The organism is Pseudomonas sp. TH04, from assembly GCF_016651355.1.
Classification (GTDB): domain Bacteria; phylum Pseudomonadota; class Gammaproteobacteria; order Pseudomonadales; family Pseudomonadaceae; genus Aquipseudomonas; species Aquipseudomonas fluorescens.
Map to the genome: position 1 here is coordinate 2,180,123 of NZ_JAEKEA010000001.1, position 113,028 is coordinate 2,293,150.

Consider the following 113,028-nt stretch of genomic DNA (forward strand, 5'->3'; position numbering starts at 1 on the left):
AGCCACCGGCACAATCGGATCATCCAGGCTATGGAACAGCAGCTTCGGCACACCGGTCAGTCGGGGCATGGCGTTGATCGCACTGTCAGCGTCCGGCACCAGCCAGGACAGCGGCACCTGAAACGGCCATGTTAACCAGGACGTGCTGAGCGCGAATTGTCCTACGTCACGATAACTGGCAGGCACGCCATCCAGCACCAGCGCCTTCAGTTGTGGCTGACGTTCCGGGTGCGCCGCCAGGTAATGCACCGCCAGCGCACCACCCAGGCTTTGGCCCAACACCACCAGCGGCTGGCCCTGGGTTTCGGGCGCCTTGTCGATCCACTTAAAGGCAGCATCGATGTCTTGGTAAACCGCTGGCAACGACGGCTTGCCTTGCGACAGCCCATAACCGCGATAGTCCAGCAGCAGCACTTGGTAGCCCTGCTCCGGCAACCACCAACTGCCGCCCAAGTGCCAGGCGAGGTTGCCGCCGTTGCCGTGCAGGTGCAGCACCGTGCCTTTGACGGGCACCCCGGGTTTGGCCGGCAGCCACCAGGCATGCAGCTTGACGCCGTCGGCGGTGGTCAACGTGACATCGCGGTATTGCAGGTGGGCTTTTTCCGGCGTGAACGGCAGCCCGGGTTCAGGGTAGAACAGCAGCGAACTGCAGCCGTTCAATGTGAGTAGCAGGCAAAGAATGCCGAGGATTCTCATCCGTTGAAGCCTCGCGATTTGGCCGCGATCTGCAGCCTTGTGGAGATCCAAATGTGGGAGCGGGCTTGCTCGCGAAGGCGGCGTGTCAGTCGATACATGTGTGGCTGATGCACCGCTTTCGCGAGCAAGCCCGCGCCCACATTTTTTAATCGGTTTCGTCAGTTAAATTGCCTAAAGGATATTCGAGTAATCCGCCTCGATCCGGTCCAGGCTCAAGTGGTTGAGGAAGTTGGAGAAACACATCCACGCCGCCAGTGCGTTCATGTCGCGAAACTGCTCGGGCAGGTACTTGGGCGGCACCACGAGGCCTTCATCGACCAGTTGGCGCAAGGTACGCATGTCTTCCAGGGTGGTCTTGCCGCAGAACAACAGCGGCACTTGTTCCAGCTTGCCTTTGCGCACGGCCAGCTGAATGTAGTTGTAGACCATGATGAAGCCCTTGAGATAGGACAAATCCTTGGTAAACGGCAGGCCCGTGGGCGTCGAGCCACGGAACACCCGGCTGGCGTTGCCGTAGCTTTCGGCCATTTCAAAGCCTTGCTCGCGGAAGAACTCGAACACCTGCAGGAAGTCGGCGCCCTCCTCCACCATGTGGATGGCGCGGGTGCGGTTAGTCAGTTTGCGCAGGCGGCTGGGGTAGGACGCAAAGGTAATGATTTCCATCAGAATCGCCAGGCCTTCCTGGGTCACCGTGGACGACGGCGGCCCCTTGGACAGGAAGGTGCAGATCGGCTGATTCTGGCCATTGAGCGTGGTGCCGACGTGCACCAGGCCTTCGTGCACTTCCAGTGCGCGTACATCACGCTCGTTGAACATCGCGTCGGCGCGGATCTTGATGTAGTCGGCGCCCGCCGCCGCGTCGGCGACGATCCCGTCAGACTCGAACACGCGAATGGTTTCTTCCGCTTCGCCAAACACCTTGTTGAGGCGGGTTTGCAACAGCGCCACGGCATCTTTGGCGGTAAGGGTCTTGGCTTCGTCCTTGAGGTCGCCACGGCCGTCGATGTTGTTGAGGTAGTCGGAGAGCATCAAGCCCAGGTCCGCCAGGGTCGGATCGCCGGCGTGGAAAGCATCGGAGGCGGCGCCGTAGAGTTCCTGGGAGATCAGGCCGAAGTCCTCGGTGCCACGGGCTTCCAGCATACGCACCACCATGCGGTATTCGCGGCACATGCGACGCATGATCTGCCCCACCGGGCTGAACTGGCCGAGACGTCGGGTAATGTCGCGCTCGATGTTCTGGAACTCCAGCTTCACCGCACTGGAGTCGAACGACAGCGGCCGGTTCAGGTAATAGTCGCGGTCCACGGCGGGCATCGCCTTGCCCTTGGCCTTGAGGAATCCCTGGCGAATGTTCTCGTCCCACTTCACGGCGTCGAGCACGCGAATCGGTGTTTGCGCCAGCACTATGCGATCGGACAAGGTGCGTATCGTCTGCTGGTAATCGTCCACCCGGTGCTTCCTCTTTAAACGTTATTTGCCCGCACGCTGGTAGCGCACGGCTTCAACGAACACATCGGCATTGGCCGGGTCATCCAGGTAGGCAAACACCTGGTCCATCGGGCTGTCCACCAACACGCCGGCGCCCTCGACGGTGTCCACGCTGCTGCCATGCAGCGCCTGTTGGCCGATGGCTTGATGGATTTGCTCAAGGTCGAGGTTGTAGACCACCAATTCATGCTTTTTGTCGCGCTCGCCCTCAAAGTCGAAACCCGCCAGGAAGAAATGCCCGCCGAATGTGTCCGGTAATGGCGCCGACAGGTACCAGCGGTTGCCATGGCGAGAGACCGTGAACAGGTATTCATCGCGCTGGCCCGGCTTGGCTTTAGGGTAGCTCACCGCTTTGTAACGGTGCTCACCGACGCGGGTAATCTGCAGGTTGAGCGGCTCGCCCCAGGCATTTTTACTCGACCAGCGGCCGAGCAAGGCATCCGGTGCGGCTTCTTTGGCCGGCAGCGGGTCCTTGAACGTCACCAGGCACCCGCTGAGTAACAGGAACGACAAGGTGATGACTGCGACACGCCAGGCTTTCATTGAGCACCCCATCCTGTGTGGGCGCTGGTTTTCCTGCGATACAGGCACCTCGGTGCGTCAGGTGATTCGAGGTGATGCTATCGCAGGCGAGCCAGCTCCCACATAAAGCAGATCCCGCATTCAGCTAGACCGAGGCCAACACCAAATGCATGTAACGCTTGAGAATCTCAAGCATCTCTTCACCGGTCAGAGGCTCTGGGCCGCCAAGCAGGCCCTGATATTCCATCCGACCGATTATCGCCGTCAACACTTTGGCATCCTGTTGCGGCTCGCGGGAACCCAATACCTGGAAAAACTGCCCGGTGCCCTGCAACAGAATTTGCTGATGGGAACGCACCAGTTCCGCCAGACGCGGGTTGAGCAAGGCCTCCTGGCGAAAGGCCTGTTCAGCCATCAAGTGCTCACGGCGGTTGGTCAGTTGGCGCATGACGTAATCGGCGGTCAGCTTTGCGATGTCATCCGCCAGTTGCGAGCGTGATGCCTGGCTGCCATCGCCATAGGCGACCATCTCGCGCAGCAGGCCTTCGTTGCGCACCCACAATTTGCCCATGAAGGCCGCGCTGCGCTCGACGTATTGGGCGAAGGTATCGGTGAGCAAGTCATCGATGTCCTTGAAATAGTAGGTGGTGGCCGACAATGGCACACCGGCTTCCGCCGCCACCGCGCGATGGCGCACGGCCCGTACACCATCGCGCACGACAATGCGCATGGCCGCATCGAGAATGTCTTGCCTGCGTTGCTCGCTGCCCCGGCGACTGGCCTTGCGGCCCTGGTATTGGACGCTTTCAGCCACGGCAGCAGCAATGCCGGCGGCGCCTTCTTGAGCCATTACGCGGTTCACCACAGATCTTCCTTTAAAAGGTGACGCGGAGCGTCACGGGCTGCATTCCCACGCAAACCAATCGCCGTGGGAACGATCACCTGGCGCCGTTCTCTTGACGGCTAAATACACCCCATAAAAAAGCCGCCTTATAAAAGGCGGCTTCGAATTTCGCTACGGTTACGCTTGTGGCCGCATGTGCGGGAACAAGATCACGTCGCGGATCGACGGCGAGTTGGTCAACAACATCACCAACCGGTCGATACCGATGCCTTCACCGGCAGTCGGCGGCATGCCGTATTCCAGCGCGCGGACGAAGTCGGCGTCGTAATGCATGGCTTCGTCGTCGCCGGCGTCCTTGTCGGCCACCTGCGCCATGAAGCGTTCAGCCTGGTCTTCCGCGTCATTAAGCTCGGAGTAGGCGTTGGCGATTTCACGGCCGCCGATGAACAGCTCGAAACGGTCGGTGACGTTCGGGTTGTCATCGTTGCGACGGGCCAGCGGCGACACTTCGAACGGGTACTGGGTAATGAAGTGCGGCTGCTCCAGCTTGTGCTCCACCAGCTCCTCGAAAATCATCACCTGCAGTTTGCCCAGGCCTTCAAAGCCGAGCACCTTGGCGCCGGCTTTCTTGGCGATGGCGCGAGCCTTGTCGATGTCGGTCAGGTCGTCAGCGGTCAACTCGGGGTTGTACTTGAGGATCGAGTCGAACACCGAGAGGCGCACAAACGGCTCGCCGAAGTGGAACACCTTGTCGCCGTAAGGCACGTCGGTGCTGCCCAGTACCAGCTGCGCCAGTTCGCGGAACAGTTCTTCGGTCAGGTCCATGTTGTCTTCGTAGTCGGCGTACGCCTGGTAGAACTCCAACATGGTGAATTCAGGGTTGTGACGGGTCGAGACGCCTTCGTTACGGAAGTTACGGTTGATCTCGAAGACTTTTTCGAAACCGCCAACCACCAGGCGCTTGAGGTACAGCTCAGGCGCGATACGCAGGAACATTTCCAGGTCCAGCGCGTTGTGATGCGTTTCGAACGGCTTGGCTGCGGCACCACCGGGGATGGTTTGCAGCATCGGCGTTTCCACTTCCAGGAAGTCACGCTTCATCAGGAAGCTGCGGATGTGCGCGATAACCTGGGAACGCACGCGGAAGGTCTGACGCACGTCTTCGTTGACGATCAGGTCAACGTAGCGCTGGCGATAGCGCTGTTCGGTGTCGGTCAGGCCGTGGTGCTTGTCCGGCAGCGGGCGCAGGGATTTGGTCAGCAGGCGCACGTTCGTCATTTCAACGTACAGGTCGCCCTTGCCGGAACGCGCCAGCGTACCTTCGGCGGCAATGATGTCGCCCATGTCCCAGGTTTTCACCGAGGCCAGGGTTTCTTCGGGCAGAGTTTTACGGTTGACGTAAACCTGAATGCGCCCGGTCATGTCCTGGATCACCATGAACGAGCCACGGTTGAGCATGATGCGACCTGCCACCTTGACCGGGATTGCAGCCTCTGCCAGCTCTTCCTTGGTCTTGTCCGCGTACTGTTTCTGCAAGGCATCGCAGTAGTTTTCGCGGCGGAAGTCGTTCGGGAAGGCATTGCCCTTGGCGCGCTCGGCAGCAAGCTTTTCCTTGCGCAGGGCGATCAGGGAGTTTTCTTCCTGTTGCAGGGCTTGCGGGTCGAGTTGTTGGTCGCTCATGTCTTTTGAAATTCCATCACAGGTACGTTTTCCCCAGCCTTCGGCAGGGGATCGCCGGGCAAGGACTAGACGTCCGCCCGGCTCCTACAGTCTTTTTACAGGCCCGATTTCAGGCTGGCTTCCAGGTATTCGTCGATATCACCGTCGAGCACCTTGTCGCAGTCGCTGCGTTCGATGTTAGTGCGCAGATCCTTGATCCGCGACGCATCGAGCACATAAGAACGGATCTGGTGACCCCAGCCGATATCCGACTTGGTGTCTTCCAAGGCCTGCGAAGCCGCGTTGCGCTTCTGCATTTCCTGCTCGTACAACTTGGCCCGCAGCATTTTCATGGCGGTGTCCTTGTTCGCGTGCTGGGAACGTTCGTTCTGGCAGCTGACCACGGTGTTGGTCGGTACGTGGGTAATACGTACGGCCGAGTCGGTGGTGTTTACGTGCTGACCACCGGCACCGGAGGAGCGGTAGGTGTCGATTCGCAGGTCGGCCGGGTTGATCTCGATTTCCACTTTGTCGTCGATCTCTGGGGAGACGAACACCGCGGAGAACGACGTGTGGCGACGGTTGCCGGAGTCGAACGGGCTCTTGCGCACCAGGCGATGCACACCAATCTCGGTACGCAGCCAGCCAAAGGCGTATTCACCCTTGATGTGCACGGTCGCGCCCTTGATACCGGCGACTTCACCGGCCGACAGTTCCATGATGGTGGCGTCGAAACCGCGCTTGTCAGCCCAACGCAGGTACATGCGCAACAGGATGTTGGCCCAGTCCTGGGCCTCGGTGCCGCCGGAACCGGCCTGGATGTCCAGGTAGGCGTTGTTCGGGTCCATTTCGTGGCTGAACATGCGGCGGAATTCAAGCTTGGCGAGGTTTTCCTCGAGACGGGCCAGCTCGGCGACGACATCGCCCACTGCGCCTTCGTCGTTTTCTTCAACGGCCATGTCCAGCAGGTCGCGGCAATCGCCCAGACCGGTGTTCAATTCGTCGAGGGTGTCGACGATCTGCGCCAGCGCAGCGCGCTCGCGGCCCAGTTCCTGGGCGTATTCAGGTTTGTTCCAGACAGCCGGATCTTCAAGCTCGCGATTGACTTCGGTCAGACGCTCATGCTTTTGATCGTAGTCAAAGATACCCCCGAATAGTTTCGGAGCGCTCGGACAGGTCCTTGATGGTGTTAAGGATCGGGTTGATTTCCATGGCGGGCAGCACTCGTTGGCGAACTTTTGAAAGCCGACGAGTATAACGACAAACACACGCGAACGGCAGCCCGCTTGGCGAAAAGGCGGGTTTGCAGGCGATCTCAAGAACAATCAAGATCCAAATGTGGGAGCGGGCTTGCTCGCGAATGCGGTGGGTCAGTCACTGATTCATTACCTGACATACCGCATTCGCGAGCAAGCCCGCTCCCACAAGGGATCAGCGCTGTAGCGAATTATTCGATCCCCACCTGATTACGGCCATTGTTCTTGGCCATATACAGCCCCTTGTCGGCCGCCATGATCAGCAGCCGACAGTCGCTGCTCTGCTGCGGGGTCATGGTCGACAGGCCGATGCTGATGGTCAGGCTCGAGCCTTCAGCCGGTGCGATATGCGGGATTTTCAGCGCGGCAACGGCCATGCGCAGCTTTTCCGCCACCAGGCGCGCACCACCCGGCGAGGTGTTCGGCAGCACCAGCGCAAACTCTTCACCGCCGTAACGCGCCGGCAGGTCGGAAGGACGGCTGCTGGCTTCGCGGATGGCAGCGGCGACTTTACGCAGGGCTTCGTCACCCTCGACATGGCCAAAGCTGTCGTTGTAGGTCTTGAAGAAGTCGACGTCGATCATCAACAGCGACAGCTGCGTCTGGTCACGCATGGCACGGCGCCATTCCAGCTCCAGGTATTCGTCAAAGTGGCGGCGGTTGGACAGCCCGGTCAGGCCGTCGGAGTTCATCAACCGTTGCAGCACCAGATTGGTATCCAGCAGCTGTTGCTGGCTGACCCGCAGCGCGCGGTAGGCCGCATCCCGCTGCAACAGCGTCATATACGAACGCGAGTGATAGCGAATGCGCGCCACCAGCTCGATGTTATCCGGCAGCTTGACCAAATAATCATTGGCCCCGGCCGAGAACGCCGCGCTTTTGATCAGCGGGTCTTCCTTGGTCGAGAGCACGATGATCGGGATGTTCGCCGTGGCCGGGTGGTTGCGGTATTCGCGCACCAGCGTCAGGCCGTCGAGGCCCGGCATGACCAAGTCTTGCAGGATGACGGTGGGCTTGATACGGATTGCTTGGGCAATCGCCTGGTGCGGATCGGCGCAAAAGTGAAAGTCGATGTTCTCTTCATGGGCCAGCCCACGCCGCACGGCCTCGCCGATCATGGCCTGGTCGTCGACCAGCAACACCATGGCTGCGTTTTCGTCGGTCTTGATGTCGTCGATCTGTAAATCACTCATGTGCAGTCACCTGAATTACTACCTGCAAGCCAGCAGCGGGAGGTACGGATCATTTTGCAAATACCTCCAGCAATCGGGGCGCAATTCTATCCAGTGGGCGAATTTCAACAGCAGCATCAATCGCCGCCGCCGCTTTGGGCATGCCATACACCGCCGAGCTTTGCTGATCCTGGGCGATGGTCAAATATCCTTGTTCACGCAACAACTTGAGGCCCTGGGCGCCGTCGCGCCCCATGCCGGTGAGCAATACGCCGACGGCATCGCCGTTCCAGTAGCTGGCGACGCTCTCGAAAAACACGTCGATGGACGGCCGGTAAATCTCGTTCACCGGCTCTGCGGTATAGGCTAGCGTGCCATTTTTCAACAGGCGAATATGGTGGTTGGTGCCGGCCAGCAACACCGTACCCGCCTGTGGCGGCTCACCTTCACGGGCAAGGCGCACCGGCAGGCCAGAGGCGCTGCTCAGCCACTCGGCCATGCCGGCGGCAAACACCTGGTCCACATGCTGCACCAGCACAATGGCCGCAGGAAAGTCTCGCGGCAAACCCTTGAGGAGGATTTCCAGGGCGGCCGGCCCGCCCGCCGACGACCCGATCGCCACCAGGCGCTGGCGCTTGCCGGTGGTGCGCGGGGGCGCGGTTTCGGCGCGTACGCGGGTGCCGCGCTGGCCGATCAGCCAGCCAATGTTGAGGATCTTGCGCAGTAACGGTGCCGCCGCATCCTTGGGGTTGCCCACGCCCAGCGCCGGTGTATCCACCACGTCCAGGGCGCCGTGGCCCATGGCTTCAAACACCCGACTGACATTGGCCTGACGGTCCACGGTGACGATCAGGATCGGGCACGGGGTCTCGGCCATGATCTGCCGGGTGGCTTCCACGCCGTCCATCACCGGCATGATCAAGTCCATCAGGATCATGTCCGGCGTCAGTTCGGCGCAGCGCTGTACCGCTTCAAGGCCATTGTTGGCCACCCACACCACTTCGTGCGCGGGTTCATAACTCAAGGCGCGCCGCAAGGCTTCCACCGCCAGGGGCATGTCATTGACGATCGCGATTCTCATGCCCGGGCGCCTCCAATCAGTTCGACCACGGCGTCCAGCAAGGCGTCATCATGGAAACTGGCTTTAGCCAGATAATAGTCGGCACCGGCGTCCAGCCCACGACGCCGGTCTTCTTCGCGATCCTTATACGAGACCACCATCACCGGCAACGATTGCAGGCGAGTATCACGGCGCAAGAGTGTGACCAATTCAATACCGTCCATTCGAGGCATATCAATGTCAGTGATCAACAAGTCGAAGTCTTCGGAGCGCAGCGCATTCCAACCGTCCATGCCATCCACCGCTACGGCCACTTCATAACCACGATTAAGTAACAATTTGCGCTGCAGCTCTCGCACGGTGAGCGAGTCATCCACCACCAGCACCCGCTTACGCGGCGCTTCGGTAGCCTGCTGGCTGCGCCGGGCGATGCGCTCCAGGCGGCCGGTGTTGAGCAATTTATCCACCGACCGCAGCATGTCTTCGACGTCGACGATCAATACCACCGAGCCGTCATCCAGCAAGGCCCCGGCGGAGATGTCCTGGACTTTGCCCAGGCGATCATCCAGCGGCAACACCACCAGGGTGCGCTCGCCGACAAAGCGCTCCACCGCAATGCCATACACCGCATCGCGCTCGCGGATCACCACCACCTTCAAGGTTTCTTCATTACTCTGCCCCGGGGGGCGCTGCAACAACTGGCTGGCGGCAACCAGGCCGACATGCCGGCCTTCGTGCCAGAAATGCTGACGGCCTTCCAATTGCACGATGTCGTCGGGTGCCAGGTCGCACATACGCTCGATGTGGGCCAATGGGAATGCGTAGGCCTCTTCGCCGACTTCCACCACAAGGCTGCGCACCACCGACAGGGTCAAGGGCACCTCCAGATGGAAGCGACTGCCCTGCCCCGCCGTCTGCTCCAGCACCACCGCGCCGCGCAGTTGGCGAACCATATGCTGCACCGCGTCGAGGCCGACGCCACGCCCGGACACTTCGGTAACCTTGTCGCGCAGGCTGAAACCCGGCAGGAACAGGAACGTCAGCAGTTCTTCTTCGCTCAAGCGCTGGGCGGTTTCCAGGGGTGACAGGTGCCGGTCGACGATGGTGCCGCGTAGGCGCTCCAGGTCAACACCATTGCCGTCGTCACTCAGTTCCAGCACCAGCAGGCCGGCCTGGTGGGAGGCGCGCAGGCGGATCAAGCCTTCAGCAGGTTTGCCGGCGAGCATGCGCTGCTCGGGCATTTCGATACCGTGGTCGACGGCATTGCGCAGCAAGTGGGTGAGCGGCGCTTCGAGTTTTTCCAGCACGTCGCGGTCGACCTGGGTCTTTTCACCCTCGATCTCCAGGCGCACCTGCTTGCCCAGGCTGCGGCCAAGGTCGCGGACCATGCGCACCTGCCCGGCGAGGACATCGGCAAACGGCCGCATGCGGCAGGCCAACGCCGTGTCGTAAAGCACCTGGGCACGCTGCCCGGCCTGCCAGCCGAACTCATCCAGCTCGGCGGTTTTTTCCGCCAGCAAGGCCTGGGCTTCGCTTAAAAGACGGCGGGTGTCGGCCAGGGCCTCCTGCGCTTCAAGGCTCAAATCCAGCGCCCTAAGTTGCCCATCCAGCGTTTCCAAGGCGCGCGCACTGTTGCTTTGAATGCGTTTGAGGCGCTGCATGCTGGCCAGGTAAGGCTTGAGGCGCTGGGTTTCCACCAGCGATTTGCTGGACAGATCCAGCAGGCTGTTCAAGCGCTCGGCGGTCACCCGCAGCACGCGCTCGCCGCCTTCGGTCATGGGTTTGTTCTGGCGCGGCGCTGAAGGCATCACCGCGGGCGCAGGCTCGGGCTCCGGTGACAGTTCCTCGATCACAGGCGCCGGAGCGGGCGTGGGCGCTGGCGCCGGCTCAACCCTGACGGTCGGCTGCGACGGGTCGAGCAGGCGTTCCATCAGGGCCACATAGGCGTCGATATCCGCCGAGCCCACGTCGTTGCCGGGCGTGGCGATACGCATCAGCAGGTCGGTGCCTTGCAGCAAGGCGTCGATGTGCTCGGGTTGCAGGTACAGGCGGTTTTCCTGGGCGCTGACCAGGCAATCCTCCATGACGTGAGCCACGCTGACGCCGGCGTCCACCCCGACAATCCGCGCCGCGCCCTTGAGCGAGTGCGCGGCGCGCATGCAGGCTTCAAGCTGGTCGGCCTGGGTCGGGTTGCGCTCCAGAGCCAACAGGCCGGCGCTCAATACCTGGGTCTGCGCATCGGCTTCCAGGCTGAACAGCTCCAGCAGCGAGGCGTCACGCATCTGGTCGGGGGTCATGTAAGGCTCCGGGTCACGGCAGACAGCAATTGCGCCTCATCCAGCCACCGCAGGCTGCGGCCTTTCCACTGCAACACACCTTGGGTAAAACGCGCACTGGCCTGGGTGCCGGAGGCCGACGCCGCCTTCAAGGTGCGTTCGTCGATGGCATGAATGCCGTCGACCTCATCCACCGGCACCACCACCGGGCCGTCCTGCGCGGCAATAATCAACATGCGCGGCATCACACGCCCGCCCGTCGCGCCAGGGTTGGCGGGGTCCAGCCCCAGCAACTCGACCAGCGATAAACACGCCACCAGCGCGCCGCGCACATTGGCCACACCGAGCAGTGCGCGGGAACGCTGATGCGGCAGCGAATGAATCGGTTGCAGCGGCGCCACCTCCACCAGGCAACGGGTTGCAATGCCCAGCCATTCTTCGCCAAGACGGAACATCAACAGCGATCGAGTGACGACGTCACTCTCGACTTCAGCGGCCGCCTGCGGGCGTTGGTCGTCTTGCTGCAAAGCGTAACGATCGAGCAAGCGCGTGGCGGCGGCGGAATACACCGAGCAGTTGCGGCAGTGAATGTGCTCGGGCAGCAAAGGGCAGGACTTGTCGCCATGGATGCCGATACGGTTCCAGCAATCATCAATGGCTTGAGTGTCGGCCAGGGTCAGGTCCAGGCCTGCGGTATTGAGTGCGTCAGGGCTACTCATCGTTTGGACTCACTGTCAGCTCGCTCGCTACGGGCGGCACGCGCCTGCAATCGGCGCGCCCCCGCACGGTCGCCCTGGGATTCGAGCAACGCGGCCAGGTGCATCAGGGCCTGCGGGTGCTGCGGTTCCAGGTACAAGGCTTTCCGATAATAACCCTGGGCTTCCAGGGCGCTGCCGGCCACATCGCTGAGCAGCCCCAGCCAGTAAAACACTTGGGCGGCAGGCGGATGGTTACTCAAATACTGTTCACAGGCGGCGCGGGCCTCAACGCTTTTACCTTCGTTGGCCAGGGTCGCGATCCGACTCAGCAAGTCGCCGGTATCGGTGTGCGGCGCCTTGATGGGCACCACCTGGGCACTCACGGTGCTGAACGGCCGCGGCTTGAGCGGCATCGGCGCCGCGCTGCGCTGTGGCACCGGCGCAGGCATGGGGATAAAAACCGGCTCCGGCTTGACCGGCTCGTCATGCCGGCTGAACGCAAAGGATTGCGGTACGCCAATCGAGCGCATGCCATGACGCCCCAACAAACTGCCTTCGGCCGGGCCGATAAACAGTACACCGTCGACATGGGTGAGGGCCTTGAGCACGTCGAACACTTGCTTCTGGGTCGGCTGGTCAAAGTAGATCAGCAGGTTGCGACAGAACACAAAGTCGTAGCTCGACTCATGGGCCAGCAGCGCAGGGTCCAGCAGGTTGCCGACGTGCAGGCGTACTTGTTCACGCACCCGGTCAGCGATGCGATGACCATCGGCCTGCTCCGTGAAATGGCGCTCACGAAACTCGATGTCGCTGCCGCGAAAGGAATTCTTGCCATACACCCCACGTTTGGCACGCTCCACCGACAACGGGCTGACATCCATGCCCTGCACCTTGAATTGGTGCGGCGCAAGCCCGGCATCGAGTAAGGCCATGGCAATCGAATACGGCTCTTCACCGGTGGAGCACGGCAAGCTGAGAATGCGCAGGGCACGCATGTGCTTGATCTCGGCCAGACGTGCCTTGGCCAAGCGGGCCAGGGTCGCAAAGGATTCGGGGTAACGGAAAAACCAGGTTTCAGGGACGATCACCGCTTCGATCAGCGCCTGCTGCTCATCATGGGAGCTTTGCAGGTGCTGCCAATAAGCCTCGGCGGTGGACGCTTGCACGGCCTGGCTGCGTTGACGCACCGCGCGTTCGATAATCGCCTCACCCACCGAAGCGACATCCAGGCCGATGCGTTCCTTCAAGAAGGCAAAGAACCGCGGGTCGTGGTTCATAGGCTCAGCTCGGCGGAAAACAGCAAGGTGCGCACAGGCTCAGTGAGCAGTTCGTTGACACCAATCCACTGCATCAAGCCCAAGGCATCTTCACGCACCAGCCCCAGGTATGGCGTTTCGCGATTATCCAGCCCATACGGCTTGAATTCCTCAAGGCTGCAACGCAGGGTGTCGGTGGCTTGTTCCAGGATCAACCCCAGCCAGCGCGCCTGCACCCATGGCTGCGGCTGGTAATTGACCAGCACCAGGCGCGTGCTGGTGCGGGCCTTTGCCGGCGTACCGAAGGTCAAGGCACACAGGTCGATAACAGGCACCAACACACCCCGGTGGGCAAAGATCCCCGCTACCCACAGCGGCGCGTGGGCAATCGGTTTGAGCGGCAGGCGCGGCAGCACCTCGGCCACTTCCGTGGCCCTCAGCGCGTAGCGTTCACCGCCGATGTGGAACACCAGGAACAACGCCTTTTTCGCTGCCGGGACGGCACCGCGTTTAGCCGCGAGGTCGCTCATCAGACTTTGAAACGCGAGACGCCGCTGCGCAGGCCGACCGCAACCTGGCTCAGCTCATCAATGGCAAAGCTGGCCTGGCGCAGGGACTCCACGGTCTGGCTGCTGGCATCGCCCAATTGCACCAGCGCGTGATTGATTTGCTCGGCGCCGGTGGCCTGGGCCTGCATGCCTTCGTTGACCATCAACACCCGCGGCGCCAGGGCCTGTACCTGATGGATGATCTGCGACAGTTGCTCGCCCACTTGCTGCACTTCGAACATTCCGCGACGGACTTCTTCAGAGAACTTGTCCATGCCCATCACGCCGGCCGACACCGCCGACTGGATCTCGCGCACCATTTGCTCGATGTCATAGGTGGCCACGGCGGTCTGGTCGGCCAGGCGCCGCACTTCAGTGGCCACCACGGCAAACCCTCGACCGTATTCACCGGCCTTCTCGGCCTCGATGGCGGCGTTGAGCGACAGCAGGTTGGTCTGGTCGGCCACCTTGACGATGGTTACCACCACCTGGTTGATGTTGCCGGCCTTCTCATTGAGGATCGCCAGCTTGGCGTTGACCAGGTCGGCGGCGCCCATTACCGAATGCATGGTTTCTTCCATGCGCGCCAGGCCTTGCTGGCCGGAACCGGCGGCGACCGATGCCTGGTCGGCGGCGGTGGAGACTTCGGTCATGGTGCGAACCAAGTCCTTGGACGTGGCGGCGATCTCGCGTGAAGTCGCGCCAATCTCGGTGGTAGTTGCCGCCGTTTCGGTGGCAGTGGCCTGTTGCTGCTTGGACGTAGCCGCGATCTCGGTGACCGAAGTGGTCACCTGTACCGACGAACGCTGGGCCTGGGACACCAGGGCCGTCAGCTCGGTCATCATGTCGTTGAAGCCGGTTTCGACGGCGCCGAACTCGTCCTTGCGATCCAGGTTCAGGCGTTTACTCAGGTCACCGTCGCGCATGGTGCCCAGGATCGCCACGATGCGCTGCATCGGCGCCATGATCGCGCGCATCAGCAGCAGGCCACACAGGCCGGCGGCGATGACCGCCACCAACAGCGATACAAACATGCTGATTTTTGCAGCCGATACCGCGTCATCAATGGCATTGGTTGCACGGTCGGCGACGTCTTTGTTTTCGGTGATGATGTCGTTGAGCTTCAATCGCCCGGCCGTCCATGCCGGCGTCAGGTTGTTATTGAACTCATTGCGCGCGGCGACCAGATCATTGCGCGCCAGGCTCTCAAGCACCGTGGCCAGGCTCTTGTTGTAGGCCTGGTGGAGGGCTTCGAATTGGTTGAACTCAGCCTGGTCTTCACGACCGTTGATGGTTTGCTGGTAGTTGGCCATCTGTGCCTGGACGCGCCCTTCGAAGGCTTTGAAGTCGGCCTTGTCGGCGTCGGTCAGGCGCTTGTCGTCACGCAGACCGAGCATAGCCAGGGTGTGCAGGTAGCTGTCGACCCACGCGCTGCGGATCATCGAACTGAGATAAACCCCCGGCACTGCATCATCACGGACCGCAGTCTCGCCAGACTCAATCTTCAACAACCGTGAATAAGAGACCACAACCATTAACAGCATGATGGCGATAATGACCGCAAAGCTAGCCAAGATCCGTTGGCGCAAGGTCCAGTTCTTCACAGTAATTCCTCGAAGGGCCATTCAAATGGAGGGAGTATAGCTGAGCGCAAGCCCTCATTAATCAATGGGTTTTGATGCAGCCCGCACAGAATGCAAAAACACCCCGATCCATTGTCTGGACCGGGGTGTTGGATCACGCTGGATGTGGGTCAGAGGGTGGCTTGGCGAACCTGTTTTTCCAGCTCGGTCTTCAGGCCGGGCTCGAGTTTCAACTGACGCGCCAATTCATCCAGATAGGCCTTCTCCATGAAGTTTTCCTCGTCCACCAACATCACGCTGGCGACATACATCTCGGCGGCCATTTCCGGGGTGCCCGCCGCACGCGCCACATCGGCAGGGTCCAAGGGCTTGTTCAGCTCGGCATGCAGCCAGCTTTGCAGTTCACGGTCGTCGTCCAGCTTGGTGAATTCGCCCTCGATCAGTGCGCGTTCGCGCTCATCCACGTGCCCGTCGGCCTTGGCCGCCGCGACCAGTGCCTTAAGAATGGCCTGGCTGTGCTGCTCGACCTGAGCCGGTGGCAGGCGGTCGATGGTTTGCGGTTCGCCTTGAGGCGCGCCGGCCTGCTGCGCCTGCCAATTGCCATAAGCTTTGTAGGCAATCACGCCCAATGCCGCCAGGCCACCGTAGGCCAGGGCCTTGCCACCAAATTTACGCGCCTTCTTATTCCCCATCAGCAGCCCCATCGCACCGGCTGCCAGGGCTCCGCCACCCGCACCGCCGAGCAAACTGCCCAGCCCACCACTGCCGAGCAGACCGCCGAGGGCACCTTTGTCGTCCGACTTGCGCTGGCCGCCGGCCTTGTTTTGCAACATGTCCTGGCCTGATTTGAGCAGTTGGTCGAGCAATCCACGGGTATTCATTCATAGCCTCCAGACACTTGGGTTCATAGGACCAGTAGGCCCCCAGCGTAAAACTAAGTGCCAAAAAGCCACGATCTAGAGTGCTTCCAGATGTAACGCCGTCGCCGTGGTAACGGAAACGTCTTGTTTCATATGCAAAGCTATCACTGCGCTATCAAGCAATTTTCCTTCCCCACCGAACCGCTTAAGCTATCCGGCGTCTGTTTATAGTCCGTTGCGTTTGGCCGAAGGCATGTCCGAACCGTTATTTCTGATCCAGCACGTGCCAGGAACGGCGCGGGATTTGCTCACGACAGGTTGTCTCTATGCACCGCAGGAATTTGCTCAAAGCATCCATGGCCATTGCGGCTTACACCGGTTTGTCGGCCACAGGCCTGCTCTCCGCGCACGCCTGGGCCGCAAACCGTGCCGCCGATGGCAAGGCCGTCGCGTTTGATTTTGAAACGCTTAAAGCCCAGGCCAAGCAGCTCGCCGGCACCGCGTATAAAGACACCAAACAGGTGCTGCCGCCGACGCTGGCGACCATGACCCCGCAGAATTTCAACGCCATTGGCTATGACGGCAACCATTCGCTGTGGAAGGAGCTGAACGGCCAACTCGACGTGCAATTCTTCCACGTCGGCATGGGCTTCAAGACCCCTGTGCGCATGCACAGCGTCGACCCCAAGACCCGCGAAGCGCGCGAAGTGCATTTCCGCCCGTCGCTGTTCAACTACGAAAAGACCACAGTCGACACCCAGCAGCTGACCGGCGACCTGGGTTTCTCCGGCTTCAAGCTGTTCAAGGCGCCGGAACTGGATCGCCATGACGTGCTGTCATTCCTCGGCGCCAGCTACTTTCGCGCAGTCGACTCTACTGGCCAGTACGGCCTTTCGGCGCGCGGCCTGGCGATTGATACCTACGCGAAAAAGCGCGAAGAATTCCCCGATTTCACGCAGTTCTGGTTCGAAACCCCGGCCAAGGACGCCACGCGCTTTGTGGTCTACGCCCTGCTCGACTCGCCGAGCGCCACCGGCGCCTACCGCTTCGATATCGATTGCCAGGCCAACCAGGTGGTGATGGCCATCGACGCGCATATCAATGCGCGCACCACCATCGAACAGTTGGGCATCGCGCCAATGACCAGCATGTTCAGCTGCGGCACCGTTGAGCGGCGCATGTGCGACACCATCCACCCGCAAATCCACGATTCGGATCGCCTGGCGATGTGGCGCGGCAACGGCGAATGGATCTGCCGCCCGTTGAACAACCCGGAAAAGTTGCAATTCAACGCGTTCGCCGACACCGACCCAAAAGGCTTCGGCCTGGTGCAGACCGACCATGAGTTCGCCAGCTACCAGGACACCGTGGACTGGTACAGCAAGCGCCCAAGCCTGTGGGTAGAACCGACCACCGCCTGGGGCGAAGGCTCGATCGACCTGCTGGAAATCCCCACCACCGGCGAAACCCTGGACAACATCGTGGCCTTCTGGACCCCGAAAAAGCCGGTGGCCGCGGGCGATTCGCTCAACTATGGCTACAAGCTGTATTGGAGCGCACTGCCGCCGGTAAGTACCCCGCTGGCGCAAGTCGACGCCACCCGCTCAGGCATGGGCGGTTTTATCGAAGGCTGGGCACCGGGCGAGCACTACCCCGAGGTGTGGGCACGCCGGTTTGCGGTGGATTTCAAAGGTGGCGGCCTGGACCGACTGCCCGCTGGCACCGGCATTGAGCCGGTGGTGACCTGTTCCCACGGCGAAGTGAAAGACTTCAGCGTGCTGGTGCTCGACAACATCAAGGGCTATCGCATTCTGTTCGACTGGTACCCGACCAGCGACAGCGTGGAGCCGGTGGAACTGCGCCTGTTTATTCGCACGCAGGACCGCACCTTGAGTGAAACCTGGCTGTATCAGTACTTCCCGCCTGCGCCGGACAAGCGCAAATACACCTGATACAACGCGTTCCCACGCTCGCGTGGGAACGCTTCCCGCCTGCGGTTCAGTACCGCGACACGCTCTTCATTGCCCCGATCAAATACCGCATCGCCATTTGATCGCTTTCGGTCAATGCCCGATATTGCGCCAACAGCTCCCTTTCATCCGAACTCAACCTTCGCCCTCGCAAGGGCAGGTGGCGACTCAGAAAAGACGCCACCGCACCCGCTATGCCATAGGATTTGGTCATGGACCGTTACTCCTGATTTCAGTCAAATACTTCGAGTGCCCACCTCCAAATTCCCTTGAGGCGCGATACCTTCGGGGCCAAGCCGGCTGACTCCCTGGGCCAGAAATCAGACTTACCCTAAGCGTAGAAACAATCTCGTCACGCGTGGGATTTTTTTAGAGCATTCACTTAAAAAACGCTTCGATAACAAATACCTACAGCTATTTCCTACACAGAGGTCGGTACATGCACGGTGCGTCGACCTTAGCTTGCATGACCTGCGAGCAAGAAAAAACCCACCGGGTCAGGGTGGGTTTGAATGCAACCGGCGACGGATCAATCCCTCAGGTCAGACTCATGAATAGGCTGATCGCGGTGGGTCGCCCGTTGGTATTGCGCTGGCCAGATCGCCTTGCGCCCGCCCAAGTCATCGTCGGCATGCAGCGGCCAATACGGATCACGCAACAACTCACGGGCCAGGAAGATAATGTCCGCCTGGCAGGTGCGCAGGATATGCTCGGCCTGGGCCGGTTCGGTGATCATGCCCACCGTGCCGGTCGCGATACCCGATTCTTTGCGCACACGCTCGGCAAAGCGCGTCTGGTAACCCGGGCCCACCGGGATTTCGGCATTGGCGGCAGTGCCGCCGGAGGATACGTCGATCAGGTCCACCCCCAGGTCTTTGAGGCGACGCGCCAGTTCCACGGTTTCATCGGGGTTCCAGCCGTCTTCCACCCAGTCAGTGGCCGAAACCCGCACAAACAGCGGCAGTTCCTGCGGCCAGACCTCGCGCACGGCCTTGGTCACTTCCAGCACCAGGCGGATGCGATTTTCAAACGAACCACCGTAGTGGTCCTGACGCTGGTTGCTGATCGGCGACAGGAATTGGTGCAGTAGATAACCGTGCGCAGCGTGGATTTCCACCACTTCAAACCCGGCGGTCAGTGCACGCTTGGCGGCGGCCACAAAGTCGCCAATCACGCTCTGGATCTGCGCTTCGTCCAAGGCTTTGGGCTGGGTGTGATTCGGGTCAAAGGCAATTGGCGACGGGCCTACCGGCACCCAACCGCCGTCTTCCGGCTTGACGCTGCCATGCTTGCCGATCCATGGCCGGTGAGTGCTGGCCTTGCGCCCGGCATGGGCCAATTGAATACCCGCGACCGCGCCTTGGGCGGCAATAAAGCGCGTAATGCGTTGCAACGGCTCGATCTGTGCGTCGTTCCACAAGCCCAGGTCCTGGGCGGTGATGCGGCCCTCTGCGGTCACGGCGGTGGCTTCGGTGAAAATCAGCCCGGCGCCGCCGACGGCACGACTGCCCAGGTGCACCAGGTGCCAGTCATTGGCCAGGCCATCCTCGGCTGAATACTGGCACATCGGCGACACGGCAATCCGGTTGAGCAAAGTCAATTGGCGCAGGGTATAGGGTTCGAGCAGCTGACTCATGACGCACCTCTTCTGGGTTCTGTGGGCACTCTTCAAACAGTGCTTAGAGCCTAGTCGACAACGGTAGCTTGCACAGGGTTCAGACGGAAAACGGGAGCCGATTGCCGGCTCCCGTGTTGCAGTGGCTTACATTTCGACCTGGGTGCCCAGCTCGATCACTCGGTTTACCGGGAGCTTGAAGAAGCGCAGGTTACCGTTGGCGTTCTTCAACATGAACGCAAACAGACTTTCCCGCCAGCGGGCCATGCCCTTGATACGCGAGGCGATCACCGTTTCGCGGCTGAGGAAGTACGTGGTGCGCATCGGGCTGAAATCCAGATCGTCCAGATGGCACAGTTTCAGGGCTTCGGGCACGTCCGGCTCATCGGTAAAACCGAAGTGCAGGATCACCCGGAAGAACCCTTCCCCGTACGCATCCACCTCGAACCGCCGAGAGGCTGGCACGCGCGGAATATCTTCATAGACCACCGTCAGCATCACCACCTGCTCATGCAACACCTGGTTGTGCAGCAGGTTATGCAACAGCGCGTGGGGCACGGCGTCCGGGCGCGCGGTGAGGAACACTGCGGTGCCCTGCACGCGATGGGGCGGTTGCACGCGAATACTGCTGATAAAGATCGGCAACGGCAGGCCACCTTCGTCGAGGCGGTCCATCAGCAGTTCCTTGCCGCGCTTCCAGGTGGTCATCAGGATAAACAGCACAATCCCCGCCAGTACCGGGAAGGCGCCCCCCTGGACAATCTTCGGCACGTTGGCGGCAAAGAACAGGCCGTCCACCAACAGGAAGCCGATCAGCACCGGAATCGCCAGCACCGGTGGCCACTTCCAGAGCAGCAGCATCACCGCCGACACCAGGATGCTGGTAATCAACATGGTGCCGGTGACTGCCACGCCGTAGGCGGAGGCCAGGGCATTGGAGGATTCGAAGCCGAGCACCAGCAGGATCACGCCGACCATCAGCGACCAGTTCACCGCGCCGATGTAGATCTGGCCTTGCTCGGCGCTGGAGGTGTGCTGGATATGCATGCGCGGGATGTAACCCAACTGGATCGCCTGACGCGTCAGCGAGAACGCACCGGAAATCACCGCCTGGGATGCAATCACGGTGGCCAGGGTCGACAGCGCGACCAATGGCACCAAGGCCCATTCCGGCGCGAGCAAGTAGAACGGGTTGCGCGCCGCTTCGGGGTTTTCCAGCAGCAACGCGCCCTGGCCGAAGTAGTTGAGCACCAGCGCCGGCAGCACCAGCGCGAACCAGGCGCGGGCGATCGGCTTGCGGCCGAAGTGGCCCATGTCGGCGTACAGCGCTTCGGCACCGGTCAAGGCCAGTACCACGGCGCCAAGAATCGCGACGCCCATGCCCGGATGGGACACAAAGAAACGCACGCCCCACACGGGGTTCAGCGCATTGAGCACCTCGGGATGTTGCAGGATGCCGTGCACGCCAAGACCGCCCAGCACCAGGAACCACACCACCATCACCGGCCCGAACAGCTTGCCGATGCGGTCAGTGCCGTGTTTCTGGATCAGGAACAGCCCCACCAGCACCACCAGCGACAGCGGCACCACCCAACGTTCAATCCCGTCAAAGGCCAGTTCCAGGCCCTCAACCGCCGACAATACCGAGATCGCCGGGGTGATCATGCTGTCGCCGTAGAACAGCGCCGCACCGATCAAGCCGAGGATCACCAGCACCGAACGCAACTTGGGGTACGGCGACGCCGCCCGTCGCGCCAGCGCCGTCAGGGCCATGATGCCGCCTTCGCCCTGGTTGTCCGCGCGCAGGATAAACAGCACGTACTTGATCGACACGACCCACACCAGCGACCAGAAAATCAGCGCCAGAATGCCAAAGACCCCGTCGTGATTGACTTGAACCCCATAACCACCTGTAAACACTTCTTTAAGGGTATAGAGCGGACTGGTACCGATATCGCCGTAAACCACCCCGACTGCCGCCACCAACATGCCGATCGGCTTTGCATTGGAATGCTCGGCACCTGCTGCCTGACTATTTGCCTGACCCATCAACCACTCCTGCCCTTTGACCTGAGGTCTTATATAAACAACGCGTCTAAGCTGACCCTAGCATGCGCTGTTTTACTTCTCGTAACAGACGTTTTATTGACCCCGAGGTTTTACCCGCGTGCAACGGCGCGAAGCATAGCGCAGCACTCGTCGCATTTCCCTGCATAAAGCTGGTCAAGTGCGTTGCCCGTCGCTAGAATTGCGCACTTTTTGATCAGAGGCGCGCTAAGCGCCCGTCCGCTGCCCTGCCCTCCTGGGCGGCGGCGTCATTCAATACCGAGGTTAGACATGTCCACCACCATCGCAAAAGCCAACCCAAAGGTCGGCTTTGTATCCCTGGGTTGCCCGAAGGCTCTCGTTGACTCCGAGCGCATCCTCACGCAACTGCGTATGGAAGGCTATGACGTCGTGTCCACTTATCAGGACGCCGACGTGGTGGTGGTCAACACCTGCGGTTTCATCGACTCGGCAAAGGCTGAGTCGTTGGAAGTGATCGGTGAAGCGATCAAGGAAAACGGCAAGGTCATCGTGACCGGCTGCATGGGCGTGGAAGAAGGCAATATCCGCAACGTGCACCCAAGCGTGCTGGCCGTAACCGGCCCGCAGCAGTACGAGCAAGTGGTCAACGCCGTGCACCAGGTGGTGCCGCCTCGCCAGGACCACAACCCACTGATCGACCTGGTGCCGCCGCAAGGCATCAAGCTGACGCCGCGCCACTATGCGTACCTGAAGATTTCCGAAGGCTGCAACCACAGCTGCAGCTTCTGCATCATCCCGTCGATGCGCGGCAAGCTGGTCAGCCGCCCGGTCGGCGACGTGCTCGACGAAGCCCAGCGTCTGGTCAAATCCGGCGTGAAAGAGCTGTTGGTGATCTCCCAGGACACCAGCGCCTACGGCGTCGATGTGAAATACCGCACCGGCTTCTGGAACGGCGCGCCGGTGAAAACCCGCATGACCGAACTCTGCGAAGCCTTGAGCAGCCTGGGCGTATGGGTGCGCCTGCACTACGTTTACCCGTACCCGCACGTGGACGAGCTGATCCCACTGATGGCCGCCGGCAAGATCCTGCCGTACCTGGACATCCCGTTCCAGCACGCCAGCCCGAAAATCCTCAAGGCCATGAAACGCCCGGCCTTCGAAGACAAGACCCTGGCGCGCATCAAGAACTGGCGCGAGATCTGCCCTGAGCTGATCATCCGTTCGACCTTCATCGTCGGCTTCCCTGGCGAGACCGAAGAAGACTTCCAGTACCTGCTGGACTGGCTGACCGAAGCCCAACTGGACCGCGTGGGCTGCTTCCAGTACTCGCCGGTAGAAGGCGCGCCAGCCAACCTGCTGGACGCAGCCATCGTTCCAGACGACGTCAAGCAGGACCGTTGGGAGCGCTTCATGGCCCATCAACAGGCCATCAGCTCGGCACGCCTGCAACTGCGTATCGGCAAGGAAATCGAAGTGCTGATCGACGAAGTCGACGAACAAGGCGCCGTTGGCCGTTGCTTCTTCGATGCGCCGGAAATCGACGGTAACGTGTTTATCGACGATGCCAGCGGCCTGAAGCCGGGCGACAAGGTCTGGTGCACGATGACGGATGCCGACGAATACGACCTGTGGGCTGAAAAGCGCGATTAAGGGTGTAAAAAATTGAAAAAGCCCCGCCTCTGAACAAGATGCGGGGCTTTTTTAGGTCTATCGTTTGCCCATCGGCGCCGATCATCGGCAAGGGGCAGCGGGCATGCGTCAGCATTCGGTTATCCACACACCTAAAATCAGCGACTTCGCGCAATTGGCGCAGATCTGGGAAGCGTCCGTGCGCGCGACCCACGACTTCTTGCCGGACAGTTACATCGTGCTGCTTAAGGAACTGGTGCTGAGCCGCTACCTGGACGCCGTCATGCTGATCTGCACCAAAGACGCGCGCCAGCGTATTACCGGGTTTGCCGGGGTAGCGGCGGGTAAAGTCGAGATGCTGTTTATCGACCCGCAGCACCGCGGCCAGGGCTTGGGCCGACAATTGCTGCGCTATGCGATCGAGCACATGAACGCCGAGGTATTGGACGTCAACGAACAGAACCCCCAGGCCCTGGGCTTTTACTTCAAGCAGGGCTTTGAGGTGATCGGACGCGCGGAGCATGATGGCCTGGGCCAACCGTACCCGTTGCTGCACATGCGCTTGCGCCAACAGCAACGGCGCAGTGGCTGACGAAACACCGTGCCCGCTCCCACATTTTGAACCGTGTACCCACCAATAAAGCCACTACGCTGAAATGGGGCCGGGATTAACCGCGCCCACACAGGTACAATAGCCGCCCCCTTTTGCTACGGCCCTTGTCATGACTGACCCCATACGCCTTTCCAAACGCCTTATTGAACTGGTCGGTTGCTCCCGTCGGGAGGCTGAGCTGTTTATCGAAGGCGGCTGGGTCTCGGTGGACGGCGAAGTGATTGACGAACCGCAGTTCAAGGTCACCACCCAGAAGGTCGAGCTCGACCCTGAGGCCAAGGCCACCGCGCCGGAGCCGGTGACGATTCTGTTGCATGCGCCGGTAGGCGTGGACGCCGAAACGGCGATGGCCTCGATCAGCGCCGAGACCCTGTCCGAAGAACACCGCTTCAGCAAACGCCCGCTCAAAGGCCACTTTCTGCGCCTGACCGCCAGTGCCGACCTGCAAGCCAAGGCCAGCGGCCTGCTGGTGTTCACCCAGGACTGGAAGATTCTGCGCAAGTTGACCGCCGATGCCGCCAAAATCGAGCAGGAATACGTGGTGGAGGTCGAAGGCGACATGGTTGCCCACGGCCTCAATCGCCTGAACCACGGCCTGACCTATAAAGGCAAAGAGCTGCCGGCCGTTAAAGCCAGCTGGCAGAACGAAAACCGCCTGCGCTTCGCGATGAAAAACCCGCAACCGGGCGTAATCGCTCTGTTCTGCGAGGCGGTTGGCCTGAAAGTCATCGCCATCCGCCGTATTCGCATTGGCGGCGTGTCCATCGGCAAAGTGCCAGTGGGCCAATGGCGTTACCTGTCCGGCAAAGAGAAGTTCTAAGCCGCACCCCTTTCCTGACACCGCCTGACTGGGCGGTGTCCTCAGTTGAATACCAGGATTGCCCACCATGATTCACAACGACGTACTGCGCAGCGTGCGCTACATGCTCGACATCAGCGACAACAAGATGGTCGAGATCATCAAACTCGGCGGCATGGACGTGACCAAGGAAGACCTGCTGACCTACCTCAAGAAAGATGAGGAAGAAGGTTTTGTATTCTGCCCGGACGACGTCATGGCTCACTTCCTTGATGGCCTGGTGATCTTCAAGCGCGGCAAGGACGAAACGCGTCCGCCGCAGCCGATCGAAACCCCGGTGACCAACAACATCATCCTGAAGAAGCTGCGCGTTGCCTTCGAACTGAAAGAAGACGACATGCACGCCATCCTCAAGGCCGCCGAGTTCCCGGTGTCCAAGCCTGAGCTCAGCGCGCTGTTCCGCAAGTTCGGCCATACCAACTACCGCACCTGCGGTGACCAGTTGCTGCGTAACTTCCTCAAGGGCCTGACCCTGCGGGTTCGTGCGTAAGCCATGAGTTACCAGGTCTCGCCCGTCGGCTTCGTGCGCTCCTGCTTCAAGGAGAAGTTCGCCATCCCGCGCCAGCCGCAACTGGCCCCGGCCGCCCGTGGCGTGCTGGAGCTGGTGGCGCCGTTCGACCAGGGCGAGGCGGTGCAGGGCCTGGAACAGGTCAGCCATGTCTGGTTGCTGTTTTTGTTCCACCAGGCTCTGGAAGACAAGCCTCGGCTCAAAGTGCGCCCGCCACGCCTGGGCGGCAATACCTCCATGGGTGTATTTGCCACCCGCGCCACCCACCGCCCCAACGGCATCGGCCAGTCAGTGGTCAAGCTGGACAAGGTTGAGCCAGGCCGGCTGTGGATTTCCGGGATTGATTTGCTTGATGGCACGCCAGTGCTGGATATCAAGCCGTACGTGCCGTATGCCGACATTATCGACAGCGCCACCAACCGCATCGCGAGCAGCGCGCCGCAGCTGATTCCGGTGCAGTGGCTGAAGACCGCCCTGCTCCAGGCCGAAGGCCATGCTCAGCGCCTTGACGAGCCATTGGTGGCGTTGATCGAGCAGTGCCTGGCACAGGACCCACGGCCGGCGTATCAGACGCCGGGGCCTGAGCGTGAATACGGGGCGCAGTTCTGGGATGTGGATGTGCGCTGGCACTATCCGGAGGCGGGCGTGATCTGTGTGCTGGAAGTGGTTCCAGCCAAATAAGCGCCGAAAACAAATGTGGGAGCAGCTCCTACAAAAGCCAGCTCCCACATTCATTTGGATCGGTGATTACTTCTCGACGAACGCGCGCTCGATCAAGTAGTCACCCGGCTCACGCATACGCGGCGAAACCTTCAGACCGAAGCTGTTCAGCACTTCGCTGGTCTCGTCCAACATGCTTGGGCTGCCGCACAACATGGCGCGGTCGTCTTCCGGGTTGATCGGAGGCAGGCCGATGTCGCGGAACAGCTTGCCGCTGCGCATCAGGTCGGTCAGGCGGCCTTCGTTTTCGAACGGCTCGCGGGTCACGGTCGGGTAGTAGATCAACTTGTCACGCAGCGCCTCGCCGAAGAACTCGTTCTGCGGCAGGTGCTCGGTGATGAATTCGCGGTAGGCGACTTCGTTGACGTAACGCACGCCGTGGCACAGGATCACTTTTTCGAAGCGCTCGTAGGTTTCCGGGTCCTGGATCACGCTCATGAATGGAGCGAGGCCGGTACCGGTGCTGAGCAGGTACAGGTGTTTGCCCGGCTTCAAATCGTCAAGCACCAGGGTGCCTGTCGGTTTTTTGCTGATGATGATCTCGTCGCCTTCCTTCAAGTGCTGCAATTGGGAAGTCAGCGGGCCATCGGGCACCTTGATGCTGAAGAACTCCAGATGCTCTTCCCAGTTCGGGCTGGCAATGGAGTAAGCACGCATGAGCGGGCGGCCGTTGGGCTGTTGCAGGCCGATCATCACGAACTGACCGTTCTCGAAGCGCAGGCCCGGATCACGGGTGCACTTGAAGCTGAACAGGGTGTCGTTCCAGTGATGAACACTGAGGACACGCTCGTGGTTCATGTTGCTCATGTACGGGGAACTCCTGGAAATAGGTCTGCGCCAAGGTTGATATGCGCAATTGCACAGCATTCTAATGGCGGCGACAATATCTGTTAACTGGATTATTAAGATAAGGGTTATCGGTTATATCGATATGCGATTTACTCTACGTCAACTGCAAGTCTTCGTCGCCGTCGCCCAGCAGGAAAGCGTCTCACGCGCTGCTGGCCTTCTGGCCTTGTCTCAATCCGCCGCCAGCACCTCGATTACCGAGCTGGAGCGTCAATCCAGCTGCCAATTATTCGACCGCGCGGGCAAACGCCTGAGCCTCAACGCCCTCGGCCACCAGCTATTGCCCCAGGCCGTGGCGCTGCTGGACCAGGCCAAGGAGATCGAAGACCTGCTCAACGGCAAGTCCGGCTTCGGTTCGCTGGCGGTCGGCGCCACCCTGACCATCGGCAATTACCTGGCCACTCTGCTGATCGGCAGCTTCATGCAGCAGCACCCCGAGAGCCAGGTGAAGCTGCATGTGCAGAACACTGCGAATATCGTGCACCAGGTCGCACACTACGAAATTGACCTGGGTCTAATTGAAGGCGACTGCAGCCACCCGGACATCGAGGTGCAAACCTGGGTCGAAGACGAGTTGGTGGTGTTTTGTGCGCCCCAGCATCACTTGGCCAAACGCGGCGTGGCGACCATGGAAGAGCTGACCCACGAAGCGTGGATCCTGCGCGAACAAGGTTCAGGCACTCGGCTGACGTTTGACCAAGCCATGCGCCATCACCGCAGCGCGCTGAATATCCGCCTGGAACTGGAACACACCGAGGCGATCAAGCGTGCCGTGGAATCCGGGTTGGGCATTGGCTGCATTTCCCGGCTGGCGCTGCGTGATGCGTTCCGCCGTGGCAGTTTGGTCCCAGTCGAAACCCCCGACCTGGACCTGGCCCGGCAGTTCTACTTCATCTGGCATAAACAGAAGTACCAGACCTCGGCGATGCGCGAGTTTCTGGAGCTGTGCCGCGCCTTCACCGCCGGGGTTCAGCGCAGCGACGAGATCGTTCTGCCGAGCATTGCCTGATCCTCAGATCAGGATCACGGCCCACACCAGGGTGATCATGGTCAGTGCCACGAATTGCGCGGCGCTGCCCATGTCTTTGGCGTTTTTCGACAACGGGTGACGGTCGAGCGAGATGCGGTCGATCGCCGCTTCTACGGCTGAGTTGAGCAACTCGACGATCAACGCCAGCAGGCACACCGCGATCAGCAAAGCGCGCTCGACGCGGCTGACGTGCAGGAAAAAGCTCAACGGGATCAGGATGACATTCAGCAACACCAACTGACGGAATGCCGCCTCGCCGGTGAAGGCCGCGCGCAGGCCATCCAGGGAATAGCTCCCTGCGTTGAAGATACGTTTGATACCGGTTTGACCCTTGAAAGGCGACATAGATGTAGGCAACTGAACCAAAGAAGTGGGGAAACTAGATGACGCAAAGTCAAAAAAGCGTGAATCGCTAACCGCTTAATGCTGCGAAATTGACTCAAGTTGTTGCAAGAGCAGCGCCGCCTGGGTGCGCGTACGTACCCCCAATTTGCGGAAGATCGCAGTGACATGGGCCTTGATGGTCGCTTCCGACACGCTGAGCTCATACGCAATCTGCTTGTTCAGCAAACCTTCGCAGACCATGGTCAATACCCGGAACTGCTGGGGCGTCAGGCTGGCGAGGCCATCGCGGGCGGCCTTGGCTTCGTCGGACACGTTGATTTCTTCAAACGCTTGCGGCGGCCAGGACACATCGCCATCCAACACCTTGCGAACGGCGTTCTGGATGTCTTCCATGGCACTCGACTTGGGAATAAAGCCACTGGCGCCAAACTCCTTGGAGCGCACCACCACGTCGGCGTCCTCCTGGGCCGAGACCATCACCACCGGAATTTGCGGGTATTGCCCGCGCAACAGCACCAGCCCCGAAAAACCGTAGGCACCCGGCATGTTGAGGTCGAGCAGCACCAGGTCCCAGTCGGATTTCTCGGTGAGGCGCGCTTCCAGCTCGGCAATGCTGGCCACTTCAACCAGGCGCACGTCCGGACCAAGGCCCAGGGTCACGGCCTGGTGCAGCGCACTGCGAAACAGCGGATGGTCATCGGCTATCAGGATTTCGTATGTGGCCATTGATTAAATGATCCTGTTTTTTATGGGAACCCTGATGGGTTCAGGGTTCGCCAGTACACAAGGCGACGGCCAGGCAGCCATCGCCACAGGGCACGTTCAACGTCAAAAACACCTGAAACGACGCTGAAAATTCACGCTCACGCCCCAATCGGCGCCCAGCATGCCCAGCGTAGCCTGGAGGGTCAAGCACTACACCCGTGGGCATTTTAGCCAAGTGAGGTTTTACGGTGCCATCATGCAAACGTCGTCTGGTTATCGCACCGGGATATAGGGTGCAAGACGAGTATGGACGCTATCCGTCGAGTCCAGTGATAAGTTGAACTTGGCCGCAAGGTAATGGGTGCTGAACACGTCGAGGTAAGCGTCGAGCACTTCGCTGGCGGCCAGGTCGTCAGCCAGTTCCAGGCACAGCGCGGCCACTTCGGCGGTGCAGAAGTGATCGTCACGCTTGGAACGACGCAGCTTGTAGCGCGACAACTGCTCGGGGGCCAGGCTCAGGACGGGCAGGTGTTCCAGGTAGGGGCTTTTGCGGAACATCTTGCGCGCTTCGCTCCAGGTGCCATCCAACAGGATGAACAGCGGGCGTTTGCCCTTCTCAACCACTGCTTCGCTGACAACCCGCTCAGGGGCCACAAACTCGCCCGGAAACACGATATAGGGCTGCCACTGCGGGTCGGCCAGCAGCGTCAGTAATTCGGGATCAACCTCGGTGCGCGACCAGGCAAACGCGGTGGTATCAGCGATTACGTCGGCGATCAGCCAGCCAGTGTTACTGGGTTTCATCGGTTCGACATCGTGCATCAGCAGGCACATGGCGGATCGAGCCTGCACCGTCGGGCGCCAGGCGCACAGGCAGTACTCGGGAATGACCCGGCAACCAGGGCAACGCTCGGCGCGCGAGCCGCGGTTGAGAAACGGCCTGACGGCCCGCGCAAGGCGCTGGGTACGCAAGCGGGAGACGGCGTGGCTCATCGGATGCGCCGCGTAGCAGGGGAAATCGACACTGAAGGAACTCGAGGCAGGCTTTAAGTGGCGGCAGTTTACCAGAGCCACTGACACTTCTCAGCGATACGCCTGGCTGTAGTGGCAAGCGCTCCCCTATAATTGCGCGCCACTGAACGCACAGCGCAGTGGCTGGTCTATGCACCAGTAACCGAATCAGGAGAGTTTCATGCTGCGTTCCATGCTGCGTCTTGTTGCCCCATCCGTCGCCCTTGCGCTGGTTCTGCCCATGGGCGCCCACGCGGCCTCGCTGCTGGAGGCCCAAATGAACAGGAAGCTGCAAAGCGTCGCGGCAGAAAGCAACAAGGACCTGCCCCGGGAAATCGATGAAAAAACCCTGGAAGTGGCCTACACCGTTGAAGGCATGCAACTGATCGATCACCTCAGTGTGCAACCTGATCGTGCCGAACAGATGCGCGCCAACCCGAAGGCCGTGTATTTCCAACTGGGCCAAAGCGTGTGCCTGAACAAGGGTTACCGCGAGTTGATGGCCAAGGGCGCAGTGATGCGCTATGAAATCACCGAGAACAAGACCAACCGCCCGGTGGCATCGGTCAAGTTTGTCGAAGCGGATTGCCCAGCGCCCGCTGCGGCCAAGAAGAAAAAGTAACTGTTGCTCGATCATCGCGCGCTGCTGTCCAGTGGCGCGCACCTCCCCCGCCGCATTGGCCAGCCGCCAACCAAACTGCTTGATGAGTAACCAATAAGCGGTTGCCAGCCAAGGGTTTTTCGGCTCATGATCAAGTCATCCCAGTCGCCCCTCCACAGCGTTTCCCACGCCGTTCTGTAATATTTTCAGGGCAAAAGAGGGTTGCCCTCCTGCGACTTGCAGTGCAAAGGTTTCTAAATCACAAGGAACATACAGAGCCCGCTTTGCCGCTTGGCGAACACCGTGCAATGCCTTGGGCATGCAGCGATACATGCAGTGTCGTGGCCGCGGACGAATATCTCGCCGACGGCCCAGGTTCTGTGAAGAAGGAGAAGTTGAATGCCTTACGAATCGAATGACCACCTGCACCGTCATTTTGACGAAAACGGGGCGGACCTCACGCAGCAGGTCGACGCACAACTCCAGTTGATCGCCCCCAACAGCCCGAATATCCCCCTTTATCGCGACATGATCCTCACCGTGCTGCGCATGGCCCAGGATGACCGCAACCGTTGGAATGCAAAAATCACGCTGCAGGCAATCCGCGAGCTGGATAACGCCTTCCGCGTGCTGGAACAGTTCAAGGACCGCCGCAAGGTCACTGTGTTTGGCTCGGCGCGCACACCGGTCGAAAGCCCGCTGTACGCCTTGGCAAGGGAAGTCGGCACGCTGCTGGCGCAATCCGAGCTGATGGTAATCACCGGCGGTGGCGGCGGCATCATGGCGGCTGCCCACGAGGGAGCAGGCCTGGAACACAGCCTGGGGTTCAACATCAACCTGCCGTTTGAACAGCACGCCAACCCGACCATTGATGGCACCGAGAACCTGCTGTCTTTCCACTTCTTCTTTACCCGCAAACTGTTCTTCGTCAAGGAAGCCGACGCATTGGTGCTGTGCCCGGGCGGTTTTGGCACGCTGGATGAAGCCCTTGAAGTGCTGACCCTGATCCAGACCGGCAAAAGCCCGCTGGTGCCGGTGGTATTGCTGGATGCACCCGGCGGTGGTTTCTGGCAAGGCGCACTGGACTTCATTCGCAGCCAGCTGGAAGCCAATCGCTATATCCTGCCCACCGACCTCAAGCTGGTCCGCCTGGTGCACAGCGCTGAAGCAGCCGTGGACGAGATAAACCAGTTCTATGCCAACTTCCATTCCACACGCTGGTTGAAGCGTGAGTTTGTGGTGCGCATGAATCATCCGCTCAGTGAGCGTGCACTGGCCCACTTGCAGAGCGAGTTTGCCAGCCTGCGACTAAGTGGTGAGTTCCAGCAGCTGGCTTACACAGGCGAGGAACATGATGAACCCAGGTTCAGCCATTTGACCCGGCTGGTGTTCAACTTCAACGGCCGTGATCAGGGCCGGTTGCGGGAGTTGGTGGATTACATCAACTTGCCGGAGAACTGGGCACAGGCTCAGGGCAAGACCCAGCAGCGAGTAACGCCAGAGCCTGCGTGATTTTCAAGGCAAAAAAAAAGGCCCACTATTTTCATAGTGGGCCTTTTTTGCAGGATCTAACGGATGCAGCAGATTCGATCTGGGATCTCAACGCTCAGTCATCCATGTCACGGCCGCTCAGTAAGCGGCTGATCATCTCCATCGAAAACCCGCGATAGCTCAGGAAGCGCCCTTGCTTCGCACGCTCTCTGGCATCAATTGGTAGATGCCCGGAAAACTTGCGGCGCCAGGTATCTTCCAGCTGCGACTGCCAACTGATACCGCACTCACGCAGGGCGAGGTCGATATCGGCACGTTGCAGGCCACGCTGGCTCAGCTCTTCGCGAATTCGCGCAGGGCCATAGCCGGAGCGCGCTCGGTAGGAGACAAAGCTTTCAAGGTAACGGGCTTCCGACAGCAGCCCCTCTTCCGTCAAACGGTCGAGGGCGCTTTCGATCATCTCGGGCTCTGCGCCTCGCTGACGCAGTTTACGCGTCAGCTCGACTCGACCATGCTCGCGGCGAGCGAGCAGGTCCATCGCAGTGCGCCGAACGGCGACGAGTGTATCCAGTACAACAGTCATCGTTTGCTTCAGATGTCAGTGTCGACTTCTTCTACTTCTTCAACCGGCTCGCGGTTGGCAGCAGCTTTCACGTCTGGTGCCGGGGTCAGCAGCTTGTCGCGAATCTGCTTCTCAAGCGTGGCAGCGATATCCGGGTTGTCCGCCAGGAACTTGGCCGAGTTGGCCTTGCCCTGACCGATCTTGCTGCCGTTGTAGGCATACCAGGCACCGGACTTCTCAACGAAACCGTGCAGTACGCCCAGGTCGATCATCTCGCCGTTCAGGTAGATACCCTTGCCGTAGAGAATCTGGAACTCAGCCTGACGGAATGGCGGGGCCACCTTGTTCTTCACAACTTTAACGCGGGTTTCGCTACCCACCACCTCGTCGCCTTCCTTCACCGCGCCAGTACGGCGGATATCCAGACGGACCGAAGCGTAGAACTTCAACGCGTTACCACCGGTGGTGGTTTCCGGGCTGCCGAACATCACGCCAATCTTCATACGGATCTGGTTGATGAAGATCACCAGGCAGTTGGCGTTCTTGATGTTACCGGTGATTTTACGCAGCGCCTGGGACATCAGACGGGCTTGCAGGCCCACGTGCATGTCGCCCATTTCGCCTTCGATTTCAGCTTTCGGCACCAGGGCAGCCACGGAGTCGACCACGATCACGTCGATGGCGTTGGAGCGCACCAGCATGTCGGTGATTTCCAAGGCTTGCTCACCGGTGTCCGGTTGGGAAACCAGCAGGTCGTCAACGTTGACGCCCAGCTTGCCGGCGTATTCAGGGTCAAGAGCGTGCTCGGCATCGACGAACGCACAAGTGGCGCCCATTTTTTGCGCCTGGGCAATCACCGACAGGGTCAGGGTGGTTTTACCGGAAGATTCAGGGCCGTAGATTTCAACGATACGGCCTTTTGGCAGGCCGCCAATGCCGAGTGCGATGTCCAGACCCAGAGAGCCAGTGGAAATAGCCGGGATCGCCTGACGGTCGTGATCGCCCATACGCATTACGGCACCCTTGCCGAATTGACGTTCGATCTGACCCAGGGCCGCAGCCAAGGCTTTCTTCTTGTTGTCGTCCATTAAAGTCCTCACGTAATCAATAAGGCCTGACGGCCAACACCTGTATAAGTAGACAGTATTGTTCCACAAAGATCCGGGATCGCCTACCCCTGATTTTCGATTTCTGCTGCAGCTCGTCGCAACAAGCCCTCCAGGGCGGCCTTTACCGTTTGTCGGCGGACCTCGTCACGGTTGCCGGGGAAGTGCGCAAGCTCAGCGCTCACGTCCTCGCCAACACCAAACGCCAGCCATACGGTGCCCACTGGCTTGTCCGGCGAACCGCCGTCGGGCCCCGCGACACCGCTGACGGCCACGGCAAAGCGCGACAGGCTTCTTTCCTGCGCGCCCCTGACCATCGCCTCCACCACGTCCTGGCTGACGGCGCCGACTTTGCGGAACAATGCTTCCGGCACACCCAGCTGCCGGGTCTTCTGTCGATTGGAGTACGTGACATACCCGGCCTCGAACCAGGCCGAACTGCCCGGAATCCGCGTGATCGCTTCGGCAATACCGCCGCCGGTGCAGGACTCGGCAGTGGTGACGTGAGCATTGAGCACCTGCAAACGGCGACCCAGTTCAGCAGCCAGTTGAGTGATTTCCTTCACGGTCGTCTCCAGGAATGGGCGGGGGTTTGCCTACCCTACAGGAGCCCATCGGCCATGCAAGTTACAGAGTGCATCAAGACGCTAACGCCCGACGACGCGCACGCCACCTCAGCAAACGCCCAGCACCGCCTTGGCCCGCGCCCACCGTTGCAAACGCTCGTCCAGCCCGTTCAGCCCGCCATTGATGCGCCGGGTAATGGTGGTGAACTGGTCTTTGTCGGCGAGTTCGTTCAAACCATTGCTGTGCCAGAACCATGCGGCGGACTCACACGCCCATTGCGGCTGCTCCAGCAGTTGCGGTTGCTGCAACAGGCGGTCGTCGCCGAACAACGCTTGGCTGCAGGCGAGGTAGTTGCGGCGCCCCGTGATCTGAATAAGCCCCCTGCCCCGGAACTTCTGGCCATCGCCGTCGGCTTCGGGGGTGTTGCCCAAACGCGCGGCCAGGGTGCCGGTGTCGTATTTGCTCAAGTATTGATCGCTGCCCAGTTCGCGGACGTAGCGCAGTTCGCCGGATTCGTGGCCGATTTGGGCGAGGAACGCGGCGCTGCGTTTTGGCGTGCTTATGTCGTAGCGAAGAAGCGCCGCGTTTAACGAAGATAAAAAAATACCCGCGCTAAGGCGGGCTCCAGGCATCACTTGAAGCAGTTGAGGAAGCGTTATCACCATCGGGCTTTACCTTTGAAAATGTCTATGCCGACAACCCATTCGCCGTGATTGAACTGCGATACCCCGTTACCGGATCGCCAACATGCACCACCTGTTTCATCGACCACTGGCCCTGCATATACGAAGGCCAGGTTTCATCCAGCACCAGCAACCCCTCAGCGGCCAGCAGCGGGTTGCCAGGGCAATCGATCAGCAGTTTCAAGCCTTCGCGCCCCACACGACGCAGTTCGCCTTCAGCCACGGCACGGGCCTCGGCTTCGTTCTGGCAGCGCTGACGCAAGGTTTTGAACGGGGCCACCCCAACCTCAACGACCTGTTGTTTGCCACCGGCGCCATCCCACCAGGTCACGCGGCTGCCCATGTATTTGGAGCGAGACTTTTCGTCGAGCTTGGCGGTGATGAAGGCCTGGTCACCGGGACGATTGTCCTGGGTCACAGACAGCTTCACCTGCGGTAACAGTTGGCCGGACAGCGATTTGACCTGCCCCGCTTCGGCCAGCACATACAACGCGTTGATCGGTTTGGTGACCGCGCTGTAGCGCCGGGCAAGGCGGGTGATGAACGCCATGTCGCTTTCGTTGGACTGGTCGATATGCGCAATCGCAATGCCCTCCAGCGCAGGTGCCACACGCGGTGAAAACCCGTGGCGACTGACCAGTTGGCGAAACAGTGCGCCCAGCGTGGTTGGCCCGTAACTGGCGGACCGACGCTGGCGATAACCGCTGGCGTCGAGCATGCTGAAAGGCGCGGCAGTCGCCACGATCATCAAGCGCATGGGAAACAGCACGGGCGTGCGCTGGGTGATCACGAACTCGCCTTTTTCCACCAACCCCGATTCCTGGTAACCCACGCGCAATCCGATCTTGCCGCTCAGGCTGGGCAAGCCTTCCAGCCCTTCGATATTGAGGGTCAACTCCAGCCGGTCAGACTCGATGCCTGCGGCGTCGGTATGGCTCCAATGCATCAGGCGTTGATTGAGCAGCGCGGCATTCGCGCCATAAAACTCCACGATCGGCGTAAAACCCTGTGCCATGTTGCCTCCTTAATCCCACGCCAGAACAGGCCGCACAGCAGCCGGCCGCGCTTGCATTTCCGGCACGACGACCCACACACCGGCGGGCAGTACCGGCCCGTACTCGGCAAGTTCGGGGTTCAGGCGCCAAAGGGTTTCTTCCGCCGCGTCATCGCAACGGCCCAATTCGCGGTAGAGCAACAGGTTGACCGAATCACCGGCAATACTTCGCACTCTACGCATTGACGAATTCCTCCAGTTCCATAGTCCAGGCCATGACCATGGCCGTGCCGTCATCAATCACGTTGCTTTGGGTTTCCATCACCGAGTTGATTCGCCACAGGCCCCAGTTACGGCCGATGCCATCGACCAGCGGCAACGGTATCCGGGCATTTTGCAGGGCGCGTAACTCGTCCAGGCGCTGCATGCCGATGGCGTACATCGCTGCCCCAGTGAACGTGAGTTTCTCCAGCTTCTGGCCGCTTTGCCGCGACTGGGGCTTGCTGGCAATAATCACCAGGTCACTCCAGCCACCGTCGCTGGTACGCACCAGCGAGGAATAGGCGAAGCCTCGGGACAGGCCAAAAATAAACTCGCCGAGGACCATTTGTTGTCGCATCAATCACCTCCAGGAGGATCGGCCAGTGCCGCGTTGCGCCGAATCCCCAGGCTGTCGGTGACCATCGGCATGCATTGAAATTGCAGGGCCTGGATCACCTGGTTGACGACTTGCTGGGCATCGGCGGGGTTCACGCCAGTAATTTGAATGCTCGGCGCGAGGGTGACTTGCACGTTGTCGGTACGCGCAGCGTTGAGTTCTTTGCTCACCGCACCGGGTGCAGGCAGGCGATCACTTGAGCCGAACAATTTGTCTCCCAGCCAGGTGCCCGCTTCACTGCCGAGCAAGCCGCCGATAGCGCCACCGACAGCCGTGCCGACACCGGGAAACACCAGCGTGCCGATCGCGGCGCCGGCAGACGCGCCAGCCCAGGCGCCACCTGCCGTTGAGAGGCCGGCACCGACAGCTTTGGCGTCGCCGTTGCGCACGCCCTGAACCACGTCCAGGGCGGTGTCTACGTACTTCAACGGGCCGAGGCGGCGGGCGGCGGACGATTCCAGTTTGCCCATCGCCCCCCACACGCCTGAAGCGGGCATTTGCAGTGAACGCGCCGTTGCAACGGGCAGATGCTCACGGCTGACAGGCTGCACGCGTGACGGGGTATTGGCATGAACGTCGGAGGGCAACGGCACACGTCCTCGCTCCAAGGCTTCGATCAACCCAGGCCCTCTGCCTGTGGGTAATTGAGATGACGCCGTGTTGTTCTTACGCCTGCTTGTACTGGCTGCGCGAGGCTGTAAACCTGGCGCCGCAGGCCCAGCATGGAAACCGACAGACTGTTGCCGGGAAAACAACGTGGAAAGACGTTCGCCCACGCCACGCAGCGATGCCCCCCAACCAGCGCCTTTTGCCGAAGAGCGTTTTGTGGCGGCAGGTTTCGGTGCAGACGTTTGCTTCTTGGGTGTGTTCTGGGATTTTTTGGGGTTTGGCGACTTTTTTGTGTTTTCGGACTGTGGTTTTCGGGCGTTCTTTTTCCCGGAAGAACCTTGCGGTGCAGAACGGCTACTTGTGATGGGCTTTTCGGCCGCCGCTGAACAGCAGCAGGACTTTTCCTTTTCAAAGCCCTTGTCCTTGAACAACTTGCCAACCCCGCCGCCCAACTTACCCAGTGTCACATCGATAAGATTACCGGTCACACGGGTTTTGATCGTGTCCCCCAAGCCCGCGAAAAACCCGGTGAACACCGGCGAAACCACCGGCAAAATGACCGCCTCAGCCGTTTTAACCGTCTTGGCCATAACCGGCGATTGACTGGCCAAATCATTGGCCGTATTCATCACGCCAGTCTTCACTTGCAGCCATGTGGGCTCAAGCAAAACCGACACAGGCTCCAGCGTCTTGGAAAGCCGTTTTTCGCTTGCGCTGGACTCCTCGCGCAGAACCGTTGTCGACTTTTCCGAAGTCGCCGTCGCATCAAACGAACGGTGGGCATTCGTGTACCGAAGTGCTGCGACCGGGTCGAGAACCTGCCCGCTGCCCACCGTCATTGCTTCCCGAGTAATGCGCCGGTCTTCAGACCGGGTCGATTTAAACTCGGCAACCTTGGTTGTGTCGGTGTGTACCTGTGTGTTCACCAATGGCGCATCAGCCGCCTTCAGCGAAGACAACGACGTTGCAAGCGAATCCACGTTCTCGCGCAATACGCCCAACGACTGTGCGAATTCATTCAGTTTCAAGCCGGCATTGGCCAATTCCAGCACCATCCCGGATAACGGCTCCAGCGCCGTGGTGTCGACAGTTTTGTCTGGCCCGAGAGCACCTGAGCTGACGATATCGGCATCAGATACGCCGTCTGCACGACCGAAAATGTCATGGCTATCCTTGGCCATGGCATTCGCGAGCGAATACTTGTTCTGCATCCCGCTTACTCCTGTTTAACGCCAAGGCGAGTGATCGCAATGTCGTAGCGGCGCAATGCTTTGCCGGCGTCCCAGTCGAGGATCTCCGCCTCATTGACCGAGTAAATCAACGGCACCACATCGAGAATTACTTCGATGTCGCGCTGCGAAAGAAGTCCGCCGGTTGATTTAAAAAATCGTCGATGCGCTCCTGCAGTTGCGTCCAGTCGGGCACCGTCAGGCCGGCGAGATCGGGGATCATCAAACCGGTGCAGTGCGCGGTGATGAACTCGGCACGCTCTTTGTTGGTGGTGAGTTTTTTCATCACTTTGGTGGCGCGCAAGGCGGGCATTTCCAGCGATAGTTCGGTGAGGCTGCGACCGGCCGCGTCGAGGGGCAGCAGCAGATGCACGGGCTCGTCGTGGGACGCCTCCTGGTGTTGATCCAGGAAGAACGCCGCAGGGCGCGTCGACATTTCATGCACGTACTGCGCGATGCTCACGTAGTCCGGGCGCTTGAGTTGGTCGAGCTCTTTTTCCGACAGGCCGGTGGCGAGTTTCGCCAGTTCAAAAAACTGCTCGTCCTCGTCATCACCGGCCCGGGCCAGCGCGTCTTTTTGCGCGGCGTAAAACAACGGCTTGAGTTGAATCTGCTGGATCGTCGCGCCCGTGTCGGCGGTGATCGGGGACAGCAGAATGTGCAGCGGTGGCATCCAGGCCATGGGGCAATTCCTTGGTAAAAAAGTACTCACAAGACAACACCGGTCCATGTGAGAGCGGGCGTGCTCGCGAATGCGGTCTATCAGTCACGCATGTATTGACTGACACTCCGTATTCGCGAGCAACCCCGCCCCCACACTGACAGTGTCCACTTCAGGTGCCGTGAAGGCTTACGGCATCAGCACCGCGCGGCGTGCATCGCCGAGAATGTCGACGCCGTTAAGCACAAACTTCTGGGTGCGCACGTCGATGTCGATCACCGAGATGCCATTTTCCAGACGGTTGTAGGTGCGGCAGGACAATTCCAGGGTGGTGGTGACCTTATCGCCCATCTTCAGCTTCGCCTCGGCCAGGGACTTCAATTTGCCGCCGACGGTGTGGTAGGTGAAGTAGGTCTTGCCGTCCTGGTCTTGCCCGGCTTCACGCACGTTGAGCAAGATGTCGTCACCCAGGCGCACGCCCAGGGCCAACATGATTTCCGGCCCCGCCCCTTGCAGCACCAAAGTGGCGCCGAGCACCTTGCCGCTCTTGGCCATTTCTTCGGCAATAAAGCGCCCGCCGGACATGGCCTCCATGTCGAACTCGATCTTCGGCGGGGTGAACTCCTCCACGGTCGCGGACAACGGCAGGCCTTGAAGGGTGGCCGCAATGGCCTGTCTTACACGGTTGGTAAACATTAGAGAACGTCCTCCAGGAACTGCTCGATGATTTCATCGCGGGCATTGAGTTGATAAATCATGTGTTCGTTTGGCGCGTATCGACCGTAGTCGATGACGATGAACCAGGTGCCGTTCTTGTACTTCTCGACACTGTTCAGTTCCGGGTGCAGGTACACACTGCCGCCGGGAATGGTTTCGTCGGCCACCAGGGTTTGCAGCCAGTCGTTGATGCGCTTGACTTCCTGGTCCATGAAGGACTTGGTGAGGTTCTTGGCCATGGCTTTCTGGCCGGCCTTGACCAGCTTGCGGCTGATCGCATCTTCCAGGCCGACATAGCTGATGAACTTGCCAGTGATGGAGCGGTTACCCAGCAGCGAGAAACCACCGAGGATGGTGCGCGCGTAGTAGCTCACGCCATAACGGTTGAGCAGATCGCCTTCGGTCGAGGTGTCGAGGATGTTGTACTCGACCACGCGGGACACGTCCTCGGCGAACGTCACCTGGTTGCCTGGGCTTTCCCACTGCTTGACCTTGGCCAGTGCAGCAATAGCCAGCGAGGATGGCGACAGGAACACGTTTTTCTTCGCCGCTTTGGAGTACACCGACGGCATGTTGTGCACCAGCAGGCAGCGGTCGAAACCGAGGTCGGCACCGCCCAGCTCGCCGCTGTAGGTCACTTGGTCAGCGACGGACGCATCCTTGCCGTCCAGCACCACACGGGCCTTGATGCGCTTGCCAAAGGCAGCGAACTCACCGGCCACGGCCTTGGTGCCGGTGAAGCCTGGGGCGCCAATGATGGTCAGGTCTTCAGGCACGCTGCTCAAGGCCGCCAGGCCCAGCTTGCGGCCGGTGGTCGGCTCGTTGCCGCCGATCACATTGTTGATCGTATCGGCCGGGGTTGCGCCCTCCTCCACGATCACCACATAGACCGGCACCTTCACCACTTTGAGGATCTGGTAAACCGCCTGAAACAGCGTGCCCGACTCAGCGCCGGTCGGGTCCAGCAGTGCCTGGGTGGTGAAGCTGTTGATGCGGAACGGCGCGTTTTTCGGGATCGACGCGTGGGCATTCGGCGCGGTGCCGACCAGACCGATAACGTTATCGCCCAGGCCACCCATGGCCTCCGGGGATTCAGTGGCATTTACAGTGATGCCGTTGTGCTCGAAGTTAAGAACCTCAGCCATGGTTAGTCAGCCTTCTTGGGGGTGGAGTTGAGGACGCTGGTCAGTTCCAGGCGGCCAGCGGTGCGCAGGGCAGATGCTTCGACGTCGAGCAGGTCCAGCTCCTCGCCGACGGTGGACCAGTGGCCTCCGCCGGTGGGGAATGGGATGAGGACGGTGTAGGTTTGGCGGTTGTGCATGGGTGGAATTCTCCGTATGGAAAACGCCAAAGCCCCTACGGGAGGGGCTTTGGAGAGGCGAAAAAAAACCGCTTTCGCGGTGGGTTACTTCAGGAAGGTGGGTAGTACGGGCCAGTCAATCTTCGAAGGTTCTGCCGCCTGCTCTGGGATGTCACGCAAAGCCTTACGATAGGCCGCTATTTCTGCTCGCTGCGCCGCAATTGCAGGATAGTCCGGCAATTGAGTGAAGTCGGTTGAGCGCAATAGTTGATCGCGACGAGCACGAATGGCTGCCCATTCAATTTCAGGCGTCGGCACAGCTATACCTACAGATGGACTCTCATTGCTAGATATTTCAGACATGCTCTATTTCCTTAACTAAAAACGACGGTATCTGCCAACGAAACCTTGGTTTTGAGATCACCCAAATTAAACAGACGACCATTACCCACTCGCATAGTGTCGATACGGACGGTGGTGTAATAAATATTAGGAATCAAAATTCGCATAACAATGTTTCCGTTCGCATCAACGTAAACAGCGGGTGTCATATTGCCAAAGGTTGAAACATTGTGCAGCGTTCGATTCGGTTTATAGCAATACCCGACCAACGTTTCATTGATAATTTTTGCCGTCCCGTAGCTGTAACCTTTGATATTGAACCAGAACATTTCTGCGTTGACATTAAGATTCAACGGAACCTGAAAATGCATATAGACATTGGTACTCGCGCCCAAATCGGTAGACTTAAAATCGCCTATTGCCAATGCTTCATATACGCCTCCCGTACCGTAAACATGCCCTTGAAGAATAGTGCTGCGAATGGTGCCTGGATAGTTCGGGTCTCCCTCGACATCCTTTAGGCTGCGCCACTCGTTGAACTGGGACAAGGCCCCAGCCATTGTCGCATTGATACTACCGATCTTTCCATTGACCGATGTGGTCAAGTTATTCGCCGCTGTCACCAGCGACGCAATAGTCGTTTCTAGACTCACGTTTAAAACTCCTTAACTGTTTACGCCTTAACGGCCAGATTCCAGCGACATCACACGAAACAGCAACTCAGTATGACGCGCCATGTTGTCGATATTCGCCGTCGCTAGCACTGCAATATCCTCCCCCAACAAAATATTGAGGTTGTCACTCCCCACCACAATCGTCACGCTGTCCACCGGCAACGGTGAAATATCCAGCGTAAACTTCTGCAGCACCCGCGCCGCTGCCGCTTTATAGGTCAGCAACTTCCCCGCCACGGAATACACCGCCAGCAAGGTCCCACTGGCGAGGTAAAAACCAAACTCGCCAATCTCATATTCGGCCTCGCCATCAAACAGCGCGGCCATTCTGAGTTGCCGGTTGCTCAGGTCCTCGTAATCCACGATGGCGGCCCGTTGGCGCTCGTCACGCAAAGCCACTTCTGTGCCGTCTGGGTTGTAGCGGCCGGTGCCAGCACCGATATGGGTGATTTCGCCTTTCAAACCCTGGTTCTTTGCCTGCAGCACTTCATCCAAACCCTTGGAGGTGAAGCGCACCAGGCGCGTAATGTCATCTGTCATGGCTGCGCCCTGAGGTCGTAGTCGTTAATGGTGAAGTGCCGGGCAAAACCGGCACTATTAAGCCGGGCGGCTAACCCGAATTCAGGCAACACGCCTTCCAACTGCAGCTCGCCATCAGTCAGTGGTGTGTGAGCTGCGCTGCAGAAGGATCCAGTGCTGTGTAGCTTCATGTCGGGCAAAGCACCCGGTTGGCTGTCGTCCAGAATACTCAGCCCCGGATCAGCCGCTGCGGCGAGTCGCAACCCCTGCGAGGTTTCATGCACGATGGTGATCGTCGCCCGGTCGCGTTCGCTTTGTGCCGCGTTGATGCGGCGAATCAGCCGGTTGTGATCACCACTGGACCAACTTCGCCCGATGATCGCCTGTATGTCGAAGGTGTAAGGTAATCCCGACGGACGCTGCTGATACCAGGCGATGATGTTGGGGGTGAATCCAAGTGACTCCACCGCGTAGCTCAATGCTTTGGGCATACCCGCCTGGCGCTGAATCTGCCAGGACAATGCGACCGTCAAACGTTTTTCAGGTTCGCTGGCATCGGCATCCCATTCACTAACGCCTCGGTCGGCGGCCAGGTAAGGCAGAAACTCGCCAGGCGTTTGCAGTGGATTCATCAACACCGGAAACGGCGGAATGACGCGGTCGAGCAATTGCCCGAATCCCAAATCCAGGGCCTTTTCCAACGGTGAGCTGTTGCCAGGTAACAAACTCGCTTTGGGCTCACTCATAGCGTGCGCACCTCCACCTCGACACCCGTGCAATACGGGGCCTGGAAGGCGTTGCTGATAATGGGTTCGAGCGGTTCAACGATTTGCAACTGCGCTGCACCCGCGCTGTGAATCGCGTAGTCGATCCAACTGGGGTCTACCCGCCCCTCGAGGCGATGACAGGATTCTGCATAGTCTTGCAGTAATTTCTGCGCCGCTACCTGAGTGAGCCCCGAGTCCGGACCGGCGTTGATCTTCGCGACCACACGGATTTTGTAGCGCAGGATGTGCGCGCCTTGCACGCTGACCAGATCGGTCTCTGGCCTCACATCCGGCCGTGCGAAATGGCGACGAACGCCGTCAAGCAAATCGGCGGATGGGCTGCCGTCGGCCTCACGAGAAAGCACCGTGACCATCACTTCGCCGGGCGCCGTTCGACGCGCGTTGCCGTCCTTGACCTGCGCCGCGTAGCCGTCCGGGTCAAAGGTGTAGCTGACCGTCACCACGCCCGGCGTGGCACTTTGCACCTTCACCGACGGCCGTTCACCCAGGGTAAAAACCTCTCGCCGATACTGCATCCGCGAGCCAGCTGCCGGTGCATGCGGCGCCAGGTAATAACGCAAGCGAGCGTCGTCGTCACTCTCCAACGTCGGCGGCACCGGCGGAAACGCCGCCGGGTCGCCGGGGTCGAGCACTTGGCGTTCCAGGCCCATATCGGCCAAGCGTGCATCCAGGTTGCTGCCGGTGGCCCACCACGCCAGCATCTGCTTGATACGCGCATTGTATTTGCGTTCGTGGGTTTGCAGACGTACACAAAACGCTTCCAGAGCGAGGGTCAGCAACTCGCTTTCGTTGTCGAGGCTGACCTTGAGTTTGGCCGCGCTTTGCGGTGCTCGGGTGGCGACGTAGTCAACAACGAACGCCTTGAATTCGGCCAGCAGCGGCTCGAACGCATCCACCGCAATGATGGCCGGTTCCGCCAGTTGATTCTGGCCGGGGATCAGCATGCTCATGTCACGACCTCGAAGGTTTGTTGGCGGTTTTTCCAGGTGCCGGCGAAACGCAAGAGCAGGCCGGCGCCTTGGCGGGTGGCGACGATGACTTGGGGTTGAAAATCGCCGATGCCGTTGTGGCTGTTGTAGAACGCTTGCGCGGCGTGGCTTTGGGCGAGGATCAGCAGGTCGTCGCCAAGGTTTTGGCCGAGCAGTTGCGGGATCAGCGAGCCGTACAGTGGGCGTTTCTGCCGAGTGCCCACCGGGGTGGTCAGCGCTCGGGTGGCGCGCTGCACGAATTGCAGCCAGTCATCGACGGCTGCCCCGGTGTTTCGATCGATGCCGAGCATGGAATGTCCTTATCGAGGGCTGATGACGCGGCCTTGATGGTCCACCAGCGGGCCGCTGAAGTGCGCGCCGCCAGCGTCCAGTACCAGGCGGGTGCCGCCGATTTGCAGGGTGATGTTCTGGGCGCTCATGACCAAGCTGGCGGCGCCGACCTTGACGTCTACCTGTTCGCGGGAACCGCTGAATGTGGTGGGGCCGTTGGCCCAGTTGAAGGTGTGGCTGGCGTCGTCATAGTCACTTTGGGTGCCGTCCTGATGGCGCCGCCGGGTCACTGTGGCAACGTCGGAAACTGGCGGAAACTGACGACTGTTGAGGCCGAACAAGGCCACCGACTGACCACCGCCTTCGCCGCCGCCGTAGTTGAGTAACAGGCATTGTTCACCCACGGACGGGATGCGCGTTTCGGTTTGCGCACCCGCGCTGGGGTTGAAAAAACGGATCGCCGGCGTGAGCAAATCACCATGGCTGACCTTGCAGGTATTGCTGGCGGCGTCGACTGACTGACACGTGCCGATCCGACAAAAACTCTCGGCGCGTCGATACAGGTCTTCAAGTTGCGTTTCCATTTCTGCCAGGCGCTCGACAATCGGCCCCAGTTGCATGCGTAACAGCGCGTCGAACATGGGCTACTCCGCCAGGGGTTTGTATTGGTCGGGATCGTCGATGTTCGACACTTCCCAGGTGCGGGCAAACAGCGGCTGGCCGGTAGGATCTGTGAGTAATGCCGGCCCGATATAGACGGTCTGGGTGAAGGAGACAGTCCAGGTGTCGTAGTCCGTTTCTGCTGTTGTTGCACCAACCGGAGCGGCGACGATATTTATCGGCAAATCGCACTGGGCCAAGGGCAGGCCCCAGCGGTTATCCAGCACCTGGTCCATAAGCTGGCTGGCCAGGTCGCAGGCATCAAACGGCAGCGCACCCGGCGCCACCATGGCCCTGAGCGAAATCGTCAGGGCATGCGCCTTGCGCCCTTCGCGAGAGCGAATGCCTGGGCCATTGCCTTCGACCGTGATCAACACGCCGGTTTTATCCACGGCGCCCTGAAAATCCTGGTGATTGCCAACCTTCAAGTCCGGGAAGGCCGCGTGCAGCGCCGCGCCGATGGCGAGGGGCAGTTGGGAGGGTTTTTCGATAAGGGTCATATTAAGTAGCGTCCTTGCAACGGTTACTGCGGGTCTTGGCCGGAGCCTTGGTTGACCCCGATGCGCTTGGCGGCCCAGCGCTCATAAAGGCCGATGGCGACATCGGCACCGGCCATTGCGGTGAGGCAACCAATCGCGCCGGCGGTCCAGATCGACATGCCGGCGGCGTAGCACAGCATCAAGGCTGAAACACCGCAGACCATGCACGCGCCGGAGCGCAGCGCCAGGCGGCGGATCAGCGACCAGCCACGTGCGCCTTCCTTGTCGGCGCGCCACATTTCACCGGACACCCCGCCGATCACTGCCAATACGATGACCAGCCAGATAGGCATTTCCGCTAACGCTTGCTGTTCATTTGTCATGTCACGCCTCCTGGCTGAGCACTCAATAGTCCGTTTTTCATTCACACATGCTTCGATAGGTCGGCATTCCAAAAAGCCCGGTTGCCCGGGCTTTTCAGTAATGATTTCCTCGAACGTTCGGCGCTACTGGCGCGGTACGGTTCTTTCCTCAATGTTTTTCCGACCACGATCCCTGTCTGCCGGATAACTGCTTCTGGTGCTTTACGCTGCACACCCGGGTCAGTTGCCAACCCTCTGAACCGTTAAGGCCGGTTCATCGCTGCCTGTTTTTTTAAAGCGGTGTAACTAAAGAGCGTCGGCATCCTTGCCGGTGTTGCCTGGCATCCCTGCCATCGCTTCGATGGCGTCCTTGCCGATGTTGCGTGCCGTCCTTGTCACTTTCCTTGGCAGCATCCTTGCCGCCTCCACCCCCTTGTTGGCTGGCTTGAGATGGAGAATATGCATGTATGCATATACAGTCAATGCACAAATGCATTTATTTTTCCCCATGAAATGCACGAATGCATTTAAATCCTTGCGGGTGAAGGGTTTAACGGTTTTTTGCAGGCGAAAAAAAGCCCGATCGGTGGCGGGCTTTGTCTTACGCAAGGAGGTTAACGGGCGTACATGCCCCACCAGAACACATGACCGAGGATGCTGATTTGCTCATCCTGGATATCCTGGAAGCTGTAATCTTCGTCCGGGTGCTCATCGCGATTAAAGCTGCGCAGACGAATGCCGGAAGGCAGGCGGTAGAGCTGTTTGACCCGCAATTGGCCATTGTGATTGATCGCATACAGGTCGCCATCAACGATATCGCCAATGCCGCTCTTGCCCGCATTCACCCCCACCGTCGCGCCATCGCGCAGCACCGGCAACATGCTGTTGCCGCGCACCGTCACACACTTGGCCTGGTCGAACTGCACACCGTTATGGCGAAGGCTGCGCTTGCCGAACCGCAGGCTGGCCTTCTCGCTTTCCTCGATGACGAATCTTCCTGATCCAGCAGCCAATTCAACCTCGCGCAGAAAGGGGATCGACACCTCGTCATCATTAACGGGCGTGTCGTCATCCCACAGGCTTATGTCCTTGAGTTCCGAATGCATCGGGTCACGCCCGTCATCGCGCAAAGCGCCCACGGCTGCACGCCCACGCAAGTGGTCGGTGCTGACGCGGAAGTATTCGGCGATGCGGGAGATGTGCTTGTCCGACGGATCAACGATCTTGCCGCTGAGGATCCGTGACAACGTGGATTGAGGCACGCCGGTACGCCGGTGAAGCTCCGTGGGGGAGATCCGGTCGCGGTCCAGCAATTCTCTTAAGACGATAGAAACGTTGCGTTTTTGCATAACGGGGATAATGGCGGGAGTTTTGGGGGTTGGCAAATGCTAAATTGCATATTTTATGCAAAATAAGGATGTGTTAAGTGAAGTTTCGCCCCGTCGCGATGCTTTAACCGAGTGATAGTCTTTGACACACCGCTGGAGCAGATGGGGATGCTTTTGATGGAACACACCGCATTTCACGACACCGACAGGATGACACCCGCGGAAATCGAGATTTCAGAAGAAGCACTGCGTTTTGCGCGCTCAAATAAAAAGTCAATTGCCAGACGCCTGACAGACAAAGCGATCTATCCGTCGGAGGAGTCGCCAGTTTCCGTCTTCATGGCAGGATCGCCCGGCGCAGAAAAAACAGAGGCATCGATTGCTCTTGTAAATCTATTCGCCGACACCCCAATTCTGCGAATCGACCCTGATGAACTTCGCAACGAATTTGCCGCTTACAAGGGGCCCAATTCGTGGTTTTTCCAACGAGGGGTATCGATTTGGGTCGAAAAAATAATTGATCAAGCACTGAATCAACGACAGTTCCTGCTACTCGACGGCACCTTTTCGAATCTCAAAGTCGCCAGAAGTAATGTTGAACGCTCATTGAAAAAGGGAAGATTCGTACAGATCTTATACGCATATCAAGACCCCATGCTCGCTTGGGATTTCGTGAAAGCTCGCGAGGAGGCCGAAGGCAGAAGAATTCATAAAGAGCATTTCATCGAGCAATACTTTGCAGCGCGTGACGTAGTGAATGCCCTTAAGCTAGAGTATCGAGGCGACGTTCATGTGGATTTGCTCATCAAGCATATCGACAACTCTGGACCGCTTTACAAACCGGGCGTGGATAAGATTGGCTACCATATCCCTGAGCAGCATACGCGGGCCGATCTAGAGGCCAGGCTCGGGCCACCATCAGGTGCGCATTGATGATTTCGATCAAGCTGGGCTTGTCCAAAGGCGCAAAAAGCTCTTTTGCCGACTTTATTCGTGACGCAAAATCCGATCAGAAAAAACGCGTTTACAGCGAAGTTCTGACCGAGGCTACCAAGCAGCAGAATCTCGTGATGATGAAAGCAGAGGCGAAAAGAGCCTGATTGCTTCCCACACCGCTTTCTGAAGCCCGGCACTGTGCTGGGCTTTTTATTGGGCCAACTTATTAGTTGGCCCTAGAAGACACGTTTATTATCCATGGCCCAATGTGCTTTTCGACAGCAGCATAGCGACATATCCATTTCCCCAGTTGCACCCACCCAACCACCACGCCGCCCTCCCCTCCGTCGCTGCCAGTTCAGCTTCAGCGACCGGGCCTGATAACCCGTCTAGATGCAGGCGCCAAAAGCGCCACGCATTCGTTCAACAACGAACGTGGTAGCTCTCAACCGACTATGGGAGTTTTACCGATGACCGCTACAGATCCATCCGCGTTAACCACCCTCGGCGTCACGCCCTTCTCCTTCCACTCCGACCAACCGCTATTTCGCGTCAACAGCGGCGTCTCCCTGCACAAAGCTTTACATCACGCCTCGGACCTCCTCCACGTCGCCAAGCAACTCGCCGAAGATGCAGCGATGACCAAGGAAACGGACCGGTACGCCTGGGCGTCGCATTACTTGCAGGAGATGGTCAAGGCGGTGGTTGATGATGTGGTGAAGGTGTTGGATTCGCCCGGTAACCTTTAGTAAGGGGCGAATCCAACACGGGCGCGGCGCCTGATTCCGATCAGTTAAGCGATAGCACAAGCACCGCTAACCTGTGGCGAGGGAGCTTGCTCCCTCGCCACAGGTTCGGTGTTCCTTACTGAGTGTTCATCCTTAATAGTGATGGCCATTGGGCGTTGCGCCATTTTTGGCTTTTACCTGGCTGTTTGTGACCTGCGAACCCTCGACCTCGCGTGTTAACCTTGCCGCCATCGCAAAATTAGCAGGGCCAAGCGCCCCATCTTTGCCCCACTCCTTTTAACGAATTTGCTAACTATCTGATGAGTAAAAACACGTCCGATCTGTCCTCCCACACGCCGATGATGCAGCAGTACTGGCGTCTGAAAAACCAGCACCCTGATCAGTTGATGTTCTATCGCATGGGCGACTTCTACGAGATCTTCTATGAAGACGCGAAGAAGGCCGCCAAGCTGCTGGACATCACCTTGACCGCGCGCGGGCAGTCGGCGGGGCAGTCGATTCCGATGTGTGGGATTCCTTACCATTCGTTGGAGGGCTACCTGGTCAAGCTGGTGAAGCTGGGCGAGTCGGTGGTGATCTGTGAGCAGATCGGCGACCCGGCCACCAGCAAAGGGCCCGTTGAACGTCAGGTGGTGCGCATTATTACGCCGGGCACGGTGAGTGATGAGGCGTTGCTGGACGAGCGTCGCGACAATTTGATTGCCGCCGTTTTGGGTGATGAGCGTTTGTTCGGCCTGTCGGTCCTGGATATCACCAGCGGTAATTTCAGCGTGCTGGAGATCAAGGGCTGGGAGAACCTGCTGGCGGAACTTGAGCGTATCAATCCGGTGGAGTTGTTGATTCCGGATGATTGGCCAAAGGATTTGCCGGCGGAGAAGCGTCGCGGGACCAAGCGCCGCGCGCCGTGGGATTTCGAGCGTGATTCGGCGCTGAAAAGTCTGTGCCAGCAATTCTCGGTGCAGGACCTTAAAGGCTTTGGCTGCGAAACACTGACCCTGGCCATCGGCGCCGCCGGTTGCCTGCTCAGCTATGCCAAGGAAACCCAGCGCACCGCCCTGCCGCATTTGCGCAGCCTGCGCCATGAACGCCTGGATGACACCGTGGTACTCGATGGCGCCAGCCGTCGCAACCTGGAACTGGACACCAACCTGGCCGGTGGTCGCGACAACACGCTGCAATCAGTGGTCGACCGTTGCCAGACCGCCATGGGCAGCCGTTTGCTGACCCGCTGGCTGAACCGTCCGTTGCGCGACCTGACCGTGCTGCAAGCGCGTCAGACGTCTATTACCTGCCTGCTGGATGGCTATCGCTTCGAAAAGCTGCAGCCACAGCTGAAGGAAATCGGCGATATCGAGCGCATCCTGGCGCGGATCGGCCTGCGCAATGCGCGACCCCGCGACCTGGCGCGCCTGCGCGATGCCTTGAGCGCGCTGCCACAGCTGCAAGTGGCGATGACCGAACTGGACACGCCGCACCTGCAACAACTTGCCGTGACGGCCGGCACCTACCCGGACCTGGCAGCGCTGCTGGAAAAGGCCATCATCGATAACCCGCCAGCGATCATCCGTGACGGCGGCGTGCTGAAAACCGGTTACGACAGCGAACTGGATGAGCTGCAGTCGCTGAGCGAAAACGCCGGGCAGTTCCTGATTGACCTCGAAGCCCGCGAAAAAGCCCGCACCGGCCTGGCCAACTTGAAGGTCGGCTACAACCGCGTGCACGGCTACTTTATTGAGTTGCCGAGCAAGCAGGCCGAGTCGGCGCCGATCGACTATCAACGTCGCCAAACCCTTAAAGGTGCCGAGCGCTTTATCACGCCGGAACTCAAAGAGTTCGAAGACAAGGCGCTATCGGCCAAGAGCCGTGCCCTGGCGCGGGAAAAGATGCTCTATGAGGCGTTGCTCGAAGACCTGATCAGCCGCCTGGCGCCATTGCAGGACACCGCCGCCGCCCTGGCGGAACTGGACGTGTTGAGCAACCTGGCCGAGCGGGCGCTGAACCTTGATTTGAACTGCCCGCGGTTTGTCAGCGAGCCGTGCATGCGTATCGAGCAGGGCCGCCACCCGGTGGTGGAGCAGGTGTTGACCACGCCGTTCGTCGCCAACGACCTGTCGCTGGACGACGATACCCGCATGCTGGTGATTACCGGTCCGAACATGGGCGGTAAATCCACCTACATGCGTCAGACCGCATTGATTGTGTTGCTGGCGCATATCGGCAGCTTTGTGCCGGCAGCCAGTTGCGAATTGTCGCTGGTGGACCGCATTTTCACGCGGATCGGCTCCAGCGATGACCTGGCCGGCGGCCGTTCGACCTTTATGGTGGAAATGAGCGAAACCGCCAACATCTTGCACAACGCCACTGAGCGCAGCCTGGTGCTGATGGACGAAGTCGGTCGCGGCACCAGCACCTTCGACGGCCTGTCGCTGGCATGGGCAGCAGCCGAGCGGCTGGCGCATCTGCGCGCCTACACGCTGTTTGCCACCCACTATTTTGAGCTGACGGTGCTGCCGGAAAGCGAGCCGTTGGTGGCCAACGTGCACCTCAATGCGACCGAGCACAACGAGCGTATCGTGTTCCTGCACCATGTGCTGCCAGGGCCGGCGAGCCAGAGTTACGGCTTGGCTGTGGCGCAGTTGGCCGGTGTGCCAAGCGAGGTGATTACCCGTGCCCGTGAGCACCTGAGCCGCCTGGAAGAAACCGCGCTGCCCCACGAGATTCCCGTGGCCAGCCCGGCCAAAGCCAGCACCAAACCCAGCGCGCCGCATCAAAGCGATATGTTCGCCAGCCTGCCCCATCCGGTGCTGGATGAGTTGGCCAAGCTTGACCTGGACGACGTGACGCCGCGCAAAGCGCTCGAAATGTTATATGCACTGAAGACTCGGATATAACGCAGACGCTTGCAAGCTGATAGAATCTCGCGCGGTTTGGGATGCTGCGGGCTTTTAGCCTGGCCTGCAGACTATCGCTCCCGAACCTCGCGAGCCCCACCATAAGGGGTTTCGCTGCCGCCGCCTGAGGAGAAAATTAGAAATGACCTTCGTCGTTACCGACAACTGCATCAAGTGCAAGTACACCGACTGCGTCGAAGTGTGTCCGGTGGACTGCTTCTACGAAGGCCCGAATTTCCTGGTTATCCACCCGGATGAGTGCATCGACTGCGCCCTGTGTGAACCAGAATGCCCGGCCGTCGCTATTTTCTCCGAGGACGAAGTCCCGGCAGAGATGCAGGAATTCATTCAGTTGAACGTCGATCTGGCGGAAATCTGGCCGAATATTACTGAGCGTAAAGATCCGATGCCGGATGCAGCGGAGTGGGATGGCAAGAAAGGCAAGATTGCCCAACTCGAGCGCTAAAAGCGCCGCCGCCCAATAAAAAAGGCCCCTTGCGGGCCTTTTTGCATTTCCACAGGGTAGGTTTCACTTTCCTGCAGACGAAAAAAGGGGCGGTATGACCCGCCCACATTTTTTCCCTAGTCCCTGTATTCCTTTTCATCATCCTGATGAATCGCATCCTGCGACGTTCCCTAACCATCGTTCCTTGATGGCTGTGTCAATCCATGGACACAGGGCTGATCTTAGAGAGTTCCGAGGGAAGTTCAACGGGATCCAAGCTGCACAAAGGCAGAATTGAACGCCTGGTCAAGTATAAATAACTGTTATTTTTCAACTAGATAGAAAAATCTATCGATATTTCGGGATGTCTATGGCCGGTAAAAAACCCAAACACTTACGAAAAAGTAAGCGAATGCTTACACGCGCAATTGCGTAAATGAGTCATTGAGAACCGTTGACTGATCAGCAGGCATAAAAAAGCCCCGACAAGGTCGAGGCTTTTTTCCTTCAACCGGAATCAGTCGTCGCTGACCGTGATGGTCGGCATCGCCGGAGCCGCGGCTTCCTGCAGAACGATCCGCGCGCCGACGTGACGAGCCAGCTCCTGGTAGATCATAGCGATTGGCCCATCGGGTTCGGCCGCCACGGTGGGCTTGCCACCATCGGCCTGTTGACGAATTTCCATCGCCAACGGCAACGAGGCGAGCAATTCGACACCATACTGGGTCGCCAGCTTCTCGCCGCCGCCTTCGCCAAACAGGTGCTCGGCATGCCCGCAGTTGGAGCAGATATGCACCGCCATGTTTTCCACGACGCCCAGCACCGGGATATTGACCTTGCGGAACATCTCCACGCCTTTCTTCGCGTCGAGCAACGCCAGGTCCTGTGGGGTGGTCACGATCACCGAGCCGGCCACCGGGACTTTCTGCGCCAGGGTCAATTGGATATCACCGGTGCCCGGCGGCATGTCGATCACCAGGTAATCCAGGTCGCCCCAGGCGGTCTGGGTGACCAATTGCAGCAGCGCGCCGGAGACCATCGGCCCGCGCCAGACCATCGGCGTGTTGTCATCGGTCAGGAAGGCCATGGACATGACCTCCACGCCCATCGACTCAATCGGCACGAACCATTTCTGGTCCTTGACCTTCGGTCGGGTGCCTTCGGCGATGCCGAACATCACACCTTGGCTCGGGCCATAGATGTCGGCGTCGAGAATCCCCACGCGGGCGCCTTCACGGGCCAGGGCCAGCGCCAGGTTGGCCGCCGTGGTGGACTTACCCACGCCGCCCTTGCCGGACGCCACGGCGATCACGTTCTTGACGTTGGCCAGGCCCGGGATCTGCGCCTGGGCCTTGTGCGGGGCGATCACGCACTGAATGTCGACCTTGGCCGAACGCACGCCGTCCAGGCCCTCGATGGCCATTTGCAGCATCTGCGACCAGCCGGTCTTGAACAGGCCTGCGGCATAGCCCAGTTGCAACTGAACCGAAACCTGGTCGCCCTGGACCTCAATGGCACGTACACAGCCGGCACTGACCGGGTCCTGGTTCAAATAGGGGTCGGTGTATTGGCGAAGAACGGCTTCCACCGCTGCGCGATTGACGGCGCTCATGGGCTACTCCCGAAAAAAGACTGACTGAAACAGGCGGCTATCCTAACCGTTCCGGGCGCCCAACGGCATGCTTTCGCAGGCCTGGGAAGATTCAGAAACAGCACCACGGGGTGAAATATATTTCCCGGCGCTTTATAGTGGCCGACCTCCGTTTCATCAAGTAGCCGAGCCCCATGTCCGAGCCACGCAAGATCCTCGTCACCAGCGCCCTGCCCTATGCCAATGGTTCCATCCATCTTGGCCATATGCTTGAGTACATCCAGACCGATATGTGGGTGCGCTTCCAGAAGCATCGCGGCAATCAATGCATTTATGTCTGCGCGGACGACGCCCACGGATCGGCCATCATGTTGCGCGCCGAAAAGGAAGGGATCACCCCGGAACAACTGATCGCCAATGTGCAGGCTGAACACAGCGCCGACTTTGCCGAGTTCCTGGTGGATTTCGACAACTTCCATTCGACCCACTCCGACGAAAACCGCGAGCTGTCGAGCCAGATCTACACACGCTTGCGCGACGCCGGGCACATTGCCACGCGTTCGATCACGCAGTATTTCGACCCGGAAAAGAAAATGTTCCTGGCCGACCGCTTCATCAAGGGCACCTGCCCCAAATGCGGCACTGAAGACCAGTACGGCGACAACTGCGAGAAGTGTGGCGCCACCTACGCACCGACTGACCTGAAGAACCCGCGGTCGGCTATCTCCGGCGCCATCCCGGTGCTCAAGGATTCCCAGCACTTCTTCTTCAAGCTCCCGGATTTCCAGCAGATGCTGCAAACCTGGACCCGCAGCGGCACGCTGCAGGAGGCCGTGGCCAACAAGATCGCCGAATGGCTGGATGCCGGCCTGCAACAGTGGGACATTTCCCGCGATGCACCGTACTTCGGTTTCGAGATCCCGGGCGAGCCAGGCAAGTATTTCTACGTGTGGCTGGACGCGCCGATCGGCTACATGGCCAGTTTCAAGAACCTGTGCGACCGCACGCCGGAGCTGGACTTCGATGCCTTCTGGGCCAAGGACTCCACCGCCGAGCTGTACCACTTCATCGGCAAAGACATCGTCAACTTCCACGCCCTGTTCTGGCCGGCGATGCTTGAAGGCTCGGGCTACCGTAAACCGACCGGCATTGCCGTGCATGGCTACTTGACGGTCAACGGCCAGAAAATGTCCAAGTCCCGTGGCACCTTTATCAAGGCGCGCACGTACCTGGACCACCTGTCGCCGGAATACCTGCGCTACTACTACGCATCCAAACTGGGCCGTGGCGTCGACGACCTGGACCTGAACCTGGAAGACTTCGTACAGAAGGTCAACTCGGACCTGGTCGGCAAAGTCGTCAACATCGCCAGCCGTTGCGCCGGGTTTATCCATAAGGGTAATGCCGGGCTGCTGGTGGCAGAAAACGCCGCACCGGAGCTGACCGAAGCGTTCCTGGCTGCCGCGCCAAGCATTGCCGACGCCTATGAAGCCCGCGACTTTGCGCGCGCCATGCGCGAGATCATGGGCCTGGCCGACCGTGCCAACGCCTGGATCGCCGACAAGGCGCCGTGGTCGCTGAACAAGCAGGAAGGCAAGCAGGCGGAAGTCCAGGCGATCTGCGCCACAGGCGTCAACCTGTTCCGCCAGTTGGTGATCTTCCTCAAACCGGTGCTGCCGCTGCTGGCCGCCGATGCCGAGGCGTTCCTCAACGTTGCGCCACTGACCTGGAACGACCACGCCACCTTGCTCAGCAACCATCAGTTGAACGAGTTCAAGCCGTTGATGACGCGTATCGACCCAGTGAAAGTGCAGGCCATGACCGATGCTTCGAAAGAAGACCTGGTCGCCAGCCAGACCGACACCGGCGAAGCGGCACCGGCGGGCAATGGTGAATTGGCCAAGGACCCGATTTCCGCGGAAATCGACTTCGACGCCTTTGCCGCCGTGGACCTGCGTGTTGCGCTGATCGTCAAGGCCGAAGCCGTGGAAGGTGCCGACAAGCTGCTGCGCCTCACCCTCGACCTCGGTGGCGAGCAACGCAACGTGTTCTCCGGGATCAAAAGTGCTTATCCGGACCCGTCCAAGCTCGATGGTCGCCTGACCATGATGATCGCCAACCTCAAGCCACGGAAAATGAAGTTCGGCATTTCCGAAGGCATGGTGATGGCGGCTGGCCCTGGCGGCGAAGAAATCTACTTGCTGAGCCCGGACAGCGGCGCCAAGCCGGGTCAACGCATCAAGTAAAACAGCCTGGTGTGAGGGCTGTTGTGACAGGCGGGCTTGCCCGCGTTGTGGCACGCAGCAGCCCTAAACCGAGCACCCGGCGTCATCGGTGTAAAATGCAGTGGCCCTCAATGGGGCCGCTTCGCAGCCCTACGCGGGGCAAGCCCGCTCGCCACGACAGGCCTGCCCACCACGACAGGCCCTGATTGCTTAACCGGCATGCCAGTGATTCCCTCATGACTCTGATTCAACGTATCGACGCGCTGCTGCCGCAGACCCAATGCGGCAAATGTGGGCACCCGGGATGTAAGCCTTATGCCGAGGGCATCGCGCTTGGCGAGGCGATCAACAAGTGCCCGCCCGGTGGGCAGGAAACCATCGCAGGTCTTGCCCAATTGCTACGGGTGCCGGTTCTGGAACTGGACACCAGCCGAGGCGAGGCCCCGGCTCAAGTCGCCTATATTCGCGAAGCCGAGTGCATCGGTTGCACCAAATGCATCCAGGCCTGCCCGGTGGATGCGATTGTCGGCGCCGCCAAGTTGATGCACACCGTCATCATGGATGAGTGCACAGGTTGTGACCTGTGTGTCGCGCCCTGCCCTGTCGACTGCATTGAGATGCGCCCAGCGGCCACGGTGGTGCCGATTGTGGGTGGCCTGGCGGCTGATGATCAGCAACGCCAGGAACGAGGCGTCAAGCGCGACCGCGCGCGGCGGCGCTACGAACAACGCAGTGCGCGCCTGCAGCGGGAAGAAGCGCACAAGCTTGCCGAGCGACTGGCACGGGCCAAGCGCTCGGCGCCGGTTGCGCCGGTACCCGCTGATACCGCTCAGGCGGCCAGGGATGCGGCGGTCAAGAAGGCCAAAATCGCTGTCGTAATGAGCCGTGCCCAATTGCACAAGTCCCTGAAAGCGTTTGGTCACCCACCGACGTTCGAGCAACAGACGCAGTTGGTCGTCCTGCAACAACAGTTCGAAGCGGCAGAGCAGGCACTTGCAGCCCTGGAAGTGAACAGCCCGGCGCCCCCGCCGCCACAAAAAGACCCGGCGCTCAAACGCGCCAAAATCCAGCTGGCCATGCGTCGCGCCGAACTTAAAAAAGCCCAGGACCTGAACGCAGACGAACAGCAACTGGCGGCCTTGAGCGTCGCGCTGTCCAGCGCAGAGCAAGCCTTGCATGACGCCGAAGCCGGCAGTGAGCAACCCCGGCCAGACTTGCAGCGTGTGGAAAAACGCCCCATCGATGCCCAACTGCGTCAGCTGAAAACCGCCCTGGCCTATGCTCGCGCCGATGTGAGCAAGTTACAACGCCAAGCGCACGTCAGCGCAGATGAGCTGGAAGCCGCCCAGCGCAAGCTGAATGACGCGCAACGCCTGGTGGACACCCACGGTGGCACCTGATCGGCCACGGTCGCTGCCGGCCGTACTGGCGATGGTTTATCCTGCAACGCCTGCACCTACCTTGAACACCACGTTGATCGCCTGCAAGGAACCGCCTGCCCCATGAACGCCGCAAAACGCCTGGAAATTTTCCGCAGGTTTCACGAAGACAATCCGGAGCCCAAAACCGAACTGGCCTACTCTTCGCCGTTCGAGTTGCTGATTGCGGTGATCTTGTCGGCCCAGTCCACTGATGTCGGCGTCAACAAGGCGACGGCCAAGCTTTACCCGGTGGCCAATACGCCCGAGGCCATTTACGCCTTGGGCGTGGAAGGTTTGTCGGAGTACATCAAGACCATCGGGCTGTACAACAGCAAGGCCAAGAATGTCATCGAAACCTGCCGGCTGCTGGTCGAGTTGCATGGCAGCGAAGTGCCACAAACTCGCGAAGCCCTCGAAGCACTCCCAGGCGTGGGTCGTAAAACCGCTAATGTCGTGCTCAATACCGCGTTTCGGCAACTGACCATGGCCGTGGACACCCATATCTTTCGCGTCGCCAACCGAACCGGCATCGCCCGCGGCAAGAACGTGGTGGAAGTAGAAAAGCAGCTGATGAAGTTCGTGCCCAAGCCTTATTTGCTCGACTCCCACCACTGGTTGATTCTTCACGGGCGCTACGTTTGTCAGGCCCGCAAACCGCGCTGTGGCAGCTGCCGCATCGAAGACCTGTGCGAATACAAGGAAAAGACGTCCGACGATTGAGGGTTCATTGGTTTTCTCGATCAGTCGATTGAAAAAATCTTTTTTACCCGTTCATGGATTATCGTTATAAGGAGCGCCAACGGCAGTCTTAGCCTGGAGTTAACCTTATGAGCACTGGCAAAGAACAACTGGATGTAGACGACGACCTGGTTGCAGAGTCTGATGACGATGGGGAAGCACCTGTTGCAGAGGTGGCCAAGACCAATTTGAGCAAACGCCGCACCATCGACAACCTGTTGGAAGAGCGACGCTTGCAAAAACAACTGGCCGATTACGACTTCGATCTCTGATCGACCCGTTGACGACCGGAAGCCTCCCTGACGGAGGCTTTTTTCTGCCGGTGGTTCTAGCTTCGGTGCGCAATGGCACCCACCTCTAAACGAGGCCGTTGCGCTGGGCCAGCTCGATCAGATCCACTAGGGAGCGCGCATTGAGCTTGAGCAACAGGCGAGTCTTGTAGGTACTGACGGTTTTGTTGCTGAGGAACATACCGTCAGCGATCTCCTTGTTGGTTTTGCCACGGGCCAGTTGCTGCAACACCATCATCTCGCGCCCCGACAAGCGCTCGACCATGTCCGCTTCGCTGGCATTGCCCATGGTGGAGCGGACCGAGTTGAGCGCCTGGTTAGGGAAATAGCTGTAGCCGGAGAGGACGGCCTTGATGGCACTCAACAACTCGGTCAGGTCCTGTTGCTTGCATACGTAGCCTGCCGCCCCCGCCTGCATGCAGCGCATCGAAAAATGGCCAGGCGCCTGAGACGTCAGCACCAGCACCTTGACCGGTGCAGGCTGCTTGGTAGACGCCAGGCGACAAATAACTTCCAGCCCATCAAGTTTGGGTATCCCGATATCCAGTATGACAATGTCCGGCACATGTTCCCGTGCAAGTTGCAACGCATCGACGCCGTTATCAGTCTCGGCAACGACTTCATAACCATGACGTTCCATTAGCATGCGCACAGCAAGACGAATGACGGGATGATCATCCACGATCAGCACTTTATTCATGAGAAAGTCCAATTTCGCTGTTCGAATTATTTAGAGCAAGCACAATAGCCTAGTCGTTTCTTCGTTGGCATAGCGCTCCCCCCCAAGCAACAGCAAGCAGAGACCCAACCCACAACGATATAGGAATTACCCTACAAAAAATCACAACTTCTGGCGTATCCGGTTTTACGGAGACTTTCAGAACTTTCCGGGGCCTTGGATAGAGTGAGTTAAACATCCACCCCATAAGCGGCACGCGGTGTACGCGCCGCACAGGGTGTTCAGGAAACGCCCCTTGCTTGTCGCTGCCAGGCGAGCGAGCAGGTGAAATACAATCAACTGTTTCAGTTCCATCCAACATACCGACTTACACCCTTATTTCCTACGGAATATTCAGCGCCCTACATACTCACCTTAGTTAGGTAGTGAATCTTCTGTAAGACATAGTTCCTATGCAGGTGTAAAAAATTCATTCAACCGTTCAGAAATAAACACGCCACCATCCGAGAAGCCACTCATTAACTTCGAGATTCAACAAAACTTAAACAACCGAGCCAAATAATAAACATCACGCCCTATTTAAGCGCGCGCCTTTATAGACAGGCAAAAAAAATGGCCCCTTTGATCAAGGGGCCATTTTTTCACAACGAGGGGAGCACTCAGAACAGCTTGCGGCCCTTGTTGGCAGCAATGCGCATGCGCAGTGCATTCAACTTGATGAAGCCTGCCGCGTCCGCCTGGTTATAAGCACCGCCGTCTTCTTCGAAGGTGGCAATATTGGCGTCGAACAGCGACTCATCAGACTTGCGACCGGTCACGATCACGTTGCCTTTGTACAGCTTCAAACGCACCACACCGTTCACGTGAACCTGGGAGGCGTCGATCATCTGCTGCAGCATCAGACGCTCTGGGCTCCACCAGTAGCCGGTGTAGATCAGGCTGGCGTACTTGGGCATCAGCTCGTCTTTGAGGTGAGCCACTTCACGGTCCAGGGTGATGGACTCGATGGCGCGGTGCGCACGCAGCATGATGGTGCCGCCCGGGGTTTCGTAGCAGCCACGGGACTTCATGCCGACGTAGCGGTTCTCGACGATGTCGAGACGGCCGATACCGTGTTCACCACCGATACGGTTCAGGGTCGCCAGCACGGTGGCCGGGGTCATTTCGACGCCGTCCAGCGCGACGATGTCGCCGTTGCGGTAGGTCAGTTCCAGGTACTGGGCCTTGTCAGGAGCGTTCTCCGGGGAGACGGTCCATTTCCACATGTCTTCTTCGTGCTCGGTCCAGGTGTCTTCCAGCACGCCGCCTTCATAGGAGATGTGCAGCAAGTTGGCGTCCATCGAGTACGGGGACTTCTTCTTGCCATGACGCTCGATCGGGATAGCGTGCTTTTCAGCGTAATCCATCAGCTTTTCACGGGACAGCAGGTCCCACTCACGCCAAGGGGCAATCACTTTCACGCCAGGCTTGAGCGCGTAGGCGCCCAGTTCGAAACGCACCTGGTCGTTGCCCTTGCCGGTAGCACCATGGGAAATGGCGTCGGCGCCGGTTTCGTTGGCGATTTCGATCAGGCGTTTGGCGATCAGCGGACGTGCGATGGAAGTACCCAGCAGGTACTCGCCTTCGTAGACGGTATTGGCGCGAAACATCGGGAAGACGAAATCGCGGACGAATTCTTCGCGCAGGTCGTCAATGTAGATCTCTTTCACGCCCATGGCTTGCGCCTTGGCACGTGCAGGTTCGACCTCTTCGCCCTGACCCAGGTCAGCGGTGAAGGTCACCACTTCACAGTTATAAGTATCCTGCAGCCACTTGAGGATCACCGAAGTGTCCAGGCCGCCGGAATACGCGAGAACGACCTTGTTTACGTCGGCCATGCCATCACTCCACGGGGTTGTACGGAAAGCCGTTGATTCTACCGACCAAAACCGTGGATTTACAGAGGCGCGACAGCAAATGAAGATAAAGCGACAGATTATGTCGAGTGGGCGACTGATGGTCGCACCTTATAAGCGCATTTTATGACGTGTGCGCAGGGTTGCTCGGGCCAGTCGCCTGAGGCGCGGGTTTCTCGGGAGCTGCCACGCGTTCGAGCTGAATGTTCACGCGACGGTTACGTGCCCGGTTGGCGGCGTTGGTATTCGGCGCCAGGGGGTAGCTTTCACCGTGGAAGCGCATGGTGATCTGCGATTCGGGGATGCCATTGGCCTTGAAGTAGTCCGTGACCGCCAGGGCCCGACGGCGCGAGACGTCGCGGTTGGTCAGGCGGTTGCCGCTGTTGTCCGAATGGCCATTCAACTCGATATGGTTGACCGTAGGATCGGCTTTCATGAACGCGACAATGACGGCCAGCTTCTTCTTGGCTGCCGCATCCAGCTCAATGCCACCCCCCGGGAAGCCGACTTCAGTCTGTTTGACCTGATCGTAATTCATCGGCAACAGCTTGGTGGTACACAGTTGATAGTCGTTGTAGGCCTTGTTGAACTTCACCGGCAGCAAACGGATTTCCGAGTAGCCGCCTTCACGCGCGTAATGCCGCACGGTTGGGCTGCGCCCTTCCAGCAAGCCCATGAACAACCGGCCGGCCTGGGCCTGAGAGCTGTTGAACAACACGTCGCCACTGCCGGCACGCACAGCACCGAGGTTGATATCACCCCGGCCCGGCTGCCACGGGGCAGCGGCGGCCAACAAGGTCGCCGAGCCCGCGCCGAGTGCGCCGTTGTAGGCTTTCAGACGAAATGTCGCCTGCTCGCCGGCCCGGCGCACAAACTCACCCGAACCGAAATCGGTGATCGGTTGGGTCAAGCGGCACTCGAACTGGTCGCCTTCCACCTTCCACTCAATATTCTCCAGACGTGTCTGGAACGTGAGGGCCATCGCAGGCAGGCTGGCGAACACACTGAGCAGGGCTAGATAATGCTGGCGCACGGGCGGCTCCACTGGTTTCTACAACACTTCAAAGCGTCATACGTCGTTAAGGCATACCTTGGGATATCGGTAGCGTCCTGTAAAACTTGATAGCGAGTGCCTGCAAGAGTCTTTTCCGGTAGCATTCCCACCAGATTGACCCGCCTGGAATCCCCAATGTCCGACCGCCTGACCCTGCTGCGTCCCGACGACTGGCATATTCATCTTCGCGATGGTGCTGCGTTACCCCAAACCGTGGCTGATGTAGCGCGCACGTTTGGTCGCGCCATCATCATGCCTAACCTGGTACCTCCGGTGCGTAATGCCGCAGAAGCCGACGCCTATCGCCAGCGTATCCTCGCTGCACGACCGGCCGGCAGCCGCTTCGAACCGTTGATGGTGCTCTACCTGACCGACCGCACCCAGCCTGAAGAAATCCGCCAGGCCAAGGCCAGTGGTTTCGTGCACGCCGCCAAGCTGTACCCGGCGGGCGCGACCACCAACTCTGACTCCGGCGTGACCAGTATCGACAAGATTCTGCCGGCGATCGAAGCCATGGCTGAAGTCGGTATGCCGCTGTTGATCCACGGTGAAGTCACCCGTGGCGATGTGGACGTCTTTGATCGCGAGAAGATCTTCATCGACGAGCACATGCGCCGTGTGGTCGAGCTGTTCCCGACCCTCAAGGTGGTGTTCGAACACATCACCACCGCAGATGCCGTGCAGTTCGTCACCGAAGCTTCGGCCAACGTCGGTGCGACCATCACCGCGCATCACTTGCTCTACAACCGCAACCACATGCTGGTGGGCGGGATTCGGCCGCACTTCTATTGCCTGCCGATTCTCAAGCGCAATACTCACCAGGTGGCCTTGCTCGATGCCGCGACCAGCGGCAACCCGAAATTCTTCCTCGGCACCGACTCCGCGCCCCACGCCCAGCACGCTAAAGAAGCCGCGTGTGGCTGTGCCGGTTGCTACACCGCGTTTGCTGCGATCGAGCTGTACGCCGAAGCGTTTGAACAGCGCAATGCCCTGGACAAGCTCGAAGGTTTCGCCAGCCTGAACGGCCCGCGCTTCTATGGCCTGCCGGCGAACACCGACCGTATTACCCTGGTTCGTGAAGACTGGACCGCCCCCGCCAGCCTGCCGTTTGGCGAGCTGACTGTTATCCCGCTGCGCGCCGGTGAAACACTGCGCTGGCGCCTGCTGGAGGAAAGCAAGTGAGTGAAGACCATTACGATGACGAACACGAGCACAGTGGTGGCGGTTCCCGTCACCCGATGGCCGAGCGGTTTCGCGGTTATCTGCCGGTTGTCATCGACGTAGAAACCGGTGGCTTCAATTGCGCCACCGACGCCCTGCTGGAAATTGCCGCCACTACCATCGGCATGGACGAACAGGGTTTTGTGTTCCCGGAACACACCCACTTCTTTCGTGTCGAGCCATTCGAAGGCGCCAATATCGAAGCGGCAGCCCTGGAGTTCACCGGCATCAAACTCGACCACCCACTGCGTATGGCGGTGAGTGAAGAAGCGGCGCTGACCGATATCTTCCGTGGCGTGCGCAAAGCGTTGAAGGCCAATGGCTGCAAACGCGCGATCCTGGTCGGCCACAACAGCAGTTTCGACCTGGGCTTCCTGAACGCCGCCGTGACGCGACTGGACATGAAGCGCAACCCGTTTCACCCGTTCTCCAGTTTCGACACCGCCACCCTCGCCGGCCTCGCTTACGGTCAGACCGTGCTGGCCAAGGCCTGCCAGGCTGCCGGTATCGACTTTGACGGCCGTGAGGCCCACTCGGCGCGCTACGACACCGAGAAGACCGCCGAGCTGTTCTGTGGCATCGTCAATCGCTGGAAGCAGATGGGCGGCTGGGAAGACTTCAACGACTGAGGTCGTTTCCCGCGCATAAAAAAACCGGCCTTCTCAGGCCGGTTTTTTTTGCTTCGAGCGTGGCTTACAGCTTGCCAGCGTTCTCAGTCAGGTAAGCCGCAACGCCTTCTGGCGAAGCGTTCATGCCTTTGTCGCCTTTCTTCCAGTTGGCAGGGCAAACTTCGCCGTGCTCTTCGTGGAATTGCAGAGCGTCGACCAGACGGATCAGCTCTTCCATGTTACGGCCCAGCGGCAGGTCGTTGATGATCTGCGAGCGCACAACGCCCTTGTCGTCGATCAGGAACGCGCCACGGAAAGCCACGCCGCCTTCGGATTCAACGTCGTAGGCCTTGGCGATGTCGTGCTTCATGTCGGCAGCCATGGTGTATTTGACTTTGCCAATGCCGCCATCATTGATAGCGGTGTTGCGCCAGGCGTTGTGGGTGAAATGGGAGTCGATGGAAACGGCTACCACTTCAACGTTGCGCGCCTTGAAATCGTCCATGCGGTGGTCCAGAGCGATCAGCTCCGAAGGGCAGACGAAGGTGAAGTCCAGCGGGTAGAAGAACACCAGGCCGTATTTGCCTTTGATGGCTTCAGACAGCTTGAAGCTGTCAACGATTTCGCCATTGCCGAGGACGGCAGGTACGTCGAAATCCGGGGCTTGTTTGCCGACGAGTACGCTCATTGGATATCTCCTGATGCAAGGGTGACGATTGAAGTAAAAGGACCGCTTCCAAGTCTGCCGTTTATAAGCGACAGCCCTGTGACGCAGTCACGCTTCGTAAAGACCGACCATCATACACTGAAAAAACCGTTCGTCAGCGCGACGGCGGTGAGGCCGCAAACAGCTACGAATCTACTTTGACAATCATTCTCGTTAACATTAAGATCCATCGCACTTAAGCCTTAACCCGCGATGGTTCTCCCTTATGTATGTCTGCCTTTGTACTGGCGTCACCGACGGACAAATCCGCGAAGCAATCTATGAAGGTTGCTGCAGCTACAAGGAAGTACGTGAAACCACCGGCGTTGCCAGCCAGTGTGGCAAATGCGCTTGCCTCGCCAAGCAAGTGGTACGGGAGACCCTGACGCAGCTGCAGACAGCCCAGGCCGCGCTCCCCTATTCAGCAGAATTTACACACGCTTAAATCAGCGTGTTTTAAACAACCGGACCACGTGTCCGGTTTTTTTATGCCTGCAATTCAATTAGTTAGCGCCAAGACGCGGAACACAAACATTCTTATTCAGATTTATTTTCATTTATTATTCAATAACTTAGGTTTGACACTAGGGGGTTCGCCGCTCAAACTCCGGCTTATAGACAGCTATTACAGGGCAGGACCCCAGTCATGAAAGGCGACATCTCAGTCATCCAGCAACTCAACAAAATCCTTGCCAATGAACTGGTCGCGATCAATCAGTACTTTTTGCATGCGCGCATGTATGACGATTGGGGCCTGGAAAAGCTGGGCAAGCGCGAATACAAAGAGTCCATCAAGGCCATGAAGGACGCGGACGCGCTGATCAAGCGCATCCTGTTCCTGGAAGGCCTGCCGAACGTGCAGGACCTGGGCAAGCTGAACATCGGCGAACACACCCAGGAAATGATCACCAGCGACCTGAAGTTCGAACAGAAGAGCCACAGCGACCTCAAGGCCGCCATCGCGCACTGCGAAATCAAGGCCGACTTCGGTAGCCGTGAATTGCTGGAAGATATCCTGGAAGACCAGGAAGAACATATCGACTGGCTGGAAACCCAACAAGGCCTGATCGTCAAAGTCAGCCTGGAGAACTACCTGCAATCGCAGATGGGTGAATAACCCCCCGCGCACAGGTACAAAAAAGCCCCGCTCTCTCAGGAGAAGCGGGGCTTTTTATTGCAGTGCTTTTTACACAAGCATCAAGCTTCAGTCTTGCCGGCTGCTTTTACCGCTGCCTCTTTGATCAGCGCTTGCAGCGAACCATCAGCCGCCATCTCAACGATGATGTCGCTACCGCCGACCAGCTCACCGGCTACCCACAGTTGTGGGAAAGTTGGCCAGTTAGCGTATTTCGGCAGGTTGGCGCGGATTTCCGGGTTTTGCAGGATATCCACGTAAGCGAATTTCTCGCCACACGCCATAACGGCCTGGGACGCTTTCGCGGAGAAACCGCACTGAGGAGCGTTTGGCGCGCCCTTCATGTAAAGCAGAATGGTGTTGTTGGCAATCTGCTCTTTGATCGTTTCGATGATATCCATGGAACACCTCTGCAGGAACTTCGCGACTCACAGGTCGGCACGGTGGCGCATTGTAACGCAAAATTCCAGCGCGGTGCTCAGGCCTTATGCGGCTGCCACCTGCACCGGCACCCCGTTCAGCGCGGCGTTTCCAGACAATTCGTCCAACTGCCGCTCGTCAGTCAAGTCATTCGCACTCGCCCCTGGCTGCCCACTGGCGATGGCCATCCGCACGCCCGGGCGACCATGGCCCCAACCATGGGGCAAGCTGACCACACCGGGCATCATGTCCAGGCTGGCCACCACCTCCACTTCGATCATGCCGATGCGCGAACTGACACGCACGCGCTGGCCATCGCTCAATTGCCGACGGGCCAAGTCATCCGGGTGCATGTGCAGTTGATGACGCGGCTTGCCCTTCACCAGTCGGTGATAGTTATGCATCCACGAGTTATTGCTGCGCACATGGCGACGGCCGATCAACAGAAGCTCATTCGCCACCGGCTCAGGTTGCGCCGCGAAGCGCGCCAGGTCAGCGAGGATGACTGCTGGTGCCGCCTGCACCTGGCCATTCGCGGTTTTCAAGCGTGCGGCGAGGTTGGGCGTGAGCGGCCCCAAGTCCACGCCATGGGGATGATCCGCCAGCATCGCCACCGACAGTTGGTGGCGGGACGCATCACCGTAGGTTCCCGCGCGCAGCCCGAGGTCGATCATCTGCGCAGGCGCCATGGTCGGTTTGAGCGCCACGCCGGTCTGCGCGGCGAAGGCCTTGGCCAAGCCGACAAAGATCTCCCAATCGTGCAACGCGCCCGCAGGCTTGGGCAGAATCGCGCGATTAAAACGGGTGACGTTGCGCACAGCGAACATATTGAACGTGGTGTCGTAGTGATCGTTTTCCAACGCCGAGGTGGACGGCAAAATCAGGTCGGCGTAACGGGTTGTCTCGTTGATATAGAGGTCGATGCTGACCATGAACTCCAGCCCGTCCAGGGCTTGCTCAAGTTGGCGGCCGTTGGGCGTCGACAGCACCGGGTTACCGGCGACCGTCACCAGGGCGCGGATTTGCCCGTCGCCTTCGGTGAGCATTTCTTCGGCCAACGCGGACACCGGCAACTCACCACCGTATTCGGGGCGCCCGGACACGCGGCTCTGCCAGCGATTGAAATGCCCGCCACCGGTCGATGCCACCAAATCCACCGCCGGCGTGGTGCACAAGGCGCCACCGACGCGATCAAGGTTGCCGGTCACCAGATTGATCAACTGCACCAGCCAATGGCACAGCGTGCCAAATGCCTGGGTCGAAACCCCCATGCGCCCATAACACACCGCCTTGTCCGCCGCCGCGAAGTCCCGTGCCAGCTGGCGGATCTGCTCGGCAGGCACCGCACACTGGCGGCTCATGGCTTCGGCGGTAAACCCGGCGATCGCCTTGCGCACGGCGTCGAGCCCCTCAACCGGCAAATGACTGTCACGGGTCAGGTTTTCGCTAAACAACGTGTTGAGCAAACCGAACAACAGCGCCGCGTCGCCGCCGGGCCGCACGAACATATGCTGATCGGCAATCGCCGCCGTTTCACTGCGCCGAGGGTCAACCACCACCACCTTGCCGCCGCGCGCCTGGATGGCCTTGAGGCGCTTCTCCACATCGGGCACGGTCATGATGCTGCCATTGGACGCCAGCGGGTTGCCGCCCAGGATCAGCATGAAGTCGGTGTGGTCGATATCCGGAATCGGCAGCAACAGGCCATGCCCGTACATCAGGTGGCTGGTGAGGTGGTGGGGCAACTGGTCCACCGAGGTCGCGGAAAACCGGTTGCGTGTCTTGAGCTGACCGAGGAAGTAGTTGCTGTGGGTCATCAACCCATAGTTGTGCACGCTAGGGTTGCCCTGATACACCGCCACCGCATTCTGCCCATGCCTGGCCTGGATACCTGCCAATCGCTCGGCCACCAACGCAAACGCCTCATCCCAGAGAATCGGCTGCCACTCGCTGCCCACGCGCAACATGGGTTGGTGCAGGCGGTCGGGGTCATTCTGGATGTCTTGCAGCGCCACGGCCTTTGGGCAGATGTGCCCGCGGCTGAACGTATCCAGCGGGTCGCCCTTGATCGACGTAATCGCCAGGCTGCCGTCCTCGGCCTGGGTCGTTTCCAGGGTCAGGCCGCAGATGGCTTCACACAGATGGCAGGCACGGTGGTGGAGAGTCTTGGTCATGGCCAGTCTCTTTTATTGGGCTTTGGCCCAACTATGGGCCGTCGCCTGGGCGGGCACCAGCAACGTTCGTCTTGTGAATCGGCAAGCATCAGGCCAGGACATGGCTAAACATGTGCAAATGTTTCAGAACCTTACACAGCGTTGCTGAAACCGACACAACCCGCTCTGGGCCCGCCCTCACACATTGCAAAAGGTCTTGGCGCCAGTGTACAAATGGGGTGCTGCTGTCAGGAATCAGTCTTCAAAAGCGCTTTGGCGCCCTGCTTGAACACCCTTAAAAACCGTAGCCCTATTGGTAAGACGCGACATTTAATTATAAGATCGCGCCTTCCCCTATTTCGTCGCCCCGTGCGGCTTTCGCCGCAGGTCTCGCCCGTTGTAACAATAAACAAGGCTTTGAGTATCTGCGGTCTGTTGCAAAAAGGTAGTTAATGATGAGCGCAAGGCACTTTCTCTCCCTGATGGATTGCACGCCCGAAGAGCTGGTCAGCGTGATCCGTCGAGGCATTGAGCTTAAAGACCTGCGTAACCGCGGCGTACTGTTCGAGCCTTTGAAAAACCGTGTGCTCGGGATGATTTTCGAGAAGTCGTCGACCCGCACCCGCGTGTCGTTCGAAGCCGGCATGATCCAGCTGGGTGGCCAAGCCATCTTCCTGTCCTCGCGCGACACCCAACTGGGGCGTGGCGAGCCGATTGCCGACAGCGCCCGGGTCATGTCGCGCATGCTCGATGCGGTGATGATCCGTACCTTTGCCCACAGCACCGTGACCGAATTTTCCGCCAACTCGCGGGTACCGGTGATCAACGGCCTGTCCGATGACCTGCACCCCTGCCAGCTGCTGGCCGACATGCAAACCTTCCTGGAGCACCGTGGTTCGATCCAGGGCAAGACCGTGGCCTGGATCGGTGACGGCAACAACATGTGCAACAGTTATATAGAAGCGGCGATCCAGTTCGACTTCCAACTGCGCGTCGCATGCCCGGAAGGCTACGAGCCTGACGCGCGGTTCCTGGAACAGGCCGGTGACCGGGTCACCGTGGTGCGCGACCCGCGTGACGCGGTCATCGGCGCGCACCTGGTGAGCACCGACGTCTGGACCTCCATGGGCCAGGAAGATGAGACCGCCAAGCGCCTCGCGCTGTTCGCACCGTTCCAGGTGACCCGTGCGCTGCTCGACCTGGCTGCGCCGGACGTGCTGTTCATGCACTGCCTGCCCGCTCACCGTGGCGAAGAAATCAGCCTCGACCTGCTCGACGATGCGCGTTCGGTGGCCTGGGACCAGGCGGAAAACCGTCTGCACGCACAAAAGGCGCTGCTTGAATTCCTCGTCCCGCCGTCGTATCACCACGCATGAGCCAGCCATTACTGCTGAACCTGCGCAACCTGGCGTGCGGCTATCAAGATCAACGGGTGGTGCAGAACCTCAACCTGCACCTCAACGCCGGCGACATCGGCTGCCTGCTGGGCTCTTCGGGCTGCGGCAAAACCACGACCTTGCGCGCGATTGCAGGGTTTGAGCCAGTGCACGAAGGTGAAATCAGCCTGGCCGGCGAAGTGATTTCCAGTGCCGGGTTCACCCTGGCACCGGAGAAACGCCGGATCGGCATGGTGTTCCAGGACTACGCGCTGTTTCCGCACTTGAGCGTGGCCGACAACATCGCCTTCGGCATTCGCAAGCACCCGCAAAAAGACCGTGTCGTCGCCGAGCTGCTGGAACTGGTCAACCTGAACAACCTCGGCCAGCGTTTTCCTCACGAGCTTTCCGGCGGTCAGCAGCAACGCGTCGCCCTCGCCCGCGCCCTCGCGCCGGAGCCACAACTGTTGCTGCTGGATGAGCCGTTCTCCAACCTTGACGGCGAACTGCGGCGCAAGCTCAGCCATGAGGTGCGCGACATCCTCAAGGCACGCGGCACCAGCGCGATTCTGGTCACCCACGATCAGGAAGAAGCCTTCGCCGTGAGCGACCACGTGGGGGTTTTCAAAGAAGGCCGTCTTGAGCAGTGGGACACGCCCTACAACCTCTATCACGAACCACAGACACCTTACGTCGCGAGCTTTATCGGCCAGGGCTATTTCATCCGCGGTCAATTGAGCTCACCGGAATCGGTCAGCACCGAACTGGGTGACCTGCGCGGCAATCGCGCCTACACCTGGCCAACAGGTGGCGCGGTGGACGTGTTGCTGCGCCCGGATGACATCGTCTACGCACCGGACAGCGCGTTGAAAGCGCGGATCGTCGGCAAGACGTTCCTCGGCGCCTCGACGCTGTACCGCCTGCAACTGCCTACGGGCGCGCAGTTGGAGTCGATTTTCCCCAGCCATGCCGACCATCAGGTGGGTGCGCAGGTGGGGATTCGGGTGGCGGCGGAGCATCTGGTGTTGTTCCAAGCGTCCGGCAGTACGGCGGCGCAGATTCCTCAGGTCGAATCCGGCGTTCGCCGCTACAGCCCCGCGCACTAAGCAACTGACGAAACCGGGTAAAAAATGTGGAAGCGGGCTTGCTCGCGATGGTCGCGGGTCAGTTGATAGATTCATTACTGAACCACCGCATTCGCGAGCAAGCCCGCTCCCACATTGGCTCTCATACTCTTCAAAATATGAATTTCAGCCCCGACCAATCGGCGCAAATTTGGCCTGGGTATGCTCAGCCAACACCGCCGCGGGCAGTTCAACTTCCAATCCCCTTCTTCCCGCACTGACAAAAATCGTCGCGAACGGCTGCGCCGTTACATCAATGAACGTGCGTAAGCGCTTTTTTTGCCCCAACGGGCTGATGCCGCCTAACAGGTAGCCGGTGGAGCGTTGCGCTGCTGCCGGGTCGGCCATCTCGACTTTTTTCACCCCCGCCGCGTGGGCCAACGCTTTTAAATCCAGACTTCCGACGACCGGCACCACCGCCACCAGCAATTCACCTTTCTCACTGCTGGCCAGCAAGGTCTTGAACACCTGCGCTGGATCGAGCCCCAACTTTTCCGCGGCCTCCAAGCCATACGACGCAGCCTTGGGGTCATGTTCGTAACTGTGAATATGATGTTCGGCGCGAACTTTTTTCAACAGGTCCAGTGCGGGGGTCATGGCTACTCCGGTCGCGGCTAAAAGAGGCTCAATTCTAGGCCAAGCCCACGTAAAACGCTCTAGGGCGCGCCTCCTGAAATGAGTGCTGACAGGGCCAAGCATGATCATTCACCAGACCAATAGTTCGAAAATGACCAATGGTTCACTTTCGACCTTTGACAGCGGTCATTCTTGTCTATATTTTTTCGTTTCCGAATACTGTAGGAATAGCCCCTGAGTATTCAGCAGTAAGCCGTCGCCAGGATGGGGATTCTGATGACGGTGAAAATTGCGCAACGGCCCGTTGAGGTTGTGCGCCCAACAAGAACAACAATCGAGGTTTGCCATGACAACTGCTCTTCAACAGCCTTCACTTTCGAGCCAATGCATGGCCGAATTCCTGGGGACTGCGCTTCTGATCTTCTTCGGTACAGGCTGTGTCGCTGCGCTCAAGGTCGCGGGTGCCAGCTTTGGGTTGTGGGAAATCAGTATCATCTGGGGGGTCGGCGTGAGCATGGCGATCTACCTGAGCGCCGGTATTTCCGGGGCACACCTCAATCCGGCGGTCAGTATCGCCCTGTGCATTTTTGCCGATTTCGAAAAGCGCAAACTGCCCTTCTACATCCTCGCCCAGATCGCCGGCGCCTTCTGTTCCGCCGCGCTGGTCTACACGCTCTACAGCAACCTTTTTTTCGATTACGAACAAACCCACCACATGGTTCGCGGCTCCCAGGCCAGCCTGGAATTGGCGTCGGTGTTCTCCACCTACCCGCATGCGCTGCTGAGCACTGCCCAGGCGTTCCTGGTTGAAATGGTCATCACCGCGATCCTGATGGGCGTGATCATGGCCCTTACCGACGATAACAATGGCCTGCCACGTGGCCCGCTGGCCCCGCTGCTGATCGGCCTGTTGATCGCCGTGATTGGCAGCGCCATGGGCCCGTTGACCGGCTTTGCGATGAACCCGGCGCGGGATTTCGGGCCCAAGCTGATGACCTTTTTCGCCGGCTGGGGTGAAATATCCTTTACTGGCGGCCGCGATATTCCTTACTTCCTGATTCCGATTTTCGCGCCGATTGTCGGCGCATGCCTCGGTGCTGCGGCCTATCGCGGGCTGATTGCCCGTCATCTGCCAAGCGCCGCACCTGCTATAGCTGAAGTAACAACTGACACGGCAGTCAACGGCAAGACGCGTATTTCCTGATACCGCCAGCCTGGTGCCCACTGCCCTTTTGCGGCCCAGGCTGATTACTCACTTCCTTATTTCCGTCCAAGGCAATCGACATGACCGACATTCAGAATAAGAACTACATCATTGCCCTTGATCAGGGCACCACCAGTTCGCGGGCGATCATCTTTGATCGCGATGCCAACGTGGTCTGCACCGCCCAGCGTGAATTCGCTCAGCATTACCCGCAAGCCGGCTGGGTCGAACATGACCCGATGGAAATCTTCGCCACCCAAAGCGCGGTGATGGTCGAGGCCCTGGCACAAGCCGGTCTGCACCATGACCAGGTCGCTGCCATCGGTATCACCAACCAGCGTGAAACCACCGTGGTGTGGGACAAGATCACCGGCCGCCCGATCTACAACGCAATCGTCTGGCAGTGCCGCCGTAGCACCGAGATCTGCCAGCAGCTCAAGCGCGATGGCCACGAGCAATACATCAGCGACACCACTGGCCTGGTCACCGACCCGTACTTCTCCGGCACCAAGCTCAAGTGGATCCTCGACAACGTCGAAGGCAGCCGCGAGCGTGCGCGCAATGGCGAATTGCTGTTCGGCACCGTCGACAGCTGGCTGATCTGGAAATTTACCGGCGGCAAAACCCACGTCACCGACTACACCAACGCCTCGCGCACCATGCTCTTCAACATCCACACGCTGGAGTGGGATGCGAAGATGCTGGAGATTCTCGACGTGCCGCGCGAGATGCTGCCGGAAGTTAAGTCGTCTTCAGAAATCTACGGCCGCACCAAAAGCGGTATCGCTATCGGCGGCATCGCGGGCGACCAACAGGCTGCTCTGTTCGGCCAGATGTGCGTGGAAGCCGGGCAGGCCAAGAACACTTATGGCACCGGCTGCTTCCTGCTGATGAACACCGGCGACAAAGCCGTCAAATCCAAACACGGCATGCTCACCACCATCGCCTGCGGTCCACGCGGCGAAGTGGCTTACGCGCTGGAAGGCGCGGTGTTCAACGGTGGTTCCACCGTGCAGTGGCTGCGTGATGAGCTGAAGATCATCGCGGACGCCACCGACACCGAATACTTCGCCGGCAAGGTCAAGGACAGCAACGGCGTCTACCTGGTGCCGGCCTTTACCGGCCTGGGCGCTCCGTACTGGGACCCGTATGCCCGTGGCGCTTTGTTTGGCCTGACCCGTGGCGTACGCGTGGATCACATTATTCGCGCAGCCCTGGAGTCGATTGCCTACCAGACCCGCGACGTGCTGGACGCCATGCAACAGGACTCGGGCGAACGCCTCAAAGCCCTGCGCGTGGACGGCGGCGCGGTGGCCAACAACTTCCTGATGCAGTTCCAGGCCGATATCCTGGGTACCCAGGTCGAGCGCCCGCAAATGCGCGAAACCACGGCACTCGGCGCCGCTTACCTGGCAGGCCTGGCCTGTGGCTTCTGGGGCAGCCTGGACGAGTTGCGCGGCAAGGCCGTGATCGAGCGCGAATTCGAGCCGATGCTCGATGAAGCCGCCAAAGAAAAACTCTACGCCGGCTGGCAAAAAGCGGTCAGCCGCACCCGCGACTGGGAACCGCACGAAGGCGCTGAATAAGCCAACCGCCGGATCCATATAGGGTTGTAACTGGCGGGGAGCCGCTTGCTGCGTCATCATGGGCCACTTTTGTATGGCAGCCCAAAGGACGCCCCATGAATCTGCCTCCCCGCCAGCAACAAATCCTCGAACTGGTCCGCGAACGCGGTTACGTCAGTATCGAGGAGATGGCGCAGCTATTCGTTGTCACCCCGCAAACCATCCGCCGCGATATCAACCAGCTGGCGGACGCCAATCTGCTGCGCCGCTACCACGGCGGCGCCGCCTATGACTCCAGTGTCGAGAACACCGCGTACGCCATGCGTGCCGACCAGATGCGCGATGAGAAACAACGCATCGGCGAAGCCATTGCCGCGCAAATCCCCGACCACGCCTCGTTGTTCATCAATATCGGCACCACGACCGAATCGATCGCGCGTGCGCTGCTCAATCACAATCACCTGAAAATCATCACCAACAACCTCAACGTCGCCACCATGCTCAGTGCCAAGGACGATTTCGATGTGTTGTTGACCGGCGGTAATGTGCGCCGTGATGGCGGTGTAGTCGGTCAGGCCAGTGTCGACTTCATCAACCAGTTCAAGGTTGATTTTGCCCTGGTGGGTATCAGCGGCATCGACGAAGACGGCAGCCTGCTCGACTTTGATTATCAGGAAGTGCGGGTTTCCCAGGCGATCATCGCCAATGCACGCCAAGTCATCCTGGCGGCGGACTCCAGTAAATTCGGGCGCAACGCCATGATTCGCTTGGGGCCGATCAGTTTGGTCGACTGTCTGGTGACGGATCAGCAGCCAGTGCCGGCACTGGTGCAGTTGTTGAACCAGCACAAGGTTCGGCTGGAAGTGGTTTAGCGCCTGGGCTGACTTCCATCGCGGGCAAGCCCGCTCCCACAGTTGACCGCATTCTCATGCTGGAACTCGGTCAGCTGTGGGAGCCGGGCTTGCCCGCGATAGCGTTAGATCCGACACCCCATCTCTTGAGCCTGCCCTAAGCTCATGTTCACAATTGTTCCTTTCCCCGCCCTTCGATGAGTTTTTTCAATCGAAGTCGGGTGGCTGTGCGCGCGTTTATCAGCTACCATTTTCGCAAATGAACATTAATGTTCGAATTCCAAGACGAATAAATCGCGAGGCCAGCCGATGAACCCTTCCACCTTGCCTGCTCCACCGCTTGCCGAAGTCTATGACGTTGCCGTAATCGGTGGCGGGATCAATGGCGTCGGCATTGCAGCAGACGCAGCCGGTCGCGGTTTGTCGGTATTCCTTTGTGAAAAGGACGACTTGGCCAGCCACACCTCTTCCGCCAGCAGCAAGCTGATCCACGGCGGCCTGCGCTACCTCGAACATTACGAATTCCGCCTGGTGCGCGAAGCCCTGGCAGAACGTGAAGTGCTGCTGGCCAAAGCGCCACACATCGTCAAGCAGATGCGCTTCGTGCTGCCGCACCGCCCGCACCTGCGTCCGGCGTGGATGATTCGCGCCGGCCTGTTCCTCTATGACCACCTGGGCAAGCGCGAAAAACTGGCCGGCTCTAAAAGCCTCAAGTTCGGCCCTGACAGCCCGCTGAAAAGCGAGATCACCAAAGGCTTCGAATACTCCGATTGCTGGGTCGACGACGCCCGTCTGGTCGTACTCAACGCCATGGCCGCGCGTGAAAAAGGTGCGCACATCCACACCCAGACCCGTTGCGTCAGCGCACACCGCAGCAACGGCATGTGGGAAATGAACATGGAACGCGCCGATGGCAGCCTGTTCTCGATCCGTGCTCGTGCACTGGTGAACGCCGCCGGCCCATGGGTCGCCAAGTTCATCAAGGAAGACCTGAAGCTGGATTCGCCCTACGGCATCCGCCTGATCCAGGGCAGCCACCTGATCGTGCCGAAACTGTACGAAGGCGCTCACGCGCACATCCTGCAGAACGAAGATCAGCGCATCGTCTTCACCATTCCGTACCTGAACCACCTGACCATCATCGGCACCACCGACCGTGAATACACCGGTGACCCGGCGAAAGTGGCGATCACTGAAGGTGAAACCGACTACATGCTCAACGTGGTGAATGCTCACTTCAAGAAGCAACTGAGCCGCGCCGACATCGTCCACACCTACTCCGGCGTGCGCCCACTGTGCAACGACGAGTCGGATAACCCGTCGGCCATCACCCGCGACTACACACTGTCGCTGTCGGGCGGCACGGGCGAAGCACCGATCCTTTCAGTGTTCGGCGGCAAGCTCACCACCTACCGCAAACTCGCTGAGTCGGCGATGGCACAGCTGGCGCCTTACTTCACGCAGATGCGCCCAAGCTGGACGGCCACCGCCAGCCTGCCTGGCGGCGAGAATATGACCACGCCAGAAGCGCTGGCCGAGGCGATTCGCGCCAAGTTCGACTGGGTGCCTAACGAGATCGCGCGCCGCTGGGCCACGACCTATGGCAGCCGCACCTGGCGCCTGCTGGAAGGCGTGCAATCCCTGGCCGACCTGGGCGACCACCTCGGCGGTGGCCTGTACACCCGCGAAGTCGATTACCTGTGTGCCGAAGAATGGGCGACTCAACCTCAGGACGTCCTGTGGCGCCGTACCAAGCTTGGCCTGTTCACCACCGCGCAAGAACAGGAAAACGTGCAACGTTACCTGTCCAAGGTTGAGCAGAACCGCACGAAGATTGAAGCCGCCTGATCCGCACCGCGTAAAAAAGCCCCTGCGCCGTATGGTCCAGGGGCTTTTTTATGCCGGTCGTGGCATTCGGTTTTCCGAACAGCACACCCCGCACCATTCGGTTTGCCGGACCTGATAGCCATAAATTGCCAGTAACACAAAGTTAATCTCTTTATAAATCAAACAGATAACCTTTTGTTTCAGGTATGGCACGACTCATGCTCTACACTCCCTGACGATTGCCTGAGGACGCTTCAGGAGCCGTTACGGGCATTCGCTGTACAAGAGAGCCGTTTAGCCGGCTTCATAAAAAAAACAAATGTCGAGGAAGTATTGATGCGCATCGTTCCCCATATCCTGGGCGCAGCTATCGCTGCTGCTCTGATCAGCACTCCAGTTTTCGCCGCCGAACTCACCGGCACACTGAAGAAAATCAACGACTCCGGCACCATCACTCTCGCTCACCGCGACAGCTCCATTCCGTTCTCCTACATCGCAGACGGTTCGGGCAAACCAGTGGGCTACTCCCACGACATTCAGTTGGCTATCGTCGAACAACTGAAAAAAGACCTGAACAAACCCGATCTGAAAACCAAGTACAACCTGGTGACCTCGCAAACCCGTATCCCGTTGATCCAGAACGGCACTGCGGACGTTGAGTGTGGTTCGACCACCAACAACGCCGAACGCGCCCAGCAAGTCGACTTCACCGTTAACATCTTCGAAATCGGCACCCGTCTGCTGGTCAAGAAAGACAAGGATGGCAAGCCGTCCTACGCTGACTTTGCCGACCTGAAAGGCAAAAACGTCGTGACCACCGCTGGTACCACCTCCGAGCGCATCATCAAAGCGATGAACGCCGACAAGCAGATGGGCATGAACGTCATCTCCGCCAAAGACCACGGCGAATCCTTCCAGATGCTGGAAAGCGGCCGCGCCGTAGCCTTCATGATGGACGACGCCCTGCTGGCCGGTGAAGAAGCCAAGGCCAAGAAGCCGGACGACTGGGTCATCACCGGTACGCCGCAGTCCTTTGAAGCCTACGCATGCATGGTGCGTAAAGACGACCCGGCCTTCAAGAAAGCCGTGGATGACGCCATCGTCGCCCTGTACAAATCCGGCGAAATCAACAAGATCTACAGCAAGTGGTTCGAAAGCCCGATCCCACCTAAAGGCCTGAACCTGAACTTCCCGATGAGTGAAAAGGTTAAGGAGCTGATCGCTAACCCAAGCGACAAACCAGCGCCTGACGTAAAAATCTGATTCCTGACTAACCTTATCTCCTGAGGGAGCCAACCCTCCCTCAGGCGTCTGTTACTACCTGCTGGCTTTAATGTGGAACACTCGACCTGGCGGTTTTCGAGCCGATCGTGTGTGCCTGACGTTCAACGTCGGGCGGGAAAGGATCTTCCCCAAGCGGGTGCTTGTACATCGATCGATTTCGAGGGGAGACCCTAATGAATTACAACTGGGACTGGGGCGTGTTCTTCAAGTCCACCGGCGTGGGCAGCGAGACCTATCTCGACTGGTACATCTCCGGTTTGGGCTGGACCATTGCCATCGCCGTCGTGGCATGGATTATCGCCTTGTTGCTGGGCTCCATTCTGGGGGTCATGCGCACTGTGCCAAACCGCCTCGTATCGGGCATCGCGACCTGCTACGTGGAACTGTTTCGTAACGTGCCGCTGCTGGTTCAGCTGTTTATCTGGTACTTCCTGATACCCGATATGCTCCCGCAAAACCTGCAGGACTGGTACAAACAAGACCTCAACCCGACCACCTCGGCTTACCTGAGCGTTGTCGTGTGCCTGGGCCTGTTCACCGCCGCCCGTGTGTGCGAACAGGTGCGTACCGGCATCCAGGCGCTGCCACGTGGCCAGGAAGCCGCCGCGCGTGCCATGGGCTTCAAGCTGCCACAGATCTACTGGAACGTGCTGCTGCCACAGGCCTACCGCATCATCATTCCGCCCCTTACCTCGGAATTCCTCAACGTGTTCAAGAACTCCTCCGTGGCGTCCTTGATCGGCCTGATGGAATTGCTGGCGCAAACCAAACAGACCGCCGAGTTCTCGGCCAACCTGTTTGAAGCCTTCACCCTGGCCACGCTGATCTACTTCACCTTGAACATGAGCCTGATGTTGCTGATGCGCCTGGTCGAGAAGAAAGTCGCCGTGCCCGGCCTGATCTCCGTGGGGGGTAAATAATGGACTTTGATTTCAGCGGCATCATCCCCGCCATCCCGGGCCTGTGGAACGGCATGGTCATGACCTTGCAGTTGATGGTCATGGGCGTGATCGGCGGCATCGCATTGGGCACCGTGCTCGCGCTGATGCGCCTGTCGTCCAACAAACTGCTGTCGCGCCTGGCCGGCGCCTACGTGAACTACTTCCGCTCGATCCCGCTGCTGTTGGTCATTACCTGGTTCTACCTGGCAGTGCCGTTCGTGCTGCGCTGGATCACCGGCGAAGACACCCCGATCGGGGCGTTCACCTCCTGCGTCGTGGCCTTCATGATGTTCGAAGCCGCGTACTTCTGTGAAATCGTACGGGCCGGCGTGCAGTCGATTCCCAAGGGCCAGATGGGCGCAGCCCAGGCAATGGGCATGACCTACGGCCAGACCATGCGTCTGATCATCCTGCCCCAGGCGTTCCGCAAGATGACCCCGTTGCTGCTGCAACAGTCGATCATCCTGTTCCAGGACACCTCGCTGGTTTACACCGTAGGCCTGGTGGACTTCCTCAACTCCGCCCGCTCCAACGGCGACATCATCGGCCGCTCCAACGAGTTCCTGATCTTCGCCGGTGTCGTCTACTTCATCATCAGCTTTTCCGCCTCGCTGCTGGTCAAGCGTCTGCAAAAAAGGTTTGCCGTATGATCTCTATCAAGAATATCAACAAGTGGTATGGCGACTTCCAGGTGCTGACCGATTGCAGCACCGAGGTTAAAAAAGGCGAAGTGATCGTGGTGTGCGGGCCATCGGGTTCGGGCAAATCCACCCTGATCAAATGCGTCAACGCGCTGGAACCGTTCCAGAAAGGCGACATCGTGGTCGACGGCACGTCGATCGCCGACCCGAAGACCAACCTGCCAAAACTGCGCTCACGCGTCGGCATGGTGTTCCAGCACTTCGAACTGTTCCCGCACCTGACCATCACCGAAAACCTGACCATCGCGCAGATCAAGGTGCTCGGCCGCAGCAAGGAAGAAGCCACCAAGAAAGGCCTGCAACTGCTTGAGCGCGTCGGCCTGTCGGCACACGCCCACAAGCACCCCGGCCAACTGTCCGGCGGCCAGCAACAGCGTGTGGCGATTGCCCGCGCGCTGGCCATGGACCCGATCGTCATGCTGTTCGACGAACCGACCTCCGCCCTCGACCCGGAAATGGTCAACGAAGTACTCGACGTGATGGTGCAACTGGCCCAGGAAGGCATGACCATGATGTGCGTGACCCACGAAATGGGCTTCGCCCGCAAAGTGGCCGACCGCGTGATCTTCATGGACGCCGGCAAGATCATCGAAGACTGCCCGAAAGAGGAATTCTTCGGCGATATCAGCGCCCGCTCCGAACGTGCGCAGCACTTCCTTGAGAAAATCCTGCAGCACTAAGCCCTACATTGCTGCCACTGCTGAAAAACAAGGCCAATGTGGGAGCGGGCTTGCTCGCGAATGCGCTGGATCAGTCGATACATTCAGCGACTGAGACACCGCATTCGCGAGCAAGCCCGCTCCCACACTGGACCGAGCAGACCGGCAAGCTCTGGTTGACCCAAGGCATCTGTGATGAAATGCGACCCCAACCAATTTCGCGCCGCACCGCCATCACTTGCCGTGAAACCACGCCTGATTCGCCAACTGTTCCTGCCGCCGTTGATCATCGCCCTGATGATCGGCTTGGGTTATATCGGCTTCTGGGTCAGTGAGTACTATGGCATCCGCACCCTCAGCGACAACGGCGAACGCCAGTTGGAGCTGCACGCCCGCACCGTCGAAAGCGAGCTGAGCAAATACACCTACCTGCCCAGCCTCCTGGAGCTGGAGTCGAGCGTCTCCAAGCTGCTGGCCGACCCGAACCAGGAAACCCGCAAAACGGTCAACGATTACCTCGAAGGCCTGAACCGACGCAGTCGCAGTCGGGCCATCTACGTGATGGACACTACCGGCCGCGTATTGGCCACCAGTAACTGGCGCGATGCCGACAGTTACCAAGGTGAAGACCTGTCCTTCCGTGCCTATTTCCAGAATGCCGTGCGCGGCCAGCCCGGCCGTTTCTATGGCATTGGCAGCACCAACGGCGAACCCGGCTACTACCTGGCCCATGGCCTGGAAGAGCACGGCAAGATCATTGGCGTCGCGGTGGTCAAAGTGCGCCTTGAAGCCCTGGAAGAACGCTGGCAGCGCGCGCGCCTCGAAGCCTTTGTGAGCGACGAGAACGGCATCATCATCCTCTCCAGCGACCCGGCCCGCCGCCTCAAGGCCGTGCGCCCGCTGAGCGATGACACCAAGGAACGCCTGGCGCACAGCCTGCAATATTACTGGGCGACGCTCAACGAGTTGGAGCCGCTGGCCCGCGAGCGCCTTAACGAAGGCACCGAGAAGCTGACCTTCCCCGCCAACAGCGAAGTGGTCAATGACGAGCATGAAGTCAGCTACCTGGCCCAGACCCGCCCGTTGAGTGATACACCGTGGAATTTCACCCTGCTGACCCCGCTCAACGACCTGCGGCGGGCCGCGATCAACCAGGGCATTCTGGTGGCCGTCGCGTTTGGCCTGGTCGCATTCCTGCTGATTGCCTGGAACGAGCGCCGCAAGGTTATCGCCACCCGCCTCGCTGCGCGCGAAGCCTTGCAGGAAGCCAACAGCCAGCTGGAACGTCGGATTGCCGAACGCACTGCCGACCTGCGCGCCAGCAACGAACGGCTCAAGGGCCAGATTCGCGAACGGCGCCAGGCCGAAGAGACCCTGCGCCACGCCCAGGATGAATTGGTCCAGGCCGGCAAACTCGCCGCCATCGGCCAGATGTCGACTAGCATTGCCCATGAGTTGAACCAGCCACTGGCGGCGCTGCGTACCCTGTCGGGCAACACCGTGCGCTTCCTGGAGCGTGGCGCGCTGGATACCGCCAGCGCCAACCTCAAGACCATCAACGAACTGATCGACCGCATGGGCCGCATCACCGCCAGCCTGCGCTCGTTTGCCCGGCGTGGCGATGACCAGGGCGAAGCCAACCTCGGCAAAGCCGTGGACGCCGCGTTCCAGGTACTGGGCGCCCGCCTCGATGGCCTGCCGTTGACCCTGCACCGCGACTTCAGCAACGCCCAATTGCAGATTGACCAGACACGCCTGGAGCAAATTCTGGTCAACCTGATCGGTAACGCCCTGGACGCGATGCAAGCGCAGCCCACGCCCGAACTGTGGCTGGACGGCCACAGCGCCGACGGCAAGTACCGCTTGCATGTGCGCGACAATGGCCATGGCATCGACCCCGAAACCCGCAAACATCTATTCGAACCGTTCTTCACCACCAAACCCGGCGAACAAGGCCTGGGGCTGGGCCTGACGCTTTCCGCCAGCCTCGCGGCGGCGACGGGCGGCACCCTTGCCGTGGAACACCCGGCCACGGGTGGTACGGCCTTTGTCTTGTGCCTGCCGCTGGCAGGCACCCAAAAAGCTGAGTCGACATGAATACAGACGCTACTGCCTCTAAAGACGACCTCACCGTTCTGATCGTCGAAGACGACCCCCATGTGCTGCTCGGCTGCCAGCAAGCCCTGGCGCTGGAAGACATTCCCAGTGTGGGCGTCGGCAGTGCCGAAGAGGCCCTCAAGCGCATCGGGGAAAACTTTGCCGGTATCGTCATCAGCGATATTCGCCTGCCGGGCATCGACGGCCTGGAGCTGTTGACCCGCCTCAAGGCCTTGGACAAAAGCCTGCCGGTGGTGCTGATCACCGGCCATGGCGATATCTCGATGGCCGTCGGTGCCATGCGCAACGGCGCCTATGACTTCATGGAGAAACCCTTCTCACCCGAGCGCCTGGTCGACGTGGCACGCCGCGCCCTGGAACAACGCGGGCTGGCGCGCGAGGTGTGGTCGCTGCGCCGCCAGCTGGCTGAGCGCGACTCCCTGGAAGGGCGCATCATCGGCCGCTCACCGGCGATGCAGACGCTGCGCGAGCTGATCGCCAACGTCGCCGACACCTCCGCCAACGTGTTGATCGAAGGTGAGACCGGCACCGGCAAGGAATTGGTCGCACGCTGCCTGCATGATTTCAGCCGGCGCCATTCCCACCAGTTCGTCGCCTTGAACTGCGGTGGCCTGCCGGAGAACCTGTTCGAAAGCGAGATTTTCGGCCACGAAGCCAACGCCTTTACCGGCGCCGGCAAACGCCGCATCGGCAAGATCGAGCACGCCCACGAAGGCACGCTGTTCCTCGATGAAGTGGAAAGCATGCCGATCAACCTGCAGATCAAATTACTGCGGGTGTTGCAGGAACGCACCCTCGAACGCCTCGGTTCGAACCAGAGCGTGGCGGTGGATTGCCGGGTGATCGCCGCGACCAAGTCCGACCTCGACGAGCTGAGCCGCGCCAGTCAGTTCCGCAGTGACCTTTACTACCGTCTCAACGTAGTGACCCTGGAGCTGCCGCCGCTGCGCGAACGCCGCGAAGACATCCTGCAATTGTTCGAACACTTCCTGCAGCAGTCGTCGCTGCGCTTTGATCGCAGCGTGCCGGAACTGGACAACCAGACGGTGTCGAGCCTGATGAGCCACGATTGGCCCGGCAACGTGCGGGAACTGCGCAACGTCGCCGAACGCTTCGCCCTGGGCTTGCCCGCCTTCAAGAAAAGCGGCAACGGCACCAGCAACCATGGCCTGGCCTTTACCGAGGCGGTCGAAGCCTTCGAACGCAACCTGCTCAATGACGCCCTGCAACGCAGCGGTGGCAACCTGACCCAAGCCAGCCAGGAGCTGGGAATGGCCAAGACCACCCTGTTCGACAAGGTCAAGAAATACGGGTTGAGCCACTAAGGAGCACAGTGTGGATCTGTTTTTGAAAGCCGCCCTGGGCGCGGCGGTGGTGTTGATCCTGGCTGCACTGGCCAAGACCAAGAACTATTACATCGCAGGGCTGGTGCCGCTGTTTCCGACCTTTGCGTTGATTGCGCATTACATCGTCGGCAAGGGCCGTTCGGTGGACGACCTGAAGACCACGATCCTGTTTGGGATGTGGTCGATCATTCCGTATTTTGTGTATTTGTCGACGCTGTATGTGATGGTCGACCGCATGCGCCTGGAGGCGTCACTCGCCGTGGCGGCGGTGGCGTGGTTGATGGCGGCGACGGTATTGGTGAGTGTGTGGGTGCGCGTCCACACCTGACCCAACTGGGTAAACATGTGGGAGCTGGCTTGCCTGCGATGGCGGTATGTCTGCACCAGATCTGATGACTGATACACCGCAATCGCAGGCAAGCCAGCTCCCACATTTAGAGCAATGATGTGTGCCTGGGAGATCAGCGCACGATCTTGTCGACCTGAATCCCCAGCTTCTTCAGCCGATACCAGAAACTTCTCTCGGAAATCCCGATCTTCGCCGCCGCCGCCGCCTGCACGCCGTTGCTCTCATTCAACGCCGCCATGATGTAGGTTTTCTCCACCTCAGCCAGCGCCGCATCCAGATCGGCAGGCACACCCGGTGTGTCACCAAGCAGCGCCGTGACACCGTCCTCGGCAGGCTTGGACGCAAACAGGTAAGCCGGCAGGTCGATGTCTTCGATCACCGGCTTGGCTGCCACGATGGTCGCCCGCTCCACACAGTTTTGCAGCTCGCGAATATTGCCCGGCCAGTGGTAAGCGGCCATGGCCTGCAACGCCTCGGGGCTGAAGCCGGTGATGCGTTTACCGGCGGTCGCGCTCAGGGTCTGGGCGAAGTGTCGGGCCAGGGGCACGATGTCTTCAGCGCGTTCGCGCAGGGCCGGCAATGGGATCGGGAACACGTTGAGGCGGTAATACAGGTCTTCACGAAACTCTTTATTGGCCACCGCATCCAGCAGGTTTTTGTTGGTGGCGGCGATTACCCGCACATCCACCTTGCGCTCGCGCGGGTCGCCCACCGGCTCGATCACTCGCTCCTGCAAGGCACGCAGAATCTTGGCCTGCAACGCCAGGGGCATATCGCCCACTTCATCCAAAAACAGCGTGCCCTTGTCGGCCTGCATAAAGCGCCCGACCCGATCCGCCACGGCGCCGGTAAACGCGCCTTTGCGATGGCCGAACATTTCGCTTTCGAGCAGCCCTTCGGGGATGGCCGCGCAGTTGACCGCCACGAACGGTTTGTCGGCACGGCTGCCGTGTTTGTGGATGGCACGGGCAACCATTTCCTTGCCGGTGCCGCTTTCGCCGGTCAGCAGGATGGTTGCGTTGCTGTCACGCACTGAATCGATGGCATGCAGCACCTCGCGAAACGCCGGGCTGTCGCCTACCAGGCTGTCAAACTGCGCATGATGGTCAAGCTCGGCGCGCAAGCGTGCGTTATCGCGCATGATGTCGCGAAACTGCAGGGCCTTGGCTACGGTGATGTCCAGCTCATCGATATCGAACGGCTTGGCAATATAGTCATAGGCGCCATTGCGCATCGACTGCACCGCGTTTTTCACCGTGCTGTAGGCGGTCATCACGATCACCGGCAGCTCAGGGAAACGCAGCTTGATCTCGGCCAACAGCGCCGGCCCGTCCATGCCCGGCATGCGCCAGTCGCTGATCACCAGGTCGATGTCTTCCTGTTCCAGCACCTTCAGCGCGTGCAGGCCGTTGCTTGCGGTGAATACCTGAATGCCGTTCTGGCTCAATGCCGACGACAGCAAGTCGCAGAGCTTGGGCTCGTCGTCGACTACCAATACGTTATGCGTCATGACCTTCCTCATCGTCGCCGTCGTCTTCACCGTGGGCCGGAATGTACAGGCTGAAGGTGGCGCCGGCATCTTTCTCACTGGCACATTCGATGCTGCCGTCGTGACTTTCCATGATCGAATAGACTTTGGCCAGGCCCAGGCCCGTGCCCGAGGCCTTGGTGGTGACGAACGGTGTGAAGATCCGCTCGATCATATCCGCCGGAATGCCCTGGCCGGTGTCGGCGATGCTAATCACCGTGTTGCCTCCCGCGCTGCGAATGCCCAAGGTCAGGCGCCCGCCGTCGGGCATCGCATCAATGGCGTTGAGAATCAGGTTGAGGCAGGCCTGCTTCAGCTGCTTGGCATCGGCATAGATAGTCGCGCCGGGGGCCTGATCATCGATTTTCGCATCAATGTTATGGGTCGCCAGCTCCGGGCTGCAGAAGCCAAGGATTTCTTCCACCACCGGACGCGCCGCCTGCAACACCCGCAGGGGCGGGTTGGGTTTGGCGAAGTCGAGAAACTCGGTGATCAGGTCGTTGATGCGGCTGACTTCGCTGATCACGTATTCCAGGTGGCGCTTGTCGGTTTCCGGCAGGTCGACGCGACGGTGCAGCAGCTGGGTGGCGGTCTTGATGATGCCCAACGGGTTGCGGATTTCGTGAGCCAGGCCCATCGCGACTTCGCCCAGCGCATGCAGCCGATCACGGCGGCGTAACTGGGCCTCAAGGTAGTGCAGCTCGCCCAGGCGCTCGGTCATGTGGTTGAAGGTGCTGCTCAACTGCGCCAGCTCATCGCCGCCGCTGACCAATACGCGATGTTCGTAATCGCCCGAGATCACCGCGTCGACGCCTTGGGACAAGTCCCGCAAAGGCTTGGTCAGGCGCCGTGACACCAGTACGCCGGCACCCAGGGACAACGCCGAACTCAGCAGGAATATCAGCACGAACAAATTGCTCTGATTCACCAGTCCAACCAGGCTGGTATGACGCAGCAGGCCGCTGAAGATCACGCCCTGCAAGTCGCCGGCGTCGTTGAAGATGGGCCAATACAGGCCGCTGTAACTATTGGTGAACTGCTCACTCGGCTGCTTGGTACTGCGCATAGCCGTTTCGACATTCTTCGGGATGCGCGAAGGGTGATTTTCAAAACGCTGAGTCGAGAATATCTCGGAAAAACCCGCGGGGTTGGCCAGGTACAGGCGCAGGTCAAGGGAGTGCACGTCGGCCACGCTGGTGAGGAAGCTGCTGTCCAGGTACGTGGCCACCAACAGCACGTAGTCGACGCCCTCTTGGGTGGTTTCGAACGTTGAGACCACCAGGCCCGTCGTCACGCCGGCCACCTGGATGGTTTGCAACACCGCGTTGCTGGTCAGGTTGATCTGCTTGACGACATCGTCAGGGGCCGTGCTGAACATGATCTTGTGGTCACTGACACGAATCAGCGAGACCACGTCGATATCGGTGGCCTCGGCGATATCGGCGGTGAGCCGGTCATGCTTGGCAGCTTGTTTGTTCAACGGCGGAGCCGTGTAGCGCAGGAACAGCTTGGCCATGCGCGCGTTGTCATGAAGGATGTCGCCGATCTCGTCCTTGACGATCTTGGTCGACTCTTGCAGCCAGATACGCACGTTGCTGTCGAATATCTGCGACAGCGTGGTCGCCGCCAACTCGGCAGCGATCATGGTCGGGATGACGCTGACCAGCCAGAACGCCAGCACCAGCTTGCGCTGGACGCTCCAGCGCGAAATGGCAAAGGGGCGGGCTTTCTGGCGGGTCTTGGTGATCATCAGGTTTCGCTTATCGCAGCAGCCATGGCAGGGTCGGATCGGTCCGGTCTTATATACATTTTAACGAGTTTGAGCAGGCCATTGAGCAGCCGGTTACGGTGGCGGAAGAACATGCTGTTGCCGCGGAACTCGCAACCCAGGCGCAGCTTACTGGCGTACCCCTCCTGACCGCACTCGTAAACCGGAATATTGTGTTGAATACAATAACCAACATTGGTCAGCCAACTTCTGAAATACAGGTTGTACTCCCGGCTGAACTCGCGGTCATGCCCGAAAAACTTGTCGATCAAACGGTGCTGGTCCAACAGGATCAGGTTGAACGCCACCAGGTGCTCGTCCACCCAATAAAGCGCACAAACCGCGCGCCCTTCCAACCGTTCAAGGATGCCGGTGAAGTAACTCGCCGGCAGGCGCTCGAACTGCAAGTCCGCGCGATTGAGCGTGTCTTCGTACAGGCGCATCACCTCAGGTAACACATCATCAATGTTGTGCCGCCACTCTACCCGCGGGCCCGGCGCACGCAGTTTGCGGCGCAAGTCCTTGCGGGTGGCCTTGCACAGCGAGCCCAGGTAGGCGTCCACTGAGCCGTAAGGCACCGTCAACAACCCGCTGGGCAAACTCGGCATGCTCTGAAAACCTGCCAGGCGGCAACTGTCAGCCCAGCACGGGTCGTTGGTCGGCACGTCCTTGACCGCCACCAGGCCAATCCCGAACGCGTTGGCGTCCTGGCGCGCAGCCTTCAGCAAGTGCTTGATCAACAACGGGCGCTGCGCCTCGGCAACATGGCTGGCCATGCCTGCGTCGCAACGCTCGGCCACCGGCGAGCCGATGGCATACAACTCCAGGCGCAAAACACCCGGCCACAGTCGCTCCAGGCGCTCGGTAAAGCGCTTGCCTGCACCCGACACCGTGGTGTCGAGGCGATAATAAGTGATGAACGCGGCGGCAACCGCCACCAGCGTTTCATCGTCGTAAACAGCCAGGTAACGCCACTTGAAATCATCGATAGCGGCGTTTTCCACAGCAACGTAAAAGTCCCAATCCTCCAGGGCCCCGGGAAAACAGTCGTTCCAGGCACTGCGCTGGATGGCCCGGATAGTCGAGAAGGCTTGGGCGGTGATCACGTCTTGTCCTTAAGCTTAGGCACGCTGTCGGTAGTCTTCGGACACCTGGGCAGTAGCGGCGTGTTGCTCGACAAACTCAGCGCTCAACTCAATCACCCGACGGTATTGCAGATCGACGGTGATCATGTGGTAACAGTTGTCCAGCAGGATCTTGGTGACGGGCCCGCCCAGGTGGCGCTCCACATAATCGGCGTTCCAGCGGCTGGTGATGTCGTCCTCGATGGAGTGCAACACCAGTGCCGGCACCTTGACCTCAGGCATGCGTTTCTTGACCACGGCATTCATCCGATGCAACTCGCGCACCGTGATGCCTTCCATGGTCAGCAAACCGGCCTCGCTGCTTTCGCCTTCCTTCATCTGACGCTCGACGATAGCCCGCAGGCGCTCGTTCTTGATGCCGTAAGGCGGCTTCTCTTCGAAGCGGCAGATGTGCACGCCGAATGGAATTTTCATCAGCAACGGCGTCAGGAACGCCAGCTTGTTGATACTCCAGCCGTCGTACTTCAAGGTCGTGGAATACATCAACAGCCCGGCGACTTGCCCAGGGTGCTCGGCAGCCACGTACATCGACATCACCGCGCCCATGGACAAGCCACCGACAAACACTTGCGCGTGGCGTTGCTTGACCTGGGCAAAGGTCTTGCGCACGCCTTCGTACCAATCCAGCCAACCGGTGGCCTGCAGGTCACTGTTGTCGCCGCAGTGCCCGGCCAGGGTCGGCACGTACACTGTGCAGTTACCCGCCTTGGCCAACCCTTTGGCAACTTGACGCAATTCCGTCGGGGTGCCGGTCAGGCCGTGGATCAACAGGATCCCGACCGGACCTTCACCGAGAACGAAGCCGGCATCACCTTCACCGAGGTCGATCTCGTAATGGCTCACCGCTGGGTCGCTCGCACCAGCAATTGCTCAAGCAACTTCAGGCCCAAGTCGATTTCCGGGTAGCTGATTTCCAGGGACGGTGCCAGGGTAATCACGTTTTTGTAATAGCCGCCCACGTCGAGGATCAAGCCGAGTTTCTGGCCATCCACAACCATGTCGCCCTTCATGCCTTCTTCGACCATGTAGTCCAGGGTCGCCTTGTCCGGCGTGAAACCATCCGGGCCGCAGATTTCGCAGCGCAGGGCCAGGCCCAGGCCGTCGACGTCGCCGATGATCGGGAAACGTTTCTGCAGGTCTTGCAGGCCTTCCAGGAAGTATTTGCCCTTGGCCATGACCATTGCGCCGTAATCGACTTCGCTGGTCATCTTGAACATTTCCAGGCCTACCGCCGTCCCCAGTGGGTTGGAGGCGAAGGTAGAGTGGGTCGAACCTGGCGGGAAGATCTTTGGGTTGATCAACTCTTCACGGGCCCAGATGCCGCCCAGTGGGTTCAGGCCGTTGGTCAGCGCCTTACCGAAGACGATCACGTCCGGCTGCACGTCAAAGTGCTCGATCGACCACAGTTTGCCGGTCCGGTAGAAGCCCATCTGGATTTCGTCGGACACCATCAGGATGCCGTGCTGATCCAGTACGTGCTTGAGTTCGCGGTAGAAGTTCATCGGCGGAATCACGTAGCCGCCGGTGCCCTGGATCGGTTCGACGTAGAACGCTGCGTATTCACTCTGGCCGACTTTCGGGTCCCAGACGCCGTTGTATTCGGTCTCGAACAGACGGGCGAATTGCTGCACGCAGTGGCTGCCGTATTCTTCCTTGGTCATGCCTTTAGGGCCGCGGAAGTGGTACGGGAACGGGATGAAGTTGGCGCGCTCGCCGAAGTGGCCGTAGCGACGACGGTAGCGGTAGCTAGAAGTGATCGACGAAGCGCCGAGGGTACGGCCGTGGTAGCCGCCTTCGAAGGCGAACATCAGGCTCTTGCCGTTGGTGGCGTTACGCACGACCTTCAGGGAGTCTTCGATGGATTGCGAACCACCGACGTTGAAGTGCACGCGACCGTCGAGGCCGAATTTCTTCTTGGCATCGACCGCGATCATTTCCGACAGCTCGATCTTGCCTTTGTGCAGGTACTGGCTGGCGATTTGCGGCAGGGTGTCGATCTGCTGTTTCAGCGCGTTGTTCAGGCGTGGGTTGGCGTAGCCGAAGTTAACGGCCGAGTACCACATTTGCAGGTCGAGGTAAGCCTGGTCTTCGGTGTCCCACACGTAGGAGCCTTCGCAACGGCTGAAAATACGCGGTGGCTCGATGTAGTGAACAGTGTCGCCGTAGGAGCAGTACTTGGCTTCTTTATCCAGAAGAATCTGGTCTTCGGCGGTGGCGATACGGATATCAGACATGGTGGAAGAGTTCCTGATTGTCAGCAGCAGTAAAGGTGGTGGCGTTGGCCGCGATGCCCTGGGGCAGCTTGGCCAGCAATGCGGGCAGTTCGGCAAAGGTGTCGAAGCGCGCATGGGGAATGTTGTTGGCTTCGCAGTATTTGGCGAGGCTGCCTTTGGCGAAGACGAAGTCGGCGGTAGAGGCCACGCACATGTCGGACTTGCCGTCGCCGATCACCAGCACGCGCTTGTTGCGCGGGGTGGATTTGCACTTGCAGTTGCCGGACGCGGCACGGCAGGCGTCGCTGGAATACGGGAAGTCGATGCGCCAGCTGTTCTGGTCGACCTGGCGCAGACGGTTGGCCAGGATCGGCAGCAAGGTCACGTAGTTACGCGACAGAATGCGCGCGATGCCTTGCTCGATGCCGTCGCTGACCACTTCGATGGTCGCGCCCTGGCCCATGACGTGATCGACGAAATCCGGGAAGTCCGGGTCGATCTCGACGCTGTCGAAATACGCCAACAGTTCAGCCGGTGTGGCCTTGATCAAGGCCAGTTGGCGGCTCAGGCATTCGCGGGAACCGATGTGCCCATCCAGCCATTCCTGTTCGATGGTTTCCCACTCAGGCCCGGCGAAGCGCTGGAGGACGTTGTCGATGACGTCGGTCGGGGTGATGGTCCCGTCGAAGTCGCACACGATATGCCACTGGATCATTGCCTGTCCTTGAAGTTGGAGGGCTTGAAGAGAACGCTCTATGCGCTTGCAACAGGGCTTTAGCAGGGACTGTGCCAACTGCTTAAAGCCCAGCAGGGCTGGGGTTTTGCTTGAGTCCCGTGGTTATATGTGTCGAGCAAGCTACAATTTTTGTAGCTTGCTACAAACAAGATGAGTGCTTGCGCCAGGGGTGCCCTTCGCGCGTGAATGCGCGTACGTTCAGATAAGGAAACGCTCGATGTACAAGGTTACTTCTGCTGTATTCGCCGGTTTGCTCGGGCTGTGGAGTTTTTCCAGCACGGTATTGGCGGACGGCATTACCGGTGAAGTCGGTGCAGGCATCAGTTATCAACCCCAAGACCCCACCGGCGGCCGTTACGAAACCCAGGCGATCCCCTATTTCGACCTGGACTGGGGCAGTGTCAGCCTCGGCTCTGATGACGGCTTGACCTGGAGCGCACTCAATACCAATGGCATCACCGCCGGGCCCTTCATCAATTACTTGCCTGGCCGTACGGCCAACGGCTCACTGCGCGGCTTGCGCGATGTGTCGGACATGGCTGAAGTCGGTGGTTTCATCCAATACGCCCCGGCCGAGTTCTGGCGCGTGTACGCGCAAGTCGGCCAGGCCGTAGGCGGCGCGCGTGATCAGGGCGGTGTGTTGGGCAAGGTCGGTGGCGAGCTGGGTTACCCGCTGGGTGACGGCATCATTGGCAGCACGGGCCTGATGGCGCACTTTGCCGATGCCCGCCAGACCCAGACCTTTTTCGGCGTAAACGACAAGGAATCCGCGGCCTCGGGCATTCGTGCCTATAACGCCAGCGCCGGTTTCCAGAACCTGACGCTGACCCAGAGTTTCGAGTTCCCCTTGGCTAACCACTGGTCGCTGCTGACCAGCGCCAGCTGGACGCACCTGGTCGGCTCGGCGGCGAACAGCACCATCGTCAAGGAAACCGGCAACGTGAACCAAGGCCAGGTGCAGACCGCGGTCAGCTACAAGTTTGACTGACGAGAGGCAGGCAGCTCCCCAGGATCAACAACACACTCAAGGCCGCCTGATCTGTGACACCAAGCTCGGTCAACACTGTGCCAGCAGCCGATAAGCTGACCTGCCCCACCGCCATCGCAGACAAGCCAGCCCCCACACGTATCTGTGCCTGACCAAAACCCTACACCCACCACCGTCCAAATGTGGGAGCGGGCTTGCTCGCGAAAGCGGTGTACCAGCAGCCGATAATCCAACTGCCCCACCGCATTCGCAGACAAGCCAGCCCCCACACGTATCTGTGCCTGACCAAAACCCTACACCCACCACCGTCCAAATGTGGGAGCGGGCTTGCTCGCGAAAGCGGTGTACCAGCAGCCGATAATCCGACTGCCCCACCGCATTCGCAGGCAAGCCAGCCCCCACACGGATCTGTGCCTGACCAAAACCCTACACCCACCACCGTCCAAATGTGGGAGCGGGCTTGCTCGCGAAAGCGGTGTACCAGCAGCCGATAATCCAACTGCCCCACCGCATTCGCAGACAAGCCAGCCCCCACACATATCTGTGCCTGACCAAAACCCTACACCCACCACCGTCCAAATGTGGGAGCGGGCTTGCTCGCGAAAGCGGTGTACCAGCAGCCGATAATTTAACTGCCCCACCGCATTCGCAGACAAGCCAGCCCCCACACATATCTGTGCCTGACCAAAACCCTACACCAGCCACCGTCCAAATGTGGGAGCGGGCTTGCTCGCGAAAGCGGTGTACCAGCAGCCGATAATCCGACTGCCCCACCGCATTCGCGAGCTATCGCCACGTGTGGAGCGGCATAAGCCGGGAAGCAAGCGCCCTCCCCCTCGGTTCAGCCCTTCGCTTCGGCGATGATCTGGCGAATCGCACCCACGAACGCTTCGGCCGGCTGACCACCGCTGACCGCGTACTGGTCGTTGAACACGATGGTCGGCACCGACGTCACGCCCCGGGAGATCCACAGCTGTTCCTGTTCGCGGACTTCGGCAGCGTATTCATCAGAGGCGAGAATCTGCGCCGCACGCTTGATGTCCAGGCCGACGCTTTCGGCGATGATCGCCAGCGTCGCGTGGTCGGACGGGTCCTGGCCATCGCTGAAATAGGCCTTGAACAGCGCTTCCTTGAGGTTGTATTGCAAGCCCTCAAGCCCGGCCCAATGCAGCAGCCGATGAGCGTCGAAAGTGTTGTAGATGCGGCTCTGGCCGTCGGTACGGAAGGCAAAGCCCAACGCCGCGCCCATGTCACGAATACGCGCACGGTTGGCCTGGGACTCTTCGGCGCTGGAGCCGTATTTTTCGGTGATGTGCTCGACGATGTTCTGCCCGATAGCGGGCATATTCGGGTTGAGTTCGAACGGCTGGAAATGGATCTCGGCCTGCACCTCGCTGCCCAGTTGGTCGAGGGCTTCCGTCAGGCCACGCAGGCCGATGATGCACCAGGGGCAGGACACGTCGCTGACGAAATCGATTTTCAGGGGAGTACTCATGGCAGGCAACCTCGTTGGCATTAACGCGCCGTAAAAGTTGCACGATACACCAACTTCACAACACCTTCGAAGGCTGGCCCAGGTCAATCTGCGCCCAGTGCGCAGCATCTTCGCGATGGGCTTGCAGGTACGGCAGCACCGCCGTCAGCAGCGGTGCCTTGAAGGCTTCCTGGAAACGATGGGCCATGCCGGGAATCAGTTTCAATTGGCTGCCCTGAATATGCGCGGCCAGGTGCACGCCGTGCATCACCGGCAGCAACGGGTCGGCGGTGCCGTGCACCACCAGCGTCGGCACGCGCAGTTGGTTGAGCAAGGGCACTCGGCTCGGCTCGGCGAGGATCGCCATGATCTGGCGCTTGACGCCGTCCGGGTTGAAGGCCCGGTCGTAGGACAGCGCCGCCTGGTGCAGCAGCGCCTGGCGATCGTCTTTCACATTCGGGCTGCCCAACGCCGCCAGCAGGTCGGCCTGTTGCTCAAGCGCCACTTCACGATTAGGCGCACTGCGCCGCGACAACAACTGCACCAACGCCGCATTCGGCGCCGGCAAGCCTTCGGCGCCGGAGCTGGTCATGATCAACGTCAGGCTTTCCACCCGTTGCGGCGCCATCGCCGCCAGGTGCTGGGCGATCATGCCGCCCATACTCGCGCCCAGCACGTGGAATTGGCGGATCTGCAACGCATCCATCAAGCCCAGGGCGTCGTCGGCCATGTCAGTCAGCGTGTACGGCGCCGCCACCGGCAGGCCGAGTTTGTAGCGCAGCACTTCAAAGGTCAGGTTGGCGCTGGCCGGGGCTTGGCGCCAGGTGGACAGGCCCACGTCACGGTTGTCGTAGCGAATCACCCGAAAGCCCTGCTCACACAGGGCCACGACGACCTCATCCGGCCAGTGGATCAACTGCCCGCCCAGGCCCATCACCAGCAGCAAGGCAGGGTCAGACGCACGGCCGATACTCTGGTAGGCGATGCTCACCTGAGCCAGATCGACCGTTTGGGTCGGGACATTGACATCACATCGAGAAGCCGCAAAAGACGGCAGGCCGAACAGTAGAGCGGCCAGTAAAAGCAACACGCGCATGAAAAACACCGAAACGCAGAACCCCAGTAGAGCGCGAGTCTGATGAAGTTTGTTCAAGCGCGCTGCCACAGTTCTGTGACAGTTTAATGAAGAGTGCCCAGCGGTCGTGGTCGATGCCGTATCGACAGGCCTTGCAACATGAGACAAACTCACGCCAGCCCTGTCTATCACAAATTATCTTCATGGAGCGCCCGTGCTCGAAATTCGTCACCTCAAGACTCTGCACGCCCTGCGCGAAGCCGACAGCCTGGTGGAGGCCGCCGAGCGCCTGCACCTGACGCAATCGGCACTCTCCCACCAATTCAAAGAGTTGGAAGAGCGCCTGGGCATGCAATTGTTTGTGCGCAAGACCAAGCCGCTGCGCTTCACCAGCGCCGGCCTGCGCCTGCTGCAACTGGCCGATGCGACCCTGCCCTTGCTGCGCGGCGCCGAACGCGATATCGCACGTTTGGCCGGCGGCACTGCCGGGCGTTTGCACATGGCGATCGAATGCCACAGCTGCTTCCAGTGGCTGATGCCGACCATCGACCAGTTTCGCGATGCCTGGCCGGAGGTCGAGCTGGACCTGGCCTCGGGTTTTGCCTTCGCCCCGTTACCGGCACTGGCCCGGGGTGACCTGGACCTGGTGGTGACCTCCGACCCGCTGGAGTTGCCGGGCATCACCTATGTGCCGCTGTTCACCTACGAAGCCATGCTCGCCGTGGCCAACCAGCACGCGCTGGCGAACAAGTCGTACATTGTGCCCGAAGACCTGCTGAGCGAAACCCTGATCACCTACCCGGTGGAACGCGATCGCCTGGACATCTTCACCCGCTTCCTGGAACCGGCCGATGTGGAGCCCGCCCAGGTGCGCACCTCGGAACTGACCGTGATGATGATGCAACTGGTGGCCAGCGGCCGGGGCGTGTGCGGCATGCCGCATTGGGCGCTGCACGAGTACAGCTCGCGCGGTTACGTGAAGGCCAAGCGTTTGGGCGAAAAAGGCCTGTTTGCCACGCTGTATGCGGGGATCCGCGCGGACATGCTGGATGCACCCTACATGCGCGACTTTTTGCTGACGGCCAAGGACACGTCGTTTTCCACGTTGGATGGCGTCAGCGCCGTGCGCTGAATGTAGGTTTTCAGTCAGCGTTGAGTTCGCGCCACATGTGGATTTTGTCGAAATACTCGACCCCCACCCGCACCGCCAGCGGCTCCAGGCCGTACTGGATGAACCCGCAACGCTGGTACAACGCGAAGGCCGCGTCGTTGCCGGCGGTGACGGTCAGCTGGATCAGTTTGAGGCGCGGATGTTGACGCGCCTCGGCGAGTGCCGCCTCCACCAGCTGGCGGCCCATTCCTTGCTGCTGATAAGCCCGGTTCACGTACATGCCGAACAAGGTCACTTTGTGCCGTGCCTTCTCGCGGGGCTCGAAGGCCAGGCCGACAATGCCGGCCAATGCCTCTGCGTCAAACGCGCCGAGCAAGCGATCCAGCGGGCTGTCCAGGCGTTTTTCCCACCAGCTTAACGGCATGGCCGAACGCTCGGCCACGCTGGAGGTGAACGCCTGGGGGTAGCCGTCGTACGCCTCAAGCATCAAGGCGCGATAAGCCTCGGCGTCACAGGCATTCAGGGGGCGAATCAGCATGCGTGGCCGTCCTTTGTCAGGCGATAGCCGTCAGCGAGGCGCGATAAAACGGCAGGATCAAGTCGCGGGTCAGAGGCGCCAGGTGCAGGCCACCGTCACCGGCCGGGTCGATCCAGCGCACTTCTTCGATTTCCGCCGCGGGTGTCACCGGCACGTCGATATGCACCTGGAACAGTTCCGCGTGCACGGTAAAGCCCGGCTCATTGGCGGCAGGCGCCGAGAAATCGCCGAGGTAGGTCGCATCGCTCGGGTCGATGCGCAGGTTCAGTTCCTCAAACAACTCACGGGCAAGCGCCTCGGCGGGTTGCTCGCCGGCGTCGATCTTGCCGCCGGGCTGCATAAAAGCCTGGGCGCCGCGTTTGCGCACCAGCAAGGTGTGGCCGTTGCTGCCGATCAATAGCGCGGCGGCGATGCGGATAGTCGATGTCATGTAAAAACTGCCTTGAATGCAAAGGTGCAAGGATCACAGAAAGCGTGTTAACCGGAAAGTGCGCCCTCATCCGGCTCTTTGATGAACACCGAATACTTGGCCCCTTCCATCGCCTCAAACGCAATCAACTTGTCCACCAGCGGCAGGTTCAGCACCTTGCCGGCGTTGAGCAACAGCATGCCGTTATCGGCGTTGAGGTTGCGCGCCAACACCATGCCTTCGGCCAGTTCGCGGGTGGTCAAGACTTTCACATTCGGGTCACCCAGCGTCACGTCACTGAGGAACGCGGCGCAGGCCCGCACGAAGTCTTCGACCATATCCGGATCGTAGAGCTTGCCGGCGTATTTACGGATGTAGAGCAGCGCTTCATCGCTGTTCATCTGGCGTTCGAGGATCAAGCCCTTTTGCAGCTCGATAAAGTCGACCGCAAGCTTCAACAAGCGGGCGCCCGAGGGAATCAACTCGCCCTTGAGGTGGTCCGGAAAACCGCTGCCGTCCCAGCGTTCCTGGTGATGACGAATCAGACGCGCAGCGTCCTTCATCGGCTCCAGGGTCATCAACAATGACTCGCTCTGGGTCGGGTAGGCCCGATAGCGTTCTCGGTCGGTGCTGTGCAGCATGTCCGAGGGCGCGACCATCATGCCGTCGCTCCAGCTCAGCTTGCCGATGTTATAGAGCGCAGCGGCCATGGTCAGGTCGCGGGCACTGGCTTCGTCCATCGCCTGGGCCTTGCAATACACGCGAATCAGCTCGATCAACTGGCGGTTGGTCTGTTTCTGCTTGGGCAGGCGCAGGTTGGCCAACAGTGAAAACACTTCGGTGCCGGTCACATAGCTGCGTTTGAGTTCGTCGTAGGCCAGGTCGAGCATGTCAGCGGTTTGCTGCAGCTCGCTGGTGCGGGCCTCGACGCGCTTTTCGAGGGTCGCGTTGAGGGCCTTCAACTGGTCGTTCTGCTCGCGGGTCAACTGTTCAAGGCGCAACCGTTCACGCTCGGAGTGCTGGTGCTCCAGGGACTGGCGCAAGGTCAGGAGCATTTCCTCATCGTTCCAGGGCTTGCTGATGTAGCGGTGAATCTGACCTTCGTTGATCGCCTTGATCATCATGCTCATGTCGGCATAGCCGGTGAGCAGGATGCGCGTGGTGGACGGGTACAGCCGGTGGGTTTCGGCCAGCAGCATCGCCCCGTCCATGGCCGGCATACGCGCGTCGGTCATCACCAGGTCGATGGGCCGGGCGGCCATGATCTCCAGGGCCTGGGCACCACTGCCGGCCAGCAGGACCTCATAGGGTTGGCCGCGCAGCAGGCGGCGCAGGCTATTGAGGATCGACTCTTCGTCGTCGACCAGCAAAACCGTGGGGGTATAAGGGGGGGTCGTAGCAGTTTGTTCATCCATGGCGACACCTCCTGGCAATGACACAGAGTTGCTTCAATGCGGCCCGACGTGATCCATCACTGTACTTGCTCGCGCATTGAGCGCTAGATGAACACCGGGGTAACTGTGGGTGATTTGACGCCAACTGGCCGACTTATTCAAGGGAGCCGACTATGCTTGTGACTGGAAGCCGGTGACCGTCCCTGTTTATTGAAGCATTCACGGTAAGGAAGCCCTATGCGCCATAAACCGCAGTTGCGCGCCGCTCGGAATCAGCCATGACCCCACGCTCAGGGCGGGCCAATCGACGCATCCTGATCGTCGATGACACGGCGTCGATCCACGCGGACTTCCGCAAGATCCTGTGCGTCGACGCCAACAACCACGCCTCCCTGGACAGCATTGAAGAAACCCTGTTCGGCAACGCCCCGGCGGTGCGCCAGACCTTTGTGCTGGATTCCGCCTATCAGGGCCAGGAAGCCCTGGAACTGGTGAACAAGGCCCTGGCCGCCAACACCCCCTACGCCCTGGTGTTCATCGACATGCGCATGCCGCCGGGTTGGGACGGCCTGGAAACCATCGAACAGCTGTGGAACGTCGACCCCAACTTGCAAATCGCGCTCTGCACGGCCTACTCCGATTACTCCTTCGAAGCCATCGAGGCGCGCCTCACCTACGACGACCAGTTGCTGATCCTGAAAAAACCCTTCGACGACCTCGAAATCCGCCAGATGGCCACTGCCTTGACCTGGAAATGGCAGTTGGCGCAGGACGCAGCAGCCAAGTTGATCGGGCTCGAACGCACGATTGAGGCAAGGGTCCAGGAACTGCTCAAGGTCTCGCACCTGCTGCAATACGACGCCCTGACCGAGTTGCCCAACAGCACACTGCTGGGCGACCGCCTGACCCAAGCCATTACCGTCTGCAGGCGCCATGGCAGCCAATTAGCCGTGATGTTTATCGGCCTGGACCGCTTCAAGCGCATCAATAATGCGCTCGGCTACCCGGTCGGCGATGAAATGCTCAAGCTTGTCAGCCAAAGCCTGGTGGCGACGGTGCGCGAGTCGGATTCGGTGTTTCGTTACGGCTCCGACGAATTTGTGCTGATCCTCAACGACATCAAGCATCCCCAGCAAACCCAGTACATTGCCGAAAAGCTCCTTGCCGCCGTCAGCACCGCCCACTATGTGGCCGGCCACGACCTGAGCGTCACCGCAAGCCTTGGCATCAGCGTTTACCCTGATGACAGCAGCAGCGCCGTGGAATTGATCAAAAAGGCCGAAACCGCGATGCGCGCCATCAAAGAACGTGGCCCCAACAATTTCAGTTTTTTCATCGCCGAGATGAACCTGCTCGCCCAAGTTCAGCAAAGCCTGGAAAGTGCCATCCGGCAGGCCCTGCAACGCAATGAATTTAGCCTGCACTACCAACCGAAACTGGACTTGCACAGCGGCAAAATTGTCGGCGCCGAAGCGTTGATTCGCTGGCACCAGCCCGATCATGGCTGGATCTACCCGTCTGCCTTCATTCCTGTGGCCGAAGACAGTGGCCTGATCGTGCCGTTGAGCCAGTGGGTGATACGCCAGGCCTGCACGCAAGCTCGCGCCTGGCAGGCCGCCGGGCTACCGCCGATCTGCCTCTCGGTGAATATTTCCGCGATTGATTTTCGCCAGCGTGACTTTGTCGCCAACCTCGTGGCGATCCTTGAGCATACGGGCCTGGCGCCACAGTTACTGGAGTTGGAAATCACCGAGAGCGTGCTGATGCAAAATGTCGAGGACACACACACCACGTTGCGCAAGATCAAGGCCCTCGGCGTGCGGCTGTCCATCGACGATTTCGGCACCGGGTATTCCAGCCTCAGCTACCTGCGGCGCTTTCCGATTGATGTGCTGAAGATCGACCAATCGTTCATTCGTGGCCTGAGCAGTAACAGCCAGGACGCGCAATTGATCAGCGCAATTATCAGCCTGGGTAAAAGCCTGGACTTGAACATCGTCGCCGAAGGGGTGGAGACCATTGAGCAGCTGCAATTTCTCATCGCTCACCAGTGTGAGGAGGGCCAGGGTTTCCTGTTCAGCAAGGCCGTAGCAGCCAATGATTTCGCCCGACTGCTGCACACTGGGCAACCCAGCCTGTTACCTGACCACTGATTTTTTGCCGCAAGGAGCGACCGCTTGAGCCGCAGCACACCGCGTACTTTTCACCTGTTACCTCGGGTTCTGGCCATGACCCTGGCCCTGGGCTGTGGCACCTGCGTGCCCGTCACGGCCGCGCCGCTGGATGAAGCACTCAAACCCCTGCCGCCCGTGCCGGTGCTGGACGCGGCCACCGTAGAACTGGGGCGTCAGCTGTTCAATGAAACACAGCTGTCCGTCAACAACACCAAGTCGTGTGCCAGTTGCCATAACCTGGAAGCCGGTGGTGACGATAACCGGGCATTTTCCCTGGGGTTCGATGGCAAGCCGGTCCTGCTCAACACCCCGACGGTGTTCAACGCCAGCCTGAACTTCAAACAATTCTGGAACGCCAGGGTCGACACCCTGCAAGCGCAGGTTGAACAGGTGGTCGTCAGCCCGATGGAAATGGGCAACGACTGGCAGACCGTGGTCCAGACCCTTTCGGCACTGCCCACCTACCAGGCCGCGTTCCACCGGGTGTATCCCGACGGGGTCACGGCCGCCAACGTGCAGGACGCCCTGGCCACCTATGAGCGTACGTTGCTCACGCCCAATTCACGTTTCGACCAGTACCTGCAAGGCAATACCGACATCCTCACCCTCGATGAGAAATATGGTTACCAACGTTTCAAGGAATACGGCTGCATCGCCTGCCATCAGGGCGCCAATATCGGCGGCAACATGTACCAGAAATTCGGCGTGATGGGCGACTACTTCAAGGCCCGTGGCAACCCGACCGAAGCCGACCTGGGCCGTTACCTGCTGACCAAGGACGAAGAAGACCGCAATGTGTTCAAGGTGCCCAGCCTGCGCAACGTTGCCGTCACCGCGCCGTACTTTCACGATGGCTCGGCCAAGACCCTGGAGGAAGCCGTCGACATCATGTTCAAGTACCAGCTGGGGCGAGTTCCGTCGGCTGAGGACAAGACGCTGATCATCAAATTCCTCAAGACGCTGACCGGCGAATGGGCGGGCAAGCCCCTATGAAATCATCTCGCCTCGCCAGCCTGATCACACTCAGCGGTATCGCCATTGTACTGGCCTCGGTGCTGGTATTTCTGTACCTCAAGTCGATCGGCGACCAGTCCACCAGCTACACCGAGTCGCGCGAACTGATCCGCCAGATCAAGCAACTCAATTCCCAGTGGGACGTCGAGGTGCTCAAGGCCAGGATCGCCCTCACCCACAACTATGACCCGTTGGTAGCGCCGCTCAAGGACATGAGCGAACTGTGGGTTCAGCTGGAAAATCGCGAAGGGCAACACCACCACGAACACCCCGCCGACTGGCAGGCCGCGCAGGATGCTTATCGCCAGTCGATTCAGGAAAAGGCGCGGTTAGTGGAGCAATTCAAATCGCACAATGCGGTACTGCGCAATTCGCTGGCGTTTTTGCCGACGGCCGAGGACGATATCCAGGCGCATCTCCTGCAACTGAAAGACGCCGACAAGCTGGAACAACAAAGCATCGCCACCGACACTTACGACTTGCTGCTCAGTGCCCTGGAATTTGCCCAGGTGACCAGCGACGACAAAGCCGCGGACATCCTCGTGGGGCTGAACAAACTGGCAGTGAACAAAGAAAACCTGCCCGCCGAATTCCAGGTGCCGGTGGAGATTCTCAGTAATCACATCGCGTTGATTTTGCGCGAGCAGCCCATCGTCAACGACCTGCTCGATCGCATCGCCGCCATCCCGCTTTCAGATCAACTGGATGCCCTGACCACCCAACTCAATCAGGACCAGGCCGCCGCCGACCTGATTGATCAGAAGTACCATCGCTACCTGCTGGTGTTTTCCACGCTGCTGGTGGTGCTGCTGTTGTACCTGGCCATTCGTTTGCTGCGCAGCTTTGCCGAGATCAACCGGGTCAACCGCGCCTTGCAAGGGGCCAATGAAAGCCTTGAACAGCGCGTCGAGGCGCGCACGCGGGAACTCAAGGATGCCCAGAGCGAACTGCTGGACAACGCCCGCCAGGCGGGCATGGCAGAAATCGCGACCAATGTGCTGCACAACGTCGGCAACGTGCTCAACAGCGTGAACATCTCCGCCGAACTGGTCGCGCGCAAGCTGCGCAACAGCAAGGCCCTGGGGCTGGGCAAGGCAATGCAACTGATCAACGAACACCCTGACGACCTGGGCACTTACCTGCGCGAGGACGAAAAAGGCAAATTGCTGCCCGGCTACCTCAACCAACTGGTGGAGGCCATTGCCCTCGAACAACAGGGGCTGACCGATGAGCTGGCGCAGTTGAGCAAAAGCGTGGACCACATCAAGGACATTGTCTCCACCCAGCAATCCTATGCCGGCGCCTCCAGCCTGCTGGAGCCTGTGCAGATCGGTGAATTGATGGACGACGCCTTGCGCATGAACGCCGGGGCGCTGAATCGTCACCATGTCACGGTCGTCAAGGAGTACGCCGAGGTGCCGCTGCTGATGGCGGACAAACACCGGCTGCTGCTGATCATGGTCAACCTGATCAGCAACGCCAAGTACGCCATGTCAAACCTGACGGACCGGCCACGGCAGATCACCTTGTCGATCACCACACTGGATGACAGCCTCTTGCAGATCAGCGTCAAGGACGAAGGCGAAGGCATCCCCGCCGAGAACATGACGCGGATCTTCACCCACGGCTTCACCACGCGCAAAGAGGGCCATGGTTTCGGCCTTCACAGCTGCGCCCTGGCAGCCATTGAAATGAACGGCCGCCTCACCGCCCAGAGCGACGGGCCAGGCACAGGCGCCCTGTTCACGTTGCAAATTCCACTTACCGATGCAGCAGGCCAAGCATGAACCGCGCCCCTAATCGCCGCATTCTGCTGATCGACGACACGCCGTCGATCCACGAAGACTTCCGCAAAATCCTCACGCCGCCCATGGAGCAGAACCAGGCACTGGACGATATGGAAGCCGCGCTATTCGGCGCCACCGACGTACCGCAAGGCCCCGTGTTCGAACTGGACTCGGCCTACGGCGGGCAGGAGGGGCTGCAGTTGCTTGAGGTCGCCATGGCCGAGCAACGGCCCTATGCCCTGGCCTTTGTCGACATGCGCATGCCCCAAGGCTGGGACGGCGCACAGACCATTGAAGAACTCTGGAAAGTTGACTCGGACCTGCAAGTGGTGGTGTGTACGGCGTACTCGGATTACTCCTGGGAGGAGCTGCTGTTTCGCCTGCACGCCCATGACCGGCTGCTGATCCTGAAAAAACCCTTCGACAATATTGAAGTCCAGCAAATGGCCAATACCCTGGCCGCGAAATGGGACATGGCGCGGCGCGCGTCCTTGCAAACCAGCCAACTGGAACGCTTGGTTGAGCAACGGACCCAGGCACTGACCCAGGCAAGCCACGCACTGCAGCTGGAGATCGACGAGCGTAAACAGCTGGAAAGCCAGTTGGTGCAGTCGGAAAAACTCGCCTCACTGGGCCAACTGGCGGCCGGCGTGGCCCACGAAATCAATAACCCGGTGGGGTTTATTTCGTCCAACCTCGGCACGCTGGGCGGCTACTTTGACCAGTTGGAAGAGATGCTCGACGCCTATCGACAGGCCGAAACCGCCACCGGCAGTGAACAGCTCGAAGCGCTGCGCCGGCGCCTGGACCTGGACTTCCTCAAAGAGGACATCCCCACGTTGCTTCGCGAATCGAAGGAAGGCATTGGCCGCGTGGTGCAGATCGTCAAGGATTTGAAGGACTTTTCCCGGGTGGACAACGACCAGACCTGGCAATGGGTGAACCTGCAACAGGGCATCGACTCGACCTTGAACATTGTCGCCAGCGAACTCAAGTACAAGGCCGACGTGATCAAGCACTACGCGCCGCTGCCGGAAATCGAATGCCTGGGGTCACAACTCAACCAAGTGGTGATGAACCTGGTCATCAATGCGGCGCAAGCCATGGGGCCGGAGCGCGGCACGATTACCATCAGCAACGGGGTGGACGGCGAGAACATTTGGTTGGAAGTGGCAGACAACGGCTGTGGGATTGCCCCGGACAGCGTGCAGAAGATCTTCGATCCCTTCTTCACCACCAAGCCGGTTGGCGAAGGGACCGGGTTGGGCTTGTCACTCTCCTACGGCATCGTCAAAAAACACCGTGGCACTATCACCGTCAGCAGCGAAATGGGCAAAGGCACCACCTTTAGAGTGGTGCTGCCCATTCGGCAAACGGCTTGAACGACCTCATGCCTCAGCTTTTTTCGGGCTCGACCCAAACGCTGCGAAACGCTTGTTGAACCCGGCAATCCGGCCTTCGGCCTGGGTCTTGCGTTGTTGGCCGGTGTAGATCGGGTGCGACGCGCTGGACACGTCCAACGGGATGTAAGGGTAAGTGTGGCCGTCGCTGTGTTTATGGGTGCGATCACTGTCGGCAGTGGAGCCGATCAGGAAGAACGCGTCGGCGGCGGTGTCGTGGAACAGCACGGTGCGGTAGTCGGGATGGATACCAGCTTTCATAAGGCCTCCGGGGCATTTGGGTACATTTAATGTGTTATACAATAACATAAAATACCCACCCAAACGAGAACCGATTGCAATAAGAATAGACCGCGCACTTCTATACGGTTTCCTGGAAGTCCATTTCCGGCGGCTGTTGCGAGAAGCCACGGGTGAGACCCCCCAGGTAAACCAGGCCGATCGCCAACCACACCGCGCCCAGGTAAATCGCCAGGTGATCGAGGCTGACCATCAGCCACACATCCGCCACAAGGCCGATGGCCGGGAACAGCAGGAACAGGATCAACTCACGCACACCGCGGGTTTTCGCGCCGATCCAGTAGTGAAAAATCACCGACAGGTTCACCAGGCTGAACGCCAGGAATGCGCCAAAGTTGATGAACGAAGTGGACGTGGTTACATCCAGCTTCAACGCCAGCAATGCCACCACCGCACACAATAGAATGCTGTTGACCGGCGTGCCGAAGCGCGCATGCAAGGTGCCAAAGAACGACTTGGGCAACACGCCGTCGCGCCCCATGGCGTACAACAAGCGCGAGCCACTGGCCTGGGCCGACAGCCCCGAGGCGAACTGGCCGACGATCAGACCAATCAGGAAGATCGACACAAACACGTCACCGCCGATATTGCGCGCAATTTCATACGCGGCCGAATCCACATTGGCGAATTCAAACGACGGATGAGCGATCTGCACGAAGTAGGACACCGCCACAAAAATCAGCCCGCCGATCAGGGTAATCAGCATGATCGCCCGTGGGATAGTGCGGCGCGGGTCGCGGGTTTCTTCGGTGAGGGTACTGACCGCGTCAAAGCCCAGGAATGAATAGCAGGCAATGGCCGCGCCACTCATGATCAGCGGCAGTTGCATCTGGCCGTTGAAGAACGGCGTGAGGGTCCACAGCGGCTGGCTGGGGTTGCCGCCGATGTAGTGGATGCACAGCGCAACAAACGCGATCAACACCAAAAATTGCACCAGCATCAGCAAGGCGTTGATGCCGTTGGCGAGCTTGAGCCCGACAATATTGATCGCGCTGGTGATGCCGATAAACGCCAGAACCCAGACCCACTGCGGCACCGCAGGAAACGCCGAATTGAGGTAGGCCGCGCCGATCAGCCAGATGGCCATGGGTAAAAACAGATAGTCGAGCAACACCGCCCAACCGGCGATAAAACCCAGCTTGGGGCTGATCGCCTTGCGCACATAACTGTAGGCGGAACCGGCAACTGGAAATGCCTGGGCCATACGCCCGTAACTCATGGCGGTAAAGAACATCGCCACCAGGGCGGCCAGGTAGGCGGCGGGGACCATGCCGGCGGTGGATTGCGCGAGGATACCGAAGGTGCCGAGCACAATGATCGGCGTCATATAGGCAATGCCAAATAGCACCACCGACCCTAACGACAGGGTGCGTTGCAAACGAGCCATGAGCGATTCTCCGCTGATTTATTAGATTTATGGCAGAACTGAAGTGGGTAACGCAGTGGTCATTTTTGTTAGGTGCAAACAGCGTTTGTGGCGAGCGGGCTCGCCACAGCAACCTGACGCCTCAAAGCGATCAGGCTGTTGGAATCAACAACTCGCGCGTCCCATCGCTGCGCGTTATCACCTCACCCGGCAATTTCAAACGCTGGTCATCCAGGTAGCGGTAGTCCTTGCGAGCCGCCACCAGTTGGTCGAGATCCAGCTCGACGGTAAATTGCCCTTCCTCGCGCCCGGCCTCGAACAGCAAGGTGCCAAGCGGGTCGACCAACGCACTGCCACCGGCAAACAACAGGCCGCCATCGCCCTCTTCCACCCGGTTGACCATCAGCGCAAACGCCTGGTTTTCCTGGGCACGGGCCATGATCGCGGTGCGGTGCGTGGGGCCATACGGGTCCATGTTGCCGTTGGTGACGATCAGCAACTCGGCGCCCAACTGCGCCAGGGCGCGGGCGGTTTCCGGGAACTCGATGTCGTAGCAGATCAACAGGCCGACGCGCACACCGTTCCACAAGCAGGTGGCGTAGCGATCGCCCGGGGTGAACACGCCGCGATCCGAGGCCCACAAGTGGCTCTTGCGATAACGCAGGGCAATGCCGTCGGGCGTGATCAGCAAGGTGGTGTTGTAGAAGTGGCCGCCGTCGCGCTCAGCCATGCCGACGACCACGCTGATATTGCGTGCACGGGCAGCCTGGATAACGGCCTGCACGGTCGGGCCAGCCACCGGTTCAGCGATGTCGGCCACGGTCTCGGCCGACGGGAAGCCCATCAGGTGGGTTTCCGGGAAGACGATCAGTTGTGTATCGGCGGCGCAAGCAGCAATTGCCGCCAAGGCGCGCTCAAGGTTGTAAGCTGTGCCGTTATCACGGCCTGCCAACTGGGCAAATTCGACCTTCATGGGTATTCCTTGTTCTCACTCTGTGCCGCAGTATGCGCAGCCACACCCCGCCAGGGAATTACGCGGCAGGGGTAACCCGATAGGGGTAGATCAATGAGCATGTCGCTGCAAGACATCGCCTGGCACCGTTCGGTGGGGCAAATGATAGACGCCCTGGACCAGGCCAACTTCTGGACCCAACTGGTGCGGTTGCTCGACGCCTACGTGCCGTTCGACAGTTGGGTGGTGTTGCTCTTCAGCAGCGCGCATCGCCCGTTGGTGTTCGCCGAATGCCCGGGCGCCGATGGCACGCCGGACCGTCTGTTCCAGGATTACCTGAACGGCCTGTACCTGCTCGACCCTTTCTACATCGCCAGCCGCGAGCAGTCGCGCACCGGTCTGTTTCGCCTGGCTGAAGTGGCGCCGGAGCATTTCGAACTCACCGAGTATTACCAGCGTTACTTCCGTCTGAACGTGGTGGCCGATGAAATCCAGTTCAATTGCCAACTGCCGGACGGGCGTACCCTGTGCCTGTCCCTGGGTTCAAAGCAGCGTTTTGACCCGCAGCAAATCGCCTTGCTGTCGTTGATCCAACCCTGGGTATTGAGTCTGCTGCGCCAGCGCCTGCCCTTTGAACTCAACCAGGCCAGCGCACCGCAGCCGCCGGTGCAGAATGATGAGTGGGGCGCGCAACTGACCGCCCGTGAGCTGGATGTGGGCCGCTTGATGCTCAGCGGTTGCTCAAGCAAAGAAATCGCCCGTAAGCTGGAAATCTCTGTTGAAACCGTGAAAGTCCATAAGAAACACATGTACAGCAAGCTAGGGATCAAATCCCAGTCGGAGCTGTTCTCGATCTTTCTTCAGGCGCAAAACGCCTAGCCGATGAGTCCGAACCAAGGAAACCCGTATGAGCCTGTCGTTACTAAGCCGTTACGCCTTCTTTGCCGTGTGCGTCATTTTTACCCTCGCCAGCCTGCCCTTTATCGAACATGACTGGCTGTGGCCGATCACCGTGGTCACCGCCATTCTCAGCCTGATCGGGATTTTCGACCTGCTGCAAAGCCCCCATGCGGTGCGCCGCAACTACCCGATCCTGGGCAATATCCGTTACCTGGTAGAAGCCATCCGCCCGGAAATCCGCCAGTACCTGCTGGAGTCCGACAGCGACGCCCTGCCCTTCTCCCGGGCCCAGCGCTCGCTGGTTTACTCGCGCGCCAAGAACGAAACCGCCGACAAACCCTTCGGCACCTTGATCGACGTATACCAGTCGGGTTTCGAATTTATCGGCCACTCCATGCGCCCCGCGCCGCTGAGTGACCCGAGCGCTTTTCGCGTGATGGTCGGCGGCCCGCAATGCAAGCAGCCGTACTCGGCGTCGGTGTTCAACATCTCGGCCATGAGCTTCGGGTCCCTGAGCGCCAACGCTATTCGCGCGTTGAACCAGGGCGCCAAGCTCGGCAACTTCGCCCATGACACCGGCGAAGGCAGCATCAGCCCCTACCACCGCGAAAACGGCGGCGACCTGACCTGGGAACTGGGCAGCGGCTACTTCGGCTGCCGCACCAGCGACGGCCGCTTCGACCCGGAACGCTTCGCCGTACAAGCGCAAAACCCGCAAGTGCGCATGATCGAAATCAAGATGAGCCAGGGCGCCAAACCTGGCCATGGCGGGATCCTGCCCAAGCACAAAGTCACCCAGGAAATCGCCGACACCCGCGGCATTCTGATGGGCGAGGACTGCGTCTCGCCATCGCGCCACAGTGCCTTTTCCACGCCGATTGAAATGATGCAGTTCATCGCCCAGTTGCGTGAACTGTCCGGCGGCAAGCCGGTGGGTTTCAAGTTCTGCCTGGGCCACCCGTGGGAGTTCATGGGGATTGCCAAGGCCATGCTGGAAACCGGCATTCTCCCGGACTTTATCGTGGTCGACGGCAAGGAAGGTGGCACCGGCGCCGCGCCCGTGGAGTTCACCGACCATATCGGCGTGCCGCTGCGTGAAGGCCTGCTGTTTGTGCACAACACCCTGGTCGGCCTGAACCTGCGCGACAAGATCAAACTCGGCGCCAGCGGCAAGATCGTCAGTGCATTCGACATCGCCAGCGTCCTGGCCATCGGCGCCGACTGGGCCAACTCCGCACGCGGCTTCATGTTCGCCATCGGCTGTATCCAGTCGCAAAGCTGCCACACCAACAAATGCCCGACCGGCGTCGCCACCCAGGACCCCTTGCGCCAGCGCGCCCTGGTGGTGCCGGACAAGGCCCAACGCGTGTTCAACTTCCACCGCAACACCCTCAAGGCCCTGGCGGAAATGCTCGCGGCGGCCGGCCTGGACCATCCGGCGCAGCTGTCGGCCAAGCATTTGGTGCGCCGCATGTCCGCGACTGAAATCAAACTGTTCTCGCAGCTGCATGTGTTCCTCAAGCCGGGTGAATTGCTCACGGGTGAAGTGAACGGCGAGTTCTATTCGCGCATGTGGCAGATGGCGCGGGCGGACAGTTTTGAGGCCAATGACGTCGCGGCTGCCTGATCGGCAAACAACCCTCTGTGCGCTGAACCGGACCACCGACGGCATCGTTGAAACAAGGAGATTGATCATGCCGTTATTGGACTTCGCCGCCATCGCCGCGCAACTGCCTGACAGCTGGAAATCCACGCGCCTCGGCCAGGTCGGCGCGGCGCGGATCAAAGTGCTGCGCATGGATGCACAGGCCTACGCCGAAGAAACCCATGCTTATAACGAAGGGCTGCTGGTGGTCAGCGGCCAGTTGCGCCTGAGCATCGGCCATCACGAAATACGCGTGGGTGCCGGCCAGATGTACCTCGTGGAAGCCGGCACCGCGCATGCCGTACTTGCCGGTAGCCACGGCACCTTGGTGGTCATTGATGTCTAGAGACATTCAGTAATACCCAGCCTTTGCAATTGCTTACAAATACCGCCAACCTGCGCCCGCCCGACGTGCGGCGTGCGACAACCTGCTCGCGCGCCGGTCATTACTAAACTATTTGTTCAAGAGCCCGCTGCCATGCTGAACGGACGCGACCCGCGCATCGATTTTTTTCGGGGCCTGGCGTTGATCTTCATATTCTGGGATCACGTCCCCCACAATCCTCTCGGCCAGATTACCCTGCGCAATATCGGCTTCAGCGACGCTGCTGAAGTGTTCGTGTTTCTGGCCGGCTACGCCTCGGTGCTGGCCTACGGCAAGGTCCTGCAGCGCGAAGGTTACTGGATGGCCAGCCTGAAGATCCTGCGGCGCACGTGGGTGTTGTACGTGGTGCACATCTTCCTGCTCGCGATGTTGATGGGCATTGTGTTCTTCGCCAACAACCATGTAGAAACCCGCGACCTGGTCGAGGAGATGGGCCTGACCCACTTCGTGACGCACCCGCAGCAAGCGTTGGTGGATGAATTGCTGCTGCGCTTCAAGCCGAACCTGATGGACCCGTTGCCGCTGTATATCGTGTTGCTCGCCGGCCTGCCGCTGGTGCTGCCCTCGCTGCTGCGTCACACCTGGGCGGTGGTCGCGGTGTCGCTGGCGGTCTACCTGCTGGCGCCGCATCTGGGCTGGAACCTGGCAGCGATTGCCGACGGTGTGTGGTACTTCAACCCCGTGACCTGGCAGTTGCTGTTCGTGCTGGGCGGCGCGGCGGCCATTTACGCGCAACGCCCACGGCCACAGGACAACCGGCCGCTGCTGCGTCAGCCATTGTTTGTGGCGGCGGCGGCCTATGTGCTGGTCGCCGGCGTCATCACGATCGGCTGGCGCTGGCCCGACATACACGATGCGCTGATGCCGTCAGCCTTGAGCGACCTGCTGTATCCGATCAGCAAGACCGACCTGTCACCCGTGCGTCTGCTGCACTTCCTGGCCCTGGCCTACGTCACCGCCAAACTGTTGCCGGGGCGCGCCTGGACGCAAAACTGGCTGGCACAGCAGACCTGCCGGATGGGACGTTACTCGCTGGAAGTATTCTGCCTGGGCGTACTGTTGGCACCGTTGGCGGACATGATCAACGCCCTGGCTGGCGATGCCTTTGCCGTGCAGATTTTCACCGCGCTGATGGGGGCTGCACTGATGGCCGCGCTGGGGGCCTGGCTGGCGTTCAACAAACGCCTGAGCCAAGCGCCCCACGGGGCTACCGCCTGAAAAACAAAAAGCCCCGATCAAGGGGCTTTTTGTTAAGTGGTTTTTTGTTAAGTGGTTTTTTGTTAAGTGGTTTTTTGTTAAGTGGCTTTCTGTTAAGTGGCTATTGATTGAGTGCTCAGCGGTCAGGCTTGGGCACGCACCCCGGCATTGCTTGGCTGCAACTTGAACACGTAGAACAGCACCGTCAGCAGCACCAGGAATACCGGGCCCACGTACAGCGCAACCCGCGTGTCCGGGAAATACGCCATCAGCCCCACCACCAGCACCAGGAATGCCAGCGCCAGGTACGAACTGACCGGGTACAGCCACATGCGATATTTCAGCGCTTTCTGTTCGGCCGGGCTCAGGCTCTTACGGAATTTGAGCTGGGCCAGCAGGATCATCAGCCAGGTCCAGATCGCGCCGAAGGTAGCGATGGAGGTCACCCACACAAAGACTTTTTCCGGAACCATGTAGTTGAGCAGCACGCCCAGCAACAGCACGAAGATCGACAGCAGCAGCGCCTTGCGCGGCACGCCGTTGCTTGAGGTGGTGGCGAAGGTGGCCGGGGCCTGGCCGTTCTGCGCCAGGCTGTAGAGCATGCGCCCGGTGCTGAAAATGCCGCCGTTGCACGACGACAGCGCGGCGGTAATCACCACGAAGTTGATGATGCCGGCGGCGGTCTTGATGCCCAGGCGCTCGAAGGTCATCACGAACGGGCTGCCCTGGGTGCCGATTTCGTTCCATGGGTAGATCGACAGAATCACGAACAGCGCGCCCACATAGAACAGCAGGATGCGCCAGAACACCGAGCCGATGGCACTGGGGATGGTCTTCTGCGGGTTCTTCGCTTCACCGGCGGTGAGGCCGATCATTTCCACGCCCAGGTACGCGAACATCACCATCTGCAGCGACATCAACACGCCTTGCACGCCGTTGGGCATAAAGCCGCCGTGGGCCCACAGGTTGGAGATACCCAGCGCCACCCCGTCGTTGCCGAAGCCGAACGCGATGATGCCGACGCCACCGATGACCATGGCAATGATCGTGACGATCTTGATC

General features: G+C 59.8%; 112 protein-coding genes (2 of these 112 only partly in view). 45 read left to right on the forward strand and 67 right to left on the reverse strand.

The window, feature by feature from the left end:
* The 14 genes from JFT85_RS09790 to JFT85_RS09855 all read right to left on the reverse strand — a co-directional run.
* Positions 1 to 696: the 5' portion of an alpha/beta hydrolase gene (locus JFT85_RS09790; protein WP_053254702.1), read on the reverse strand. Its footprint begins 210 nt before the window's first position; 696 of the gene's 906 nt are visible here — the first part of the coding sequence; its start codon is at positions 694 to 696; the stop codon falls past the left edge of the window.
* A 171-nt stretch (positions 697 to 867) separates the two neighbouring features.
* Entirely contained in the window at positions 868 to 2,145 is a 1,278-nt protein-coding gene (locus tag JFT85_RS09795) for a flavohemoglobin expression-modulating QEGLA motif protein (protein ID WP_053254701.1), read from the reverse strand.
* A 21-nt stretch (positions 2,146 to 2,166) separates the two neighbouring features.
* Positions 2,167 to 2,727: a hypothetical protein gene (locus JFT85_RS09800; RefSeq protein ID WP_053254700.1), complete on the reverse strand. Its 561-nt coding sequence runs from the start codon at positions 2,725 to 2,727 to the stop codon at positions 2,167 to 2,169.
* 124 nt (positions 2,728 to 2,851) lie between these two features.
* Positions 2,852 to 3,568 carry a TetR/AcrR family transcriptional regulator gene (locus JFT85_RS09805; protein ID WP_169875936.1) on the reverse strand — a complete coding sequence of 239 codons (717 nt, stop codon included), beginning with the start codon at positions 3,566 to 3,568 and terminating at the stop codon, positions 2,852 to 2,854.
* Positions 3,569 to 3,727: 159 nt separating this feature from the next.
* Positions 3,728 to 5,230, reverse strand: coding sequence for a lysine--tRNA ligase (gene lysS, locus JFT85_RS09810; protein WP_053254698.1), 1,503 nt, complete (start codon positions 5,228 to 5,230; stop codon positions 3,728 to 3,730).
* Between the two features lie 95 nt (positions 5,231 to 5,325).
* Positions 5,326 to 6,421, reverse strand: a protein-coding gene (gene prfB / locus JFT85_RS09815) for a peptide chain release factor 2 (protein ID WP_096236834.1) whose coding sequence is annotated in 2 segments (ribosomal slippage) — positions 5,326 to 6,348 and positions 6,350 to 6,421 — 1,095 coding nt in all. Because the reading frame shifts where the segments join, the coding sequence is not laid out codon by codon here.
* Between the two features lie 235 nt (positions 6,422 to 6,656).
* A complete protein-coding gene (locus JFT85_RS09820) occupies positions 6,657 to 7,658 on the reverse strand; it encodes a diguanylate cyclase (protein ID WP_053254697.1) in 1,002 nt (333 codons plus the stop codon).
* Between the two features lie 49 nt (positions 7,659 to 7,707).
* Positions 7,708 to 8,718, reverse strand: coding sequence for a chemotaxis response regulator protein-glutamate methylesterase (cheB, locus tag JFT85_RS09825; protein ID WP_078827824.1), 1,011 nt, complete (start codon positions 8,716 to 8,718; stop codon positions 7,708 to 7,710).
* Positions 8,715 to 10,994: a hybrid sensor histidine kinase/response regulator gene (locus JFT85_RS09830; RefSeq protein WP_053254695.1), complete on the reverse strand. Its 2,280-nt coding sequence runs from the start codon at positions 10,992 to 10,994 to the stop codon at positions 8,715 to 8,717. The genes cheB and JFT85_RS09830 overlap by 4 nt, the downstream gene beginning before the upstream one ends.
* Complete coding sequence (locus JFT85_RS09835; protein WP_053254694.1) at positions 10,991 to 11,692, reverse strand: chemotaxis protein CheW; 702 nt, start codon at positions 11,690 to 11,692, stop codon at positions 10,991 to 10,993. The genes JFT85_RS09830 and JFT85_RS09835 overlap by 4 nt, the downstream gene beginning before the upstream one ends.
* Positions 11,689 to 12,948 carry a CheR family methyltransferase gene (locus JFT85_RS09840; protein ID WP_069552188.1) on the reverse strand — a complete coding sequence of 420 codons (1,260 nt, stop codon included), beginning with the start codon at positions 12,946 to 12,948 and terminating at the stop codon, positions 11,689 to 11,691. Before JFT85_RS09840 ends, JFT85_RS09835 begins: the two co-directional genes overlap by 4 nt.
* Positions 12,945 to 13,457: a chemotaxis protein CheW gene (locus JFT85_RS09845; protein ID WP_069552187.1), complete on the reverse strand. Its 513-nt coding sequence runs from the start codon at positions 13,455 to 13,457 to the stop codon at positions 12,945 to 12,947. The genes JFT85_RS09840 and JFT85_RS09845 overlap by 4 nt, the downstream gene beginning before the upstream one ends.
* Positions 13,457 to 15,079, reverse strand: a complete 1,623-nt coding sequence (locus tag JFT85_RS09850) for a methyl-accepting chemotaxis protein (protein ID WP_201229780.1) — start codon at positions 15,077 to 15,079, stop codon at positions 13,457 to 13,459. The genes JFT85_RS09845 and JFT85_RS09850 overlap by 1 nt, the downstream gene beginning before the upstream one ends.
* 149 nt (positions 15,080 to 15,228) lie before the next feature.
* Positions 15,229 to 15,939: a tellurite resistance TerB family protein gene (locus tag JFT85_RS09855; RefSeq protein WP_053254690.1), complete on the reverse strand. Its 711-nt coding sequence runs from the start codon at positions 15,937 to 15,939 to the stop codon at positions 15,229 to 15,231.
* A gap of 305 nt (positions 15,940 to 16,244) precedes the next feature.
* Between JFT85_RS09855 and JFT85_RS09860 the strand changes: the two genes are divergently transcribed.
* The gene (locus JFT85_RS09860; RefSeq protein ID WP_053254689.1) at positions 16,245 to 17,870 is read left to right on the forward strand and encodes a glucan biosynthesis protein D; all 1,626 of its coding nucleotides are present in this window, start codon (positions 16,245 to 16,247) and stop codon (positions 17,868 to 17,870) included.
* Positions 17,871 to 17,916: 46 nt separating this feature from the next.
* On the opposite strand, the gene JFT85_RS09865 is transcribed toward JFT85_RS09860, so the two are convergent.
* The 3 genes from JFT85_RS09865 to JFT85_RS09875 all read right to left on the reverse strand — a co-directional run bounded on the left by JFT85_RS09865 (position 17,917) and on the right by JFT85_RS09875 (position 21,552).
* Positions 17,917 to 18,102, reverse strand: coding sequence for a hypothetical protein (locus tag JFT85_RS09865; protein ID WP_053254688.1), 186 nt, complete (start codon positions 18,100 to 18,102; stop codon positions 17,917 to 17,919).
* A 315-nt stretch (positions 18,103 to 18,417) separates the two neighbouring features.
* Positions 18,418 to 19,524 (reverse strand): NADH:flavin oxidoreductase/NADH oxidase, encoded by a 1,107-nt coding sequence (locus JFT85_RS09870; protein ID WP_053254687.1) that lies wholly within the window; start codon positions 19,522 to 19,524, stop codon positions 18,418 to 18,420.
* 126 nt (positions 19,525 to 19,650) lie between these two features.
* Entirely contained in the window at positions 19,651 to 21,552 is a 1,902-nt protein-coding gene (locus JFT85_RS09875; protein ID WP_053254686.1) for a potassium transporter Kup, read from the reverse strand.
* A 288-nt stretch (positions 21,553 to 21,840) separates the two neighbouring features.
* Between JFT85_RS09875 and rimO the strand changes: the two genes are divergently transcribed.
* The 5 genes from rimO (at position 21,841) to tsaA (ending at position 25,821) form a co-directional block, all read left to right on the forward strand.
* Positions 21,841 to 23,181, forward strand: a complete 1,341-nt coding sequence (gene rimO, locus JFT85_RS09880; protein ID WP_207201018.1) for a 30S ribosomal protein S12 methylthiotransferase RimO — start codon at positions 21,841 to 21,843, stop codon at positions 23,179 to 23,181.
* Between the two features lie 103 nt (positions 23,182 to 23,284).
* Complete coding sequence (locus JFT85_RS09885) at positions 23,285 to 23,752, forward strand: GNAT family N-acetyltransferase (RefSeq protein ID WP_053254684.1); 468 nt, start codon at positions 23,285 to 23,287, stop codon at positions 23,750 to 23,752.
* Positions 23,753 to 23,882: 130 nt separating this feature from the next.
* Complete coding sequence (locus tag JFT85_RS09890; protein ID WP_053254683.1) at positions 23,883 to 24,593, forward strand: rRNA pseudouridine synthase; 711 nt, start codon at positions 23,883 to 23,885, stop codon at positions 24,591 to 24,593.
* 67 nt (positions 24,594 to 24,660) lie between these two features.
* The gene (locus JFT85_RS09895) at positions 24,661 to 25,122 is read left to right on the forward strand and encodes a DUF1456 family protein (RefSeq protein ID WP_053254682.1); all 462 of its coding nucleotides are present in this window, start codon (positions 24,661 to 24,663) and stop codon (positions 25,120 to 25,122) included.
* 3 nt (positions 25,123 to 25,125) lie between these two features.
* Positions 25,126 to 25,821 carry a tRNA (N6-threonylcarbamoyladenosine(37)-N6)-methyltransferase TrmO gene (gene tsaA / locus JFT85_RS09900; RefSeq protein WP_201229782.1) on the forward strand — a complete coding sequence of 232 codons (696 nt, stop codon included), beginning with the start codon at positions 25,126 to 25,128 and terminating at the stop codon, positions 25,819 to 25,821.
* A gap of 66 nt (positions 25,822 to 25,887) precedes the next feature.
* Here the strand turns inward: tsaA and fpr are convergent, their stop codons facing one another.
* The gene (fpr, locus tag JFT85_RS09905; RefSeq protein WP_017529767.1) at positions 25,888 to 26,667 is read right to left on the reverse strand and encodes a ferredoxin-NADP reductase; all 780 of its coding nucleotides are present in this window, start codon (positions 26,665 to 26,667) and stop codon (positions 25,888 to 25,890) included.
* A 124-nt stretch (positions 26,668 to 26,791) separates the two neighbouring features.
* Between fpr and JFT85_RS09910 the strand changes: the two genes are divergently transcribed.
* Entirely contained in the window at positions 26,792 to 27,718 is a 927-nt protein-coding gene (locus JFT85_RS09910; protein ID WP_042944277.1) for a LysR family transcriptional regulator, read from the forward strand.
* Positions 27,719 to 27,721: 3 nt separating this feature from the next.
* Here the strand turns inward: JFT85_RS09910 and JFT85_RS09915 are convergent, their stop codons facing one another.
* The 3 genes from JFT85_RS09915 to JFT85_RS09925 form a co-directional block, all read right to left on the reverse strand.
* Positions 27,722 to 28,084: a diacylglycerol kinase gene (locus JFT85_RS09915; protein ID WP_053254680.1), complete on the reverse strand. Its 363-nt coding sequence runs from the start codon at positions 28,082 to 28,084 to the stop codon at positions 27,722 to 27,724.
* Positions 28,085 to 28,159: 75 nt separating this feature from the next.
* Positions 28,160 to 28,810 carry a response regulator transcription factor ErdR gene (gene erdR / locus JFT85_RS09920; RefSeq protein ID WP_053137423.1) on the reverse strand — a complete coding sequence of 217 codons (651 nt, stop codon included), beginning with the start codon at positions 28,808 to 28,810 and terminating at the stop codon, positions 28,160 to 28,162.
* Positions 28,811 to 29,062: 252 nt separating this feature from the next.
* Positions 29,063 to 29,782, reverse strand: a complete 720-nt coding sequence (locus JFT85_RS09925; RefSeq protein ID WP_053254679.1) for a tRNA-uridine aminocarboxypropyltransferase — start codon at positions 29,780 to 29,782, stop codon at positions 29,063 to 29,065.
* 199 nt (positions 29,783 to 29,981) lie between these two features.
* Between JFT85_RS09925 and JFT85_RS09930 the strand changes: the two genes are divergently transcribed.
* On the forward strand, positions 29,982 to 30,422 hold the full coding sequence (locus tag JFT85_RS09930; RefSeq protein ID WP_053254678.1) for a PA3611 family quorum-sensing-regulated virulence factor: 441 nt from the start codon (positions 29,982 to 29,984) through the stop codon (positions 30,420 to 30,422).
* A 378-nt stretch (positions 30,423 to 30,800) separates the two neighbouring features.
* A complete protein-coding gene (locus JFT85_RS09935; protein ID WP_053254677.1) occupies positions 30,801 to 31,913 on the forward strand; it encodes an LOG family protein in 1,113 nt (370 codons plus the stop codon).
* A gap of 94 nt (positions 31,914 to 32,007) precedes the next feature.
* Here the strand turns inward: JFT85_RS09935 and recX are convergent, their stop codons facing one another.
* From recX to JFT85_RS10050, 23 genes are all read right to left on the reverse strand, one after another.
* The gene (gene recX, locus JFT85_RS09940) at positions 32,008 to 32,475 is read right to left on the reverse strand and encodes a recombination regulator RecX (protein WP_053254676.1); all 468 of its coding nucleotides are present in this window, start codon (positions 32,473 to 32,475) and stop codon (positions 32,008 to 32,010) included.
* An 8-nt stretch (positions 32,476 to 32,483) separates the two neighbouring features.
* Positions 32,484 to 33,542: a recombinase RecA gene (recA, locus tag JFT85_RS09945; protein ID WP_017137075.1), complete on the reverse strand. Its 1,059-nt coding sequence runs from the start codon at positions 33,540 to 33,542 to the stop codon at positions 32,484 to 32,486.
* 83 nt (positions 33,543 to 33,625) lie between these two features.
* Complete coding sequence (locus tag JFT85_RS09950; RefSeq protein WP_053254675.1) at positions 33,626 to 34,126, reverse strand: CinA family protein; 501 nt, start codon at positions 34,124 to 34,126, stop codon at positions 33,626 to 33,628.
* A 108-nt stretch (positions 34,127 to 34,234) separates the two neighbouring features.
* Positions 34,235 to 34,792 carry a glycoside hydrolase family 19 protein gene (locus tag JFT85_RS09955; RefSeq protein ID WP_069552185.1) on the reverse strand — a complete coding sequence of 186 codons (558 nt, stop codon included), beginning with the start codon at positions 34,790 to 34,792 and terminating at the stop codon, positions 34,235 to 34,237.
* Positions 34,793 to 34,814: 22 nt separating this feature from the next.
* Complete coding sequence (locus tag JFT85_RS09960; protein WP_078827820.1) at positions 34,815 to 35,825, reverse strand: contractile injection system protein, VgrG/Pvc8 family; 1,011 nt, start codon at positions 35,823 to 35,825, stop codon at positions 34,815 to 34,817.
* 9 nt (positions 35,826 to 35,834) lie between these two features.
* Positions 35,835 to 36,047: a tail protein X gene (locus JFT85_RS09965; RefSeq protein WP_005785409.1), complete on the reverse strand. Its 213-nt coding sequence runs from the start codon at positions 36,045 to 36,047 to the stop codon at positions 35,835 to 35,837.
* Complete coding sequence (locus JFT85_RS09970) at positions 36,040 to 36,423, reverse strand: phage tail protein (RefSeq protein WP_201229784.1); 384 nt, start codon at positions 36,421 to 36,423, stop codon at positions 36,040 to 36,042. Before JFT85_RS09970 ends, JFT85_RS09965 begins: the two co-directional genes overlap by 8 nt.
* Positions 36,423 to 38,282 carry a phage tail tape measure protein gene (locus JFT85_RS09975; protein WP_078827819.1) on the reverse strand — a complete coding sequence of 620 codons (1,860 nt, stop codon included), beginning with the start codon at positions 38,280 to 38,282 and terminating at the stop codon, positions 36,423 to 36,425. Before JFT85_RS09975 ends, JFT85_RS09970 begins: the two co-directional genes overlap by 1 nt.
* Positions 38,283 to 38,409: 127 nt before the next feature.
* A complete protein-coding gene (locus tag JFT85_RS09980) occupies positions 38,410 to 38,982 on the reverse strand; it encodes a phage tail assembly protein (protein WP_053254670.1) in 573 nt (190 codons plus the stop codon).
* A 168-nt stretch (positions 38,983 to 39,150) separates the two neighbouring features.
* Entirely contained in the window at positions 39,151 to 39,657 is a 507-nt protein-coding gene (locus tag JFT85_RS09985) for a phage major tail tube protein (RefSeq protein ID WP_053254669.1), read from the reverse strand.
* Positions 39,657 to 40,823, reverse strand: a complete 1,167-nt coding sequence (locus tag JFT85_RS09990) for a phage tail protein (protein ID WP_053254668.1) — start codon at positions 40,821 to 40,823, stop codon at positions 39,657 to 39,659. The genes JFT85_RS09985 and JFT85_RS09990 overlap by 1 nt, the downstream gene beginning before the upstream one ends.
* A 2-nt stretch (positions 40,824 to 40,825) precedes the next feature.
* Positions 40,826 to 40,999 carry a hypothetical protein gene (locus tag JFT85_RS09995; RefSeq protein WP_167422742.1) on the reverse strand — a complete coding sequence of 58 codons (174 nt, stop codon included), beginning with the start codon at positions 40,997 to 40,999 and terminating at the stop codon, positions 40,826 to 40,828.
* 84 nt (positions 41,000 to 41,083) lie between these two features.
* A complete protein-coding gene (locus JFT85_RS10000; protein ID WP_073637230.1) occupies positions 41,084 to 41,341 on the reverse strand; it encodes a tail fiber assembly protein in 258 nt (85 codons plus the stop codon).
* Positions 41,342 to 41,352: 11 nt separating this feature from the next.
* A complete protein-coding gene (locus JFT85_RS10005; RefSeq protein WP_201229786.1) occupies positions 41,353 to 41,973 on the reverse strand; it encodes a hypothetical protein in 621 nt (206 codons plus the stop codon).
* Between the two features lie 27 nt (positions 41,974 to 42,000).
* Positions 42,001 to 42,534 carry a hypothetical protein gene (locus tag JFT85_RS10010; protein ID WP_053254666.1) on the reverse strand — a complete coding sequence of 178 codons (534 nt, stop codon included), beginning with the start codon at positions 42,532 to 42,534 and terminating at the stop codon, positions 42,001 to 42,003.
* Positions 42,531 to 43,259 (reverse strand): phage tail protein I, encoded by a 729-nt coding sequence (locus tag JFT85_RS10015; RefSeq protein WP_053254665.1) that lies wholly within the window; start codon positions 43,257 to 43,259, stop codon positions 42,531 to 42,533. The genes JFT85_RS10010 and JFT85_RS10015 overlap by 4 nt, the downstream gene beginning before the upstream one ends.
* Positions 43,256 to 44,251, reverse strand: a complete 996-nt coding sequence (locus JFT85_RS10020; protein WP_053254664.1) for a baseplate J/gp47 family protein — start codon at positions 44,249 to 44,251, stop codon at positions 43,256 to 43,258. The genes JFT85_RS10015 and JFT85_RS10020 overlap by 4 nt, the downstream gene beginning before the upstream one ends.
* Positions 44,248 to 44,580: a hypothetical protein gene (locus tag JFT85_RS10025; RefSeq protein ID WP_053254663.1), complete on the reverse strand. Its 333-nt coding sequence runs from the start codon at positions 44,578 to 44,580 to the stop codon at positions 44,248 to 44,250. Before JFT85_RS10025 ends, JFT85_RS10020 begins: the two co-directional genes overlap by 4 nt.
* 9 nt (positions 44,581 to 44,589) lie before the next feature.
* Positions 44,590 to 45,201: a phage baseplate assembly protein V gene (locus tag JFT85_RS10030; protein ID WP_169875934.1), complete on the reverse strand. Its 612-nt coding sequence runs from the start codon at positions 45,199 to 45,201 to the stop codon at positions 44,590 to 44,592.
* A gap of 3 nt (positions 45,202 to 45,204) precedes the next feature.
* Positions 45,205 to 45,720 carry a hypothetical protein gene (locus JFT85_RS10035; protein WP_169875933.1) on the reverse strand — a complete coding sequence of 172 codons (516 nt, stop codon included), beginning with the start codon at positions 45,718 to 45,720 and terminating at the stop codon, positions 45,205 to 45,207.
* A 23-nt stretch (positions 45,721 to 45,743) separates the two neighbouring features.
* Positions 45,744 to 46,082 (reverse strand): phage holin family protein, encoded by a 339-nt coding sequence (locus JFT85_RS10040; RefSeq protein WP_053254660.1) that lies wholly within the window; start codon positions 46,080 to 46,082, stop codon positions 45,744 to 45,746.
* Between the two features lie 285 nt (positions 46,083 to 46,367).
* On the reverse strand, positions 46,368 to 46,670 hold the full coding sequence (locus tag JFT85_RS10045) for a hypothetical protein (RefSeq protein ID WP_201230945.1): 303 nt from the start codon (positions 46,668 to 46,670) through the stop codon (positions 46,368 to 46,370).
* A 5-nt stretch (positions 46,671 to 46,675) separates the two neighbouring features.
* Entirely contained in the window at positions 46,676 to 47,410 is a 735-nt protein-coding gene (locus JFT85_RS10050; RefSeq protein WP_073637233.1) for a LexA family transcriptional regulator, read from the reverse strand.
* Positions 47,411 to 47,599: 189 nt separating this feature from the next.
* On the opposite strand from JFT85_RS10050, the gene JFT85_RS10055 reads away from it, so the two are divergent.
* From JFT85_RS10055 to fdxA, 5 genes are all read left to right on the forward strand, one after another.
* Entirely contained in the window at positions 47,600 to 48,322 is a 723-nt protein-coding gene (locus JFT85_RS10055; protein ID WP_053255347.1) for a zeta toxin family protein, read from the forward strand.
* On the forward strand, positions 48,322 to 48,489 hold the full coding sequence (locus JFT85_RS10060; protein ID WP_167422741.1) for a hypothetical protein: 168 nt from the start codon (positions 48,322 to 48,324) through the stop codon (positions 48,487 to 48,489). Before JFT85_RS10055 ends, JFT85_RS10060 begins: the two co-directional genes overlap by 1 nt.
* A 306-nt stretch (positions 48,490 to 48,795) precedes the next feature.
* On the forward strand, positions 48,796 to 49,074 hold the full coding sequence (locus tag JFT85_RS10065; protein ID WP_201229788.1) for a DUF3077 domain-containing protein: 279 nt from the start codon (positions 48,796 to 48,798) through the stop codon (positions 49,072 to 49,074).
* Between the two features lie 299 nt (positions 49,075 to 49,373).
* Positions 49,374 to 51,965 carry a DNA mismatch repair protein MutS gene (gene mutS / locus JFT85_RS10070; protein ID WP_053254657.1) on the forward strand — a complete coding sequence of 864 codons (2,592 nt, stop codon included), beginning with the start codon at positions 49,374 to 49,376 and terminating at the stop codon, positions 51,963 to 51,965.
* Positions 51,966 to 52,107: 142 nt separating this feature from the next.
* Positions 52,108 to 52,431 (forward strand): ferredoxin FdxA, encoded by a 324-nt coding sequence (gene fdxA, locus JFT85_RS10075; RefSeq protein WP_053254656.1) that lies wholly within the window; start codon positions 52,108 to 52,110, stop codon positions 52,429 to 52,431.
* Positions 52,432 to 52,927: 496 nt separating this feature from the next.
* Here fdxA and apbC read toward each other — a convergent pair whose 3' ends face one another.
* Complete coding sequence (gene apbC / locus JFT85_RS10080) at positions 52,928 to 54,022, reverse strand: iron-sulfur cluster carrier protein ApbC (RefSeq protein ID WP_201229790.1); 1,095 nt, start codon at positions 54,020 to 54,022, stop codon at positions 52,928 to 52,930.
* Between the two features lie 173 nt (positions 54,023 to 54,195).
* Here apbC and metG point away from each other — a divergent pair, with 173 nt between their 5' ends.
* The 4 genes from metG to JFT85_RS10100 all read left to right on the forward strand — a co-directional run bounded on the left by metG (position 54,196) and on the right by JFT85_RS10100 (position 58,657).
* The gene (metG, locus tag JFT85_RS10085) at positions 54,196 to 56,247 is read left to right on the forward strand and encodes a methionine--tRNA ligase (protein WP_069552177.1); all 2,052 of its coding nucleotides are present in this window, start codon (positions 54,196 to 54,198) and stop codon (positions 56,245 to 56,247) included.
* A gap of 215 nt (positions 56,248 to 56,462) precedes the next feature.
* A complete protein-coding gene (gene rsxB, locus JFT85_RS10090) occupies positions 56,463 to 57,626 on the forward strand; it encodes an electron transport complex subunit RsxB (RefSeq protein ID WP_201229792.1) in 1,164 nt (387 codons plus the stop codon).
* A gap of 102 nt (positions 57,627 to 57,728) precedes the next feature.
* Positions 57,729 to 58,367, forward strand: a complete 639-nt coding sequence (gene nth, locus JFT85_RS10095) for an endonuclease III (RefSeq protein WP_053254652.1) — start codon at positions 57,729 to 57,731, stop codon at positions 58,365 to 58,367.
* 107 nt (positions 58,368 to 58,474) lie between these two features.
* The gene (locus JFT85_RS10100; protein ID WP_053254651.1) at positions 58,475 to 58,657 is read left to right on the forward strand and encodes a PA3496 family putative envelope integrity protein; all 183 of its coding nucleotides are present in this window, start codon (positions 58,475 to 58,477) and stop codon (positions 58,655 to 58,657) included.
* An 85-nt stretch (positions 58,658 to 58,742) separates the two neighbouring features.
* On the opposite strand, the gene JFT85_RS10105 is transcribed toward JFT85_RS10100, so the two are convergent.
* The 3 genes from JFT85_RS10105 to JFT85_RS10115 form a co-directional block, all read right to left on the reverse strand.
* Positions 58,743 to 59,375 (reverse strand): response regulator transcription factor, encoded by a 633-nt coding sequence (locus JFT85_RS10105; RefSeq protein ID WP_053254650.1) that lies wholly within the window; start codon positions 59,373 to 59,375, stop codon positions 58,743 to 58,745.
* Positions 59,376 to 60,013: 638 nt separating this feature from the next.
* A complete protein-coding gene (locus JFT85_RS10110) occupies positions 60,014 to 61,231 on the reverse strand; it encodes an argininosuccinate synthase (protein ID WP_003208700.1) in 1,218 nt (405 codons plus the stop codon).
* 142 nt (positions 61,232 to 61,373) lie between these two features.
* A complete protein-coding gene (locus tag JFT85_RS10115; RefSeq protein WP_053254649.1) occupies positions 61,374 to 62,282 on the reverse strand; it encodes a flagellar protein MotY in 909 nt (302 codons plus the stop codon).
* Between the two features lie 156 nt (positions 62,283 to 62,438).
* Between JFT85_RS10115 and pyrC the strand changes: the two genes are divergently transcribed.
* Both pyrC and rnt read left to right on the forward strand, forming a co-directional pair.
* Positions 62,439 to 63,485 (forward strand): dihydroorotase, encoded by a 1,047-nt coding sequence (gene pyrC, locus JFT85_RS10120; protein ID WP_027604589.1) that lies wholly within the window; start codon positions 62,439 to 62,441, stop codon positions 63,483 to 63,485.
* On the forward strand, positions 63,482 to 64,153 hold the full coding sequence (gene rnt / locus JFT85_RS10125; RefSeq protein ID WP_017137041.1) for a ribonuclease T: 672 nt from the start codon (positions 63,482 to 63,484) through the stop codon (positions 64,151 to 64,153). The genes pyrC and rnt overlap by 4 nt, the downstream gene beginning before the upstream one ends.
* 64 nt (positions 64,154 to 64,217) lie before the next feature.
* Here rnt and JFT85_RS10130 read toward each other — a convergent pair whose 3' ends face one another.
* Entirely contained in the window at positions 64,218 to 64,820 is a 603-nt protein-coding gene (locus JFT85_RS10130) for a peroxiredoxin (RefSeq protein ID WP_003172097.1), read from the reverse strand.
* Between the two features lie 244 nt (positions 64,821 to 65,064).
* Between JFT85_RS10130 and JFT85_RS10135 the strand changes: the two genes are divergently transcribed.
* Complete coding sequence (locus JFT85_RS10135) at positions 65,065 to 65,283, forward strand: bacterioferritin-associated ferredoxin (protein WP_010564137.1); 219 nt, start codon at positions 65,065 to 65,067, stop codon at positions 65,281 to 65,283.
* Between the two features lie 201 nt (positions 65,284 to 65,484).
* Positions 65,485 to 65,955 carry a bacterioferritin gene (bfr, locus tag JFT85_RS10140; RefSeq protein ID WP_053254648.1) on the forward strand — a complete coding sequence of 157 codons (471 nt, stop codon included), beginning with the start codon at positions 65,485 to 65,487 and terminating at the stop codon, positions 65,953 to 65,955.
* 80 nt (positions 65,956 to 66,035) lie between these two features.
* On the opposite strand, the gene grxD is transcribed toward bfr, so the two are convergent.
* Positions 66,036 to 66,374 (reverse strand): Grx4 family monothiol glutaredoxin, encoded by a 339-nt coding sequence (gene grxD / locus JFT85_RS10145; RefSeq protein ID WP_053254647.1) that lies wholly within the window; start codon positions 66,372 to 66,374, stop codon positions 66,036 to 66,038.
* An 84-nt stretch (positions 66,375 to 66,458) separates the two neighbouring features.
* Entirely contained in the window at positions 66,459 to 68,567 is a 2,109-nt protein-coding gene (locus JFT85_RS10150) for a molybdopterin oxidoreductase family protein (RefSeq protein ID WP_169875929.1), read from the reverse strand.
* Between the two features lie 434 nt (positions 68,568 to 69,001).
* Between JFT85_RS10150 and argF the strand changes: the two genes are divergently transcribed.
* Together argF and JFT85_RS10160 are read left to right on the forward strand one after the other, a co-directional pair.
* Entirely contained in the window at positions 69,002 to 69,922 is a 921-nt protein-coding gene (gene argF / locus JFT85_RS10155) for an ornithine carbamoyltransferase (protein ID WP_053254645.1), read from the forward strand.
* Positions 69,919 to 71,028, forward strand: a complete 1,110-nt coding sequence (locus JFT85_RS10160) for an ABC transporter ATP-binding protein (RefSeq protein WP_053254644.1) — start codon at positions 69,919 to 69,921, stop codon at positions 71,026 to 71,028. The genes argF and JFT85_RS10160 overlap by 4 nt, the downstream gene beginning before the upstream one ends.
* A gap of 144 nt (positions 71,029 to 71,172) precedes the next feature.
* On the opposite strand, the gene ybaK is transcribed toward JFT85_RS10160, so the two are convergent.
* Entirely contained in the window at positions 71,173 to 71,643 is a 471-nt protein-coding gene (ybaK, locus tag JFT85_RS10165; protein WP_053254643.1) for a Cys-tRNA(Pro) deacylase, read from the reverse strand.
* A gap of 325 nt (positions 71,644 to 71,968) precedes the next feature.
* Here ybaK and JFT85_RS10170 point away from each other — a divergent pair, with 325 nt between their 5' ends.
* The 11 genes from JFT85_RS10170 (at position 71,969) to JFT85_RS10220 (ending at position 84,446) form a co-directional block, all read left to right on the forward strand.
* Positions 71,969 to 72,826, forward strand: coding sequence for an MIP/aquaporin family protein (locus JFT85_RS10170; RefSeq protein ID WP_053254642.1), 858 nt, complete (start codon positions 71,969 to 71,971; stop codon positions 72,824 to 72,826).
* 80 nt (positions 72,827 to 72,906) lie between these two features.
* Positions 72,907 to 74,412, forward strand: a complete 1,506-nt coding sequence (glpK, locus tag JFT85_RS10175) for a glycerol kinase GlpK (RefSeq protein ID WP_053254641.1) — start codon at positions 72,907 to 72,909, stop codon at positions 74,410 to 74,412.
* A gap of 95 nt (positions 74,413 to 74,507) precedes the next feature.
* Entirely contained in the window at positions 74,508 to 75,263 is a 756-nt protein-coding gene (locus JFT85_RS10180; RefSeq protein WP_010212755.1) for a DeoR/GlpR family transcriptional regulator, read from the forward strand.
* Positions 75,264 to 75,551: 288 nt separating this feature from the next.
* Positions 75,552 to 77,090: a glycerol-3-phosphate dehydrogenase gene (gene glpD / locus JFT85_RS10185; protein ID WP_053254640.1), complete on the forward strand. Its 1,539-nt coding sequence runs from the start codon at positions 75,552 to 75,554 to the stop codon at positions 77,088 to 77,090.
* 315 nt (positions 77,091 to 77,405) lie between these two features.
* Positions 77,406 to 78,332, forward strand: coding sequence for a glutamate/aspartate ABC transporter substrate-binding protein (locus tag JFT85_RS10190; RefSeq protein ID WP_053254639.1), 927 nt, complete (start codon positions 77,406 to 77,408; stop codon positions 78,330 to 78,332).
* A 194-nt stretch (positions 78,333 to 78,526) separates the two neighbouring features.
* Entirely contained in the window at positions 78,527 to 79,273 is a 747-nt protein-coding gene (locus tag JFT85_RS10195) for an amino acid ABC transporter permease (protein WP_053254638.1), read from the forward strand.
* Positions 79,273 to 79,944: an amino acid ABC transporter permease gene (locus tag JFT85_RS10200; protein WP_053254637.1), complete on the forward strand. Its 672-nt coding sequence runs from the start codon at positions 79,273 to 79,275 to the stop codon at positions 79,942 to 79,944. The genes JFT85_RS10195 and JFT85_RS10200 overlap by 1 nt, the downstream gene beginning before the upstream one ends.
* Positions 79,941 to 80,675: an amino acid ABC transporter ATP-binding protein gene (locus tag JFT85_RS10205; protein ID WP_042560754.1), complete on the forward strand. Its 735-nt coding sequence runs from the start codon at positions 79,941 to 79,943 to the stop codon at positions 80,673 to 80,675. The genes JFT85_RS10200 and JFT85_RS10205 overlap by 4 nt, the downstream gene beginning before the upstream one ends.
* Positions 80,676 to 80,849: 174 nt before the next feature.
* Positions 80,850 to 82,751 carry a sensor histidine kinase gene (locus JFT85_RS10210; RefSeq protein WP_053254636.1) on the forward strand — a complete coding sequence of 634 codons (1,902 nt, stop codon included), beginning with the start codon at positions 80,850 to 80,852 and terminating at the stop codon, positions 82,749 to 82,751.
* Positions 82,748 to 84,097, forward strand: coding sequence for a sigma-54-dependent transcriptional regulator (locus JFT85_RS10215; protein ID WP_053254635.1), 1,350 nt, complete (start codon positions 82,748 to 82,750; stop codon positions 84,095 to 84,097). The genes JFT85_RS10210 and JFT85_RS10215 overlap by 4 nt, the downstream gene beginning before the upstream one ends.
* Positions 84,098 to 84,107: 10 nt before the next feature.
* Complete coding sequence (locus JFT85_RS10220; protein ID WP_201229794.1) at positions 84,108 to 84,446, forward strand: GlpM family protein; 339 nt, start codon at positions 84,108 to 84,110, stop codon at positions 84,444 to 84,446.
* A 133-nt stretch (positions 84,447 to 84,579) separates the two neighbouring features.
* Here JFT85_RS10220 and JFT85_RS10225 read toward each other — a convergent pair whose 3' ends face one another.
* From JFT85_RS10225 to JFT85_RS10250, 6 genes are read right to left on the reverse strand one after another with little or no spacing between them, the layout of a single operon-like run.
* A complete protein-coding gene (locus JFT85_RS10225) occupies positions 84,580 to 85,977 on the reverse strand; it encodes a sigma-54-dependent transcriptional regulator (RefSeq protein WP_053254633.1) in 1,398 nt (465 codons plus the stop codon).
* A complete protein-coding gene (locus tag JFT85_RS10230) occupies positions 85,967 to 87,745 on the reverse strand; it encodes a sensor histidine kinase (RefSeq protein WP_187601816.1) in 1,779 nt (592 codons plus the stop codon). Before JFT85_RS10230 ends, JFT85_RS10225 begins: the two co-directional genes overlap by 11 nt.
* Positions 87,745 to 88,869: a GNAT family N-acetyltransferase gene (locus JFT85_RS10235; RefSeq protein ID WP_201229796.1), complete on the reverse strand. Its 1,125-nt coding sequence runs from the start codon at positions 88,867 to 88,869 to the stop codon at positions 87,745 to 87,747. The genes JFT85_RS10230 and JFT85_RS10235 overlap by 1 nt, the downstream gene beginning before the upstream one ends.
* A gap of 15 nt (positions 88,870 to 88,884) precedes the next feature.
* A complete protein-coding gene (locus tag JFT85_RS10240) occupies positions 88,885 to 89,751 on the reverse strand; it encodes an alpha/beta hydrolase (protein WP_053254630.1) in 867 nt (288 codons plus the stop codon).
* Positions 89,748 to 91,142 (reverse strand): aspartate aminotransferase family protein, encoded by a 1,395-nt coding sequence (locus JFT85_RS10245; protein ID WP_053254629.1) that lies wholly within the window; start codon positions 91,140 to 91,142, stop codon positions 89,748 to 89,750. The genes JFT85_RS10240 and JFT85_RS10245 overlap by 4 nt, the downstream gene beginning before the upstream one ends.
* Positions 91,135 to 91,836 (reverse strand): MtnX-like HAD-IB family phosphatase, encoded by a 702-nt coding sequence (locus tag JFT85_RS10250; protein ID WP_053254628.1) that lies wholly within the window; start codon positions 91,834 to 91,836, stop codon positions 91,135 to 91,137. The genes JFT85_RS10245 and JFT85_RS10250 overlap by 8 nt, the downstream gene beginning before the upstream one ends.
* Before the next feature lie 238 nt (positions 91,837 to 92,074).
* Between JFT85_RS10250 and JFT85_RS10255 the strand changes: the two genes are divergently transcribed.
* Entirely contained in the window at positions 92,075 to 92,845 is a 771-nt protein-coding gene (locus tag JFT85_RS10255) for a MipA/OmpV family protein (RefSeq protein ID WP_073637239.1), read from the forward strand.
* Between the two features lie 841 nt (positions 92,846 to 93,686).
* Here the strand turns inward: JFT85_RS10255 and JFT85_RS10260 are convergent.
* Together JFT85_RS10260 and JFT85_RS10265 are read right to left on the reverse strand one after the other, a co-directional pair.
* Complete coding sequence (locus tag JFT85_RS10260; RefSeq protein ID WP_053254626.1) at positions 93,687 to 94,340, reverse strand: DsbA family oxidoreductase; 654 nt, start codon at positions 94,338 to 94,340, stop codon at positions 93,687 to 93,689.
* Positions 94,341 to 94,395: 55 nt separating this feature from the next.
* A complete protein-coding gene (locus tag JFT85_RS10265; protein ID WP_053254625.1) occupies positions 94,396 to 95,415 on the reverse strand; it encodes an alpha/beta fold hydrolase in 1,020 nt (339 codons plus the stop codon).
* 193 nt (positions 95,416 to 95,608) lie between these two features.
* On the opposite strand from JFT85_RS10265, the gene metR reads away from it, so the two are divergent.
* Positions 95,609 to 96,526 carry a transcriptional regulator MetR gene (gene metR, locus JFT85_RS10270; protein ID WP_053254624.1) on the forward strand — a complete coding sequence of 306 codons (918 nt, stop codon included), beginning with the start codon at positions 95,609 to 95,611 and terminating at the stop codon, positions 96,524 to 96,526.
* A 10-nt stretch (positions 96,527 to 96,536) separates the two neighbouring features.
* Here metR and JFT85_RS10275 read toward each other — a convergent pair whose 3' ends face one another.
* The 3 genes from JFT85_RS10275 to JFT85_RS10285 are packed head-to-tail and all read right to left on the reverse strand — an operon-like array spanning position 96,537 to position 98,867.
* Entirely contained in the window at positions 96,537 to 97,043 is a 507-nt protein-coding gene (locus JFT85_RS10275; RefSeq protein ID WP_201229798.1) for a GNAT family N-acetyltransferase, read from the reverse strand.
* A gap of 16 nt (positions 97,044 to 97,059) precedes the next feature.
* A complete protein-coding gene (locus JFT85_RS10280) occupies positions 97,060 to 97,473 on the reverse strand; it encodes an NUDIX hydrolase (protein WP_201229800.1) in 414 nt (137 codons plus the stop codon).
* Positions 97,474 to 97,520: 47 nt separating this feature from the next.
* Positions 97,521 to 98,867, reverse strand: a complete 1,347-nt coding sequence (locus JFT85_RS10285) for an HD domain-containing phosphohydrolase (RefSeq protein WP_053254621.1) — start codon at positions 98,865 to 98,867, stop codon at positions 97,521 to 97,523.
* Between the two features lie 257 nt (positions 98,868 to 99,124).
* On the opposite strand from JFT85_RS10285, the gene JFT85_RS10290 reads away from it, so the two are divergent.
* The 4 genes from JFT85_RS10290 to JFT85_RS10305 all read left to right on the forward strand — a co-directional run bounded on the left by JFT85_RS10290 (position 99,125) and on the right by JFT85_RS10305 (position 105,203).
* The gene (locus JFT85_RS10290; protein WP_201229802.1) at positions 99,125 to 100,999 is read left to right on the forward strand and encodes a putative bifunctional diguanylate cyclase/phosphodiesterase; all 1,875 of its coding nucleotides are present in this window, start codon (positions 99,125 to 99,127) and stop codon (positions 100,997 to 100,999) included.
* Positions 101,000 to 101,074: 75 nt separating this feature from the next.
* Positions 101,075 to 102,013 carry a cytochrome-c peroxidase gene (locus JFT85_RS10295; protein ID WP_069552770.1) on the forward strand — a complete coding sequence of 313 codons (939 nt, stop codon included), beginning with the start codon at positions 101,075 to 101,077 and terminating at the stop codon, positions 102,011 to 102,013.
* Positions 102,010 to 103,821 carry a DAHL domain-containing protein gene (locus JFT85_RS10300; protein WP_201229804.1) on the forward strand — a complete coding sequence of 604 codons (1,812 nt, stop codon included), beginning with the start codon at positions 102,010 to 102,012 and terminating at the stop codon, positions 103,819 to 103,821. Before JFT85_RS10295 ends, JFT85_RS10300 begins: the two co-directional genes overlap by 4 nt.
* A complete protein-coding gene (locus tag JFT85_RS10305) occupies positions 103,818 to 105,203 on the forward strand; it encodes an ATP-binding protein (protein WP_053254618.1) in 1,386 nt (461 codons plus the stop codon). Before JFT85_RS10300 ends, JFT85_RS10305 begins: the two co-directional genes overlap by 4 nt.
* A gap of 6 nt (positions 105,204 to 105,209) precedes the next feature.
* Here JFT85_RS10305 and JFT85_RS10310 read toward each other — a convergent pair whose 3' ends face one another.
* The 3 genes from JFT85_RS10310 to JFT85_RS10320 all read right to left on the reverse strand — a co-directional run bounded on the left by JFT85_RS10310 (position 105,210) and on the right by JFT85_RS10320 (position 107,860).
* Entirely contained in the window at positions 105,210 to 105,482 is a 273-nt protein-coding gene (locus JFT85_RS10310; RefSeq protein WP_053254617.1) for a type B 50S ribosomal protein L31, read from the reverse strand.
* Positions 105,483 to 105,582: 100 nt separating this feature from the next.
* On the reverse strand, positions 105,583 to 106,908 hold the full coding sequence (locus JFT85_RS10315; protein ID WP_201229806.1) for an APC family permease: 1,326 nt from the start codon (positions 106,906 to 106,908) through the stop codon (positions 105,583 to 105,585).
* Positions 106,909 to 107,038: 130 nt separating this feature from the next.
* The gene (locus tag JFT85_RS10320) at positions 107,039 to 107,860 is read right to left on the reverse strand and encodes a carbon-nitrogen hydrolase family protein (RefSeq protein WP_069552767.1); all 822 of its coding nucleotides are present in this window, start codon (positions 107,858 to 107,860) and stop codon (positions 107,039 to 107,041) included.
* Positions 107,861 to 107,953: 93 nt separating this feature from the next.
* Between JFT85_RS10320 and JFT85_RS10325 the strand changes: the two genes are divergently transcribed.
* The 4 genes from JFT85_RS10325 (at position 107,954) to JFT85_RS10340 (ending at position 111,987) form a co-directional block, all read left to right on the forward strand.
* Positions 107,954 to 108,718, forward strand: coding sequence for a helix-turn-helix transcriptional regulator (locus JFT85_RS10325; protein WP_201229808.1), 765 nt, complete (start codon positions 107,954 to 107,956; stop codon positions 108,716 to 108,718).
* Between the two features lie 28 nt (positions 108,719 to 108,746).
* Complete coding sequence (locus tag JFT85_RS10330) at positions 108,747 to 110,366, forward strand: FMN-binding glutamate synthase family protein (RefSeq protein ID WP_169875926.1); 1,620 nt, start codon at positions 108,747 to 108,749, stop codon at positions 110,364 to 110,366.
* 67 nt (positions 110,367 to 110,433) lie between these two features.
* Positions 110,434 to 110,730, forward strand: a complete 297-nt coding sequence (locus JFT85_RS10335; protein WP_201229811.1) for a cupin domain-containing protein — start codon at positions 110,434 to 110,436, stop codon at positions 110,728 to 110,730.
* 132 nt (positions 110,731 to 110,862) lie between these two features.
* Positions 110,863 to 111,987, forward strand: a complete 1,125-nt coding sequence (locus JFT85_RS10340) for an OpgC family protein (protein ID WP_053254611.1) — start codon at positions 110,863 to 110,865, stop codon at positions 111,985 to 111,987.
* 122 nt (positions 111,988 to 112,109) lie between these two features.
* Here JFT85_RS10340 and JFT85_RS10345 read toward each other — a convergent pair whose 3' ends face one another.
* Positions 112,110 to 113,028, reverse strand: the 3' portion of a protein-coding gene (locus JFT85_RS10345) for an amino acid permease (RefSeq protein ID WP_053254610.1). 494 nt of this gene lie beyond the right edge of the window; 919 of the gene's 1,413 nt are visible here — the last part of the coding sequence; its start codon lies off the right edge, out of view; its stop codon occupies positions 112,110 to 112,112.

Excerpts from the sequence above, each read along its gene's own strand:
- JFT85_RS09800 (WP_053254700.1), bottom strand. The coding sequence starts at position 2,727 with ATGAAAGCCTGGCGTGTCGCAGTCATCACCTTGTCGTTCCTGTTACTC.
- lysS (WP_053254698.1), bottom strand. The coding sequence starts at position 5,230 with ATGAGCGACCAACAACTCGACCCGCAAGCCCTGCAACAGGAAGAAAAC.
- JFT85_RS09820 (WP_053254697.1), bottom strand. The coding sequence starts at position 7,658 with ATGAGTGATTTACAGATCGACGACATCAAGACCGACGAAAACGCAGCC.
- cheB (WP_078827824.1), bottom strand. The coding sequence starts at position 8,718 with ATGAGAATCGCGATCGTCAATGACATGCCCCTGGCGGTGGAAGCCTTG.
- JFT85_RS09830 (WP_053254695.1), bottom strand. The coding sequence starts at position 10,994 with ATGACCCCCGACCAGATGCGTGACGCCTCGCTGCTGGAGCTGTTCAGC.
- JFT85_RS09835 (WP_053254694.1), bottom strand. The coding sequence starts at position 11,692 with ATGAGTAGCCCTGACGCACTCAATACCGCAGGCCTGGACCTGACCCTG.
- JFT85_RS09840 (WP_069552188.1), bottom strand. The coding sequence starts at position 12,948 with ATGAACCACGACCCGCGGTTCTTTGCCTTCTTGAAGGAACGCATCGGC.
- JFT85_RS09845 (WP_069552187.1), bottom strand. The coding sequence starts at position 13,457 with ATGAGCGACCTCGCGGCTAAACGCGGTGCCGTCCCGGCAGCGAAAAAG.
- JFT85_RS09855 (WP_053254690.1), bottom strand. The coding sequence starts at position 15,939 with ATGAATACCCGTGGATTGCTCGACCAACTGCTCAAATCAGGCCAGGAC.
- JFT85_RS09860 (WP_053254689.1), top strand. The coding sequence starts at position 16,245 with ATGCACCGCAGGAATTTGCTCAAAGCATCCATGGCCATTGCGGCTTAC.
- JFT85_RS09865 (WP_053254688.1), bottom strand. The coding sequence starts at position 18,102 with ATGACCAAATCCTATGGCATAGCGGGTGCGGTGGCGTCTTTTCTGAGT.
- JFT85_RS09870 (WP_053254687.1), bottom strand. The coding sequence starts at position 19,524 with ATGAGTCAGCTGCTCGAACCCTATACCCTGCGCCAATTGACTTTGCTC.
- JFT85_RS09875 (WP_053254686.1), bottom strand. The coding sequence starts at position 21,552 with ATGGGTCAGGCAAATAGTCAGGCAGCAGGTGCCGAGCATTCCAATGCA.
- rimO (WP_207201018.1), top strand. The coding sequence starts at position 21,841 with ATGTCCACCACCATCGCAAAAGCCAACCCAAAGGTCGGCTTTGTATCC.
- JFT85_RS09885 (WP_053254684.1), top strand. The coding sequence starts at position 23,285 with ATGCGTCAGCATTCGGTTATCCACACACCTAAAATCAGCGACTTCGCG.
- JFT85_RS09890 (WP_053254683.1), top strand. The coding sequence starts at position 23,883 with ATGACTGACCCCATACGCCTTTCCAAACGCCTTATTGAACTGGTCGGT.
- JFT85_RS09895 (WP_053254682.1), top strand. The coding sequence starts at position 24,661 with ATGATTCACAACGACGTACTGCGCAGCGTGCGCTACATGCTCGACATC.
- tsaA (WP_201229782.1), top strand. The coding sequence starts at position 25,126 with ATGAGTTACCAGGTCTCGCCCGTCGGCTTCGTGCGCTCCTGCTTCAAG.
- fpr (WP_017529767.1), bottom strand. The coding sequence starts at position 26,667 with ATGAGCAACATGAACCACGAGCGTGTCCTCAGTGTTCATCACTGGAAC.
- JFT85_RS09910 (WP_042944277.1), top strand. The coding sequence starts at position 26,792 with ATGCGATTTACTCTACGTCAACTGCAAGTCTTCGTCGCCGTCGCCCAG.
- JFT85_RS09915 (WP_053254680.1), bottom strand. The coding sequence starts at position 28,084 with ATGTCGCCTTTCAAGGGTCAAACCGGTATCAAACGTATCTTCAACGCA.
- erdR (WP_053137423.1), bottom strand. The coding sequence starts at position 28,810 with ATGGCCACATACGAAATCCTGATAGCCGATGACCATCCGCTGTTTCGC.
- JFT85_RS09925 (WP_053254679.1), bottom strand. The coding sequence starts at position 29,782 with ATGAGCCACGCCGTCTCCCGCTTGCGTACCCAGCGCCTTGCGCGGGCC.
- JFT85_RS09930 (WP_053254678.1), top strand. The coding sequence starts at position 29,982 with ATGCTGCGTTCCATGCTGCGTCTTGTTGCCCCATCCGTCGCCCTTGCG.
- JFT85_RS09935 (WP_053254677.1), top strand. The coding sequence starts at position 30,801 with ATGCCTTACGAATCGAATGACCACCTGCACCGTCATTTTGACGAAAAC.
- recX (WP_053254676.1), bottom strand. The coding sequence starts at position 32,475 with ATGACTGTTGTACTGGATACACTCGTCGCCGTTCGGCGCACTGCGATG.
- recA (WP_017137075.1), bottom strand. The coding sequence starts at position 33,542 with ATGGACGACAACAAGAAGAAAGCCTTGGCTGCGGCCCTGGGTCAGATC.
- JFT85_RS09955 (WP_069552185.1), bottom strand. The coding sequence starts at position 34,792 with ATGGTGATAACGCTTCCTCAACTGCTTCAAGTGATGCCTGGAGCCCGC.
- JFT85_RS09960 (WP_078827820.1), bottom strand. The coding sequence starts at position 35,825 with ATGGCACAGGGTTTTACGCCGATCGTGGAGTTTTATGGCGCGAATGCC.
- JFT85_RS09965 (WP_005785409.1), bottom strand. The coding sequence starts at position 36,047 with ATGCGTAGAGTGCGAAGTATTGCCGGTGATTCGGTCAACCTGTTGCTC.
- JFT85_RS09970 (WP_201229784.1), bottom strand. The coding sequence starts at position 36,423 with ATGCGACAACAAATGGTCCTCGGCGAGTTTATTTTTGGCCTGTCCCGA.
- JFT85_RS09975 (WP_078827819.1), bottom strand. The coding sequence starts at position 38,282 with ATGCAGAACAAGTATTCGCTCGCGAATGCCATGGCCAAGGATAGCCAT.
- JFT85_RS09980 (WP_053254670.1), bottom strand. The coding sequence starts at position 38,982 with ATGGCCTGGATGCCACCGCTGCACATTCTGCTGTCCCCGATCACCGCC.
- JFT85_RS09985 (WP_053254669.1), bottom strand. The coding sequence starts at position 39,657 with ATGTTTACCAACCGTGTAAGACAGGCCATTGCGGCCACCCTTCAAGGC.
- JFT85_RS09990 (WP_053254668.1), bottom strand. The coding sequence starts at position 40,823 with ATGGCTGAGGTTCTTAACTTCGAGCACAACGGCATCACTGTAAATGCC.
- JFT85_RS09995 (WP_167422742.1), bottom strand. The coding sequence starts at position 40,999 with ATGCACAACCGCCAAACCTACACCGTCCTCATCCCATTCCCCACCGGC.
- JFT85_RS10000 (WP_073637230.1), bottom strand. The coding sequence starts at position 41,341 with ATGTCTGAAATATCTAGCAATGAGAGTCCATCTGTAGGTATAGCTGTG.
- JFT85_RS10010 (WP_053254666.1), bottom strand. The coding sequence starts at position 42,534 with ATGACAGATGACATTACGCGCCTGGTGCGCTTCACCTCCAAGGGTTTG.
- JFT85_RS10015 (WP_053254665.1), bottom strand. The coding sequence starts at position 43,259 with ATGAGTGAGCCCAAAGCGAGTTTGTTACCTGGCAACAGCTCACCGTTG.
- JFT85_RS10020 (WP_053254664.1), bottom strand. The coding sequence starts at position 44,251 with ATGAGCATGCTGATCCCCGGCCAGAATCAACTGGCGGAACCGGCCATC.
- JFT85_RS10025 (WP_053254663.1), bottom strand. The coding sequence starts at position 44,580 with ATGCTCGGCATCGATCGAAACACCGGGGCAGCCGTCGATGACTGGCTG.
- JFT85_RS10030 (WP_169875934.1), bottom strand. The coding sequence starts at position 45,201 with ATGTTCGACGCGCTGTTACGCATGCAACTGGGGCCGATTGTCGAGCGC.
- JFT85_RS10035 (WP_169875933.1), bottom strand. The coding sequence starts at position 45,720 with ATGACCCTTATCGAAAAACCCTCCCAACTGCCCCTCGCCATCGGCGCG.
- JFT85_RS10040 (WP_053254660.1), bottom strand. The coding sequence starts at position 46,082 with ATGACAAATGAACAGCAAGCGTTAGCGGAAATGCCTATCTGGCTGGTC.
- JFT85_RS10050 (WP_073637233.1), bottom strand. The coding sequence starts at position 47,410 with ATGCAAAAACGCAACGTTTCTATCGTCTTAAGAGAATTGCTGGACCGC.
- JFT85_RS10055 (WP_053255347.1), top strand. The coding sequence starts at position 47,600 with ATGACACCCGCGGAAATCGAGATTTCAGAAGAAGCACTGCGTTTTGCG.
- JFT85_RS10060 (WP_167422741.1), top strand. The coding sequence starts at position 48,322 with ATGATTTCGATCAAGCTGGGCTTGTCCAAAGGCGCAAAAAGCTCTTTT.
- JFT85_RS10065 (WP_201229788.1), top strand. The coding sequence starts at position 48,796 with ATGACCGCTACAGATCCATCCGCGTTAACCACCCTCGGCGTCACGCCC.
- mutS (WP_053254657.1), top strand. The coding sequence starts at position 49,374 with ATGAGTAAAAACACGTCCGATCTGTCCTCCCACACGCCGATGATGCAG.
- fdxA (WP_053254656.1), top strand. The coding sequence starts at position 52,108 with ATGACCTTCGTCGTTACCGACAACTGCATCAAGTGCAAGTACACCGAC.
- apbC (WP_201229790.1), bottom strand. The coding sequence starts at position 54,022 with ATGAGCGCCGTCAATCGCGCAGCGGTGGAAGCCGTTCTTCGCCAATAC.
- metG (WP_069552177.1), top strand. The coding sequence starts at position 54,196 with ATGTCCGAGCCACGCAAGATCCTCGTCACCAGCGCCCTGCCCTATGCC.
- rsxB (WP_201229792.1), top strand. The coding sequence starts at position 56,463 with ATGACTCTGATTCAACGTATCGACGCGCTGCTGCCGCAGACCCAATGC.
- nth (WP_053254652.1), top strand. The coding sequence starts at position 57,729 with ATGAACGCCGCAAAACGCCTGGAAATTTTCCGCAGGTTTCACGAAGAC.
- JFT85_RS10100 (WP_053254651.1), top strand. The coding sequence starts at position 58,475 with ATGAGCACTGGCAAAGAACAACTGGATGTAGACGACGACCTGGTTGCA.
- JFT85_RS10105 (WP_053254650.1), bottom strand. The coding sequence starts at position 59,375 with ATGAATAAAGTGCTGATCGTGGATGATCATCCCGTCATTCGTCTTGCT.
- JFT85_RS10110 (WP_003208700.1), bottom strand. The coding sequence starts at position 61,231 with ATGGCCGACGTAAACAAGGTCGTTCTCGCGTATTCCGGCGGCCTGGAC.
- pyrC (WP_027604589.1), top strand. The coding sequence starts at position 62,439 with ATGTCCGACCGCCTGACCCTGCTGCGTCCCGACGACTGGCATATTCAT.
- JFT85_RS10130 (WP_003172097.1), bottom strand. The coding sequence starts at position 64,820 with ATGAGCGTACTCGTCGGCAAACAAGCCCCGGATTTCGACGTACCTGCC.
- JFT85_RS10135 (WP_010564137.1), top strand. The coding sequence starts at position 65,065 with ATGTATGTCTGCCTTTGTACTGGCGTCACCGACGGACAAATCCGCGAA.
- bfr (WP_053254648.1), top strand. The coding sequence starts at position 65,485 with ATGAAAGGCGACATCTCAGTCATCCAGCAACTCAACAAAATCCTTGCC.
- grxD (WP_053254647.1), bottom strand. The coding sequence starts at position 66,374 with ATGGATATCATCGAAACGATCAAAGAGCAGATTGCCAACAACACCATT.
- JFT85_RS10150 (WP_169875929.1), bottom strand. The coding sequence starts at position 68,567 with ATGACCAAGACTCTCCACCACCGTGCCTGCCATCTGTGTGAAGCCATC.
- argF (WP_053254645.1), top strand. The coding sequence starts at position 69,002 with ATGAGCGCAAGGCACTTTCTCTCCCTGATGGATTGCACGCCCGAAGAG.
- JFT85_RS10160 (WP_053254644.1), top strand. The coding sequence starts at position 69,919 with ATGAGCCAGCCATTACTGCTGAACCTGCGCAACCTGGCGTGCGGCTAT.
- ybaK (WP_053254643.1), bottom strand. The coding sequence starts at position 71,643 with ATGACCCCCGCACTGGACCTGTTGAAAAAAGTTCGCGCCGAACATCAT.
- JFT85_RS10170 (WP_053254642.1), top strand. The coding sequence starts at position 71,969 with ATGACAACTGCTCTTCAACAGCCTTCACTTTCGAGCCAATGCATGGCC.
- glpK (WP_053254641.1), top strand. The coding sequence starts at position 72,907 with ATGACCGACATTCAGAATAAGAACTACATCATTGCCCTTGATCAGGGC.
- JFT85_RS10180 (WP_010212755.1), top strand. The coding sequence starts at position 74,508 with ATGAATCTGCCTCCCCGCCAGCAACAAATCCTCGAACTGGTCCGCGAA.
- glpD (WP_053254640.1), top strand. The coding sequence starts at position 75,552 with ATGAACCCTTCCACCTTGCCTGCTCCACCGCTTGCCGAAGTCTATGAC.
- JFT85_RS10190 (WP_053254639.1), top strand. The coding sequence starts at position 77,406 with ATGCGCATCGTTCCCCATATCCTGGGCGCAGCTATCGCTGCTGCTCTG.
- JFT85_RS10195 (WP_053254638.1), top strand. The coding sequence starts at position 78,527 with ATGAATTACAACTGGGACTGGGGCGTGTTCTTCAAGTCCACCGGCGTG.
- JFT85_RS10200 (WP_053254637.1), top strand. The coding sequence starts at position 79,273 with ATGGACTTTGATTTCAGCGGCATCATCCCCGCCATCCCGGGCCTGTGG.
- JFT85_RS10205 (WP_042560754.1), top strand. The coding sequence starts at position 79,941 with ATGATCTCTATCAAGAATATCAACAAGTGGTATGGCGACTTCCAGGTG.
- JFT85_RS10210 (WP_053254636.1), top strand. The coding sequence starts at position 80,850 with ATGAAATGCGACCCCAACCAATTTCGCGCCGCACCGCCATCACTTGCC.
- JFT85_RS10215 (WP_053254635.1), top strand. The coding sequence starts at position 82,748 with ATGAATACAGACGCTACTGCCTCTAAAGACGACCTCACCGTTCTGATC.
- JFT85_RS10225 (WP_053254633.1), bottom strand. The coding sequence starts at position 85,977 with ATGACGCATAACGTATTGGTAGTCGACGACGAGCCCAAGCTCTGCGAC.
- JFT85_RS10230 (WP_187601816.1), bottom strand. The coding sequence starts at position 87,745 with ATGATCACCAAGACCCGCCAGAAAGCCCGCCCCTTTGCCATTTCGCGC.
- JFT85_RS10245 (WP_053254629.1), bottom strand. The coding sequence starts at position 91,142 with ATGTCTGATATCCGTATCGCCACCGCCGAAGACCAGATTCTTCTGGAT.
- JFT85_RS10250 (WP_053254628.1), bottom strand. The coding sequence starts at position 91,836 with ATGATCCAGTGGCATATCGTGTGCGACTTCGACGGGACCATCACCCCG.
- JFT85_RS10255 (WP_073637239.1), top strand. The coding sequence starts at position 92,075 with ATGTACAAGGTTACTTCTGCTGTATTCGCCGGTTTGCTCGGGCTGTGG.
- JFT85_RS10260 (WP_053254626.1), bottom strand. The coding sequence starts at position 94,340 with ATGAGTACTCCCCTGAAAATCGATTTCGTCAGCGACGTGTCCTGCCCC.
- JFT85_RS10265 (WP_053254625.1), bottom strand. The coding sequence starts at position 95,415 with ATGCGCGTGTTGCTTTTACTGGCCGCTCTACTGTTCGGCCTGCCGTCT.
- JFT85_RS10275 (WP_201229798.1), bottom strand. The coding sequence starts at position 97,043 with ATGCTGATTCGCCCCCTGAATGCCTGTGACGCCGAGGCTTATCGCGCC.
- JFT85_RS10280 (WP_201229800.1), bottom strand. The coding sequence starts at position 97,473 with ATGACATCGACTATCCGCATCGCCGCCGCGCTATTGATCGGCAGCAAC.
- JFT85_RS10285 (WP_053254621.1), bottom strand. The coding sequence starts at position 98,867 with ATGGATGAACAAACTGCTACGACCCCCCCTTATACCCCCACGGTTTTG.
- JFT85_RS10290 (WP_201229802.1), top strand. The coding sequence starts at position 99,125 with ATGACCCCACGCTCAGGGCGGGCCAATCGACGCATCCTGATCGTCGAT.
- JFT85_RS10295 (WP_069552770.1), top strand. The coding sequence starts at position 101,075 with ATGACCCTGGCCCTGGGCTGTGGCACCTGCGTGCCCGTCACGGCCGCG.
- JFT85_RS10300 (WP_201229804.1), top strand. The coding sequence starts at position 102,010 with ATGAAATCATCTCGCCTCGCCAGCCTGATCACACTCAGCGGTATCGCC.
- JFT85_RS10305 (WP_053254618.1), top strand. The coding sequence starts at position 103,818 with ATGAACCGCGCCCCTAATCGCCGCATTCTGCTGATCGACGACACGCCG.
- JFT85_RS10310 (WP_053254617.1), bottom strand. The coding sequence starts at position 105,482 with ATGAAAGCTGGTATCCATCCCGACTACCGCACCGTGCTGTTCCACGAC.
- JFT85_RS10315 (WP_201229806.1), bottom strand. The coding sequence starts at position 106,908 with ATGGCTCGTTTGCAACGCACCCTGTCGTTAGGGTCGGTGGTGCTATTT.
- JFT85_RS10320 (WP_069552767.1), bottom strand. The coding sequence starts at position 107,860 with ATGAAGGTCGAATTTGCCCAGTTGGCAGGCCGTGATAACGGCACAGCT.
- JFT85_RS10325 (WP_201229808.1), top strand. The coding sequence starts at position 107,954 with ATGAGCATGTCGCTGCAAGACATCGCCTGGCACCGTTCGGTGGGGCAA.
- JFT85_RS10330 (WP_169875926.1), top strand. The coding sequence starts at position 108,747 with ATGAGCCTGTCGTTACTAAGCCGTTACGCCTTCTTTGCCGTGTGCGTC.
- JFT85_RS10335 (WP_201229811.1), top strand. The coding sequence starts at position 110,434 with ATGCCGTTATTGGACTTCGCCGCCATCGCCGCGCAACTGCCTGACAGC.
- JFT85_RS10340 (WP_053254611.1), top strand. The coding sequence starts at position 110,863 with ATGCTGAACGGACGCGACCCGCGCATCGATTTTTTTCGGGGCCTGGCG.